At 75.1% G+C, this 112,430-nt stretch carries 103 protein-coding genes and 1 riboswitch (1 of these 104 running past the window's edge); of the genes, 55 read left to right on the top strand and 48 right to left on the bottom strand.

Annotation, left to right across the window (positions count from 1 at the left end):
• Positions 1–60: 60 nt before the first annotated feature.
• From AC3WT4_RS00005 to AC3WT4_RS00015, 3 genes are all read right to left on the bottom strand, one after another.
• Positions 61–939: a DUF4397 domain-containing protein gene (locus tag AC3WT4_RS00005; RefSeq protein WP_083384713.1), complete on the bottom strand. Its 879-nt coding sequence runs from the start codon at positions 937–939 to the stop codon at positions 61–63.
• Between the two features lie 150 nt (positions 940–1,089).
• Positions 1,090–1,743, bottom strand: a complete 654-nt coding sequence (locus tag AC3WT4_RS00010) for a fasciclin domain-containing protein (protein WP_492314345.1) — start codon at positions 1,741–1,743, stop codon at positions 1,090–1,092.
• Between the two features lie 142 nt (positions 1,744–1,885).
• Positions 1,886–3,535 carry an ATP-dependent DNA ligase gene (locus AC3WT4_RS00015; RefSeq protein WP_492314346.1) on the bottom strand — a complete coding sequence of 550 codons (1,650 nt, stop codon included), beginning with the start codon at positions 3,533–3,535 and terminating at the stop codon, positions 1,886–1,888.
• Positions 3,536–3,633: 98 nt separating this feature from the next.
• Between AC3WT4_RS00015 and AC3WT4_RS00020 the strand changes: the two genes are divergently transcribed.
• The 5 genes from AC3WT4_RS00020 (at position 3,634) to AC3WT4_RS00040 (ending at position 9,610) form a co-directional block, all read left to right on the top strand.
• The gene (locus AC3WT4_RS00020; protein WP_043652840.1) at positions 3,634–3,969 is read left to right on the top strand and encodes an ArsR/SmtB family transcription factor; all 336 of its coding nucleotides are present in this window, start codon (positions 3,634–3,636) and stop codon (positions 3,967–3,969) included.
• The gene (locus AC3WT4_RS00025; protein WP_492314347.1) at positions 3,966–4,670 is read left to right on the top strand and encodes a cation efflux transmembrane domain-containing protein; all 705 of its coding nucleotides are present in this window, start codon (positions 3,966–3,968) and stop codon (positions 4,668–4,670) included. The genes AC3WT4_RS00020 and AC3WT4_RS00025 overlap by 4 nt, the downstream gene beginning before the upstream one ends.
• Positions 4,671–4,719: 49 nt before the next feature.
• Positions 4,720–5,952, top strand: a complete 1,233-nt coding sequence (locus tag AC3WT4_RS00030) for an SLC13 family permease (protein ID WP_492314348.1) — start codon at positions 4,720–4,722, stop codon at positions 5,950–5,952.
• A gap of 79 nt (positions 5,953–6,031) precedes the next feature.
• Positions 6,032–7,741 (top strand): alpha/beta hydrolase, encoded by a 1,710-nt coding sequence (locus tag AC3WT4_RS00035; protein WP_492314349.1) that lies wholly within the window; start codon positions 6,032–6,034, stop codon positions 7,739–7,741.
• A gap of 102 nt (positions 7,742–7,843) precedes the next feature.
• Positions 7,844–9,610 (top strand): PP2C family protein-serine/threonine phosphatase, encoded by a 1,767-nt coding sequence (locus AC3WT4_RS00040; RefSeq protein WP_492314350.1) that lies wholly within the window; start codon positions 7,844–7,846, stop codon positions 9,608–9,610.
• Between the two features lie 22 nt (positions 9,611–9,632).
• On the opposite strand, the gene AC3WT4_RS00045 is transcribed toward AC3WT4_RS00040, so the two are convergent.
• Entirely contained in the window at positions 9,633–10,397 is a 765-nt protein-coding gene (locus AC3WT4_RS00045) for an MOSC domain-containing protein (protein WP_492314351.1), read from the bottom strand.
• An 11-nt stretch (positions 10,398–10,408) separates the two neighbouring features.
• Positions 10,409–10,954: a carboxymuconolactone decarboxylase family protein gene (locus AC3WT4_RS00050; RefSeq protein ID WP_074803857.1), complete on the bottom strand. Its 546-nt coding sequence runs from the start codon at positions 10,952–10,954 to the stop codon at positions 10,409–10,411.
• A 129-nt stretch (positions 10,955–11,083) separates the two neighbouring features.
• On the opposite strand from AC3WT4_RS00050, the gene AC3WT4_RS00055 reads away from it, so the two are divergent.
• Complete coding sequence (locus tag AC3WT4_RS00055; RefSeq protein WP_108051144.1) at positions 11,084–11,962, top strand: AraC family transcriptional regulator; 879 nt, start codon at positions 11,084–11,086, stop codon at positions 11,960–11,962.
• A 33-nt stretch (positions 11,963–11,995) separates the two neighbouring features.
• On the top strand, positions 11,996–12,658 hold the full coding sequence (locus tag AC3WT4_RS00060) for a nucleoside/nucleotide kinase family protein (RefSeq protein WP_492314352.1): 663 nt from the start codon (positions 11,996–11,998) through the stop codon (positions 12,656–12,658).
• A gap of 53 nt (positions 12,659–12,711) precedes the next feature.
• On the opposite strand, the gene AC3WT4_RS00065 is transcribed toward AC3WT4_RS00060, so the two are convergent.
• Positions 12,712–13,194 (bottom strand): glutathione peroxidase, encoded by a 483-nt coding sequence (locus AC3WT4_RS00065; RefSeq protein ID WP_492314353.1) that lies wholly within the window; start codon positions 13,192–13,194, stop codon positions 12,712–12,714.
• Positions 13,195–13,362: 168 nt separating this feature from the next.
• On the opposite strand from AC3WT4_RS00065, the gene AC3WT4_RS00070 reads away from it, so the two are divergent.
• The 4 genes from AC3WT4_RS00070 to AC3WT4_RS00085 all read left to right on the top strand — a co-directional run bounded on the left by AC3WT4_RS00070 (position 13,363) and on the right by AC3WT4_RS00085 (position 15,882).
• On the top strand, positions 13,363–13,521 hold the full coding sequence (locus AC3WT4_RS00070; protein WP_021483806.1) for a hypothetical protein: 159 nt from the start codon (positions 13,363–13,365) through the stop codon (positions 13,519–13,521).
• Positions 13,522–13,574: 53 nt separating this feature from the next.
• Complete coding sequence (locus AC3WT4_RS00075; protein WP_492314354.1) at positions 13,575–14,162, top strand: DUF6993 domain-containing protein; 588 nt, start codon at positions 13,575–13,577, stop codon at positions 14,160–14,162.
• A 159-nt stretch (positions 14,163–14,321) separates the two neighbouring features.
• Positions 14,322–15,107 (top strand): SDR family NAD(P)-dependent oxidoreductase, encoded by a 786-nt coding sequence (locus AC3WT4_RS00080; RefSeq protein ID WP_492314355.1) that lies wholly within the window; start codon positions 14,322–14,324, stop codon positions 15,105–15,107.
• 79 nt (positions 15,108–15,186) lie between these two features.
• Positions 15,187–15,882, top strand: a complete 696-nt coding sequence (locus tag AC3WT4_RS00085; RefSeq protein WP_074803848.1) for a DNA alkylation repair protein — start codon at positions 15,187–15,189, stop codon at positions 15,880–15,882.
• A 16-nt stretch (positions 15,883–15,898) separates the two neighbouring features.
• Here AC3WT4_RS00085 and AC3WT4_RS00090 read toward each other — a convergent pair whose 3' ends face one another.
• Positions 15,899–17,623 (bottom strand): outer membrane protein assembly factor BamB family protein, encoded by a 1,725-nt coding sequence (locus tag AC3WT4_RS00090; RefSeq protein WP_492314356.1) that lies wholly within the window; start codon positions 17,621–17,623, stop codon positions 15,899–15,901.
• Positions 17,624–17,646: 23 nt separating this feature from the next.
• Entirely contained in the window at positions 17,647–18,687 is a 1,041-nt protein-coding gene (locus AC3WT4_RS00095; protein ID WP_492314357.1) for a CPBP family intramembrane glutamic endopeptidase, read from the bottom strand.
• A 109-nt stretch (positions 18,688–18,796) separates the two neighbouring features.
• Here AC3WT4_RS00095 and AC3WT4_RS00100 point away from each other — a divergent pair, with 109 nt between their 5' ends.
• The 6 genes from AC3WT4_RS00100 (at position 18,797) to AC3WT4_RS00125 (ending at position 26,447) form a co-directional block, all read left to right on the top strand.
• Entirely contained in the window at positions 18,797–19,975 is a 1,179-nt protein-coding gene (locus AC3WT4_RS00100) for a sensor histidine kinase (protein WP_492314550.1), read from the top strand.
• Complete coding sequence (locus AC3WT4_RS00105; RefSeq protein ID WP_108051156.1) at positions 19,972–20,646, top strand: response regulator; 675 nt, start codon at positions 19,972–19,974, stop codon at positions 20,644–20,646. The genes AC3WT4_RS00100 and AC3WT4_RS00105 overlap by 4 nt, the downstream gene beginning before the upstream one ends.
• A 121-nt stretch (positions 20,647–20,767) precedes the next feature.
• Positions 20,768–21,886 carry an N-acetylglucosamine kinase gene (locus AC3WT4_RS00110; RefSeq protein ID WP_492314358.1) on the top strand — a complete coding sequence of 373 codons (1,119 nt, stop codon included), beginning with the start codon at positions 20,768–20,770 and terminating at the stop codon, positions 21,884–21,886.
• On the top strand, positions 21,883–22,770 hold the full coding sequence (locus AC3WT4_RS00115; protein ID WP_021482220.1) for a MurR/RpiR family transcriptional regulator: 888 nt from the start codon (positions 21,883–21,885) through the stop codon (positions 22,768–22,770). The genes AC3WT4_RS00110 and AC3WT4_RS00115 overlap by 4 nt, the downstream gene beginning before the upstream one ends.
• A complete protein-coding gene (locus tag AC3WT4_RS00120; RefSeq protein ID WP_492314359.1) occupies positions 22,767–25,700 on the top strand; it encodes an FAD-binding and (Fe-S)-binding domain-containing protein in 2,934 nt (977 codons plus the stop codon). Before AC3WT4_RS00115 ends, AC3WT4_RS00120 begins: the two co-directional genes overlap by 4 nt.
• Positions 25,701–25,826: 126 nt before the next feature.
• A complete protein-coding gene (locus AC3WT4_RS00125) occupies positions 25,827–26,447 on the top strand; it encodes a M15 family metallopeptidase (RefSeq protein ID WP_492314360.1) in 621 nt (206 codons plus the stop codon).
• Positions 26,448–26,580: 133 nt separating this feature from the next.
• Here the strand turns inward: AC3WT4_RS00125 and AC3WT4_RS00130 are convergent, their stop codons facing one another.
• Positions 26,581–26,859: a type II toxin-antitoxin system RelE family toxin gene (locus AC3WT4_RS00130; protein WP_492314361.1), complete on the bottom strand. Its 279-nt coding sequence runs from the start codon at positions 26,857–26,859 to the stop codon at positions 26,581–26,583.
• Entirely contained in the window at positions 26,856–27,131 is a 276-nt protein-coding gene (locus tag AC3WT4_RS00135) for a type II toxin-antitoxin system Phd/YefM family antitoxin (RefSeq protein ID WP_074803832.1), read from the bottom strand. Before AC3WT4_RS00135 ends, AC3WT4_RS00130 begins: the two co-directional genes overlap by 4 nt.
• Positions 27,132–27,748: 617 nt before the next feature.
• On the opposite strand from AC3WT4_RS00135, the gene AC3WT4_RS00140 reads away from it, so the two are divergent.
• The 4 genes from AC3WT4_RS00140 (at position 27,749) to AC3WT4_RS00155 (ending at position 35,253) form a co-directional block, all read left to right on the top strand.
• On the top strand, positions 27,749–31,426 hold the full coding sequence (locus tag AC3WT4_RS00140; RefSeq protein ID WP_492314362.1) for a PQQ-dependent sugar dehydrogenase: 3,678 nt from the start codon (positions 27,749–27,751) through the stop codon (positions 31,424–31,426).
• 94 nt (positions 31,427–31,520) lie between these two features.
• Entirely contained in the window at positions 31,521–32,540 is a 1,020-nt protein-coding gene (locus tag AC3WT4_RS00145) for a sugar phosphate isomerase/epimerase family protein (protein WP_034651214.1), read from the top strand.
• Between the two features lie 33 nt (positions 32,541–32,573).
• A complete protein-coding gene (locus AC3WT4_RS00150) occupies positions 32,574–33,848 on the top strand; it encodes a hypothetical protein (RefSeq protein WP_108051101.1) in 1,275 nt (424 codons plus the stop codon).
• A 133-nt stretch (positions 33,849–33,981) separates the two neighbouring features.
• Positions 33,982–35,253 carry a WxL protein peptidoglycan domain-containing protein gene (locus AC3WT4_RS00155; protein WP_108051222.1) on the top strand — a complete coding sequence of 424 codons (1,272 nt, stop codon included), beginning with the start codon at positions 33,982–33,984 and terminating at the stop codon, positions 35,251–35,253.
• A gap of 54 nt (positions 35,254–35,307) precedes the next feature.
• Here the strand turns inward: AC3WT4_RS00155 and AC3WT4_RS00160 are convergent, their stop codons facing one another.
• The 5 genes from AC3WT4_RS00160 to AC3WT4_RS00180 form a co-directional block, all read right to left on the bottom strand.
• On the bottom strand, positions 35,308–36,105 hold the full coding sequence (locus tag AC3WT4_RS00160) for an RES family NAD+ phosphorylase (RefSeq protein ID WP_108051220.1): 798 nt from the start codon (positions 36,103–36,105) through the stop codon (positions 35,308–35,310).
• Positions 36,093–36,467, bottom strand: coding sequence for a hypothetical protein (locus tag AC3WT4_RS00165; RefSeq protein WP_108051218.1), 375 nt, complete (start codon positions 36,465–36,467; stop codon positions 36,093–36,095). Before AC3WT4_RS00165 ends, AC3WT4_RS00160 begins: the two co-directional genes overlap by 13 nt.
• A gap of 130 nt (positions 36,468–36,597) precedes the next feature.
• The gene (locus tag AC3WT4_RS00170; protein WP_492314363.1) at positions 36,598–38,142 is read right to left on the bottom strand and encodes a glycosyltransferase 87 family protein; all 1,545 of its coding nucleotides are present in this window, start codon (positions 38,140–38,142) and stop codon (positions 36,598–36,600) included.
• Between the two features lie 47 nt (positions 38,143–38,189).
• A complete protein-coding gene (locus tag AC3WT4_RS00175; RefSeq protein ID WP_086150040.1) occupies positions 38,190–39,449 on the bottom strand; it encodes an MFS transporter in 1,260 nt (419 codons plus the stop codon).
• Positions 39,450–39,563: 114 nt separating this feature from the next.
• A complete protein-coding gene (locus AC3WT4_RS00180; RefSeq protein WP_108049961.1) occupies positions 39,564–40,475 on the bottom strand; it encodes a PhzF family phenazine biosynthesis protein in 912 nt (303 codons plus the stop codon).
• Between the two features lie 166 nt (positions 40,476–40,641).
• On the opposite strand from AC3WT4_RS00180, the gene AC3WT4_RS00185 reads away from it, so the two are divergent.
• Positions 40,642–43,965 carry a 3-keto-alpha-glucoside-1,2-lyase-like domain-containing protein gene (locus tag AC3WT4_RS00185; protein ID WP_074803825.1) on the top strand — a complete coding sequence of 1,108 codons (3,324 nt, stop codon included), beginning with the start codon at positions 40,642–40,644 and terminating at the stop codon, positions 43,963–43,965.
• A 271-nt stretch (positions 43,966–44,236) separates the two neighbouring features.
• Positions 44,237–46,453, top strand: coding sequence for an MMPL family transporter (locus AC3WT4_RS00190; protein ID WP_492314364.1), 2,217 nt, complete (start codon positions 44,237–44,239; stop codon positions 46,451–46,453).
• Here the strand turns inward: AC3WT4_RS00190 and AC3WT4_RS00195 are convergent.
• The gene (locus AC3WT4_RS00195) at positions 46,437–46,943 is read right to left on the bottom strand and encodes an FBP domain-containing protein (RefSeq protein ID WP_108049957.1); all 507 of its coding nucleotides are present in this window, start codon (positions 46,941–46,943) and stop codon (positions 46,437–46,439) included. The genes AC3WT4_RS00190 and AC3WT4_RS00195 overlap by 17 nt on opposite strands.
• Before the next feature lie 487 nt (positions 46,944–47,430).
• Entirely contained in the window at positions 47,431–47,811 is a 381-nt protein-coding gene (locus AC3WT4_RS00200) for a VOC family protein (RefSeq protein WP_492314365.1), read from the bottom strand.
• A 177-nt stretch (positions 47,812–47,988) separates the two neighbouring features.
• Here AC3WT4_RS00200 and atpC point away from each other — a divergent pair, with 177 nt between their 5' ends.
• The gene (gene atpC, locus AC3WT4_RS00205; RefSeq protein WP_257418372.1) at positions 47,989–48,306 is read left to right on the top strand and encodes an ATP synthase F1 subunit epsilon; all 318 of its coding nucleotides are present in this window, start codon (positions 47,989–47,991) and stop codon (positions 48,304–48,306) included.
• Positions 48,307–48,310: 4 nt separating this feature from the next.
• On the opposite strand, the gene AC3WT4_RS00210 is transcribed toward atpC, so the two are convergent.
• Positions 48,311–48,709, bottom strand: a complete 399-nt coding sequence (locus tag AC3WT4_RS00210) for a VOC family protein (protein ID WP_074803817.1) — start codon at positions 48,707–48,709, stop codon at positions 48,311–48,313.
• A 92-nt stretch (positions 48,710–48,801) separates the two neighbouring features.
• Here AC3WT4_RS00210 and AC3WT4_RS00215 point away from each other — a divergent pair, with 92 nt between their 5' ends.
• Together AC3WT4_RS00215 and AC3WT4_RS00220 are read left to right on the top strand one after the other, a co-directional pair.
• The gene (locus AC3WT4_RS00215; protein WP_031316756.1) at positions 48,802–49,050 is read left to right on the top strand and encodes a DUF2630 family protein; all 249 of its coding nucleotides are present in this window, start codon (positions 48,802–48,804) and stop codon (positions 49,048–49,050) included.
• 50 nt (positions 49,051–49,100) lie between these two features.
• Positions 49,101–49,352, top strand: coding sequence for a hypothetical protein (locus AC3WT4_RS00220; protein ID WP_021483231.1), 252 nt, complete (start codon positions 49,101–49,103; stop codon positions 49,350–49,352).
• Positions 49,353–49,408: 56 nt separating this feature from the next.
• Here AC3WT4_RS00220 and metE read toward each other — a convergent pair whose 3' ends face one another.
• The 6 genes from metE to AC3WT4_RS00250 form a co-directional block, all read right to left on the bottom strand.
• Positions 49,409–51,856: a 5-methyltetrahydropteroyltriglutamate--homocysteine S-methyltransferase gene (gene metE / locus AC3WT4_RS00225; RefSeq protein WP_492314366.1), complete on the bottom strand. Its 2,448-nt coding sequence runs from the start codon at positions 51,854–51,856 to the stop codon at positions 49,409–49,411.
• Positions 51,857–51,888: 32 nt separating this feature from the next.
• Positions 51,889–52,950, bottom strand: a complete 1,062-nt coding sequence (locus AC3WT4_RS00230) for a methylenetetrahydrofolate reductase (RefSeq protein WP_074803813.1) — start codon at positions 52,948–52,950, stop codon at positions 51,889–51,891.
• Positions 52,951–52,955: 5 nt separating this feature from the next.
• A riboswitch (SAM riboswitch) is annotated at positions 52,956–53,058 on the bottom strand.
• A gap of 211 nt (positions 53,059–53,269) precedes the next feature.
• Positions 53,270–54,793 carry a sodium/solute symporter gene (locus AC3WT4_RS00235; RefSeq protein ID WP_492314367.1) on the bottom strand — a complete coding sequence of 508 codons (1,524 nt, stop codon included), beginning with the start codon at positions 54,791–54,793 and terminating at the stop codon, positions 53,270–53,272.
• Complete coding sequence (locus AC3WT4_RS00240) at positions 54,790–55,245, bottom strand: heavy metal transporter (protein ID WP_492314368.1); 456 nt, start codon at positions 55,243–55,245, stop codon at positions 54,790–54,792. The genes AC3WT4_RS00235 and AC3WT4_RS00240 overlap by 4 nt, the downstream gene beginning before the upstream one ends.
• On the bottom strand, positions 55,242–56,051 hold the full coding sequence (locus AC3WT4_RS00245; RefSeq protein WP_492314551.1) for a LytR/AlgR family response regulator transcription factor: 810 nt from the start codon (positions 56,049–56,051) through the stop codon (positions 55,242–55,244). The genes AC3WT4_RS00240 and AC3WT4_RS00245 overlap by 4 nt, the downstream gene beginning before the upstream one ends.
• 59 nt (positions 56,052–56,110) lie before the next feature.
• On the bottom strand, positions 56,111–57,283 hold the full coding sequence (locus tag AC3WT4_RS00250) for a sensor histidine kinase (RefSeq protein ID WP_492314369.1): 1,173 nt from the start codon (positions 57,281–57,283) through the stop codon (positions 56,111–56,113).
• An 86-nt stretch (positions 57,284–57,369) separates the two neighbouring features.
• Here AC3WT4_RS00250 and AC3WT4_RS00255 point away from each other — a divergent pair, with 86 nt between their 5' ends.
• Both AC3WT4_RS00255 and AC3WT4_RS00260 read left to right on the top strand, forming a co-directional pair.
• Positions 57,370–58,335: an ABC transporter substrate-binding protein gene (locus AC3WT4_RS00255; protein ID WP_286186108.1), complete on the top strand. Its 966-nt coding sequence runs from the start codon at positions 57,370–57,372 to the stop codon at positions 58,333–58,335.
• Positions 58,322–59,236, top strand: a complete 915-nt coding sequence (locus tag AC3WT4_RS00260) for a siderophore-interacting protein (RefSeq protein WP_492314370.1) — start codon at positions 58,322–58,324, stop codon at positions 59,234–59,236. The genes AC3WT4_RS00255 and AC3WT4_RS00260 overlap by 14 nt, the downstream gene beginning before the upstream one ends.
• Here the strand turns inward: AC3WT4_RS00260 and AC3WT4_RS00265 are convergent.
• Positions 59,226–59,846 (bottom strand): hypothetical protein, encoded by a 621-nt coding sequence (locus tag AC3WT4_RS00265; RefSeq protein ID WP_492314371.1) that lies wholly within the window; start codon positions 59,844–59,846, stop codon positions 59,226–59,228. The two genes, AC3WT4_RS00260 and AC3WT4_RS00265, sit on opposite strands and share 11 nt — an antisense overlap.
• Before the next feature lie 94 nt (positions 59,847–59,940).
• Here AC3WT4_RS00265 and AC3WT4_RS00270 point away from each other — a divergent pair, with 94 nt between their 5' ends.
• Positions 59,941–60,420, top strand: a complete 480-nt coding sequence (locus AC3WT4_RS00270; RefSeq protein ID WP_108049944.1) for an META domain-containing protein — start codon at positions 59,941–59,943, stop codon at positions 60,418–60,420.
• A 22-nt stretch (positions 60,421–60,442) separates the two neighbouring features.
• Here the strand turns inward: AC3WT4_RS00270 and AC3WT4_RS00275 are convergent, their stop codons facing one another.
• The 6 genes from AC3WT4_RS00275 to AC3WT4_RS00300 all read right to left on the bottom strand — a co-directional run bounded on the left by AC3WT4_RS00275 (position 60,443) and on the right by AC3WT4_RS00300 (position 64,636).
• Positions 60,443–60,721, bottom strand: a complete 279-nt coding sequence (locus tag AC3WT4_RS00275; protein WP_074803800.1) for a type II toxin-antitoxin system RelE family toxin — start codon at positions 60,719–60,721, stop codon at positions 60,443–60,445.
• Positions 60,718–60,990 (bottom strand): type II toxin-antitoxin system Phd/YefM family antitoxin, encoded by a 273-nt coding sequence (locus tag AC3WT4_RS00280; RefSeq protein WP_074803798.1) that lies wholly within the window; start codon positions 60,988–60,990, stop codon positions 60,718–60,720. Before AC3WT4_RS00280 ends, AC3WT4_RS00275 begins: the two co-directional genes overlap by 4 nt.
• An 81-nt stretch (positions 60,991–61,071) precedes the next feature.
• Positions 61,072–61,590: a hypothetical protein gene (locus AC3WT4_RS00285; RefSeq protein ID WP_492314372.1), complete on the bottom strand. Its 519-nt coding sequence runs from the start codon at positions 61,588–61,590 to the stop codon at positions 61,072–61,074.
• A gap of 5 nt (positions 61,591–61,595) precedes the next feature.
• Positions 61,596–62,057: a hypothetical protein gene (locus tag AC3WT4_RS00290; RefSeq protein ID WP_108049940.1), complete on the bottom strand. Its 462-nt coding sequence runs from the start codon at positions 62,055–62,057 to the stop codon at positions 61,596–61,598.
• 18 nt (positions 62,058–62,075) lie between these two features.
• Entirely contained in the window at positions 62,076–62,342 is a 267-nt protein-coding gene (locus tag AC3WT4_RS00295; RefSeq protein ID WP_492314373.1) for a YbdD/YjiX family protein, read from the bottom strand.
• Positions 62,339–64,636, bottom strand: a complete 2,298-nt coding sequence (locus AC3WT4_RS00300) for a carbon starvation CstA family protein (protein ID WP_108049938.1) — start codon at positions 64,634–64,636, stop codon at positions 62,339–62,341. Before AC3WT4_RS00300 ends, AC3WT4_RS00295 begins: the two co-directional genes overlap by 4 nt.
• A gap of 221 nt (positions 64,637–64,857) precedes the next feature.
• Here AC3WT4_RS00300 and AC3WT4_RS00305 point away from each other — a divergent pair, with 221 nt between their 5' ends.
• Positions 64,858–67,587 carry a hypothetical protein gene (locus tag AC3WT4_RS00305; protein WP_492314374.1) on the top strand — a complete coding sequence of 910 codons (2,730 nt, stop codon included), beginning with the start codon at positions 64,858–64,860 and terminating at the stop codon, positions 67,585–67,587.
• 59 nt (positions 67,588–67,646) lie between these two features.
• A complete protein-coding gene (locus AC3WT4_RS00310; protein ID WP_400111974.1) occupies positions 67,647–68,228 on the top strand; it encodes a GNAT family N-acetyltransferase in 582 nt (193 codons plus the stop codon).
• On the opposite strand, the gene AC3WT4_RS00315 is transcribed toward AC3WT4_RS00310, so the two are convergent.
• The 4 genes from AC3WT4_RS00315 to AC3WT4_RS00330 are packed head-to-tail and all read right to left on the bottom strand — an operon-like array spanning position 68,188 to position 71,351.
• Complete coding sequence (locus tag AC3WT4_RS00315) at positions 68,188–68,790, bottom strand: TetR/AcrR family transcriptional regulator (RefSeq protein ID WP_257418501.1); 603 nt, start codon at positions 68,788–68,790, stop codon at positions 68,188–68,190. The genes AC3WT4_RS00310 and AC3WT4_RS00315 overlap by 41 nt on opposite strands.
• 3 nt (positions 68,791–68,793) lie before the next feature.
• Entirely contained in the window at positions 68,794–69,381 is a 588-nt protein-coding gene (locus AC3WT4_RS00320; protein WP_108049932.1) for a sugar O-acetyltransferase, read from the bottom strand.
• A complete protein-coding gene (locus AC3WT4_RS00325; protein ID WP_492314375.1) occupies positions 69,378–70,682 on the bottom strand; it encodes an MFS transporter in 1,305 nt (434 codons plus the stop codon). The genes AC3WT4_RS00320 and AC3WT4_RS00325 overlap by 4 nt, the downstream gene beginning before the upstream one ends.
• Positions 70,683–70,727: 45 nt before the next feature.
• A complete protein-coding gene (locus AC3WT4_RS00330; protein WP_021482984.1) occupies positions 70,728–71,351 on the bottom strand; it encodes a TetR/AcrR family transcriptional regulator in 624 nt (207 codons plus the stop codon).
• A gap of 198 nt (positions 71,352–71,549) precedes the next feature.
• Here AC3WT4_RS00330 and AC3WT4_RS00335 point away from each other — a divergent pair, with 198 nt between their 5' ends.
• From AC3WT4_RS00335 to AC3WT4_RS00345, 3 genes are all read left to right on the top strand, one after another.
• Positions 71,550–73,778 carry a glycoside hydrolase family 3 protein gene (locus AC3WT4_RS00335; RefSeq protein ID WP_492314376.1) on the top strand — a complete coding sequence of 743 codons (2,229 nt, stop codon included), beginning with the start codon at positions 71,550–71,552 and terminating at the stop codon, positions 73,776–73,778.
• Positions 73,775–75,061 carry an MFS transporter gene (locus tag AC3WT4_RS00340; protein ID WP_043654445.1) on the top strand — a complete coding sequence of 429 codons (1,287 nt, stop codon included), beginning with the start codon at positions 73,775–73,777 and terminating at the stop codon, positions 75,059–75,061. The genes AC3WT4_RS00335 and AC3WT4_RS00340 overlap by 4 nt, the downstream gene beginning before the upstream one ends.
• Positions 75,062–75,168: 107 nt before the next feature.
• Positions 75,169–76,440, top strand: coding sequence for an NYN domain-containing protein (locus AC3WT4_RS00345; RefSeq protein WP_257418498.1), 1,272 nt, complete (start codon positions 75,169–75,171; stop codon positions 76,438–76,440).
• An 82-nt stretch (positions 76,441–76,522) separates the two neighbouring features.
• On the opposite strand, the gene AC3WT4_RS00350 is transcribed toward AC3WT4_RS00345, so the two are convergent.
• The gene (locus AC3WT4_RS00350; protein ID WP_492314377.1) at positions 76,523–77,365 is read right to left on the bottom strand and encodes an alpha/beta fold hydrolase; all 843 of its coding nucleotides are present in this window, start codon (positions 77,363–77,365) and stop codon (positions 76,523–76,525) included.
• Between the two features lie 110 nt (positions 77,366–77,475).
• On the opposite strand from AC3WT4_RS00350, the gene AC3WT4_RS00355 reads away from it, so the two are divergent.
• Positions 77,476–78,045, top strand: coding sequence for a TetR/AcrR family transcriptional regulator (locus AC3WT4_RS00355; RefSeq protein ID WP_074803771.1), 570 nt, complete (start codon positions 77,476–77,478; stop codon positions 78,043–78,045).
• 238 nt (positions 78,046–78,283) lie between these two features.
• On the top strand, positions 78,284–79,600 hold the full coding sequence (locus tag AC3WT4_RS00360; protein WP_074803770.1) for a glycoside hydrolase family 16 protein: 1,317 nt from the start codon (positions 78,284–78,286) through the stop codon (positions 79,598–79,600).
• Positions 79,601–79,652: 52 nt separating this feature from the next.
• On the opposite strand, the gene AC3WT4_RS00365 is transcribed toward AC3WT4_RS00360, so the two are convergent.
• Positions 79,653–80,894: a cation:proton antiporter gene (locus AC3WT4_RS00365; protein WP_492314378.1), complete on the bottom strand. Its 1,242-nt coding sequence runs from the start codon at positions 80,892–80,894 to the stop codon at positions 79,653–79,655.
• Between the two features lie 231 nt (positions 80,895–81,125).
• Between AC3WT4_RS00365 and AC3WT4_RS00370 the strand changes: the two genes are divergently transcribed.
• The 4 genes from AC3WT4_RS00370 to AC3WT4_RS00385 all read left to right on the top strand — a co-directional run bounded on the left by AC3WT4_RS00370 (position 81,126) and on the right by AC3WT4_RS00385 (position 86,619).
• Entirely contained in the window at positions 81,126–82,502 is a 1,377-nt protein-coding gene (locus AC3WT4_RS00370; RefSeq protein ID WP_492314379.1) for an 8-oxoguanine deaminase, read from the top strand.
• 119 nt (positions 82,503–82,621) lie between these two features.
• Positions 82,622–84,256 carry a nucleobase:cation symporter-2 family protein gene (locus AC3WT4_RS00375; protein WP_492314380.1) on the top strand — a complete coding sequence of 545 codons (1,635 nt, stop codon included), beginning with the start codon at positions 82,622–82,624 and terminating at the stop codon, positions 84,254–84,256.
• A gap of 143 nt (positions 84,257–84,399) precedes the next feature.
• A complete protein-coding gene (locus AC3WT4_RS00380) occupies positions 84,400–85,920 on the top strand; it encodes an amino acid permease (RefSeq protein WP_492314381.1) in 1,521 nt (506 codons plus the stop codon).
• 54 nt (positions 85,921–85,974) lie between these two features.
• Complete coding sequence (locus AC3WT4_RS00385) at positions 85,975–86,619, top strand: lysophospholipid acyltransferase family protein (protein WP_492314382.1); 645 nt, start codon at positions 85,975–85,977, stop codon at positions 86,617–86,619.
• 12 nt (positions 86,620–86,631) lie between these two features.
• Here the strand turns inward: AC3WT4_RS00385 and AC3WT4_RS00390 are convergent, their stop codons facing one another.
• The gene (locus tag AC3WT4_RS00390; protein WP_257419425.1) at positions 86,632–87,381 is read right to left on the bottom strand and encodes a ZIP family metal transporter; all 750 of its coding nucleotides are present in this window, start codon (positions 87,379–87,381) and stop codon (positions 86,632–86,634) included.
• A gap of 106 nt (positions 87,382–87,487) precedes the next feature.
• Between AC3WT4_RS00390 and AC3WT4_RS00395 the strand changes: the two genes are divergently transcribed.
• The 6 genes from AC3WT4_RS00395 (at position 87,488) to AC3WT4_RS00420 (ending at position 92,725) form a co-directional block, all read left to right on the top strand.
• Entirely contained in the window at positions 87,488–88,783 is a 1,296-nt protein-coding gene (locus tag AC3WT4_RS00395; RefSeq protein ID WP_492314383.1) for a sensor histidine kinase, read from the top strand.
• 26 nt (positions 88,784–88,809) lie between these two features.
• Positions 88,810–89,457, top strand: a complete 648-nt coding sequence (locus AC3WT4_RS00400; protein WP_400111951.1) for a response regulator — start codon at positions 88,810–88,812, stop codon at positions 89,455–89,457.
• Positions 89,458–89,493: 36 nt separating this feature from the next.
• Positions 89,494–89,940, top strand: a complete 447-nt coding sequence (locus AC3WT4_RS00405) for a DoxX family protein (protein WP_009864071.1) — start codon at positions 89,494–89,496, stop codon at positions 89,938–89,940.
• 138 nt (positions 89,941–90,078) lie between these two features.
• Positions 90,079–91,248: a hypothetical protein gene (locus tag AC3WT4_RS00410; protein WP_492314384.1), complete on the top strand. Its 1,170-nt coding sequence runs from the start codon at positions 90,079–90,081 to the stop codon at positions 91,246–91,248.
• An 82-nt stretch (positions 91,249–91,330) separates the two neighbouring features.
• Positions 91,331–91,747, top strand: a complete 417-nt coding sequence (locus AC3WT4_RS00415) for a MerR family transcriptional regulator (RefSeq protein ID WP_492314385.1) — start codon at positions 91,331–91,333, stop codon at positions 91,745–91,747.
• Between the two features lie 33 nt (positions 91,748–91,780).
• Positions 91,781–92,725, top strand: coding sequence for an aldo/keto reductase (locus AC3WT4_RS00420; protein ID WP_492314386.1), 945 nt, complete (start codon positions 91,781–91,783; stop codon positions 92,723–92,725).
• Positions 92,726–92,738: 13 nt separating this feature from the next.
• Here AC3WT4_RS00420 and AC3WT4_RS00425 read toward each other — a convergent pair whose 3' ends face one another.
• Positions 92,739–93,596 (bottom strand): hypothetical protein, encoded by an 858-nt coding sequence (locus tag AC3WT4_RS00425; RefSeq protein WP_492314387.1) that lies wholly within the window; start codon positions 93,594–93,596, stop codon positions 92,739–92,741.
• Between the two features lie 289 nt (positions 93,597–93,885).
• Here AC3WT4_RS00425 and AC3WT4_RS00430 point away from each other — a divergent pair, with 289 nt between their 5' ends.
• Positions 93,886–94,050, top strand: a complete 165-nt coding sequence (locus AC3WT4_RS00430; RefSeq protein WP_167405684.1) for a hypothetical protein — start codon at positions 93,886–93,888, stop codon at positions 94,048–94,050.
• Positions 94,050–95,276 carry a YeiH family protein gene (locus AC3WT4_RS00435; protein WP_257418861.1) on the top strand — a complete coding sequence of 409 codons (1,227 nt, stop codon included), beginning with the start codon at positions 94,050–94,052 and terminating at the stop codon, positions 95,274–95,276. The genes AC3WT4_RS00430 and AC3WT4_RS00435 overlap by 1 nt, the downstream gene beginning before the upstream one ends.
• A gap of 88 nt (positions 95,277–95,364) precedes the next feature.
• Here AC3WT4_RS00435 and AC3WT4_RS00440 read toward each other — a convergent pair whose 3' ends face one another.
• Positions 95,365–96,435, bottom strand: a complete 1,071-nt coding sequence (locus AC3WT4_RS00440; protein WP_492314388.1) for an App1 family protein phosphatidate phosphatase — start codon at positions 96,433–96,435, stop codon at positions 95,365–95,367.
• A 141-nt stretch (positions 96,436–96,576) separates the two neighbouring features.
• On the opposite strand from AC3WT4_RS00440, the gene AC3WT4_RS00445 reads away from it, so the two are divergent.
• Both AC3WT4_RS00445 and AC3WT4_RS00450 read left to right on the top strand, forming a co-directional pair.
• Positions 96,577–97,035 carry a hypothetical protein gene (locus tag AC3WT4_RS00445; protein ID WP_074803752.1) on the top strand — a complete coding sequence of 153 codons (459 nt, stop codon included), beginning with the start codon at positions 96,577–96,579 and terminating at the stop codon, positions 97,033–97,035.
• Between the two features lie 95 nt (positions 97,036–97,130).
• Positions 97,131–97,730, top strand: coding sequence for a pyridoxamine 5'-phosphate oxidase family protein (locus tag AC3WT4_RS00450; RefSeq protein WP_074803750.1), 600 nt, complete (start codon positions 97,131–97,133; stop codon positions 97,728–97,730).
• A gap of 24 nt (positions 97,731–97,754) precedes the next feature.
• On the opposite strand, the gene AC3WT4_RS00455 is transcribed toward AC3WT4_RS00450, so the two are convergent.
• The 4 genes from AC3WT4_RS00455 to AC3WT4_RS00470 form a co-directional block, all read right to left on the bottom strand.
• A complete protein-coding gene (locus tag AC3WT4_RS00455; RefSeq protein ID WP_492314389.1) occupies positions 97,755–101,132 on the bottom strand; it encodes a discoidin domain-containing protein in 3,378 nt (1,125 codons plus the stop codon).
• 436 nt (positions 101,133–101,568) lie between these two features.
• Entirely contained in the window at positions 101,569–102,372 is an 804-nt protein-coding gene (locus AC3WT4_RS00460; RefSeq protein WP_492314390.1) for a ferredoxin reductase, read from the bottom strand.
• On the bottom strand, positions 102,365–102,964 hold the full coding sequence (locus AC3WT4_RS00465) for a sulfite oxidase-like oxidoreductase (RefSeq protein ID WP_074803744.1): 600 nt from the start codon (positions 102,962–102,964) through the stop codon (positions 102,365–102,367). Before AC3WT4_RS00465 ends, AC3WT4_RS00460 begins: the two co-directional genes overlap by 8 nt.
• Positions 102,965–103,003: 39 nt before the next feature.
• A complete protein-coding gene (locus AC3WT4_RS00470) occupies positions 103,004–103,654 on the bottom strand; it encodes a TetR family transcriptional regulator (RefSeq protein WP_492314391.1) in 651 nt (216 codons plus the stop codon).
• A 152-nt stretch (positions 103,655–103,806) separates the two neighbouring features.
• Here AC3WT4_RS00470 and AC3WT4_RS00475 point away from each other — a divergent pair, with 152 nt between their 5' ends.
• Both AC3WT4_RS00475 and AC3WT4_RS00480 read left to right on the top strand, forming a co-directional pair.
• Positions 103,807–105,111 carry a glycosyltransferase gene (locus AC3WT4_RS00475; protein ID WP_492314392.1) on the top strand — a complete coding sequence of 435 codons (1,305 nt, stop codon included), beginning with the start codon at positions 103,807–103,809 and terminating at the stop codon, positions 105,109–105,111.
• 20 nt (positions 105,112–105,131) lie between these two features.
• Positions 105,132–105,674, top strand: coding sequence for a DapH/DapD/GlmU-related protein (locus AC3WT4_RS00480; RefSeq protein WP_492314393.1), 543 nt, complete (start codon positions 105,132–105,134; stop codon positions 105,672–105,674).
• A 126-nt stretch (positions 105,675–105,800) separates the two neighbouring features.
• Here the strand turns inward: AC3WT4_RS00480 and AC3WT4_RS00485 are convergent, their stop codons facing one another.
• From AC3WT4_RS00485 to AC3WT4_RS00500, 4 genes are all read right to left on the bottom strand, one after another.
• A complete protein-coding gene (locus AC3WT4_RS00485) occupies positions 105,801–107,243 on the bottom strand; it encodes an L-serine ammonia-lyase (RefSeq protein WP_492314394.1) in 1,443 nt (480 codons plus the stop codon).
• Positions 107,244–107,300: 57 nt separating this feature from the next.
• Complete coding sequence (locus tag AC3WT4_RS00490; protein ID WP_492314395.1) at positions 107,301–107,939, bottom strand: DNA-3-methyladenine glycosylase I; 639 nt, start codon at positions 107,937–107,939, stop codon at positions 107,301–107,303.
• An 86-nt stretch (positions 107,940–108,025) separates the two neighbouring features.
• Positions 108,026–108,382: a winged helix-turn-helix domain-containing protein gene (locus AC3WT4_RS00495; RefSeq protein WP_255437376.1), complete on the bottom strand. Its 357-nt coding sequence runs from the start codon at positions 108,380–108,382 to the stop codon at positions 108,026–108,028.
• Entirely contained in the window at positions 108,379–108,831 is a 453-nt protein-coding gene (locus tag AC3WT4_RS00500; protein WP_492314396.1) for a hypothetical protein, read from the bottom strand. The genes AC3WT4_RS00495 and AC3WT4_RS00500 overlap by 4 nt, the downstream gene beginning before the upstream one ends.
• A gap of 159 nt (positions 108,832–108,990) precedes the next feature.
• Between AC3WT4_RS00500 and AC3WT4_RS00505 the strand changes: the two genes are divergently transcribed.
• The 3 genes from AC3WT4_RS00505 to AC3WT4_RS00515 form a co-directional block, all read left to right on the top strand.
• Positions 108,991–110,331, top strand: coding sequence for an ATP-binding protein (locus tag AC3WT4_RS00505; protein WP_074803733.1), 1,341 nt, complete (start codon positions 108,991–108,993; stop codon positions 110,329–110,331).
• Between the two features lie 19 nt (positions 110,332–110,350).
• The gene (locus AC3WT4_RS00510) at positions 110,351–112,060 is read left to right on the top strand and encodes a tetratricopeptide repeat protein (RefSeq protein ID WP_492314397.1); all 1,710 of its coding nucleotides are present in this window, start codon (positions 110,351–110,353) and stop codon (positions 112,058–112,060) included.
• Between the two features lie 69 nt (positions 112,061–112,129).
• On the top strand, positions 112,130–112,430 hold the start of the coding sequence (locus AC3WT4_RS00515) for a catalase family protein (RefSeq protein WP_400111919.1). It continues 380 nt past the right edge of the window; only the first 301 of its 681 coding nucleotides appear in the window; its start codon is at positions 112,130–112,132; the stop codon falls past the right edge of the window.

Here is a 112,430-nt window from a genome sequence, read left to right on the forward strand (position 1 = left end):
CCCCCCCCCCCCCCCCCTCCCCCCCCCCCTCCCCCCCGGGACCGGCGGTCGTGCGCTGCGTCATGCCGTCCGGTCGCTCCGGACGGCGTGGGCCGCGTGCTGCTGGCGCCACGCGCGTGCCAGCATGACGGTCGCGGCGACGAGCAGGAGGCCGAACAGGGACGCGCCGAACGCGATGGCCACGCCCGTCGCGGTGCTCGGCGCGTCGGCCGCCGCGAGGCCCGAGAGCCCGGCCGGGACGCCCGACGGCGACGAGTGCAGGCCCTCGACCGTCTGGGTCGCGAGGGCGAGGTTGCCCGCGTCGAGGCTGCCCCACGCGTACGCGATCGTGTTGACGCCCTCGGCGACCGTGAGGTCGGCCGGGCCGAGCACGGGCTCCGTGGTGCCCGCCGCGGCGACGGTCGCCGAGATCGTGCCGGCCGGCAGGTCGAGCACGGCCTCCTTCGGGTTCTCCAGCCCCGTCACGACGGCGGTGCCGCCTGCGAGGACGTCGACCGCGGGCGCCGCAGCGACGTGCCGCACGGTCAGCCGGCCCTGGCCCGCGGCCGTCGGCTTCGTGTCGTTCGTGAAGAGCGTCGCGGTCGGCTGGCCGCCCGCGTCGAGGTGCGCGACGGCGGTGTAGCTCGTGCCGCCCGCGAGCTGGAGGTCGACCGGGCCGATGACCGGGGAGCTCGTGTCCGTGGCGTCGGGCGCGGTGATCGCGACCGTGTACGTCCCGGCGGGGAGGTCGAGCGGGCCGGCGAGGTCGCCGGGCTGGAAGTCGTCGAGCGTGAGCTCGTCGTTCACCCACACGTCCACGGGCGTGTCCGGCACGCCGTGCAGGACGGAGAGCGAGGCGCCGTCGTCGGTGGCGGCCTGGGCCGGGAGCGCGACGGCCCCCAGCGCGACGAGGGTCGCTGCGCCCGCGAGCGCGGCGGTGCGTCGTGCGGTGCGGTGCATGGTGTCCTCCGGTGGTCGAGCCCGGTCCGTCCCGGGCGCTCGATCTGCTGACACCCCCTCTTCCCCCGCAGGTGCGGATCTGGATGCACACGCATCAAAAAAGGTGCCCGGCCCCGCGGGTGCGGGGCCGGGCGCGGGAGGTCGGGCTCGTCAGAGGTTCTGCGGCCGCAGCACCGCGCTGATGCCGTGCGCGATCTGGACGTTGCCCTTGTTGAGGTCGAGCTTGCTCTTCACGAGGAACGGGTCGAGGTCGTCGCGGTCCTGGTCGACGAGGCGGACCAGGGCGAGGCGCTTGCTCAGCACGTCGACCCGGAACGTCGCGCCCTGCGCCGTGGTGAGGACGGCGTCGTCGGACCGCAGCGCGGTGCGGGAGTCGATCGTCGCGCCGGGGACGACGTGGTAGAGCAGGACCTGCTCGATCGCGTCGATGCCGACCGCGCCGGCGAGCGAGGTGAGCACGCGCTCCTCGGTGGGCTGCCAGCGGTGCGTGAGGTCGAGCGCGAGGAGCTGGAACGCCCGGTCGTTCGGCAGGAACGCGGTGAGCGGCACCGTGCCGTCGGCCAGGACCGCCACCGGGCTGTCCGGCTTGGCGGCGAGGACCGCGGCCACGGCCTGGTCGACGATGTCGAAGTCGTACCAGTTGCGGTCGAACGTGTCGCCGTCGGCCGCGAGCACCGAGGCGAGGCTCGTGGTGCCCGACGGCGGCGCCGCCGAGGGGGCGGGTGCCGCGACGGCCGGTGCGGCCGCCGCCGTCAGGGCGAGGAGCGCGGCTCCTGCCGCGGTGAGCGTGCGTCGGAGGTTCATCGTCGAGTCCCTTCGTCGTGCACGGGACGGCGGGAACGCCGTCGGACGCCGGTGCGGCGTCCACCTCTCCTTCACCCGGACCGCCGCCCGCGGATGCACCCACCGCCGGACGGCTCTCCGCCGCGTTCGACGCGCCGTCCGCTCAGCCCTCCGCGTCAGGCCCGTCCGTCGCGCCGCCCCCCAGCGGCCGCGCGAGCGCCCGGACCGTGTCGATCGTGTCGGTCTCGGCGGCCGTCTTGTCGTCGCGGTACCGGACGACGCGCGCGAAGCGCAGCGCGAGCCCGCCGGGGTAGCGGGTCGAGCGCTGGAGGCCGTCGAACGCGATCTCGACGACCTGCTCGGGGCGCACGTGCACGACGTACCCCTCGTCGGAGGTCTGGAGCTCGCGGAAGCGCTGCGTCTGCCACGCGAGCATCTCGTCGGTCATGCCCTTGAACGTCTTGCCGAGCATGACGAACCCGCCCTCGGGGTCGCGCGCGCCGAGCCAGATGTTCGACAGCCACCCGCTGCGCCGGCCCGAGCCCTGCTCGACGGCGAGCACCACGAGGTCGAGCGTGTGCCGCGGCTTGACCTTCACCCACCCGGCGCCGCGCCGCCCGGCCGCGTAGGGCGCGGCGAGCGACTTCACCACGACGCCCTCCTGGCCCTCGGCGACGGCGGCGTCGAAGAACGCGGTCGCCGCCGCGGCGTCGTCGGTCACGAGGCGGCGCACGGCGAGCGGCCCTGCGGTGTCGGTGAGCAGGTCGTCGAGCACGGCGAGCCGGTCGCGCAGCGGCTCGTCCAGCAGGTCGCGGCCGTCGGCGTGGAGCACGTCGAAGAAGAAGGGGGAGAGCTCGAGCGAGGCCGCGAGCTCGGCCTCCTCGGCGGCGGTGCGCTCGCCCTGGGTCGCGGAGCGGGCGGCGGTCTCCTGGAACGGGCGGGGGACGCCGTCGGGCCCGACGACGAGCGCCTCCCCGTCGAGGACGAGCGCCCGGCCGGGGAGCGCCCGCACGGCCGCGACGATCTCGGGGACGCGCTCGGTGATGTCGTCGAGGGAGCGCGTGAAGACGCGCACGTCGTCGCCGTCGCGGTGCACCTGGATGCGGATGCCGTCGAGCTTGACGTCCACGGCGACGGCGGTGCCCGGCGCGTCCTCGCCGCCCGGCGCGGCCCCGAGCTTGTCGAGCGCGGCGCCGACGTCGGGTGCGGACTGCGCGAGCATCGGTCGCACCGGGCGGCCGACGGTGAGCCGGAACGTCCCGAGCGCCTCCGTCGCGGCCTCCGGGCCGCCCGCGGTGAGCGCCGCGCGGGCGACCGGCCCGGTCGCGCCCGCGAGCATGACCGCGCGCCGCACCGCGTCGGCGGGGACGCCCGCCGCCTCGGCGACGGCGTCGACCACCACGGAGTCGAGCGCGCCCTGGCGCAGCTCACCCGAGACGAGCCCGGCGAGGAGCGACTGCTCGCGCGCCGTCGCGGCCCCGAACAGGGCGGCCGCCTCGGCCTGGCGCGCGGTCGACGACCCGGGGCCGGAGAGGTCCGCCATGCGGGCGAACGCGGCGTCGACGTCGGTCAGCGTGAGGCCGGGTTCCTCGGCAGGGGCGGGGAGGTCGCGCAGCGACCGCCACCCGAGCCCGGTGCGGCGCTGGCGCAGCTCGCCCGCGAGGTACGCGACGGCGATCTCCACCTCCGCGCTCCCGGCCTCGGCGTCGTCCGCGACGCGCCGCAGCAGGTCGGCGATGGCCGCGCGCTTGGCGAGGCGCGAGCGCGTAGCGGCGACGGCGTCGGACGTGGCGGCGACCTCGGCGAGCAGCATGCCCCATCCTCGCGCCGACCACCCACGCCCCGCCCGCCGGGCGACCCCCCCGCGGTACATCATTCCGTGAATACACGGGTCCGTGTACTGTCGCACCCATGGTCGAGACGGTCACCCTCACGCACACCGCCGCCCTCGCGCGGCTGGGGCACGCCCTGTCGGACGAGACGCGCGCCCGCGTCCTGCTCGCGCTGCGCGAGGCGCCCGCCTACCCGTCCGACCTCGCCGACGCGCTCGGCGTCTCCCGTCAGGTCATGTCCAACCAGCTCGCGTGCCTGCGCGGGTGCGGGCTCGTCGAGGCGATCCCCGACGGGCGCCGCACCTGGTACCGCCTCGCCGACCCCCACCTCGCGCCCGCGCTCGACGACCTGCTGCGGCTCGTCGTCCAGGTCGACCCGACCTGCTGCGGCCCCGACGGGTGCACGTGCTCATGACCTCCGTCCCCGTCGGCGCACCGCCGTCCGCCCCCGCCCTGACGGCCGCGCGCCGCGCCGTCCTCGAGCGGCGCGTGCGGTGGGTCGTCGCCGCGACGATCGCGTGGAACGTCGTGGAGGCCGTCGTCGCGATCACGGCAGGACGGGTCGCGTCGTCGGCCGCCCTCGTCGGGTTCGGGCTCGACTCGCTCGTCGAGGTCCTCTCGGCTGCCGCGGTCGCCTGGCAGTTCGCGGCGCCCGACCCCCACCGGCGCGAGCGGGCCGCGATGCGCGTCATCGCGGTCTCGTTCCTCGGCCTCGCGGTGTTCGTGTCCGTCGACGCCGTCCGGTCCCTGCTCGGCGCGGCGGAACCCGAGCACTCGGTCGTCGGCATCTGGCTCGCCGCGGTGAGCCTCGCCGTCATGCCGTTCCTGTCGTGGTTCGAGCGCCGCACCGGACGCGAGCTCGGCTCGGCGTCCGCCGTCGCGGACTCGAAGCAGACGCTGCTGTGCACGTACCTGTCGGCGGTCCTGCTCGTCGGGCTCGTCCTCAACGCGACCCTCGGGTGGTCGTGGGCCGACCCGCTCGCCGCGCTCGTCATCGCCGCCGTCGCGGTCAAGGAGGGCATCGAGGCCTGGCGCGGCGACGCGTGCTGCGCCCCGACCGCCGTCGTGCGCGCCGCCCCCACGGACGCCGCCGCCCCGTCCTGCGACTGCTGCTGACCGCGCCCCCGACCGACGAGCGACGCGCGCCGGTCGTACAGTGACCGCCGTGACGACCGAGCCTCCCGCTGATGTCGGTGCTGACTCCGACGCCGCCGCCGGCACGGCTCACCGGCGACGCCGCCGTCGTCTGCCGCCGTGGCTCCTCGCCGCAGTGGTCGTCGTCGCGCTCCCCGCGACGGGGCTGCTCCCCGCGGCGGACGCGCGCGACCTGCTCGTGCGCACCGGGCCGGTCCTCGTGTTCCTCCTCGCCATCACGGTGGTCGCGGAGCTGTGCGCGGGCGCGGGCCTGTTCGACGCCGTCGCCGCCCGGGCGGCGCGGCTCGCCGGGGGCCGTCGGATCGTGCTGTGGGTGCTCGTCGTGCTGCTCGCGACGGCCAGCACCGTGGTGCTGTCGCTCGACACGACGGCGGTGCTCGTCACGCCCGTCGTGCTCGCCCTCGCCCGACGCACGGGCACCAGACCGCTGCCGCTCGCGCTCACCGTGCTCGCGCTCGCCAACACGGCGTCGCTCCTGCTGCCCGTCTCGAACCTCACCAACCTGCTCGCGGCGGACCGGTTCGGCACCGGGTACGTCGGGGTGATGTGGGCGCCGGCGCTCGCGGTGCTCGCCGTGACGGTCGTCGTGCTCCTCGCGCTGCACGGCCGCCACCTGCGCGGGCGGTTCGACCTCGTGGGCCCCGGCCCGACGCCGCCCGACCGGGTGCTCCTGCGCGTCACCGGGGCCGTCGTCGTGCTCCTCGCGGTCGCGTTCGCGCTCGAGCTGCCCGTCGCGCCGACGGCGCTCGCGGGCGCGGCGGTGCTCGCGCTCGCGACGTGGTGGCGGCGCGTGCGCCCGCTCGTGCCGGTGCGCGAGATGCTGCCGTGGCGGTCCGCCGTGGTCGTGGCGGCGCTGTTCGTGGTCGTGGAGACCTGGCACGCGCACGGGCTCGGCGACCTCCTCGCGACCGTCGCGGGCACGGGTGACGGGCCGGGCGACCTGGCGCGGCTCGCCGCGACCGGCGTCGTCGCGGCGAACCTCGTGAACAACCTGCCCGCGTTCCTGGCGCTGCTGCCCGCCGCCGGGGAGAGCGCCGACCGGCTCGCGACGCTCCTCGTCGCGGTGAACGCCGGCCCCCTGATCACACCGTGGGCGTCCCTCGCGACGGTGCTGTGGTGGCAGCAGTACCGCCGCCACACGTTCGGGCAGGAGGCGCCGCCCGCGTGGCACGTGATCCGCCAGGGCCTCGTGCTCGCGCCCCTCGCCGTCGCGGCGGGGGTCGCCGTCGTCGCTCTGCGCTGACCCGGCCGGACCCCGCCCGGGGTCCGGGTGCGGTCCTCGCGGGCCCGTGGTCGGATGGGGAGCGATGACTTCGCGATCGATGACGACACGAACCGTCCGCGCCGCCGCCTCGTCGCTGGCGGCGGTCCTCCTGCTCGGCGGGGTACCCGCCGCGGCCGTCGCGGGCCCGGGGGGTGAGCCCGCCCGCACCGGTGCCGCCACGGCGTCGGCCCGCACCGGACCCGCCCCGACCACGGCCGCCCAGGTCGAGGCCCCCGTGCCCGAGATCGCCTGGGGGCCGTGCGACGGCGACGGCCTCGAGGCGTTCGAGTGCGCGACGGCGCAGGTGCCGACCGACTACGACCGCCCCCACGGCCGCACGACGACCATCGGCCTCACGCGGCTCCCGGCGTCCGACCCCGAGCTGCGGATCGGGAGCCTCTTCACCAACTTCGGCGGCCCCGGCGGGCCGGGCGTCGAGACGCTGCACCTGCTCGGGGGCTCGCTCTTCGACGACGACGTGCTCGCCCGGTTCGACGTCATCGGGTTCGACCCGCGCGCCGTCGGGACGTCCGACCCCGCGACGTGCTTCCGCGACCAGGACCGCGAGAACGCGTTCCTCGCGGGTCTGCCCGCGTTCCCCGTGACCGACCGCGAGGAGGCGCGCTACCTCGGCCAGATGGCGGCGTTCGGGGCGTCGTGCACGCTGTTCTCGGGCGACCGGATCGCCCACGCGTCGACGGCGAACGTCGCGCGCGACATGGACCTGCTGCGCCAGGCCGTGGGCGACGAGCAGCTCAGCTACGTGGGGTACTCCTACGGCACGGTGCTCGGCGCGACCTACGGCGCGCTGTTCCCGGACCGCGTCCGCGCCCTGGTGCTCGACGGCACGATGGACGTCGACGCGTGGTCGGGCGTCGGGTCGCGCGAGCTGATCGGCGCCCGGATCGGGCAGGCCGCCGGCGCGACCGAGACGTTCGGCGAGTTCGCGCGGCTGTGCGCGGAGGCGGGGCCGTCGGCGTGCGCGCTCGCGTCGCTCGGCGACCCGGCCGACGTCGTCGAGGCGACCTACGCCGCGCTCCGCGAGGCGCCGGTCGACGTGCCGCTCCCCGACGGCACGAGCGTGCGCGTCGGGTACCCGGACACGGTGGCGCTCGTCTTCCAGTACCTGTACGAGCCCGTCGCGTGGGGCGACCTCGACCTCACGCTCGCGTCGCTCGCCGTGCTGAGCGGCGCCGTCGAGCCGCCCGCGGCCGCGGACCGGCAGCGCACCCTCGGCGCCCTGCCCTCGCTGGGGGAGCTGCTCCGCCGCGCCGGATTCGCCGAGGACTACGCGTCCGTCGGCGGCGCGCTCGCGAGCCTGTGCGTCGACACGACGACCCCCGGCCGCCCGTGGCAGTACCCCGCGAAGGTCGACGCGCTCGACGCGCAGTACCCGCACTTCGGGCGCTTCCGCGGCTGGGTGGGCGTCCAGTGCGAGTTCGTGCCCGTCGAGGACCGCGACGCGTTCACGGGCCCGTGGGACCAGACGACGGACGCCCCCGTCCTCGTGGTCGGCACCCGGTTCGACCCCGCGACGCCGTACGGGTTCACGCAGCCCTACGCGGACCGCTGGCCCGACGCCCGCGTGCTCACCGTCGAGGGCTGGGGCCACACGATCATCGGCAAGAGCGCGTGCGCGGACGCCGCCGTCGCGCGGTACCTCGTGGACCTCGACGCGACCGACGGCGCGACGTGCGAGCAGGACGTCGTGCCCTTCCAGGGTCCGTCGGTCCCGCTCGGCGAGGCGCTGCGCCTGCCGGTCGTATAAGAGCCGGCGCCCCGGGGGCCGTGCGCGCACGGTCGTGCGTCGTGCGACAGTGTTCCGGGCGTTCGAGCACAGGACGCCCGCCGTCCGACCGTGAGGCGCCCCGTGGCCACCTCGACCTCCCCGTCCGACCCCCCGGCCGCCGCGCTGGCCGAGGCGGAGCGGCTCGCCGTCGCGCTCGAACGCCGGGCGATGTCGGCGAGCGACGTCTCGTTCACCATCGCCGACGCGCGCGCCCCCGGTATGCCGCTGGTCTGGGTCAACCCCGCGTTCACGGCGACGACCGGCTACACCGCGGACGAGGTGCTGGGCACGAACTGCCGGTTCCTCCAGGGCCTGGGCACCGACCGCGAGGCGGTCGCGAGGATCCGCGCCGCGGTCGACGACGGCAGCACGGTGGGCGAGACGCTGCTGAACTATCGCAAGGACGGCACGGCGTTCTGGAACCAGCTCACCATCTCGCCGGTCCACGACGACCACGGGACGCTCACCCACTTCGTCGGCGTCCAGGCAGACGTCACCGCACGGGTCGAGACGGCGAGGTCGCGCGAGGCGGCCCTCGACGCGGCGATCTCCGCGAACCGTCGGCTGACCACGACGACGCGGCTCGTCGAGCGGCTGGGCGAGCTCCTCGACGTCGAGGACGTGCTGGCCGAGGCGGCGCACGCCGTGGCCGAGGTCTTCTCGGGCTGGGCGGTCGTCGTGACGTACCCGGACCGTCGCTCGCGCACCGACGTCGCGTCGCACGACCCGGCGCTCGCCGACGCGGCCCGGCGCCTGTCCCGGACGCCGGGCTGGGCCGACCGGTCGCTCGCGGCGGTCGACGTGCTCGGGGGCGGCGCGCGGTTCGCCCGGCCGTTCGACGTCACGCCCGACCTGGTCTCGCCCCACGCGGACGAGGAGGAGCTCGCGGCGATGCGGGAGCTCGGGCTCGGCTCCGCGATGTCGGTGGGGCTGCGGGCCCGGGGCCGGGTCGTCGGCGTGCTCGCCGTCGTCAGCCCGCAGGCCGGGGCCTTCGGCGACGAGGACGCCGTGATGTTCGAGGACCTCGGGCACCGGATCGGTCTCCTGCTCGACAACGCGCGGCTCTACGAGCGCGAGCGCGACGCCGCGCACACGCTGCAGGAGCGGATGCTGCCCCGCCTCGCCCCGCTCGACGACCTCGACGTCGCCGTGGTCTACCGGCCCGCGGCCGGCGCGTCGGGGGCCGCGGTCGGCGGCGACTGGTTCGAGGCTCTCGAGCTCCCCGACGGCCGCGTGCTCCTCGTGGTGGGCGACGTCGTCGGGCACGACATGCACGCCGCGGCGGCGATGGGCCAGATCCGGTCCGCGCTGCTGACCGTCGCGGCGGACGGCACCGCGCCCGACGGCGTCGTCGCGCGCCTCGACGGGCTCGTGAAGCAGTTCGGCCTCGCCGACGTCGCGACGTGCGTGGTCGCGACCCTCGGGCCGCCGGACGCCGACGGAGGGCGCGAGCTCGTCTACTGCCGGGCCGGCCACCCGTCGCCCCTGCTCCGCACGCCCGACGGCGTCGTGCGGCCGCTCGACGGCGCCCTCACCACGCCGGTCGGGGTCGTCACGCCCGGGCCGGTGGCGGCCGTCCACCTGCACGTACCGGCCGGGAGCACGCTCGTGCTCTACACCGACGGCCTCGTCGAGTCGCGGGCGCGCGGCCAGCGCGAGGGGATCGTCGAGCTCGCGCGGGCCCTCGGCCGCGCCCCGGCGGACGCGGGCGCGGCGGCCACCCGGGACCACCTGCTCGACCAGGCCGGGGATCGCCGCAGCGAGGACGACACGTGCCTGCTCGTCGTCCGCCTCCCGCGCGGGCGCGAGGCCGCGGTGTCCGACGGCGGCGCGACGCCCGGCGCCTGAGCCGCTCGGCGCGGCGCGGGCGTCACGGGCTCTCGGGGGCCGGTCCCCGCAGCCGGGCCCGGTCGTCCTCGGTGGCGCCCCGGAGCCGACGCGCGAGCGTGTCGCGCCAGCGCGCGGGGAGCGTCGGGAGGGCGGCGAGCGCCGCAGCGGCCGCGAGGTCGTCGCGGTCGAGGTTCATCACCCGGTTGACCTCGCGCACCGTGGCGCTCCGGTCCGGCCGGTCGACGACGACCGCGGTCGCGCCCGCGCGCACCGTGCCGGGCGTGAGCACGCGCAGGTACCAGCCCGTGCGACCCGACGCCTGGACCCGGTCCGGGAGGTCGACGAGACCGTGGACCGCCGCGAGCTTGTAGCAGGGGCGGCGCGGCATGCTCACCTGGAGGGTCGTCGTCCCGAGGGCGAGCACGTCGCCGAGCAGCAGGTCGTCCTCGGTGAGCCCGCGCGTCAGGAGGTTCTCCCCGAACGCACCGGGCGGGAGGTCGACGCCGAGCTCGTCGCGCCACGCCGCGTAGTGCTCGACCGGGTAGACGCACACCGCCTTCTCGGGGCCGCCGTGCACGCGCCGGTCGGCCTGGGTGTCGCCCTCGAGCCCTTCCTCCCCGACCGCGACGGGGTCGACGCGCGGCTGCTTGCGGAACGCCGTCGGCACCTCGCGCCCGCGGTGGGCCACCGTGCCCACCCCGCCGGTGCGCACCTCCAGCACGACGGCGCTCCCGCGCCCCGGGGCGGGGGCGCCGGGGGCGCGCGGGTCGGCAGGGTGGGACGGTGCGGCGGGGTGGGACGGCACGGTGGCTCCTCTCAGGCGGCGCGGCGCAGGCCGACGGCGGGGAAGTCGACGGGGACGTCGAGCGCGACGTTGACGTAGTTGGTGAACAGGTTGAGCGCGACGTGCGCGACGACCTCGACCACCTGCTCGTCGGTCCATCCCGCGTCGCGGACCGCCTGGACGTCCTGCGCCGTCACGTGGCCGCGCTCCTCGACGAGGGCGAGCGCGAAGCGGAGCAGCGCCTCGACGCGCGGGTCGGACGCGGTGCCGTCCTGCGCGGCGGCGAGGTCGTCGCGCGCCACGCCGGCCTTGCGCCCGAGCGCGGTGTGGGCGGCGAGGCAGTACTCGCACGCGTTCCGGTTCGCGACGGCGACGGCGATCTGCTCGCCGACCGCGGCGCCGAGCGTGCCGGTGCCGAGGGCGCCGAACGCGCCCCACATGCTCTGGAGGGCGGCGGGCGAGTTCGCGACCGCCCGGAACATCGCCGGGACGCCGCCGAACGCGGCACGGATCTGGTCGAGCCCGTCGGCGACGGGGCCGGTCGCGGACTCGGGGCTGACGAGGGGGACACGGGACACGGGGATCTCCTCCGGGTGCGGGACGCCGGTCCCGGGCGGGGCCGACGTCGTCCAGCCTGGTCGGTCGCGCCGGACGACGGGGAACGAATCGTCCTCGGAACGTGTCCGATCGTCTGGCATCCTGGGGTGATGGCTCCCGTCGACCGGCTCTCGCACCTGCTCGAGCGGTTCCGCGTGCGGACGCACCTCTTCCACACCGGGCCGCTGTGCGGCGTCACGACGTTCGACGCGCGGCCCGGCCGCGGCTTCCTGCACGTGCTCCGGCGCGGCGAGATGGACATGACCCACGTCGGCGCGGACGGCCGGGTCGAGCGCCGCAGCGTCGACCGCCCGAGCCTGCTCTTCTACCCGCGCCCGCTCGACCACGCGTTCCACAACGCGCCCACCGAGGACTCCGACTTCGCGTGCGCGACGCTCGACGTCGAGGGCGGCGCCACGCACCCCCTCGTGCGGACGCTGCCGCCCGTGCTCGTGCTGCCGCTCGACGACGTCGCGGGGCTCGAGCCCGCGCTCGACCTGCTCTTCCGCGAGATCGACGACGTCCGCTGCGGCCGCCGTGTCCTCGCCGACCGGCTCTTCGAGGTCGTGCTCGTGCAGCTCTTCCGGTGGATCCTCGACCACGCCGACGACCTCGCGCTCCCGCCGGGTCTGCTCCCCGGCCTCGCCGACGAGCGCCTCGCGCCCGTGCTCGTCGCGGTCCACGAGGCGCCGGGGGAGTCCTGGACGCTCGCGTCGATGGCGCGTGCGGCGCACCTGTCCCGGAGCGCGTTCGCCGCCCGGTTCACCGCCGTCGTGGGGCAGCCGCCCGGCGACTACGTGACCGGCTGGCGCGTCACCGTCGCGCAGGACCGGCTCCGCGCAGGCGCCTCGGTGAGTCGGACCGCGACCGAGCTCGGGTACGCGACGCCCGCCGCGTTCTCGCGCGCGTTCAGCCATCGCGTCGGCCGCTCCCCGCGCGCGTGGCTGGCCGAGCGCGCGGACCCGGTCGCGCCGCCCGTGGCATCCTGACGCGGTGCGGGTCGAACGATGCGGGCCGAACCGATGCGGGCCGAACCGATGCGGGGAGAGCCGGTGCGCGTCGAGCCGGTGAGCGAGGACGTGCTCGTCGACCGGGTCGTCGAGCGCGTGCTCGCCGTCGGGCGCGAGCGGCCCGGGGCGGTCCGCCTCGTCGTCGACGGACACCCCTCCACGCGGCCCGAGGCGCTCGCCGACCGTCTGGTCGCGCCGCTGCGCGCGGCGGGCCGCCCGGTCGCGCGCGTGCGCGTGCAGGACTTCTGGCGTCCCGCGTCGCTGCGCCTCGAGCGCGGGCGCGAGGACCCCGACGCCCTCCTCGACGAGTGGGTCGACGTGGCCGGGCTCCAGCGTGAGGTGCTCGACGCCGTCGGGCCGGGCGGGTCCGGGCGCTACCTGCCGAGCCTGCGCGACCCCGCGACGAGCCGGTCGACGCGCGCCGCGTACGTCGAGGCCGAGCCGGGCCTCGTCGTCGTGCTCGACGGCGCGCTCTGCCTGGGGCTCGGCCTCGCGCTCGACTTCTCCGTGCACCTCGCCCTGCGCCCCGCGACGCTCGCGCGCCGCACCGCGCCCGACGCGGCGTGGACGCTCGCCGCCTGGGCGCGGTACGCGCAGGAGGTCCGGCCCGAGGACGTGGCGGACGTCGTCGTGCGGGTCGACGACCCGCGGCACCCCGCGCTCGTCGTCCGCTGAGCGGCCGCTGCCCGGGCCGTCCGGGCCGACCGGGGCGGCCGGAGCGGGCGGGGTCAGCGGGGGAGGTGCGTCTCGACGAGCCCGACGATCGCCGGGTCGTCGGGCAGCGTGCGCGGCCGGAACCGGTGCACCTCGCCGCCCGGCAGGACGAGGAACTTCTCGAAGTTCCACGTGACGCGCCCCGCCTTGCCGTCGGCGTCGGGCGTCTTCTTGAGCTCCGTGTACAGCGGGTGCGCGTGACGGCCGTTGACGCGCACGCGGTCCACCACGGGGAACGTCACGCCGTAGGTGAGCGAGCAGAACTCCTGGATCGCCTGGTTGGTGCCGAGCTCCTGGAGGAACTGGTTGCTGGGGAACCCGATGACGGTGAACCCGCGGTCGCGGTACTTGTCCTGCATCGCCTCGAGCGTCGCGTACTGCGGCGCGAGCCCGCAGCGCGACGCGACGTTGACGACCAGCACGACGTCGTCCGCGTGCTCGCGCAGGGTGTGCGCCGTCCCGTCCATGGCGTCGAACGGGATGTCGTACAGGCTCATGGGACCTCCTCGGGCGAGGCGCCGGTGCGTCCGGGCCCGTCCCATCCTCGCACCGCGGGTGTGACGTCGTGCGGAACCCGTCCCGACCCCGGTCGAGCGCGCGCGAGCCTGACCGTGGCGTGCTGAAGTATGTGCGCGATGCCAACAGCTGAGAGAAGGGACGCCTCCATGCGCCCGTGGACCCCGAAGACCGACATGGTGCGCCGGTTGTACGTCGCAGGCCGGGAGGCGACGAGCCCGGCCGAGGCGCTCCGGATGTCCCCGCAGGAGCTCGCGGAGGAGTTCGACCGCTGGCTCGAGGGCGTCCGCGCCGCTCGCGAGCAGTAGGAGCGGGCGGAATCTCGGTGGCCTCCGGCGCCCCGGCGGGACAGACTCGGGACATGACGACGCGGGTGCCGGACGACGGCCCGGACGAGGGCCCGGACACCACCTCGCCCGTGATGCGGGCGGTGGTCGGCGTGGTGGTGGGCATCGCGATCTTCGCGTTCGTCGGCGTGGTGGGGTACTTCGTCGTCGTGACGGTCGGCATCCAGTCGTGGGCCGACCAGCGGGACTCCTCCGCCGAGCGGTCGGTGGCGAGCGCCCCGGCGAGCACCACGGACGGCGCCGAGACCGGGCGGGAGACGACGCTCGACGCGTCGAACGAGGCGTACCGCCAGCGCCAGGGCACCCCCGAGCGCGACGCCGAGGCGGCCCGCTCGGTGCCCGCGGTCCGCGCCGCGCTCGACCCGGTCGCGGACGGCTCGGCGGTCGACGCCGACGAGGTCGCGACGGCGCTCGCCGCCGCGGGGTTCGAGACCGTGCAGGTCGTGGGCACGACGGCGTCCGGCGAGGTCGCGACGACCGTCGGCGTGGGCGTCGCCGTCCCGGGCGGCTGCGTGTTCGGGGGCGTCGCGCCCGACGCCGTGACGCTCGAGGCGGGCGGACCGATCGCGGACGGCGGCTGCCTGGAGATGCCCTCGCACTGAGCCCCTCGCCACCCGGTGCCCCGTGCGCGTGGTGCCGGTGGGGCGCCGGCGGGGTGCCGGGGAGGATGCCGGGCGGGTCGATCTCGCGACCTGCGGCTCTACCTGGGTACGGTCAGCGGGGCGGGCGACGGGGCCCGCACGGCTGACGGAGGATGAGAGATGCGGATCGAGGGCGCGGTCGCGCTGGTGACGGGCGGGGCGTCGGGCCTCGGGCGCGCGACGGCGGAGGGCCTGGTGGCGGCCGGAGCGCGCGTCGTGCTCGCCGACCTCGCGTCGTCCGACGGCGCCGCGGTCGCGGCGGGGCTCGGCGACGCGGCGCGGTTCGTCCCGACGGACGTCACGAGCGAGGACGACGTCGCGCGGGCCCTGGACGCCGCCGACGCCCTCGGCGGGGCGCGCGTCGTCGTGAGCTGTGCCGGGATCGTGCTCGCGCAGCGGGTCCTCGGCCGGTCCGGGGTGCACGCGCTCGACGCGTTCCGCCGCGTCGTCGACGTCAACCTCGTCGGCACGTTCAACGTCGTCCGGCTCGCGGCGGAGCGCATGCTCGCCCTCGACCCGCTCGGTCCCGACGGCCCCGACCCCGAGGGCGAGGAGCGCGGCGTCGTCGTGCAGACGGCGTCGGTCGCGGCCTTCGACGGCCAGGTCGGGCAGGCGGCGTACGCCGCGTCCAAGGCCGGGGTCGCCGGCCTCACGCTCCCGCTCGCGCGCGACCTCGCGCAGCACCGGATCCGCGTCATGACGATCGCGCCCGGGATCTTCCGCACGCCGATGATGGCGTCGCTCCCCGAGGCGGCGCAGGAGTCGCTCGGGGCGCAGGTGCCGCACCCGAGCCGGCTGGGGCGGCCCGAGGAGTACGCGCACCTCGTGCGCGCGATCGTCGAGAACCCGATGCTCAACGGCGAGGTGGTCCGCCTCGACGGTGCCATCCGCATGGCGCCGCGCTGAGCCGCAGGACCGCCGGGGGCACGGGCCGCCCGACGACGACAGGACCCCGGGCACGCGCCCGGAGGAGAGGAGAGGGACGATGCCGCCGTACACGACGGCGACCGACTTCCGGGCCGACCTGCTCGCCCGCGCGACGGCGACCCAGCGCCGCGCGTCCGCGCGGCAGTTCCCGGGCGACGCCACGCTCGCCGGGGTGCGCATGGGCGACGTGTTCGTGCTCGCGAAGAGCGCCCTCGACCTGCCGGTCGACCAGATCGAGCTGCTGCTCGAGGACCGGATCCACGAGGTGCGCGCCGGCGGGTGCTCGATCATGGGCAAGGCGGCGACCGCCCGGCGCGTGACGGTCGAGCGGCACGCGGAGCTCGTCGAGCTCTTCCTGCGCCGGCACGACCGCATCGACACGTGGGACCTCGTGGACCTCACCGCGTCCCAGGTGCTCGGGACGTGGCTGCTCGACCGCCCGCGCGACGTGCTCGACGACCTCGCGCGCGCTCCCGACTGGCCGCGGCGGCGCTCCGCCGTCGTCGCGACGGCGGCGTTCCTGCGGCGCGGCCAGGTCGACGACACGTTCCGGCTGTCCGCCGTGCTGCTCGACGACCCGGAGCCGTACGTCCAGAAGGGCGTCGGCTGGATGCTCCGGCACGCGGGCGACGTCGAGCCCGAGCGGCTGCGGGCGTTCCTCGAGGAGCGTGCCGCCGCGATGCCGCGCGACGTGCTGCGCGCCGCCGTGGAGAAGCTGCCGCCCGCGGAGCGCAAGGAGTGGCTCGCGCGCTGAGCGTCGGTCCGGCGCCTCAGCCCAGGCGCGTCACCGTCGGGTCGTCGCCCAGGTCGAGCCGCAGCAGCCGGCCCTGGACCGCGGCGTACCGGTTGCTGGACGCCGCGTCGCTCCTCCAGCGGGTCTCGCCGTCCCGGAGGTCGAGCGCGACGAGCCGTGTCGTGCTGTGCTCGTCGTCCTCCCACGCCGAGACGGCGAGGAGCGCGCGGGAGCCGTCGGTGAACGCCTGCCCGACGTGCAGCATGCTGGAGGGCACGGCGGGCCCCGCGCCGTCGTCGACCAGCTCGTCGATCGTGCGGGTCCACAGGGTGCGCCCGGTCTCCACGTCGACCCCGACGAGGACCGAACCCATGCCCTGGAGGACGACGGCGACGCCGTCCGCGACGACGTACGCGATCTCGGGGGAGTTCACCTCCGGGTTCTCCCAGCGCGGGCGCCCGGTCGCGTCGTGCGCGACGAGGTCCGTGACCTGGCGCGTGAGCACGAGGTCTCCCGCGGTCCCGTCCGTCGCGGTCGGGACGATCACCTCGCCCTTCGGCTCCCACCGGACGGCGCCGTCCGGCTCGAGCACGGCTGCCGCGCCGGTACCGTCCGGCGCGGCCCAGCCGCGGTCGACCGCGCGCAGGAGCGCACCGTCGGGGAGCTGCGCGACCACGTCGGCGGGCTCGTCCGGGTCGTCGACCCGCGTGCCGTCGGGCGTGAACCGGGCGTCGACGCCGCAGCCCCGTACGGCCACGAGCCCGGCGTGGCGCATGACGGCCCCGCCGCCGAGGTCGGCGTAGGTGGCGTCCTCGGTGACGGCGTACTGGTCGCACCCGCCCTCCTCGGCGACGAAGGGCAGCTCGTGCTCCCAGCGGACGGCCCCGGTCCGGGCGTCCTCCAGCGTGACGACGGCCGCGCGCCCCCCGGACAGGTCGGTGGGCAGGCCCGTCGAGGGGTCGGTCGGCACGGGCGCGGCGGGCGTGTCGCCGACGCGGCGGAAGCGGGCGACGGTGCCGTCCGGCCCGGGCGCCGACCAGCCGCGCGACGCGTCCAGCGTGCGGGTCGTGGCGGTGCCGTCGACGTCGAGCACGGTGACCTGCGGGGCGGGGGCGGCCGTCGCGTCGACCGTCGCGCCGGTCGCCGTCGTGAGCAGCGTCCGGCTCGCGAGCGGCGAGGGGACGTCGTCGGTGACGCACACGAGCGTCTCGTCCGGCACCGGGGCCGTCAGCGCGAGCTCGAGCTCGCCGCCGCAGCGGGACGTGCGCGGCAGGGGAACGGACCACCGGACCGCGCCGGAGTCGAGGTCGTGGGCGACGGCCTCGTCGTCGCGGACGAGCACGAGGAGGCCGGGCAGGGTGGCGAGGGCGCCGGTCGTCTGCGCGTCCGTGGACCAGAGCTCCCGTGGCGTGCTCTCGAGGGGCTCGACGCCCCCGACGGAGCGCCGCAGCGTCTCCAGCGACCCGCGCGACGACGCGGCGTCCACGACCACCATGCCGGCGACGACGAGCCCGACGGCGGTCGCGCCCGCGAGGACCAGGCGCAGGCGCCGACGCCGGGCGCCGCCCGCGCGAGGCGGGCCGCCCCCCGTGGCGCCGGAGCCGGAGCCGGTGCCGGGCGCGCCGTGCGGGGCGGGGCGGTCGTCGGCGTGGTCCGCCGCGGTCGCGTCCGGTCCTGAGCCCGGGTCCGGGTCCGCGTCGCGCGCGACGTCGTCGAGCGCGAACGTGATCCGCGCGTGGTCGGGACGGCGTCGTCGGGGCACGCCCGCATCCTAGGGGAGCCGCCTCAAGGGGTCCCCGAGGGATGGCCGGGCGACGACCCCGCACCCGCGCCGGGCACCCGGCCGCAGAAGGGCTCGAGGACCCGGAGCCCTTCGCGGCGGGAGAACCACACCGTGAGCATCACGGTGGCGCTGCCGAGGAGCGCCAGGTCGACGAGCAGCACGAGCGGCTCGATCGCGCCCTGCTCCATCGACGAGGCGCTGAAGGGTGCGAGGAGGAACAGGAAGAGGTTGTTGGCGACGTGCACGAGCACGGCCAGCTCGAGCCCGCCCGTCTTCCAGACGAGGAACCCGGTGCAGAGCGCGAACGCCGCGATGCCGATCTGGCCCACCCCGTCGTACCCGTGGCCGACGACGAAGAACGGGACCGGCAGGACGATCCCCCACACGGGCGAGCGGAGCCAGGTGCCGAGCATCTGCTGGGGCAGGCCGCGGAACGCGTACTCCTCCGCGGCGCACTGCAGCGGCCCGAGCAGGAGGACGCACCCGAGGCTCACGAGGAGGGCCGGCGTCACGGCGGGGATCGCCAGGTCGGACGGCGGCCGGAGCAGGAACCCGCCCACGGTGACGACGCCGTAGAGCGGCACGACGAGCGGCACCGCGCTGCCGACGAGCCCCCACCGGAACCTCCCGGTCACCGAGTGGATCGTGCCGCGGCGTCGACCGCCCCAGCGCACGCCGAGCACGACGGCGGGCAGCAGGAGCGCGATGAGCCCGAGGCCGATCGCCCAGTCCAACGGGTTGAGCGGGTCGGAGAAGTCGTCGGACGGCGTCGGCAGCCCGGGCCGGTAGGGCACCAGCACGGCGTAGGCGACCGCGACGACGGCGACCGGGGCGAGGAAGGCGAGGTAGACGAGCGCCGTCGCGCCGAACGTGCCGAGCGGGGTCCACCACCGTGCGGGGCGGACGTCGGCGCGCGCCGCCCGGTGGTACGGGAAGGCGGTCGCGGTCGTGCCGTCCGGTGCGGGCCGGGACGCGGGACCGGTGGGCAGCGGGCCGGGGGAGGGCGCCGTCGGGACGGGGCTCTCGTCGAGCGAGGGGTGCATGCCCCGAGCCTGGTCGAGCGGCCCGACGCGGGGTATCGGTCATCGGTCTGATTTCCTGCCCGCACCCTGGGGGGTCGGGCTCCTCGGTGCCTACAGTGCTCCGGTGAGCATGTTCGCGCAGCGCCCGACGTGGCGTCGGGTCCTCCGCGAGACCGGCCTCCTGGCCGCGGTCGCCCTGTCGGGTGCCCTGCTGTTCCTCGGCAACTTCGCCCTCAGCGTCGACACGCCGGGGGCGCAGGACGACCCCGTGCGGTTCGCCGCGCTGCTGTTCCTCGACCTCGCGTTCGGGGTCGCGGCGTGGGTGGTCGTGCTCTGGCGTCGCAGCGCGCCCTTCCTCGTCGCCCTGCTGCTCGCCGTGCTCGCCGCCGTCTCCGCCGCCGCGGTGCCGGCGGCGCTCTTCGCGTTCGGGTCGCTCGCCACCCGCCGCCGGGTGCGCGAGCTGGCGGCGGTCGCGGCGGTCTGGCTCGTCGGCGTCCTGGCGGTGACCGCCCTGGGGATCGACCTGGTCGGCGTCGCGCTGCCGTGGTGGGAGGTCGTGGCCGCGGTCGTCGCGACCGCCGTCGTCCTCGCCGTCGCGCTCGCCGCGGGCCTCGCGGTCGGCGCGCGGCGGGACCTCGTCGCCGCGCTGCACGAGCGGGTCCGGCTGACCGCCGAGGAGCAGCGCCTCGGCGAGGAGCGCGCGCGCCACCAGGAGCGCACGCAGATCGCCCGGGAGATGCACGACGCCCTCGCCCACCGCCTCTCGGTGACCGCGATGCACGCGAGCGTCCTGCGGCACCGGACGGACCTGGGCGCCGCCGACCGGGACGAGGCCGTCGCCGCCCTGCACGACAGCAGCCGCCAGGCGCTCGCGGACCTGCGCGAGCTCCTCACCTACGCACGGGGACCGAGCCGTCCGGACGACGACCAGCCCCAGCCGACCCTGGACCGGCTCGACGAGCTCGTGGCCGAGACGCCGCTCGCGCGGACGGACTGCGCCGTCGACCTCGAGCGCCTGCCCCCGACCGTCAGCCGGCACTCGTTCCGGATCGTGCAGGAGTGCCTCACCAACGCCCGGCGGCACGCGCCCGGCCAGCGTGTCGACGTCGCCATCAGCGGCGCTCCCGGCCGCGAGCTGGCCATCGTGGTGCGCAACCCGCTCACGGGGACGCGGGAGGTCGCGCCCCGACCGGGCTTCGGCATCATCGGGATGCAGGAGCGGGCGCGCGCCGTGGGCGGGTCCGTCAGCGTCCGTCCGGGAGCCGACGAGCACGTGGTGTCGGTGACGATCCCCTGGCCGGCCGCGTGAACCGCCCGTCGTCCGACGTCGTCCGGGTGGTCACCGTGGACGACCAGCCCGAGGTCCGCTCGGCGCTGCGCCTGATGCTCGGCGGCGAGCCCGACATCGCCGTGGTCGGCGAGGCGGTCGACGGGGACCACGCCCGCGACGTCATCGAGGCCTGCCGGCCCGACGTCGTGCTCATGGACCTGCGCATGCCACGCTGCGACGGGCTGGTCGCGACGGCGCGCGAGACCGCGCTCCGGCCGGAGACGGCGATCATCGTCCTGACGACCTTCGACACGGACCACCACGTCGTGCGCGCCCTGCGTGCCGGGGCGTGCGGGTTCCTCCTCAAGGACGCGCCGCCCGAGGAGCTCGCCCACGCCGTCCGGGCGGCGGCCCAGGGCCGGCCCGTCCTCGCGCCGGCGGTCCTGCGCCGGGTGATGACGCTCGCCGCCGAGAACACCCGGCCGCCGGACAGTGCTGCGGTCGACGCCCTCGCGACGCTCTCCCCGCGCGAGCGGGAGATCGCGCACGCGCTCGCCCGGGGGATGTCGAACGCGGAGATCTGCGCGGCGCTGTTCATCTCGCTCGCCACCGTGAAGACGCACGTCAGCCGGGTGATCGCCAAGCTCGGGGTGGAGACGCGGACGCAGGTCGCCGCGCTCGTCCTGCGGAACGACCCGATCCGCGACTGACCGCCGCGGGGGTTCCCGCGGCGCAGCGGGCGGCGTACGGTGAGCGCACGCAACCCCGGACGCCCTGGCAAGAATCTCCCTTTTCGGGCAGTGCCGTGAAAGTTTGTGCCACACTGGTCCGGTGAGCAGTAGCACGCCCGGGGGGCCGTGGGTCGTCGGGCTCGACGTCGGGGGCTCGGGGAGCCGCCTCCTCGCCCGCCGCCTGCGCGACGCGACGCGTCCCGGGGAGGGTGCGGACGACGTCGTCCTGTCCGGCCGGCCGGTCGCGATCGGGCCCACCGGGAGCGACGCCGCGGACGTCGTGCGCGACCTCCTCGACCGGCTCCGCGCCGCGGTCCCCGCCCTCGCCGCGGACGGCGTCGCCGCGGCCGCGGTCGGGGCGACCGGCCTCGCGTCCCTCGTGCGCGACCCCGCCGAGCTGCACGCCGCGCTGCGCACGGGCCTCCCTCCCGCCGAGGGCGTCGCGACCGACGATGACCCGTCCGCCCGGCCCGGGCCGCGCACCGCCGTCGCGGCCGACGCGCTCACCGCGCACCTCGGCGCGCTGTCGGGCCGTCCCGGCGCCGTCGTGGCGGTCGGGACCGGGGCGATCGCGCTCGGCACCGACCTGCGGACCGTGTGGCACCGCGTCGACGGGTGGGGCCACCTGCTCGGCGACCTGGGCTCCGGGTCGTGGGTCGGCGCGGAGGGGCTGCGCGCCGCGGTCGCCGCGCACGACGGCCGCGACTCCGGCGGCTCGACGGCGCTGCTCGCCGCGGCGGTCGCGCGGTTCGGCCCGGTGCCGTCGTGGCCCGGGCAGCTCTACACGCGCCCCGACCGGGCCCAGGTGCTCGCGTCGTTCACGCCCGACGTCGCGGCCGCGGCCCGCGCCGACGACCCCGTCGCGCGGCAGGTCCTCGCGGGCGCCGGGACCCACCTCGCGACGACGCTCGCCGCCGCGCTCGTCGACGGCGTCCCGCCGCTCGCCGCCGCGACCGGCGGGGTGCTGGGGATCGGCCCGCTCCTCACCGACGCGTTCCGGGCGCGGCTCGCCGTGCTGCGCCCCCACGTCGAGCTCGTCGACCCCGCGGGCACGCCGCTCGACGGCGCGCTCCACCTCGCCGCGCGCCTCGCGGCCGAGCCGGGCTCCGTCGTCGGGCACGGGCCGTGGCTCACGCTCGGCGACCCCGCCGCGCCGCCCGGTACCACCGCGCCACCGACCGCCCCGCAGGACCCGACCACCGCCGAGGAGACCCCATGACTGCCGACGGCCTCGTCCGCATCCGCCAGGCCCTGCCCAGCCTGCGGCCCGCCGAGGCGCGCATCGCCGAGGCCGTGCTCGCCGACCCGGCGGCCGTCGTGGGCAAGACGATCACGGAGCTCGCCGCGCTCGTCGGGACGTCGCAGGCGACGGTCGTGCGGTTCTGCCGCGCGGTCGGGTACGCCGGGTACCCGGAGTTCCGCATCGACCTCGCGCAGGCGACGAGCCGCCGCGCCGTCGAGCAGGAGCGCGCGAACGTCGCGCACGGCGAGATCGACCCGGACGACACGCTGCACGACGTCGTGACGAAGATCGCGTTCCACGAGGCGCGCACCATCGAGGAGACGGCGCGCATGCTCGACCTCGACGCGCTGGAGCAGGTCACCGCCGCGGTCGCGCAGGCGACGCGGATCGACCTGTTCGGCGTCGGGTCGAGCGGGCTCACGGCGCAGGACCTCGCGCAGAAGCTCCAGCGCATCGGGCTGCTGTGCTTCGCGTCGCCGGACCCGCACGTCCAGCTCCAGTCCGCGGCGCTCCTGGCCGAGGGCGCCGTCGCGGTCGGCGTCTCGCACTCCGGGCTCACGGTCGAGACGAACGACGCCCTGCGCATCGCGCGCGACCGCGGCGCGACGACCGTCGCCGTGACGAACTTCCCCGAGTCGCCGCTCGTCGAGCACGCGGACCTCGTGCTGACGACGACGGCGCGCGAGACGCAGTTCCGGTCCGGCGCCCTGTCGAGCCGCATCGCGCAGCTCGCGCTCGTCGACTTCCTGTTCGTGCGCGTCGCGCAGCGCCTGTACGACCGCACGACCGCGAACCTGCGCGCGACGTACGAGGCCGTGCAGCCCCACCGTCTCGGCTACGACCGCCGGACGCGCCCGTGACCGCCGTCGGGACGCCCGGCCTCGAGCTGCGCACGGACCTCCTCACGCGCGTCGCGCAGGCGCACGACGCGTCGCACTACCTCCTGCGGCCCGAGGTCGTCGTGCGTGCGCACGACCGCGAGGGCGTCGTCGCCGCGATGCGCGAGGCGACCCGCCGCGGGCTGCCGGTGACGTTCCGGTCCGGCGGCACGAGCCTGTCCGGGCAGGCGTCGGGCGCGGGCGTGCTCGTCGACACGCGCACGCGGTTCACGCGCGTCGAGGTGCTCGACGGCGGCGAGCGCGTGCGCTGCGAGCCCGGTGCGACGCTGCGGCTCGTCAACGCGCACCTGCTGCGGCACGGGCGCCGGCTCGGCCCGGACCCGGCGAGCGAGATCGCGTGCACGATCGGCGGGGTCGTGGCGAACAACTCGTCGGGCATGTCGTCGGGGACGGCGCGGACCGCGTACCGGACGGTCGAGGCGATGACGGTCGTGCTCGCGAGCGGGACGGTCGTCGACACGGGCGCGCCCGACGCCGACGCGCGCCTGCGCGCGGCCGAGCCCGCGCTCCACCGCGGGCTCGCGGAGCTGCGCGACCGCGTGCGGGGCAGCGCCGCGATGCGCGCGGAGATCGAGCGCCAGTTCGCGATGAAGAACACGATGGGCTACTCCGTCAACGCGTTCCTCGACCACGACGAGCCCGTGAAGATCCTCGAGCACCTGCTCGTCGGGAGCGAGGGCACGCTCGGGTGGGTCGCCGACGTGACGTTCCGGACGGTGCCGCTCCTCGCGCACGCGGCGACGACCCTCCTCGTGCTCGACTCGCTGGAGCACGCGACGGACGCGCTCGTGCCGCTCGTCGCGTCGGGCGCGGAGGCGATCGAGCTGCTCGACGCGGCGTCGCTCCGCGTCGCCGCGGCGGACCCGGCCGCCGACCCCTCGATGCGCTCGCTGGCCTCCGGGGCGGGCATCCACCGGCAGACCGCGCTCCTCGTCGAGTACCGCGCGGCGACCCCCGACGCTCTCGCGCCCTTCCAGGCGGCGGCGCGCGACGTGGTCGGCTCGCTCGCGGGATCCCTCGCCGTGCCCGCCACGGTGACGACCGACGCCGCGACGCGCGAGCGCCTGTGGCGCGTGCGCAAGGGCCTGTACACCGCCGTCGCGGGCGCGCGGCCCGCGGGCAGCACCGCGCTGCTCGAGGACGTGGCCGTCCCCGTCGCCGACCTCACCGCGACGGTGCGCGACCTCGGCGCGCTCTTCGAGCGCCGGGGCTACGGCGACGCGGTGACGTTCGGGCACGCCAAGGACGGCAACCTGCACTTCATGATCACGCCGCGCCTCGGCGACCGCGCCGAGCTCGACCGGTACGCGGCGTTCAGCGACGACCTCGTCGACCTCGTGCTCGGGCACGGCGGCACGCTCAAGGCCGAGCACGGCACCGGCCGCATCATGGCGCCGTTCGTGCGGCGCCAGTACGGCGACGAGCTCTACGCCGTCATGCGCGAGGTCAAGCGGCTGCTCGACCCGCACGGTCTGCTCAACCCGGGCGTCGTGCTCACCGACGACGACCACGAGCACCTGCGGAACCTCAAGGTCGAGTCGTCGGCGGGCGGGGACGACGCGGCGCTCGTCGACCGCTGCGTCGAGTGCGGGTACTGCGAGCCGGGCTGCCCCTCGCGCACCGTGACGACCACGCCGCGCCAGCGCATCGCGCTGCTCAAGGAGATGGCCGCCGCGCCGCCCGCCGAGCGGCGCGAGCTCGAGCGGCAGTACGCCTACCAGGGCGTCGCGACGTGCGCCGCGGACTCGCTGTGCGTCGAGGCGTGCCCCGTGGGCATCGACACGGGCGTCGTCATGAAGGGCCACCGCGCGCGGTCGCAGCCGCGGCTCGTGCAGCGCGGGGGAGCGGCCGCCGCCGAGCACTGGGGGACCGTCGTCACGGGTCTGCGCGCCGCGCTCGGTGTCGTCGAGGCGCTCCCGACGCCGCTCGTGCGCGTCGCGTCCGAGGTCGCCCGCGGGGTCGTCGGGACGGACGTCGTGCCGCGCGTCGACGCGGACCTTCCCGGCCCGGGGCCCCGCCGCGGGACCACGGCCGTCGTGCCCGACGGCGGCACCACCTCTGCGCGCGCGGTGCTGTTCGCGTCGTGCATGGGCGAGCTCTTCGCGCCCGCCGAGGCCGGCCTGCCCGGGGGCGCGTGCGGCGGGGACGGCGCGCGCCGCCCGGTCGGGGCCGAGGCCGCCTTCCAGGCGCTGTGCGAGCGGGCGGGCGTCGGGCTCGTGGTCCCCGACGGGATCGGCGGGCTGTGCTGTGGCACCCCGTGGTCGTCCAAGGGCCTGCCCGACGGCGCGGCCGCCATGGCCCGCAAGGTCGTGGACGCGCTGTGGGTCGCGACGCACGAGGGCGAGCTGCCGGTCGTGTGCGACGCGTCGAGCTGCACGCACGGCCTCGCCGAGACGGCGCGCCACCTCACCGGGACGGACCCGCGCGACGAGAGGGCGCGCGACCGGTTCGCCCGCCTGCGGGTCGTCGACTCCGTGACGTTCGTGCGCACCGACGTGCTGCCCGGCCTCGCGGCGCGCGGGGTCGACGTCGCGCGGGCGGGGGACGTCGTCGTGCACCCGACGTGCGCGACCGTGCACCTGGGCGCCGTGGACGACCTGCGGGCCGTGGCGGAGGTCGTCGCGGAGCGCGCCACCGTGCCGACGGCCTGGGGCTGCTGCGGGTTCGCGGGCGACCGGGGGATGCTGCACCCCGAGCTCACCGCGGGCGCGACGCGCGCCGAGGCGGACGAGGTCGCGCACCGCGCCGGCACGCTGCCCGAGGGCCGCTTCGACGCGTACGTGTCGAGCAACAGGACGTGCGAGATGGGCATGTCCCGCGCCACGGGCGAGGACTACGTCCACGTGCTCGAGCTCCTCGAGGCGGCCACGCGCCCCGGCGCGGAGGCCTGACCCGGGCCGGGTGCCGTACGGCGCGCGGTCGACGCGGACGGGGAGGCGGCAGACTCCACGCCGCGGTGCATAGAGGTGCCGACCGGTGGACGCCACCGCCGGCACCACCCCCAGGAGGACGACCGGATGGACGGCATCACCGCGATCGCGCAGCGCGTGGCTGCCATCGAGGCGACCCTCGCCCCGGCCCGTGCCGCCGACGTCCGCGCTGTCGACCCCGGTGCGGCGCAGGCGGTCGCGAGCGGCTCCGGCGCGCGCTTCGACGAGATCCTCAGCACGGTGCTGGCGGGCTCGACCAGCACCGGCAGCACCGCGGTGGCGGGCGCGACCGGCGTCGACCGGACGCGGACCGCCGACGGCGTCCCCGGCGACCTCGCGGCCTACGGCAACGGGAAGATCCCCCGGACCGCCCTGCAGGAGGTCGGGACGACCGGCCACCGCCTCTGGGCGCCCGCGGGCCAGGCGCTCGAGGGCCTGCTCGCCGAGGCGGCGCGCGACGGCGTCCGCATCGGCATCACGGACTCCTACCGGTCCTACGACGCGCAGGTCGACGTCGCGGCGCGCAAGGGCCTGTACTCCCAGGGCGGGCTCGCTGCCGAGCCGGGGACCAGCCCGCACGGCTGGGGGATCGCGGTCGACCTCGACCTGGACGACCGGGCCCAGGCGTGGATGCGCACCAACGGCGGCCGCTTCGGCTTCGTCGAGGACACCCCGCGCGAGCCGTGGCACTGGGTGTACCGGTCCTGACCGCGGGGGCCCTCCTGCAGCAAGGAGTTCCGCGGCGCCTCGCCGAGCGGTTAACCACGGCGAACCCCGGCACGCTCGAACCGGGTCCCTGGTCACGGGGGGTGCTCGCCTCGTGCTGGGTGGGCGGGGAGGGCTATCGGTAGGCGTCGGCGCGGTGCGCGATGCGGACGACGAGCAGCACCCCGGTGTCGTGGTCGAGCTCGAACAGCACGTGGTAGTCGCCGCGGCGCGCGGAGCGCAGGCCTTCGAGCTCGTACCGCAGCGGCTTGCTCATGCGTTCGGGGTTGGTCGGCAGGGTCGTGGTGACGAACTCGACGACCGCGGCCGCGATCTTGTGCGGCAGGCGCAGCAGCGACCGCTCGGCCGCGGGTGCGATCTCGACCCGCCACGCCGGTGTCTGGTCGTCGGTCACTGCGCCGGCAGCCCGAACCGTGCCCGCAGGTCCTCACCGGACGTCGTGGCGCCCTCGGCGGCGGCGCGACGGGCCTCGTCGATGTCGTCGCGCACGCCGGGCTGGGACAGCCAGAACAGCGTCTCGTGCAGCGACTCGAGGTCGTCCTCGGCCATCAGCACCGCGGCACCGCGCCCGTGCCGGGTGATCCGGATGATCTCGTGCTCCCGGTCGGCCTCGTCCACCAGGGCCGACAACTTGTCTTTCGCCTCGCTCAGCGCTACCGATCTCATACGGCCATATTAGCCGAACTGCTAGCCTGTAGGTAGCCCAATTCCCAGCCAATAAGGCCATCGGCTCCCTCTCACGCTCGCGCCCTGCGCTCCCCCACAGGACGTCGGCAGGCCTGGCGCAGCGGGGGACAGGCAGTCGGCATCGACGTGCTCGACGACGGATCGTTGGCGGGATCTCTGCGCGCTCGAGGTCAGCTCCCGAACCCGACAGCGCAGTCATGATTCGGCTGTGCTCCTGCCTCTGGTCCGTGCATCGGCGGACTTTCGACTTTTGATTGACACCCGACAGAAGCCTCGTAGGATGACGACCGAGTGGTAGGTGAGTTTCACCCGACCGCTACGGCCCGACCGCCTCCGCGCGTGCCCCGGTGCACGTGGTGGCACTCTCCGTCCGCACGACGACGTGCGGGGGGATCGCGCTCGACGACGAGACGAGGAGGACCACCGGGCAGGGGGCGCGCAGCCCTCCCACCAGCACAGACAGACCGAGCCGCCCTGATTCCGTCGTTGGCGCGACGGGGGCGACCCGGTCCGGATGACCCCTCACAGGCGACTGAACCTCACAGGAGCGGCATCAGATGAAGGATATCGACCGGCGTACGCGCCGGAACCGGCGGGTGACCGCGGCTCTGGCCGCCGGCGCCCTCGCGCTCACGGGCCTGGGCGCGGCGACGGCACCCGCCGTCGCGCACGACGGCGTCGACCACGGCGCGGAACCGGGTGCCGAGGCGGCGCTCGACTGGTCCAACTACGAGCGCGTGCTGCTGACGAAGGACGTGGGCGAGCCCATCGACCTCGCGATCCTCCCGGACTCGCGCGTCCTGCACACGGCCCGCAACGGCGACGTGCGGCTCACGGACCCGGCGACGGGCGTCACGCGCGTGGTCACGACGCTCGACGTCTACGCGAACTCGGAGGACGGCCTCCAGGGCGTCGCGCTCGACCCGGAGTTCGAGGACAACGGGTGGGTCTACCTCGTCTACGCGCCGCGCGACGCGGACGGCGACGGCGTCGCGGACACCCCGACGGGCAACGCGCCCAACTCGCTCCCGGCGGGCGAGGACGAGAGCTACTGGGACCGCTGGGTGGGCGTGAACCGCCTCGCCCGGTTCCAGTGGACGGGCGACACGATCGACCTCGCGAGCGAGCAGGTGATCCTCGACGTCGAGGTGCAGCGCGGGCAGTGCTGCCACGTCGGGGCGGACATCGACTTCGACGGCGACGGCAACCTCTACCTCACGACGGGCGACAACACGCCCGCGAGCACCCCGGGCGCGAACGGCTTCGCGCCGAACAACGACGCCCCCGGCATGAACCCGGGCTTCGACTCGCGTCGTGGCGCGGGGAGCACGAACGACCTGCGCGGCAAGATCCTGCGGATCCACGTCGAGGACGACGGCTCGTACTCGATCCCCGAGGGCAACCTGTTCGCGCCGGGCACCGAGGGCACGCGCCCCGAGATCTTCGTCATGGGCGTGCGCAACCCGTTCCGGTTCGAGGTCGACCCCGAGACGAACTCGCTCTCGTGGGGCGACTACGGCCCCGACGCGACGAAGGCGGTGGCGGAGACCGCGGGGCGTGGGCCCATGGGCCTCGTGGAGTGGAACGTCGTCTCGCTCGACGACCCGCACAACGCCGGCTGGCCGTACGTCCAGGGCGACAACTTCGCCTACGACGACTGGGACTTCGCGACGGGCACGCCGGGGGAGTTCTTCGACCCCGAGAACCTCGTCAACGACTCCCGCTGGAACACGGGCCTGCGCGAGCTGCCGCCGGCTCGCGCCGCGACGCTCTGGTACGGCGACAACCCGGGCGACCAGCCGTGGGACGAGCTCGTGAACTTCGGCTCCGGCTCCGGCCAGGCGCCCATGGGCGGGCCCGTCTACCACTACGACGCCGACAACCCGTCGACGACGAAGCTCCCGGAGTACTGGGACCGCAAGGCGTTCTTCGGCGAGTTCTCGCAGGACTACCTCGCCGCGTTCACGGTCGACTGGGAGACGTTCGACGTCACGCACATCGAGGACTTCCTGCCGAACGCCGCGCTCGCCGCGGCGGGCCAGCCGCCGCACGACAACCCGATGGACCTCGAGTTCGGTCCCGACGGCTCGCTCTACGTGCTCGACTACGGCGACGGCTTCTTCCGCGCCAACCCCGACGCGGGGCTCTACCGGATCGACTACGCCGAGGGCAACAAGGCGCCCCAGGCACGCTTCACCGCGACGCCCACGTCGTCGTCGCAGGCACCGCTCGAGGTGACGTTCGACGCGTCGACGTCGTCCGACCCCGAGGGCGACGACCTCACCTACGCGTGGGACGTGGACGGTGACGGCACGTTCGACGCCGAGGGCGTCCGGACGACGCACACGTACACGGAGATCGGCGCGTACACGGCGCGCCTGCGCGTCACGGACGCGTCGGGGAAGTTCTCGCTCACGTCGCGCGTCATCTCCGTCGGGAACCAGGCGCCCGAGGTCACGATCGAGCACCCGGCCGACGGCGCGTTCTTCGACTGGGGACAGGCCGTCCCGTACCAGGTCACCACGACCGACGCCGAGGACGACCTCGGCGGCGGCGAGGCGCCGACGCCGCACCTCACGTCGGGCGACCAGATCGGCGAGTGGCTCGCGGACGCCATCGGGCACGACGTCCTCGTCGAGACGCTCGGGGTCGACGCCGAGACGCTGGGCGAGGCCTCCGGCTTCACCCTCGACGAGCTCGTCGCGATCTCCGGCGGTGCCGTCACCGCGCAGATGGTGGCGGACGTGCTCGAGGCGTACGCCGCCGCGTTCGAGGACCCGCAGGCGGGGTCGGGCACCGTGTGCTCGCGCGTCGCCTGGACGTACGGCCTCGGGCACGACGAGCACGCGCACCCCGAGTCCACGGGCACGGGCTGCACGGGCGCGTGGCGCACCGACCCCAACTCGCCCGAGCACGGCCCGGGCGCGCTCCTCTACGGGGCGGTCGTCGTCACGTACACCGACGCGGGCCACAACGGCCTCCCGCCGGCCACGGGCGAGGCGACCCTGCGCCTCAACCCGAAGGAGCAGCAGGGCGAGCACGCGATCGGCCGCGAGGGCGTCGAGGTGTTCGCCGACGCGACCGCGCGGGGCGGCAACGCCGTCCGCGGGCTCGGGGCGGGCGACTTCCTGCGGTACGACCCGGTGAGCTTCGCCGGGATCGACGGCGCCGTGGTCCGCGCGAGCGGCGGCGGCGAGCTCCAGCTCCGCTGGGGCGCGGCCGACGCCGATCCGTTCGCGACCGCCGTCGTCCCCGCGGGCGAGGGCTGGCAGGACGTCGAGATCACGTTCGACGCCCCCGAGGGCTCGGGCACGCTGTTCGTGACGTCGTCCGACGAGCTCGCGGTCGACGCGATCACCATGGTGGGCGCGGGCGCGGCGGACGTCACCGCCCCGACCGTCGCGCACACGCTCGCGCCGGAGGCGCCCACGGGCGTCGGCGGCGTGTTCAACGAGCCGGTGCGGTTCTCCGTGCAGGCCACCGACGACGGCGCGGTCGCGAGCGTGCAGTACTCGCGCGACGCGGGCGCGACGTGGACGAACCTCGCGGCGAACCAGCAGTACGGTGTGACGTTCTCGCAGGACGGCGCGTACGACCTGCTGTACCGCGCGACCGACACGGGCGGCAACGTCTCCGAGGCCGGCGCGGTGTCGTTCACGATCGACCTCGATGCCCCGGACGAGCCGACGGTCGCCTCGGCCACGACCGTCTCCGTCGGCGCCGCGCGCGTCTCCTACGGCGCGCCGGGCGAGGCCGTCGTCACGGTCACCGGCGAGGGCGGCACGCCCACGGGCGAGGTCGTGCTCACGGCGGGCGAGACCGAGGTCGGGCGCGGGGCCCTCGCGGACGGCACGGCGACGATCGCGATCGACCCGTCCCTCGCCGTCGGGACGCACACCCTCACCGCGACGTACGGCGCCGACGGCGTCTACACGGCGTCGGCGGGGACCGTGCGCCTCACGGTGGCCCAGGCCCGGTCGACCACGACGGGCAGCGTGGCGCCGAACCCGGTGAAGCCCGCCGTCGCGGCGAAGGCGACGCTCCACGTGGAGTCGTCGACCGGCGTCGTGCCCACGGGCGACGTGCAGGTGACGGTGCGCAGGAACAACGGCACCGTCGCGTCGCTCACCGGGACGCTCGACGAGGCGGGGGACGTCGTCGTGACGCTCCCCAGGCTCGCGGCGACCGGCACCTATCAGGTGCAGGCCCGCTACCAGGGGTCCGCCGGGGTCGCGCCCAGCACGGTGAACCTCACCCTCACGGTCAGGAGCTGACCGTCCCACCGGTGGCCCGGGCGACCCGCCCGGGCCACCGGCCCCCAGGCGTCCCCGGGTGCGGTCCCGGGGCGGCTCACCTCGAAGGAGAGACATGAGTTCACACCACCACCCGACGGTCTCGGCCAAGCCGATGACCCGTCGCAACCTGCTCAAGGCGCTCGCGGCGTCGTCGGTCGCCGTGGGCGTGGGGGCCGCCCTCGGTCCGTCGGCGGCGAACGCGCTCGGCGGCGCCCTCCCGACGGCGGTCGCGCCGTCCGGCGGGCGCAACCGGCTCGTGCCGGTGAACCGCATCGGCATCCAGCTCTACACCGTGCGGGACAAGGTCAGCTCGCTCGGCTTCCGGGCCGTGTTCGAGGAGCTCGCCGACATCGGCTACTCCGAGATCGAGTTCGCGGGCTACACGCAGGGGAGCGTCGGCGCGATCACCGTGCCGGAGATCCGGCAGCTGCTCGACGACAACGGCCTGCGGGCCGTCGGCGCGCACGTCAACCTCACGCCGGCGAACATCGACGCCGAGATCGAGAAGGCGCTCGCGCTCGGCATGCCGCACCTCGGCCAGGGCGGCCCCATCGCGGGCGGCTACGGCGGCCCCATCCCGAAGGCGCAGTGGCTCCAGGCCTGCGAGACCTGGAACCAGATGGGCGAGAAGGCCCGCGCGGCGGGGCTCAAGCTCTACTCGCACAACCACGCCCAGGAGTGGGCGTTCACCAGCGACGACCCGAACCAGCGCGTCTACGACCTGCTGTGGGACAACCTCGACCCCGAGCTCGTGTTCTTCGAGATGGACGTCTACTGGGCCTACGTGGGCCGCCACCTGTACCCCGGGTTCGAGCCGATCGACTACGTCACGCGCGACCCGCGCCGCTTCCCGATCCTGCACCTCAAGGACGGCAAGACGAACGAGTCCAGCGGCAACGGCTACGACATCATCGAGTTCGGCGCCGGCGACATCCCCTACCAGGCGTTCCTCTCCCAGCTCCGCGACCGAGGGCAGCGGTTCGGGCTGTACGAGCAGGACAACGCGGCGACCGTGGCCGAGCCCGGAAACGCCCTCAACTCCCTGGGCAACGCCCGCCGCAGCTACGGCGAGATCTCCTCGCTCCGCGGCTGACGCGGACCGACCACACCTGACAAGGAGCATCACATGAAGTGGAAGTGGAAGGTCCCGGCCGCCGCGCTGCTCGCGGTGGCCACGGCCACGGCGGTCGCGCCCGCGGCGCAGGCCGCCGACGTCGAGTGCACGACCGACCTCGGTGACCGGACCGTCAGCGGCGACCTCGTCGTCCCGGGGGGCGCGGACTGCGTCCTCGGAGGCGCGACCGTCGAGGGCGACGTCGTGGTCCAGCCCGGCGGCTGGCTCGACGCGACGTCCGTGACCGTCGGGGGCGACGTCGTCGCGACCGACGCGTACGGCGTGCTGCTCGACGGCACGAGCGTCGCCGGGGACGTCAGCGTCTACTCGGCGGGCACCCGGAACGGGTTCCTGTACGTCAACGACCTCACGGTCGGGGGCGACGTCGCGGCCGGGGGCGTGGACGTCGAGATCAGCGACTCGACCGTCTCGGGCGGCCTGCTGACGCAGGAGGCGAGCTACGTCGACCTGCTGCGCACGTCCGTGCGCGGCGACGCGACGCTCGACGGCTCCGCGTTCGGCGTGACGGTCGCGGGCGCCGTGGTCGGGGGCACGCTCACCGTGAGCAACGGCGCGCGCGACCTGCTCGTCGGCGCGACGGCGTCCGGCGAGGCCGACGAGTGGGGCAACGCGGTCGCGGGCGACCTCGTGCTCAGCGGCAACGCCGGCAACCTGCGGGTCGCGGGCACCGCGGTCCAGGGCACGATCCGCGCGACGGGCAACGACCCGGCCGCCGTCTTCGGGCCCGGGAACACCGCGGGCGGCGTCGAGGGCGACCACACCGGCGAGGAGCCGGGGGCAGCGCCCGAGGGCGACCAGGCCGTGGCCGTCACCGTGCCGCAGCAGTCCGGGGGCGAGCTGACGTGGTCGCTCGAGGGCTCGTCGCGCCTCGTCGACCTCGGCGTCGCCAACGAGGAGCTCAGCTACTACCAGGCCCAGGGCCAGCTCGTTCCCGTGCGTGTCCAGGACACGCGCGCGGGCGACCCGGCGTGGTCGGTCACCGGCCAGGTGTCCGACTTCACGGCGGGCGGCCAGACCGTCGACGGCAAGCACCTCGGCTGGACGCCGGGCGTCATCGAGAACGGCGGCGACGCGGTCGCCGGCGCGCCGGTCGCGTCCGGGTTCGACGAGGGCGAGGGCCTCAAGCAGGCGCGCACCCTCGCGCGGGCCGACGAGGGCCACGCGCGCGGCGCGTCCGTGGTCGGCGCCGAGCTCGACCTCAAGATGCCGCTCGACACCCCGCGCGGCACCTACACCGCGACGATCACGCTCACCGCACTGGGCTGATCCCGCGGGACACCGCAGCCCGGCCCGCCACGGGCCGGGCGACCGGTCGGCCACCACGCACGCCGTGGTGGCCGGCCGGGCCGGCGGCTCGTCGTCCGAGCCGCCCCACCTGCACCGACGAAGGACCGAGCGCATGACCCACCGACGCACCTCTCCCGCCCCCGCGTCCCGCGCCCTGCGCGCGCTCGCCGGGCCCCTGCTCGCGCTCGCGCTCCTCGCCGCGCCCGCCGCCGCCGCGCTCCCCGGGGAGGCCGCGCCCGCCGCGGCCCCCCGCCAGGTCGCGCCCGCCACGCGGGTGGTCCTCGCGACCGACGACGCGCCCGCCCCCGACCCGGCGCAGACCGTGCAGTGGGGCGTGCGCCCGGGAGACACCGCCCAGGGCGTCGACCGTCCCAACTTTGCGTACTCGCTCGCGCCCGGCGGCTCCCTGCGCGACAGCCTCGTCGTCTCGAACCACGGCGACACCCCGCTCGCGCTCGCCGTGTACGCCGCCGACGGCTTCCTCACCGACGACGGCACGCTCGACCTCCTGCCCGCGGGCGAGGAGTCGACCGCGCTCGGGTCGTGGATCGCCCTCGACCAGGCCGAGGTCGAGATCCCCCCGCAGGAGCGCGTCGAGGTCCCCTTCACCGTCACCGTGCCCGACGACGCGACCCCGGGCGACTACGCCGCCGGAGTCGTGTCGTCCCTCGTCGTGGTCGCCGAGGACGGCGTCACGACCGACCGGCGGCTCGGCTCGCGCGTCCACCTGCGGGTCCAGGGCGAGCTCGCCCCGGCGCTCGCGGTCGACGACGTGCGGCTCGCCTACGACGGCACGCTCAACCCGTTCGCGCCCGGCAGCGCGACCGTCACGTTCACCGTGACGAACGAGGGCAACGCGCGCGTCGCGCCGGCGACCGCCGTCCGCGTCGCCGGTCCGTTCGGGCTCGGCGCGACGTCCGCCACCGACGTCGACGTGCCCGAGCTGCTCCCCGGCTCGTCCGTCGAGCGGACCGTCGAGGTCGACGGCGTCTGGCCGCTCGGGCGCGAGGTCGCGACGCTGACCGTCGGCGGCGAGGTCGTGCCGCTGCCCGGGACGGTGCCCGACCCGGAGGTCGTCGTGCCGGGCGTCGTCGCGACGGCCACCACCTGGGCCGTGCCGTGGGTCGCGCTCGGCCTCCTCGTCCTCGTGGCGCTGCTCGTCGTCTGGCGCGTCCGCGCGCGGCGCCGGGCGCGGACCGCCCAGCAGCGCGCGGTGGACGCCGCCGTCGCCGCCGCGCTCGCCGAGCGTGTCGCGGGCGGGGCGGACGAAGCGCGGGCCGAGGACTCCCCGCGCGACCCCGACGCCGTCGGGAGTCCTGGTGCTTCCGGCAGCGCGGTCGGCGGCTCCGGAGGCTATCGGGGGCCAGGGAAACGCGCGCCGTGAGGTCACTCCGCGAACGCGGCGCCCGCCCTGGGGCGAGGCGATCAGGTCGCGGGATCAGTGCAGCTGGATGCCCAGTCGGTTTCGGGCAGTGCGAAGTGCGGGGTCTGTGAGCTCGAGCGGATCGCCGGACAGAACCTCGTACTCGGTTGCGACCGCTTCGGCGACGGTGACGTCAGGCCCATGCCGGTCGAGGTCGACCCAGAGCGCGTAGCACCGGAGGTCTGCGCCATGGCGCGAGGGGTAGACGATGCCGACGGGAAGCGATCCGTCGGCCAGCACGGTACGCGAGAGCCACCAGGCTGCCTGGGTGGTCGCGGTCCGGCGAGGGCCGGTGAGAGTAGCCACGTCGATCGCCAGCGGCTCGTCGCGCAGCCCACGCGGAGCCCACTGCTCTGCTGTTGCGCGTAGATAGGCCAGCGAGCTGCTGGATGCGATGTCGACGACGTGACCGGCGCCGACGCGCCGGAAGGAACTGATGGTGCGGACGTCACGCCACTGGCGGGGAACTGAGCGCGTCGGCATGTGCCCCAGCCGCTCCCACTGCTGCTCGACCGGTTCGGGGTCCTGGTCGTCGAACAGGTCGGCGAGCGGTAGGGGGACGAGCTCGGCGTAGGCGAGGGATTCCATGAACGCGCCGACGGGACTCACGGCCCCGTACAGGGTCGCCCAGCCGCGCAGGTCGAACCTGCCCCAGGTCTTGTTCGGGCGGCCTGACCGTGGAGGAGGGTTCAAGGGGCCGTACGACGTCTTGTGAACCCGCCACAGTGCCTTCGGGACGGTGACGACGTCCGGAAGCGGCGCACCTGCCGTACGGGGATCCGCGGCAGGTGTGCCCTCGTTCAGTCGTGCCATGTGCCGGTGACGAAGGCCTCGGCCGCCTGGGCGACCTCCTTGGCGCGGCCCTCGCGCAGCGCGAGTACCGGTGAGGTCTCGCCCAGGAGGGGGTTGTTTCCGAGGAACCACGTGCGCGCCACATGGTCGGACTCGGCATCGGCGATCAGCAGCCACACACGATGGGCGGTGTAGATCCGTTCCCGGGCACCCTGGCCCGGCTCGGTCTCCTTCGCCCATCGGTAGGGAAGCTTGCTGTCGCGGCTGCCTGCGAGTGCCGCGACAGCGGTTGCGCCCAGGTGTGTGTTCAGGCGCCGTACTACTTCGTGAATGTCCATCCGGGTCGAGCGCATGTGCGCGTCGACCATCGCGTCGAGAGCCATCAGGCCACCCTTCCTACCACCTTGCTTACCACCTGAGAATACACCGCTGTCTCCCCGGATGCTCTACCTGCCACGGGCGCCCCCCGCGGCAGAGGCACCTGAGCGACCTTGCCTCGCGAGAGCCGCAGCCTTAGCCACCCGGCCGCACGACGTCGTCGTGCGGGACGAGCACCTGCACCCCCGGCCGGTCGACGACGGTCGTCGTCGTGGCGTCGAGCGTGCGCCAGGTCTCGTCGCTGAACCCGTTGCCGGTCGACCGCACGAGCACGGCGGACGACCCCGACGTCAGGTAGCGCAGCGCCTCCTCCTGCCAGGCGAGGTTCCGACGGCGCGGCACCGGCTCGCCGGCGGCGTCCCGTGCGCCGTGGTCGTACGCGTACCCCGACAGGTCCACCGGGAGCTCGCAGCCGCGTTCGAGGTCGCGGCTCAGCACGTCGAGGACGGCGAGGACCCCGGGGGAGTCGGCGCGGACGCAGCCGTCGTCGGGGAGCGCCGCCGCCACCTCGGCCGTCGGGAACGGGGCGATGCGTGGTGCGGTCTGCACCGCGGCCACGAGGAGGGCTGCAGCGCCGGCGCTCAGGAGGGCCCCCGCCGCGACCCGGCCCGGGCGGGGCAGGAGCGAGCACGCGGCGGCCAGGACGAGGACCAGCGCCGGGGCCGAGAACGCCGCGTACTGCGGGTACGCCGACGGCGAGAGCAGCAGGACGCCGACCTGCACCGCGAGCAGCGCGACCCACAGCCGCCCGCGCCGCCCGACCCACGCCGCGACCGCGGCGATCGTCCCGAGCGCCAGCACGGTCCACGCCACCGCGAGCTGCTCCTGCTCCGGCACGAGGTCGCGCAGGCCGCCGGTGCCCGTGAGCCACACGAGCCGCTGCTCGAGCTCCGTCGTCGCCCGGGGGCGGGTGAGCTGGTCGAGCACGACCATGCGCACCATGTCCGACCCCGCGGCGAGGAGGAACGGGCCGAGCACCGCCACCAGCGCGACGACGGCCCCCGCGGCGGCGCGGGCCGCGGCGCGCCACCCGGCGACGCCCAGCAGCCAGAGGAGCACGACGAGCAGCGGCACCACGCCCCAGATCTTGACCGTCGCACCGAGCCCGAGGACGGCCCCGCCCGCCCAGAGCCACGGGCGCTCGTGCCGGCTGCCGTCATGACGGGCGTCGAGGCCGCAGAGCAGCAGCACGACCCCGCCGAGCAGGCACAGGGAGCCGAGGGGTTCGAGGAGCGTGAGCCGCTCGGCCCACGCCGCGGCGTACGACAGCGCGTACAGGACGCCGCCCACGACGGCCGCCGTCGTGCCCCACCGGCGCGCGACGCGTGTCACGAGCACGGCGTTGGCCGCGCCGACGAGCATGATGCCGACGCGTGCGGCGACCAGGGCGTGGTCGTCGCTCGTCCACGTGGTGAGCGCCGCGAAGGGTGTCAGGGCGAGCGTCGAGCCGGGCGGGTGCAGCAGCAGGAAGTCGCGGTAGGGCACGCGGCCGTGGACGAGAGCCACCGCGGCCGAGAAGTACACGCCGTCGTCGTAGCCGCGGTACCCGCCGATGCCGGCCGAGCCCCCGACGAGGTGCCACCGCACGAGGAACGCCAGGCCCGCCACGACGGCGGCCACGACCCACCCCCACCGCGCGGCAGCGGGCGCTCGGCGCGGGGCACGGGCTGCCAGGCTCACACCCGCCAGTGTGCGCCGGGGCCGCGGCGGGCGCGCGACGCGTCCTCCTAGCGGGACCCGACCGGGCGCTCCCGGCCGGGCTCCGGCAGGTCGTCGGCGGGGGCGGGCGCCGCCGGGCGCGGCAGCGGCCGGACCTGGCCCGCGACCGCGAGGGACAGCACCGTGGCGGCGCAGATCACGAGGAGCGCGTGGCGGGCCCCGACGCCGTCGACCAGCAGGCCGAGCAGCGGGGGAGCGCTGAGCATCGCGACCGTGGAGAACGACGTCGCGACCGCGACGCGCGGCGCGGCGTGCGCCGGGTCGTCGGACGCCGCGGCGATCGCGACGGGGTTCGCGAGCGCGGCACCGCAGCCCCACAGGACGATGCCCACCCACGCGAGCGGCAGCGTGGGCGCGAGGCCGAACACGAGGAGCCCGACGAGCGCCGAGGCGCCCGACGCCCGGAGCACGGCGACGCGCCCGAACCGGTCGATGAGCCCGGTGCCCGCGAACCGGAACACCGTCATCGCGCCGACGAACGTCCCGTACGCCACCGCGCCGAGCGCCTCGCGCACGTCGAACCCGTCGACCACGGCGATCGACAGCCAGTTGCCCGCCGACCCCTCGGAGAGCGACGACGCGAGCAGCACGAGCCCGATGAGGAGGGTGCGCGGCTCGCGCCACGCGGCGAGCGCCGCGCGGACGCCCGCGCCGCGCCGGGGTGCGGGGGCGCCGTCGGCCGCCGTCGTGCGCGCCGCGGCCCGCTCGGGCGCGATCGCCGTCGCGGGCGCGATGAGGAGCGCGCGGGCCGCCGTGACGACGAGCGTGACGACGACGACCTGCGTGGCGATGCCCACGTGCGCCCACGAGAACGCGGCGGCGACGAGCGCCCCGCACGCCGCCCCGATGGAGAAGGCCGCGTGGAAGTGGGGGAGGATCGCCCGCCCGACGTGCTGCTCCACCGACGCCGCGCAGATGTTGATGGGGACGTTGGTCAGCGCGCCGCACATGCCGTTGAGGAACGCGCCCGCCGCGAACACGCCGACGCTGCCGGTCGCCGTGCCGAGCGCGACGAGGCCGAACCCGACGACGTTCGCGGACGTCGCGACGACGAGCGTCGTGCGGCTGCCGAAGCGCGCGACGACCGCGCCCGTCACGACGACGGCCGTGAGGGTGCCGACCCCGCCCACGACGAGCAGCGCGCCGAGCTGGCCCGAGCTCAGCCCGAGCGCCTCGCGCACCGACGGCAGGCGGCTCATCCACGACGTGCCGATGACGCCGAACAGCGCGAACTGCACCATGAGCGCCCACCGTGCGCGCGAGACCACGGCGCGGTCCGTCAGGGCGCGCGCCGTCCCGGAAACCGGAGGGTTTGTTGACACTTGCCCGAGTCTACGGAGCGGGCGGGCGCCCCGGCCTCCGTTTTCCGCGGCGACGACCCGTCAGAGGCGGACGGTCCCCGCGACGCACGTGACGCTCGACCCGCCGACCCAGACGGTCCCGGTGCCGTCGCGCTCGACGTGCACACGCCCGGCCCGGCCGAGCGCGGCGCCCTGGGCGGCGACGTAGCGGCCGGGGAGGCGCCCGTCGCGCGTGAGCCACTGCCCGACGACGGCGTTGAGGCTCCCGGTGACCGGGTCCTCGGGGATGCCCATGGCGAGCGCGAACCCGCGCACCTCGACGGCCGTGCCGTCGGGGCCGCCGTCGTCCCCGTGCAGGCCGGCGACGCCCACCGAGAGGTCGGGGTGCTCGGCGCGCAGCCGGGACCAGTCGGGCGTCAGCCCGGTGACGCGTGCGGCGGAGTCGAGCAGGACGACGCGCCAGCCCGGGCCGTTGTCGAGCACGCGGTGGTCGAGGACGGCCTCGTCGGGCACGCCGAGCGCGGCGACGATCGCGGCGAGGTCGTCGGCCGGGACCGGCTCGTCGGTGAGCAGCGCGGGCGCGGCGAACGCGAGCCGCTCCGTGCCCTCCTCACGCCGGATCGGCACGAGCCCGACGCCGCACTCCTGCACGACGACGTCGCCCGAGCGCGGGGTGCCGCCCGCCTCGAGCCACGCGTGGCACGACCCGAGCGTCGGGTGGCCCGCGAACGGCAGCTCGCCCGCCGGGGTGAAGATCCGGAGGCGGTAGTCGGCGCCGCCGTCCGCGCCGTCGGGCGAGGGCGGCAGGAGGAACGTCGTCTCGGAGAGGTTGGTCCAGCGCGCGAAGGCGGCCATCTGCTCGTCCGTGAGGCCGACGGCGTCGAGGACGACCGCGACGGGGTTCCCGAGGGTCGGTGTGCGGGTGAAGACGTCGACCTGGGCGAACGGGCGGGACGCGGTCCGGTCGGCGACGTCGCCGTGGCGTGCGGTCATGCCGTGAGCGTACGACGCCGCAGGCGGGAGCACTTTTGTCGACGGTACGACGGAAGTTGTAGACACATCGATAGAACGCGGGCTAGCCTGTCCAGCGTTGTCATCGACGGGGCCAGGCAGGGGTTACGCTCCGTGGACTCGTAGTCCGACCGAGTAAGGAGCAACGATGCTCGAACGCACCAGCCTGCCGGTGTCCCGCCGGATCAGGTACCGACGCGGCGCGGCCGCCCTCACCCTCGGCGCCCTGGTCGTCGCGGGCTGGGCCGTCCCCGCCGCGGCCGATCTCCCCGAGCAGGAGCCCGGCGTCACGCTGCGGACCTTCCAGCTCGCGCAGAACCCCGGTGGGGTCTGCACCCTGAAGTCCGGGCAGACGCCCAACGTCGACAAGCTCATGCCGACCATCGACTGGTCGACGGCCGAGCAGTTCGGCGCGGAGGACAACTTCATCTCGCAGGTGAGCGCGAACCTGCACGTCCCCGCGGACGGCCAGTACCAGTTCCGCGTGACCAACGACGACGGCGCGCTCGTCTACATCGACGGCCAGCTCGTCCTCGAGAACGACGGCCCCAACGACTCGACCTCCGTCGAGGGCAGCGCGACCCTCACGGCGGGCGTGCACGACCTCCGCGTCGACTACTACGAGGGCGGCGACAAGCAGCGCCTCACGCTCGCGTGGAAGACGCCGGGCAGCTCCTCCTTCCAGGTGATCCCGACCTCGGCGCTCAGCACCGAGGCCGGCGTCGTGCGCGTGACGGCCCCCGGGTACAAGTACTGCGAGGGCGCGACCGACACGGCGGGCGACGGGCTGCGGCTCGACTCCGTCAACCCGAACTACGAGCTCGTCGACCTGCGCCCCGCGGGCTTCGAGCCGAAGGTCTCCGGCCTGGCGTTCACGCCGGACGAGCAGCTCGCCGTCGTGACGACGGGCGAGGTCAGCTCCGGCGGCTGGCGCCCCGACCCGGTGTCCGGCGAGGTCTACTTCCTCGACGGCGTCACCACGGCCGACGGCCCCGAGGACGTCACGGCGACGCTCGTCGCGGACGAGCTGCTCAACCCCATGGGCATCGAGGTCGTCGAGGACTCGATCTTCGTCTCGGAGCGGTACCAGCTCACGCAGCTCACCGACCCCGACGGCGACGGCTTCTACGACACCCACACGAAGATCGCGGAGTGGCCCGACGGCGGCAACTTCCACGAGTTCGCGTTCGGCCTGATCCACGACGAGGACTACTTCTACGTCAACCTCTCCGTGGCCATCAACAACGGCGGCGCGACGACGAACCCGCAGCCCGCGGCCAACCGCGGCACGTCGATCAAGATCGACCGCGAGACGGGCGAGGTGAGCTACGTCGCGGGCGGCCTCCGCACGCCGAACGGCATCGGCTTCGGCCCCGAGGGCGAGATCTTCGCGACGGACAACCAGGGTGCCTGGCTGCCGTCGAACAAGCTCATCCACATCCAGCAGGACAAGTTCTACAACCACTACACGAACCCGGCCGGGCCGTTCGACTCGAACCCCGTCGCCCCGCCGGCCGTGTGGCTGCCGCAGAACGAGATCGCCAACTCCCCGGGCAACCCGATCCTCGTCGAGGACGGCGAGTTCGCGGGCCAGATGCTGCTCGGCGACGTGACGTACGGCGGCATCCAGCGCGCGTTCCTCGAGAAGGTCGACGGCGAGTTCCAGGGTGCGGTCTTCCGCCACACCGCGGGCCTCGAGGTCGGCGTGAACCGCGTCATCTACGGTCCCGACGGTGCGCTCTACGCCGGCGGCACCGGTGAGGGCGGCAACTGGGGCGAGTCCGGCAAGCTCCGGTTCGGCCTCCAGAAGCTCGTCCCCGTCAACGAGGACTCCTTCGACATGAAGGAGATGCGCGTGGTCGAGGGCGGCTTCGAGATCGAGTACACCGACCCGGTCTCCGACGAGGTCGTCGAGAACCTCGCCGACGCGTACCAGATCAAGCAGTGGCGCTACGTGCCGACGCAGCAGTACGGCGGCCCGAAGGTCGACGAGCAGCCGCTCTTCGTCACGGACGCCCAGGTGTCCGAGGACCGCACGACCGTCACGCTGAAGATCGACGGGCTCAAGCCCGGTCACGTGGTCCACGTCCGGTCCCCGCGGCCGTTCGCCTCGGCCGGCGGTGCGGAGCTCCTCAGCACCGAGGCCTGGTACACGCTCAACTCGCTGCCCGGCTACGTCGCCCCGGCCGACCGCGGCTGGTACGAGGCGGAGCTGGCCCAGCCCCTCGGCGGCTCGAGCATCGGCTCGGACCACAGCAACTACTCCGGCTCCGGCTTCGCCGCGGGCATGACGAGCGTCGGCTCCGGCCGCACGTTCTCCGTGACCGTCCCCGAGGCGGGCACCTACCCGGTGAACGTGCGCTACGCCAACGGCATCCACCCGTACACCGAGCTGCGGTCCAAGAACGTCTCGCTCCACGTGAACGGCCAGGACCTCGGCCAGTGGAACTTCCCGACGACGGGGAGCTGGAAGGACTGGGGCGTGCAGACGCGCGACCTCGAGCTCCAGGCGGGCACGAACACCATCACGCTCGCGTACGAGACGGGCGACCAGGGCAACATCAACATCGACGTGCTCTCGATCGGCGAGAACCCGGACATCTGCACCCCGGGCGAGGTCGAGGACGGCTACACCGCCCTCTTCGACGGCACCCTCGCGAGCCTCCAGGAGGGCTGGCGCATGGCCGGTCCGGGTGGCTTCGGCCGCCAGGAGGACTGCTCGATCCAGGGCGCGGGCGGCATGGGCCTGCTCTGGTACAACCAGGAGCTCGGGGACAGCTACAGCCTGAAGCTCGACTGGAAGCTCCTCAAGGACGACAACGGCGGTGTCTTCGTCGGGTTCCCGAACCCGGGCGACGACCCGTGGGTGGCCGTCAACAAGGGCTACGAGATCCAGATCGACGCGACCGACGCCGCCGACCGCACCACGGGCGCCGTCTACACGTTCCAGGGTGCCGACGCCGCGGCCGTCGAGGCCTCGCTCAAGCCGGTCGGCCAGTGGAACGCGTACGACATCCGGGTGGAGGGAGACCGCATCCGCATCTACCTCAACGACGTGCTGGTCAACGACTTCACGAGCACCGACCCGGCCCGCCTGGTCAACAGCTTCGTGGGGATCCAGAACCACGGCAACGGCGAGATGGTCAACTACCGGAACATCCGGTTCAAGGAGCTGACCGACGAGCCCGTCGAGGAGCTCGCGATCTCGACGACGGTCCAGACCCGCTGCCTCGCGGGCAAGGTCTACGTCGCGGTCCGTGCCACGAACGACGACACGGTGCCGGCGGACGTCACGCTCACGACGCCGTTCGGGACGAAGACGGTGACCGGCGTCCAGCCGGGTGCCTCCGCGTACCAGTCGTTCGCGACGCGTGCCACGTCCGTCGAGGCCGGCGTCGCGCAGGTCTCCGCGACCGGTGACGGCCGGACGTTCGAGGCGGACGCCGCCTACGAGGCCGCCAGCTGCGGCTGAGCCGATGCCCCGGGGCGGGCGGCGTGAGCCGTCCGTCCCGGGTCGCACCGGGCGGGGGCGGCGGCACGAGCCGCCCCCCCCCGACCTGTCTCGTCCGGCGCCCGGCAGGGCGTCCCCGCAGGGCGGAGCGCGGTCCGACGGCGCTCCCACCCTCGCGTAGGGTGCTCACGTCCGCGCGCTGCCGCACGGACGCACCGCACGAACGTCGTGGGCGAGCCCGCCGAGGCCGACTCCACGACTCCCCGACGAGTTCCCGACGAGGGGAGCCCCCATGACGCTCGGACGCCTGCTGCACCGGACCGGACGGTTCGCCGCCCGCCGCCGGGGCGTGGTCCTCGTCGTCTGGGCCGTCCTCCTCGTGGCGGGCGCCGTGCTCGGCGGGGCGGTCTTCGACAAGACCTCCGACGTCGACCCCGCCCCGCCGGGCAGCGCGTCCGCCCTCGCGGCGCAGCGCCTCGAGGAGCTCGCCCCCGAGGGCGAGACCGTCGTCGCGGTGCTGTCCGGCCGCGACCACTTCTCCGCGGACCTCATCGCGAGCGCGAGCGAGGTCATGCACGACATCCGCGCGATGCCCGGCGTCGTCGAGCTCTCCGACGCCTACACCGGCGGCGGGCTCATCGCCGACGACGCGCAGGGCTCGCTCGTCGTCGTCGAGCTCGACCCCGCGCTGTCCGACGACGAGGCCCTCGCCCTCGCGCACCGCGTCGCCGACGCGCTGCACACCGTCGACACCCCCGAGGTGCTCGTGGGCGGCGCGCTGCTCGCGGAGGAGGCGTTCGTCGAGCAGGCGATCACCGACGCCGCGGTCGGCGAGGGGATCGCGATCGCGGTGCTCCTCGTCGTGCTCGTCGTCGTCCTCGGCGGCCTGCGGGCCGGCCTGGTCCCGCTGCTCTCCGCGCTCGCCGCGATCGCGGTCGCGCTGCTCGTGCTCAGCGGGCTGCTCGGCGTGGTGCCCGTCAACGAGTTCGCCGTGAACGTCGTGACGCTGCTCGGCCTCGGCCTCACGGTCGACTACTCCCTGCTCGTGCTCGCGCGCTTCCGCGAGGAGCGCGCCGCGTCCCCGGGCCTCCCGCTCGACGAGCTCGTCGGGCGCACCCTCGCGACCGCCGGCCGGGCCGTGCTCGCCTCCGGCCTCGCCGTCGCCATCTCGCTCGCCGGGCTCCTCCTGCTCGGCGACTCCCTGCTCTCCGGCATGGCGGTGGGCGGCGCGATCGTCGTGCTCGTCGCGACCGCCGCCGGGCTCACGCTCGTCCCCGCGCTCGTCGCGACGTGGCACCGCGCGATCCCCGCGCCGGGCGCCCGCACCTGGTCCCACCCGTGGAGCGGCCGTGGCGGCGCCGGCACGCTCGGCCGGCTCGCGCGCACCGCGCAGCGCCACGCCGTGCTCGTCACGCTCGGCGCGACGGCGCTCCTGCTCGCGCTCGCCGCACCGCTCGGCTCGCTCACGCTCGGCAGCTCGGAGGTCCGCTCGCTGCCCGCCGACGCCGAGGCGCGCCTCGCCGCCGACGCCACCACCTCCCGCTTCGCCGACTTCGGCGTCGCGCCCGTCACCGTCCTCGTCGAGGGCCCGGTCGACGACCCGGCGGTGACCGACCTCCTCGACCGTGCCGCCGCCCTGCCCGGCGTCGAGGACGCCATGCAGGACACCGGCTACCCGCCCGAGGTCACCGTCGTCGACCTCACGCCCGACGTCGGCCCGGACGGCGACGCGACGGCCCAGGCGGCGCAGGACCTCGTGCACGCCGTGCGCGCCCTCGACACCGACCTGGAGGTGCGGGTCGCCGGACCGGCCGCCGAGGTCGTCGACACCCAGGAGCACCTCGCGCAGCGGCTCCCGCTCGCCGCCGGGGTCGTGGTGCTCGCGACCTTCGTGCTGCTCTTCCTGCTCACCGGCTCGCTCGTCGTGCCGCTCAAGGCCCTCGTGCTCAACCTCCTCACGCTCGCCGCGACGCTCGGCGTCCTCGTCTCCGTGTTCCAGCACGGCGTGGGTGCCTCGCTCCTCGGGTTCGAGCCGTGGGGCGCGCTCGACGTCACCACGCCCCTGCTTGTCGGCATGCTCGTGTTCGGCCTCTCGACCGACTACGAGGTCTTCCTGCTGTCCCGCACCGCGGAGGAGTGGCGCGCCCGCACGCCCGGCGAGGACCCGCGCGTCGCGAACGACCGGGCCGTGCTCCGCGGCATCACCGCGTCCGGCCCGGTCGTCACGACGGCGGCCGTCGCCATCGGCATCGTGTTCCTCGGCTTCGCGGCGGGCGAGCTCGTCGCGATGAAGGAGGTCGGCGTCGGCATGGCCGTCGCCGTGCTCCTCGACGTCACCGTCGTGCGCGGGCTGCTGCTGCCCGCGACGATGACGCTCCTGGGCCGGTGGAACTGGTGGCCCTCCTGGCGCGGGGGCGAGCCCAGGTCCGCCGAGGGAGAGCCCGGGTCCACCGAGGGAGAGCCCGGGTCCGCCGACGTGGAGCCGCGGTCGGTCACACGTCGCGCATGACCTCGGTGACGAAGCGCGCGGAGCGCTCGCGGAGGCCGTCGACGCGGAGCTCGACGAACAGCTCGCGCATCGACTCGTCGTCGCCCATCTCGGTGCGGGTGGGGGCCCGGCGGACGTTCTGCGAGCAGAGGAACTGCGTGCAGATGAGGGTGCCGACGGTGTTGCCGCGGCGCCCGGCGGCCCCGGCGCGGCGCGCCACGTAGAGGCTGACGTCGTCCGTCACGACGACGTCCTCGCACCACGCGCACACCGCGCGCTTGCGGCGTCCGCCCGTCTTGGCGTCGGTCGAGCGCAGCAGGACGCCGCGCGGCTCGTCGTCGACCTCCACGACGGCGTAGGCGAGGAGCGGGGACTTGCGGTCGCGCCACCCGAGGTAGTCGAGGCGGTCCCAGTCGAGCGTGTCGAGGTCGGGGAGGGTCGCCTGCGCGGCCTCGCGCTTGGACGCGTTGACGAACGACGCGCGGATCTGCTTCTCGGTCAGGGGGTTCATGGGTTCGCTGCTTCCGTGTCAGGACGGTCCGCAGCCCGGCGGGCGTGCACGACGACGCGTGCTCGCCCGGGCGCACGACGGCGCCGCCGGGGGCGGGAGGACGGCATGCCCGCAGCCGTCGCGTCGTGACCGGCGCAGCCGGGCGACGACGGGGTCGTCGGACGGCGGTGCGCCCCGGAGGGAGGCGGGCGTCGGGGACGACGGCCCGCGGCCCGGTGGTCTCAGCGGGTGACGGTGCGGGGGGAGAGGGCGCCCGAGCAGGCCGCCATGGCCACCTCGCAGCCTGCGGTGCCGTGCATCCGCGTCTCCTCGTCCCGTGCGGCGCGCCGTCGGCGCGATCCTGAACCGTGGTCGTGCCCGTCCGGCACGACGGACGGCTGCCCACGGCAACCGTCACCCTCGATGGTGCGCCTCGGCACCCGCCGTCGTCAACGTGATTGCCGCCCGGGTCGCCGCGCACCCCCGAATAGACGGCCGACGCCGTCCCTCAGGACGTCGCCCAGACGCCCAGCTCGTTGCCGCTCGGGTCGAGGAAGTGGAACCGACGGCCGCCGGGGAACTCGTACGGGCCCTCGACCACCTCGCCGCCCGCGCTCCGGACAGCGGCGAGCGTCGCGTCGAGGTCCGTGGAGAACAGCAGGACGAACGGACCGCCGCGCGTCACGTCGCCGGCTTCGACCAGGCGCAGACCGCCGGCCTCGTCCGCGCCGGACTCCGCCGCCGTGCGGATCCCGGCGTACCCGGGGCCGTAGGAGACGAACTCCCAGCCGAAGGCCGCGCCGTAGAACGCCTGCGCGGCAGCGAGGTCGGTCACGGGGAGCTCGACGTAGTCGATGGAGTGGTGGATGCCGTGCGCGTGGGTGCTCATGCACCCATCGTGGCGCGGGCCACCCACGGTCGACGCGCGAGCCGATCGCAGGCACCACCTCGGCGGGTGGTTCCCGGTGACCTTCGACCCCGACCGGGTGACGAAGTGCCGGGCCCGGCGAGCAGGTCGCCCGGCCAGACTCGGAGGTTCCGCCGTCCACCGTCCGGGAGGAACTCCGTGCCCGTCGCCCTGCCGTCCCCGTCCGAGACCGCCGCACCCGCCGGGGAGCGGCTGGTGTCCGTGGAGGTGGTGGTGCCGTCCGGGGTGTTCTGGGCGGGGGAGGCGCGGAGCGTGACGGTCCCGGCGGCGTCGGGCACGCTGGGCATCCTGCCGCGGCACCAGCCGGTCGCGGCGTCGCTCACGGCGGGCCGGGTGCGGCTGCGCACCCCGGACCTCCCGACGGCCGAGCTGCGGATCGGGGGCGGGTTCGTCGTCGTCGACCAGGACGAGGTGACGATCCTCGCCGACGACGCGACGTGGGTGCGGGCTCGCTAGCCCGCTACGCGGGGTCGGTCGTCGTCCCGAGCTGCACGACGACGACCCGGTGCCCGTCGGGGTCGTGGACGTGCGCGAACCGGTCACCGGTGTCGGCGTCGGCGTCGGGCCCGACGAACGGCTCGACCCCGGCCGCGGCGAGGCGTGCGAGGGTCGCGTCGAGGTCGTCGACGTAGAGCACGAGGTTGGGCAGGCCGTGCCGCACGAGCGGGGCGCCGCCCTCGGGGAGCGGCACGAGCCACAGGCCGGGCTCGTCGACGCGTCCGGGGCCGACGTGGAGCAGCGGGAACCCCTCCGTCTCCCCCTGGAACAACGTGCGGAAGCCGAACCCGTCGGCCCAGAACGCGGCGCTCGCGTCGAGGTCGCGGCAGAGCAGGACCGTGCGCCCGATCGTCGTCGTCATGCGACGAGCCTAGGGCGCACCGCCGCCGCCGCGCCCGCGTGGGGCCCGGTCTCCCGGGGCGCGCCCGCGCCGTCGGGCATACCGTGGACGGCATGACGACCGACGGCGGCATCCGCAGCACGATCAGCGAGCTCGTGGCGCAGGAGCACCGGCTCCGGGAGCAGCTCGCCCGGGGCGAGATCTCGGGCCCGCAGGAGCAGGAGCGGCTCCGCGCGATCGAGGTCGAGCTCGACCAGTGCTGGGACCTGCTGCGCCAGCGCGGCGCCGCGCGCGAGTTCGGCGGCGACCCGGATGCGGCGACGGTGCGAGACCCCGGTACGGTGGAGAACTACCTGGACTGATCGCCGACGGCGACGTCCGGCTCCCGTTCCTACCTCAGAAGGAGAACCCCATGACCACGTCCAGCGAGCAGGCGGCGCACAGCCCCCTCCCCACCGGGACCGAAGGGCGCGACATCCCCGGTCACGCGGGCGCGGTCGCACGGTTCGTCGTGGCGTTCGCGCTGTTCGTCGGCGGGCTCGTGCTCATGGGGTCCGGCATGTCCGGCGTCGACGGCGGCGTGTGGCTCTTCGTGGGCGGCCTCGCTGCGGCGACGCTCGCGTTCGCCCTCCCGATGGCGGGCACGGGCACGACCGAGCGCTGACACCTCGACACGGAGGCCGGGTCCCGACGGGACCCGGCCTCCGGCGTCTCCGGGGTTCAGCCGAGCGTGGCCCGGACGGCCTTCGCCGCGGTGACGAGGTGCTCGAGCGACGGCACGGTCTCCTCGTAGCGGCGGGTCTTCAGGCCGCAGTCGGGGTTGACCCAGACGACGCGCGGGTCGATCGACTTCACCGCGAGCTCCAGCAGCTCGGTGACCTCCTCCGTCGAGGGCACGCGCGGGCTGTGGATGTCGTAGACGCCCGGCCCGATGCCGCGCGAGTACCCGGCGTCGCGCAGCTCCGGCACGATCTCCATGCGCGAGCGCGCCGCCTCGACCGACGTCACGTCGGCGTCGAGGCCGTCGATCGCGCCGATGACCTCGCCGAACTCCGAGTAGCACAGGTGCGTGTGGATCTGCGTCGCCGCCTCCACGCCCGACGTCGCGAGCCGGAACGACCCGACGGACCAGTCGAGGTACGCCGGCTGGTCCGCGCGGCGCAGCGGCAGGAGCTCGCGCAGCGCGGGCTCGTCGACCTGGACGATCCCGATGCCGGCGGCCTCGAGGTCCGCGATCTCGTCGCGCAGCGCGAGGCCCACCTGGTTCGCCGTGTCGCCGAGCGGCTGGTCGTCGCGCACGAACGACCACGCGAGGATCGTCACGGGACCGGTGAGCATGCCCTTGACGGGCTTCTCGGTGAGCGACGCCGTGTACGCGGACCACTCGACCGTGATCGGCGCGGGCCGCGTGACATCGCCCCACAGGATCGGCGGGCGGACGCAGCGCGACCCGTACGACTGGACCCAGCCGTTCGCCGTGACGGCGAACCCGTCGAGGTGCTCCGCGAAGTACTGCACCATGTCGTTGCGCTCGGGCTCGCCGTGCACGAGGACGTCGAGGCCCAGCTCTTCCTGGATCGCGACGACGCGCGCGATCTCCTCACGCATCGCGGTCGTGTAGTCCGCGTCCGACAGCTCGCCCTTCGTCCACAGCGCGCGGGCGCGGCGGATCTCGGGCGTCTGCGGGAACGAGCCGATCGTCGTCGTGGGCAGCAGCGGCAGGTTCAGGCGCGCCTGCTGCGCCGCCGCGCGCTCGGCGTACGCGCCGCGCGCGAAGTCGGCGTCGCTCAGCGCGGCCGCGCGCTCGCGCACGGCGGGCACGACGACGCCGCTCGCCTCCGCGCGCGACGCCACCGCCGCGCGGGACGCCTCGATCTGGGCCGCGACGGCGTCGTGACCCTCCGTGAGCGCGCCGGCGAGCGTCGCGACCTCGCCGACCTTCTGGTCCGCGAACGCGAGCCAGTCGCGCAGGCGCGGGTCGAGCGTCGTGCCCGACACCGTGCCGGGCTCGGCGAACGTCTCGTCCTCGACGTCGTGCGGCACGTGCAGCAGCGACGTCGACGTGCCGACGGCGACCGCGCCCGCGCCCAGGGCCTGGACGGTGTCGACGACGTCGAGCTTCGCCGCGAGGTCGGCGCGCCACACGTTGTGCCCGTCGATCACGCCCGCGACGAGCGTCTTGCCCGCGAGGCCGGGGACCCCGCCGTCGGCCGCCGCCGGGACCGCGCCCTTGACGAGGTCGATCGCGATCGCGTCCACGTCCGTGCCGGCGAGCAGCGCGAGACCGTCGCGGGCCTCCCCGCCGTCGCGCTCGGCAGCGGCCTGGAGGCCGCCGAACGGCGCGGCGACGAGGATCGCGGGACGCGCCTGCGCGGCGTCCACGGCATCGACGGAGAGCTCCGTCGCGAGCGTGCGGTACGCGGACCCCACGGCGGCGGCGAGCTCGGCGAACGGGACGTCGACGGAGTCGGTGACGAGGATCGGCTCGTCGAGCTGGACCCACGGCGCACCCGCGGCGGCGAGCGCGCGCAGCAGGTCGGCGTAGGCGGCGACGACGTCGTCGAGGCGGTCGAGCGGCGCGAACCCGGCGGGCGCGTCGTCCGCGGCCTTGGACAGCGCGAGGAACGTCACCGGCCCGACGACGACGGGCCGCGTCACCACACCGGCCTCCTTCGCCTCGACGAACTCGCGCACGACGCGGTCGTCGACGAACCGGATCGGGGTGTCCGGGCCGATCTCGGGCACGAGGTAGTGGTAGTTCGTGTCGAACCACTTGGTCATCTCGAGCGGGGCGTCGTCCCCCTGGCCGCGCGCCACGGTGAAGTAGCCCGCGAGGTCGAGGCGGCCGGCGTCGTCGGTCAGCGACGCGAACCGCGACGGGACCGCCCCGAGGGCGGCGGCGACGTCGAGCACCTGGTCGTAGAAGGAGAACGAGCCGGGGACGGACGCGTCGTCGGTGCCGAGGCCGAGCTCGACGAGGCGGCGCACGGTCGCGAGGCGCAGCTCGCGGGCCGTGGCCTCGAGCTCCTCGGCCGACGTCTTGCCGGCCCAGAACGCCTCGACGGCCTTCTTGAGCTCGCGGCGGCGCCCGATGCGCGGGTAGCCGAGCACGGTCCCGGCGGGGAATCCGACCGGGTTCTGGGTAGGGGAGGGTACGGAAGTGGCCATGATCGAAACCTCTTGCTGGTCCGGAGGACCGGTCAGACGGGCGCGCCGTGCGTGGCGGCGCTCGTCGTGGGCAGGGAGGTGCCGGTGACCCACGGCCCGCTGGCCAGGTCCGGGACGAGCGGGGCGGCGGCGGCGCTGGCGCCGCCCCCGGTCCCGCCCGACCCGCCGCCGAGGTGGACACCCTCGAGCAGGTCAAGAGCGGCGCGGTGCTTGTTGAACGTGTACACGTGCAGACCGGGCGTGCCCGCGTCGAGGACGCGCTGCGCGAGGTCGACCGAGTACGCGATCCCGTAGGCGTGCTGCGCCTCCGGGTCGGGCAGGGCGTCGAGCGCGTCCAGCAGGTGCTGGGGCGCGCGCACGCCCGTGAGCTCCTCGACGCGACGGAGCCGCGCGGGCTCCGTCGTGGGCAGCAGCCCGGCGAGGATGGGGATCGTCACGCCGGCCGCACGGGCCTCGGCGACGAAGTCGGTGTACGACGACGCGTCGTAGAAGAGCTGCGTGATCGCGAAGCTCGCGCCGGCCTGCTGCTTCTGCCACAGGCGGCGCACCTCCTGGGTGCGGCTCGTGCCGGCGGCGGGGTTGCCGTCGCAGAACGTCGCGACGGCGATCGTCAGCGGCCGGGCCGCGCCGCGCAGCGCGACGGCCGGGTCGGACGCGCAGCGCGACGCCTCGACCTCGCGCAGCAGGGCGACGAGCTCGGTCGACGACCGGACGCCGTCGGGCGCGGGCTGCCAGTCCGGCTGGTCACGCGGCGGGTCGCCTCGCAGCGCGAGGAAGCTCCGCACGCCCTCGTCGAGGAAGTCGGTGATGACCGACTCCACGTCCTCGCGCGACGCCCCGACGCACGTGAGGTGCGCGATCGGCAGCACGGGCGTGCCCTGGAGCAGCCGTCCCACGACCTGGCGCGCGGTCGCGCGGTCGGTGCCCGCCGCGCCGTACGTCACGGACACGAAGTCGGGGTGCGTCGCGACGAGACGGCGTGCCGTCTCCCAGAACTTCGGGGCCGCGTCCGGTCGGCGCGGGGGCATGAGCTCGAACGACACCGTCGGCCGCGGACGGCCCGGACGGTGCGCGAAGGGTGCCTCTGAGGTCATGCGTCACTCCATCGACCCTGGCGTTAGCACCTTTGTCCTCGGGAGGCTTCCGTCGGCGGGTTGCTGCGGTGTCGTCGAGCCAGGACTCTCGACCGCTCTGGATGGTTGCCACGATCCTACGACCCATCCGACATGCGGTCGAGAGCGCCCGCCAGGTGAGATGCGGAGGGATCAGTCGGAGGCGTACCGACGTCCCGCGCTACAGATCGCAGTCTCTCTACGCGACGAATTTCAGGTTTCCTCCGCTACAGATCTCAGGTGCTCGAGCGATGTCCCAGACGCCGAGCGTGGCGACGGGTCGTCGTCGGCCTTCCGGGTCTCAAGCCCGCCGGCGCTCGGGCACATGCAGACGCCGGAGGAACCGGTCGGTGCGCAGCGGCGGGCCGCGCCGGTCGAGGAGCGACACGACGACGACGGTCGCCGTCGCGAGCGGGATGGTCCAGGCGGCGGGCTGGGCGAGCAGGGCGCGCACGACGCCGGGGACGCCGTCGGCCGTGTCGCCGGACGGTCTCCCGTACCCCGTGGCGACGAGCGCGGACGACGCGAGCAGCGCCGTCGCGCACAGGACGGCCCCCACGACCATGCCCGCCACCGCGCCGCGCGCGGTGAGGCCGCGCCACCAGACGCCGAGCAGGATGACGGGGGACAAGGCGGACGCGGCGAAGACGAACACCGTCCCGACGCTCGTCACGAGGCCCTGCGGGATGGTGACGAGCGCGAACGCGAGCGGGATGAGCGTGCACGCGACCGCCGACCACCGGAAGGACCGCACGGTGCCGCCGAACAGGTCCTGGCTCACGACGCCCGCCAGCGCTACCACGAGCCCGGACGACGTCCCGAGGAACGCGGCGAACGCCCCGGCGACGACGAGCGCGGCGAGCAGCTCGCCGCCGAGCCCGGGCACGAGGCGGGTCGGCAGCGTGAGGACGACGGTGTCCGCGACGCCGGGCGCCGCGAGGTCGGGCGCGACGACCCGCGCCACGAGCCCGAGCGTGCTCGACACCATGTAGAACACGCTGATCATGACGAGCACGACGACGGTCGTGCGGCGGGCCGAGCCGCCGTCGGGCGAGGTGTAGAAGCGCACGAGGACGTGCGGCAGGCCGGTCGTGCCGAGCAGCAGGGCGAGCAGGAGCGAGACGGTCGCGTAGGCGTCGAGGCCGCCCGGCCCGGCCTCGTGGGGGAACACGGCGGCGGGGTCGAACGTGACGACGGCGCCGCCGGGCTCGAACGCCCCCCCGAGCGCCATGAGCACGACGACGAGCGGCACCGCGAGGGCGGTGAGCTTGACCCAGAACTGGAACGCCTGGACGAACGTGATGGAGCGCATCCCGCCCGCGGCGACGACGGCGCTCACCACGACCGCGATCCCCACCGAGCCGACCCACGGCGGCACCGGGGCCACGCTCGTGATGACGAGCGCCGCCCCGTGGAGCTGCGGCACCACGTACAGCCACCCGATGACCAGCACGAGCACGCTCGTCACGCGGCGCGCGACCACGGAGTCGAGCCGGGCGTGCACGAAGTCGGGGATCGTGTACGCGCCGCTGCGCCGCAGGGGGCCCGCGACGAACAGCAGGACGAGCAGGTAACCCGCCGCGTACCCCACGGGGAACCAGAACGCCTCTGCGCCGGACAGCAGCACGAGGCCCGAGAGCCCGAGGAACGTGCCCGCGGACAGGTACTCGCCGCTGATCGCCGACGCGTTCCAGACCGGCCGCACGGTGCGCGACGCGACGAAGAAGTCGCTCGTGGTGCGCGAGATCCGCAGGCCGTAGAACCCGATGAGGCCGGTCGCGAGCAGGAGCAGCGCGATCGCGACGAGGGGCAGCGCGCTGGTCACGGCGCACCGCCGTCGTCGGGGCCGGGCTCGTCGGGCGCTCCCGCGCCCTCGGCGAGCGCGCGGTACCGGCGCTCGTTGCGCGCCGCCGCGATCGCGAAGACGACCGCGAACGCGACGATCACGGGGTAGAAGCCGTACGCGTGCACGAGCCACGGCAGCGGCACGCCGAGCACCACGACGTCGTCCAGCGCGGGCACGCCGCTCATCGTCACCGTGAGCAGCGTGACGACGGCGAGGAACGACGCCACGCACGCCAGCCCGAGCCGGAGCTGGGCCCGGACGAGCCCGCGCGTGTACGCGGTCGCGGCGTCGTCCGGCTCGCCGGTCCGCGTCGTGCCCGACGCCGCCCCGCCCCCCGGGGACCCGTCCTCGCCGGGGCCCCGGCTCGTGGAGGGGACGTCCGTGGACCGGACGCGCACGCGTGCGTCGCGGCGCGGGTCGGTGCCCGTCACGGCGCGCCCCGGTGCGGCCCGAGGAGCGCCTCGCGGACCGCGGGCACCATGCGGCGGCTCACCGGGACCTCGTGCCCGGCGACGACGAGCGCGGGCTGCGCCCCGCCGAACCGCGCCGCGGTCACTGCCGCGCGGTCCACGAGGTACGACCGGTGCACGCGCAGGAACCCCGCGGGCGCCCACCGCTCCTCGAGGTCGGAGAGCGGCTCGCGCACGAGGAACTGCTCGGTGTCCGTCACGAGCCGGGAGTAGTCGCCCTGCGCCTGCACCCACCGCACCGCGCTGCGCCGGACGAGCCGCGTCGTCGTGCCGACCGTCACGACGAGCGTCTCGTCGGCCGGTGCGGCGCCTCCCACCGGGCCGCCGGCCGCCGGCGGGGGAGCGGCGGCGCTCGCGGGCGGTGCCACCGCGTCGGTCGCGGGAACGCGCCCCGCCGCGGTGCGCTCCGCGACCCGCTCGACGACGCGGTCGACGGCGCGCGCGAGCCGCTCGCGCCGCACGGGCTTGAGCACGTAGTCGACGGCCTCGACGTCGAACGCCTCCAGCGCGCGCGCCTCGTCGGCGGTGACGAACACGACCGCCGGGCGGTCGGCGAACCGGGAGAGCGCGCGGGCGAGGTCGAGGCCGGTCAGGCCCGGCATGTGGATGTCGAGGAACGCCGCGTCCACCGTTCGCGACGAGAGCTCGCGCAGCGCCTCGGAGCCGCTCGCGACCCCGCGCACGGTGCGCACGCGCGGGTCGCGGCGCAGCAGGGCCACGAGCTCGTCGAGCACGGGTCGCTCGTCGTCGGCGACGAGCGCGTCCAGCCCGACGGCGTCCCTCGCCCCGTCGGGGACGCCGCCGGCCGGGGCCGGGTCCGGGGCGGTCACGGCACGCTCACCTCCGTCTCGTGCAGCGGCTGCGACCGTGGGACGCGCAGGCGCACGAGCGTGCCCGAGCCGGGCGCGGTCTCGATGTCGAGCGCGTGGTCGTCGCCGTAGAGCTGGCGCACGCGCGTGTCGACGTTGCGCAGGCCCACGTGCGTCGTGTCGCGCGACGTGAGGAGCTCGCGCACGACGGCCGGGTCCATGCCGACGCCGTCGTCCTCGACCGTGATCTCCGTCTGGGTGCCCTCGTCGCGCGCGGTGATGACGATGGTGCCGCCGTGCTCGCGCGGCTCCAGGCCGTGGCGCACGGCGTTCTCGACGAGCGGCTGCACGGAGAGGAAGGGGATGACCGCCGTCAGCGACTCCGGCGCGATCTGCAGGGTGACGGCGAGGCGCTCGCCGAACCGGGCGCGCTCGAGCTCGACGTAGGAGTGGATCGAGCGCAGCTCGTCGGCGAGGGTCGTGAAGTCGCCGCGCCCCCGGAACGAGTAGCGCGTGAAGTCGGCGAAGTCGAGCACGAGGTCGCGCGCCCGCTCGGGGTCGGTGCTGATGAACGACGCGATGGCGCCGAGCGCGTTGTAGACGAAGTGCGGGCTGATCTGGGCGCGCAGCGCGCGGAGCTCGGCCTGGGCGAGCGCCGTGCGCGACGCCTCCAGCTCGGCGAGCTCGAGCTGCGCCGCGCACCACTGCGCCACCTCGCCCGTGGCGCGCACGAGCGGCGGACGCACGGTGTCGGCGAACGCGACGACGACCCCGGCGACGCGCCCGCCCGCCACGACGGGCGCCCCGACGGCGTCCTCGACGTCGCCGCTCTCGACGTGGCGCCGTCCCGTCGCGAGGACGCGCCCGGCGACGCGCCGCGCGTCCGGCTCGAGCGTCGAGCTCCCGTCGAGGGCGACCGCGCCGTCGGCCGTGACGACGGCGAGCGCGTCGGCGCCGAGGAGCTGGCGCAGGGAGCGGGCCGCGCGGCCGACGTCGTCGCCGTCGAGGCCGTCGCGCAGGTGCGTCGCGGCGCGCGACGCGAGGTGGAGGGTGCGGAACGTCGCCCGGTCGGAGTCGCTCCCGAGCTCGCGCGACCCGCGCGCGAGCCGCCAGGCGAGCACGAGCCCGAGGGTGAGCAGGACGCCCACGACGAGACCGGCGGCGGCGCCGGCGAACACGGGCCCGGACATGCAGTGATCGTATCCAGCGCGGCGTCACCCACCCCGGGCAGCCAGGTAAGGTAAGGCAGTCCTATCCCACGACGAAGGAACCTCCTGTGCCGATCTCCCGGACCACGTCGAGCCCGCGCGTGCGCCGCAGCGTCACCACCACCGCCCTCGTGCTCGCCGCCACCCTCCTCGCGGCGTGCTCGTCCGACCCCGAGCCCGCGGCGACCGGTGCGCCGGCGCCGGACGACACCGCGGCGGGATACGCCGTCGAGCACGCGCGGGGGACCGCCGAGCTCGACGCGGCGCCGCAGCGCGTCGTGACGCTCGAGCCCGTCGAGACGGACACCGCCGTCGCGCTCGGCGTGGTCCCCGTGGGTGCCGCCGTGCTGAGCGTCGAGGCGGGCGTGCCCGCGTACCTCGGCGAGGAGGCGCAGGCGATCGAGGTCGTCGGGACCGTCCCCGAGCCGAACCTCGAGGCCATCGCGGCGCTCGAGCCGGACCTCATCCTCGGCACGGAGTCGCGCCACTCCGACCTGTACGACCAGCTCGCGAGCGTCGCGCCGACCGTCTTCATGGCGACCCAGACCGACCCGTGGCAGGAGAACGTGCTGCTCGTCGGCCGCGCGCTCGGCCGCGAGGCGGACGCCCAGGCCCTGCTCGACGCCTACGACGCCCGGTGCGCCCAGCTCCAGGAGGACCACGACGTCTCCGGGACGGCGCAGCTCCTGCGCCCGCGCGACGGCATCGTGTCCGCGTACGGGCCGCGGTCGTTCGCGGGCAGCACGCTCGAGTGCGTCGGGTTCACGACGCCGGCGCAGGAGTGGGGCGAGGACATCTCCGTCGACCTGTCCCCGGAGCGCGTGACCGAGGCCGCCGCCGACCTCGTGCTCGTCTCGGCCGCCGACCCCGACGACGCGTCCGCGATCCCCGCGGAGATCCCGCTCAACGCCGCGTCGTTCCCCGACGTGCGCGTCGTGGACCAGTCGTACTGGATCAGCGGCGTGGGGCCGCTCGGCGGGCAGGCCGTGCTCGACGACGTCGAGCGCTTCCTGCAGGACCGTGCCGGCTCCTGACGGGGCGGCCGCGCCCCCGGCGACGGCCGGGGGCCCGGCCGGGTGCCGGTTCCACCGGTCGCCCAACGTGCTCTTCCCGACGACGGTCGCCCGCGTACACGACGTCGGCCCGCGCCTCGCGCGCGTGACGCTCGCCGGGCCGGACCTGGCCGGGTGCGCCGACGTCGGGCTCGACCAGCGCGTGAAGATCCTGCTCCCGGGTCCGGGCACGGACCGTCTCGCGCGCCGGGCGCGCCTCGCGGACGAGAGCACGTGGCGCCGCGAGTGGTCCGCGCTCGACGACGACGTGCGACCCGTCATGCGCTCGTACACGCCCGTGGCCGTGCGTCCGGAGGTCGCCGAGGTCGACCTCGACCTGTACCTGCACGAGCCCGCGGGCCCGGCGAGCGCCTGGGCGCGGCGGGCGGCGGTCGGGGACCGCGTCCTGCTGTCCGCGCCGCACGCGCGGTTCGGCGTGACCGACCACGGCACCCAGTGGGACCCGGGGCCCGCCGTCGGGCACGTGCTCCTCGTCGCGGACGAGACGTCCGCGCCCGCGGTGCGCGGGATCCTCGCGAGCCTCGGCCCCGACGTCCGGGCGCACGCGCTCGTCGAGGCCGACGACCCGGCGGACGCCCCGCTCGGGGACGTGCCCGCGACCGTGCGCGCCGAGCACGTGCCCCGCGCGCGACGTCGCGGCGCCGAGCGGGCGGTGCTGGGCGCCGTCCGCGACTGGGTGGCGGAGCACGGCCGGTCCGCTGCCTCTGCGGGCGACGGGTTCTACGCGTGGTGCGCGACGGAGAGCGCCACGGTCGCGCGCGTCCGGGCCGAGCTCGTGGCGGCGGGCGTGGCGCGGTCGCGCGTGCACGCGCAGGGCTACTGGCACGACCGCGCCCGGCCGGACGCGGCGGTCAGACGATGAGCGCGACCATGACGACGAACGCGACCAGGAAGAACAGCAGCACCCCGAGCCCGACGAGCAGGCCCAGCGCGACCGGGTGCGCCTGACGCCACGGCACGAGCCGCGGGTCCATCGCCCGCAGCTGCACGGGCGTGATCGGCCGGTGGATCGGGTTGAGCGGGACGCCGCGGTGCGCGAGGTCGAGCGCGAGGGCCGAGAGCTGGTCGCGGTCCCACATCTGCCCGACGAGCAGGGCCAGGCGCTTCGTCGGCCCCACGACGATGAGGTGGTGCGTCGGCGTCGTGCCCCCGAACCCCATGCTGTCGACCGTGACGACGCGCTCGATCTCGGCGACCGTGAACCGCCGCGGCCGGCCCCACCCCTGGACCGTCACGGACCCGTCGCCGAACGTGACGCGGGAGCGGTCGGTGAACCGGCGCGCGAGCACGTACGTCAGCGGGATCATCGCGAGCACGACGCACGCGTAGCCCAGCGCGAGGGCGAGATTGCGCGTGCTGATCCCCAGGGAGAGCGCCGTCAGCCCGAGGATCGGCACGAGGACCGCGGCGTACGTGAGGTTGGCGCGCAGCACACGGCGCTTGGCGTCGTCGTCCAGGGTCAGCTCCGTCACGGGCGGCATCGTCCCACGGCACCCCACCCCCGCGCCGGGCGGCCCGCCCGGACGGTCGGTGCAAGGTTCGACCGCCGGGCGACACGATCGAGACATGACCCGACGACGTCCCCTGTGCAGGACGACGGCCCTCCCGGTGCTCGCCGTGGCGCTCCTCGCCTCGTGCGCCGGGCCGGGCGCCGACGCGCCCGCCCGCCCCGGGGAGACGCCCGGGCCCGTGCGCACGACGGCCGCCGAGCCCGTCCCCTTGCCCGACGGCGCAGAGCCCGCCACCGCGGGGGACCTGGTCGGCCGCTGGCAGCCCGAGACCGTCTACGCGACGGACCCGCACGTCGTGCTCGCGGAGGACGGCACGTGGACCGGGACCGACGGGTGCAACGTCGCGGACGGCACCTGGCGCGTCGGCGCCGAGGGGCGCCTGGTCGTCACCTCGGGCGGGCACACCGAGATCGGCTGCGAGGGCGAGCCGGTGCCGTACCTCCTGGCACTCTCCTCTCGCGCCGGGCTCGACGGTGACGTGCTCGTGCTCGTCGACCACGACGGCGTCGAGCTCGCGCGGCTGGAACGGGGCTGACTCTCGTGCCGCCCGTCCTGGGCTACCGGTAGGCGTCGGCGCGGTAGGCCATCCGCATCACGGTGACCAGTCGCTGGTCGTCGTCGATGCGGACCAGGACGCGGAACCCGATCCCGACGTACCCGGCGCGCTGGCCGGCGAGCTCGGCCCCGAGCGCTTTCGTCACCCGGTAGGGGTTCGACGCGAGTGGTTCGTCGCAGAAGCGGATCACGGCGTCGGCCAGGCGTGGTGGGAGCTGGTAGAGCATGCGTGCGGCCGGTGGGCTCAGGCGCACCTCCCACCGACCGTCGACGTCGGTCACCGGCGCGAGGCGAGCTGCTCGCGCACCTCGGCGAGGCTCAGGGTGCGCCCCTGCGCCACCGCCTCCTCGGCCTCGGCCATCTCGACCGCGTGGTCAGGGTCGGACAGCCATGCCAGCGTCTCCATGAGCGTCGCCAGGTCTTCTGGCGCGATCAGCACCGCCGCCGCCTTCCCGTGACGGGTGATCGTCACCGGTTGGTGGGTGCTTTCCACCTCGTCGACCAGGGCGGACAGGTTGGTCTTCGCTTCGCTCATGGGATAGGTCTGCACCCCACGATTCTAGTCTTTATTCCGACTCGAAATCTAGTCGAAAGATGAGGCGCGCTCTCGCGTCCACCGGGTTGGGGGTGCTCAGGAGCCGCGGAAGAGGCGCTCGCGCGACCGCGGGTCGCCAGGAGAGCCGGCGGGCAGGTCGTAGGCGCTCGTCCACACCGGGACGTCGTCGGGCGGGAGCGCGCCGGCGCGGACCGCGGCCTCGTGCAGGTGCCGCGCGACGGCACCGAAGCTCTCGCGGCAGGAGGACTGGCCCTCGACGAGGGAGAGCGTGACGACGGTGCGGTGCGCGGCGTCGTCGGGCTGGACCGTCGCGACGGCCCGCCCGTGGGAGAAGAACGCCGCCGCGCGCGGGGTGACGAGGCGGAGCACGTCGAGGTCGTCGAGGAAGAACGCGCGTGCCGCACCCCCGACCTCCCACAGCGACGCGCCCTCGCGGTGCGCGGCGTCGGACGCCCGGCGCCTCCACCGCAGCGCGCCGAACGCGGCGGCGACCCAGCCTGCTGCTGTCTCCGTGTCGGTGGCGAGCGCGAGGGTGCACGCGGAGAAGGCCCCCCGCGGCGGGTCGGACGTGATGCGGACGGGACGGCGGGCCACGCCCGTCACCGTAGCCCGTGGGGGTCGGGCCCCTCGCCGAGGCCGGTGAGCGCCCGCAGCAGCACGTCGTGACCGGACCGGGCGGCCCCGGGCAGCCAGGCGGCGAAGACGGCGCCGAACGCGAGGGGGAGGAGCGCGACGAGCCACGCGACCCCGTTCTGGTAGACGGCGCCGAGCGCCGCGATCCCGCCCGCCGCGGCGAACCAGATCGCGACCAGGACGAGGTCCAGCCCGCTCGGGGCGACCGCACCCCGGATGCGGACGCCGTCGGGCTCCTCGGTGAGACGGGCGCGCAGCACGCTGTGCCCGCTCGCGTGCGCGCCGGGGGCCCAGCGGCGCGCGACGAGCACGTCGTCGCGCACGCGGACCCGGACCTCGTGCCTGCGGCGGGGGAGCTCCGCGATGCGCCGCCGGACGTCGGCGGTCGAGACCCGCGGCAGGAGCAGGTCGACGGGGACGCGGAGCACGGCGCCGAGCCTAGGCCGTCAGCAGCAGCGCGACCCCGGGTTGGCGTCCTGCTCGGCGTGCCGCATGCGCCAGAACTCGCGCTCGGTCATGACGACGCCACCCGGGTGCACCGCGCGCTGGTGCGCGGCGTAGGTCGCGTACGCGTCGTCGCCCATCACCTGCCGCACGTACCAGCGGACGTGGGCCGCGCCGTCGTGCACGCGGGCCCCGGCACTGCGGAGCCCCGCCACGACGGTCGCGCGGACCGTCGTGGCGGGACCCTGCGTCCCCTGCCGCACCGTCACCGGTGCCCCGTCGCGGCAGGGCGCTTCTCGGGCGGCAGCGCCGCCCACTCCTTCTGGATCGCCTTCTCGGCCTTCGTCGCGAACAGGTCGGCCGGGGCGAACCGGCGGGACGCGACGGGCGGGTCCTCGTGGTTGGCGCCGCCGCCGTCGCGCAGCGCCTTCGCGGTCACGAGGACCGACGCGACGATGACGACGATCGCGAGGACGACGAACACGATCGAGAGCGTGCCCTGGACGAACGTGTTGCGGACGACCGCCTCCATGGCCTCGACCGAGCCGGCGGTGCCGAACGACGTCTCGCCCGCGGCGAGCGCGTCCTTGAACGCGTTGTGGTTGGCCCAGTACCCGACCGCGGGGACGGGGGAGAAGATCTTCTCGATCGACGCCCAGATCGTGATGACCGCGGTGAACGCGAGCGGCGCCGCGACGATCCACAGCCAGCGCTGGTAGCTGCGCCCGCGCTTGGCGACGATCGCCAGCACGACGGCGAGCGCGATGGCCGCGAGGAGCTGGTTCGCGATGCCGAACAGCGGGAAGAACGTGTTGATCCCGCCGAGCGGGTCGGTGACGCCGAGGTAGAGGATGCTGCCCCACCCGGCGACCATGATCGCGGTGCACAACCACACGCCCGGCCGCCACGTCACGTCGCGGAACCTCGGCGACACGTTGCCGAGCGTGTCCTGGAGCATGAAGCGCGCGACACGCGTGCCGGCGTCGACGGCGGTGAGGATGAACAGCGCCTCGAACATGATGGCGAAGTGGTACCAGAAGCCCATCATCGCGGTGCCGCCCACGAGCTGCTGCATGATGTGCGCGAGGCCGAGCGCGAGCGTCGGGGCGCCGCCCGTGCGGGACACGATCGACGGCTCGCCGACGGCCTCCGCGGTGGACGTGAGCATGTCCGGCGTGAGGTGGACGCCCATGAGGCCGAGCCCGTTGACGAACGCGACCGCGCCCTCGACCGTGCCGCCCGTGGCGGCGGCGGACGAGTTCATCGCGAAGTAGATGCCGCGGTCGATGGAGATCGCGGCGACGAGCGCCATGATCGCGACGAACGACTCCATGAGCATGCCGCCGTAGCCGATGAAGCGCGTCTGGCGCTCCTTCTCGACGAGCTTCGGCGTCGTGCCCGACGCGATGAGCGCGTGGAAGCCGGACAACGCACCGCACGCGATCGTGACGAAGAGGAAGGGGAACAACGCCCCGGACACGACCGGGCCCGTCTCGCCGCTCGCGAACTCGCTGATCGCGGGCACCGTGATCTCGGGCCGCACGACGATCACCGCGACCGCGAGGACGACGATGACGCCGACCTTCATGAACGTCGAGAGGTAGTCGCGGGGCGCGAGCAGGAGCCACACGGGCAGGACGGCGGCGACGAAGCCGTACACGATGACGCCGACCGCGATGGTCGTGCGGTCGAGGTGGAAGAGCTCGGCGCCCCAGGCGGTGTCCGCGATCCAGCCGCCGCCGACGATCGCGGCGAGCAGCAGGACGAAGCCGATGACCGAGACCTCGGTGATCTTCCCGGGCCGGATGTACCGCAGGTACACGCCCATGAACAGCGCGATGGGGATCGTCATCGACACGGAGAACACGCCCCACGGGCTCTCGCCGAGCGCGTTGACGACGACGAGCGCGAGGATCGCGACGATGATGATCATGATGAGCAGCGACGCGACGATCGCGGCGGTGCCGCCCACGCGGCCGAGCTCCTGGCGCGCCATCTGGCCGATGGTCCGCCCGCCGCGGCGCATGGAGAAGAACAGGACGAGGTAGTCCTGCACCGCGCCGGCGAGCACGACGCCGACGATGATCCAGATCGTGCCGGGCAGGTAGCCCATCTGGGCGGCGAGCACCGGGCCGACGAGCGGGCCCGCGCCGGCGATCGCGGCGAAGTGGTGGCCGAACAGCACGTGGCGATCGGTCGGGACGTAGTCCTTGCCGTCCTCGCGGGCCTCGGCGGGCGTGGCGCGGCGGTCGTCGGGGCGCGTGATGTAGCGCTCGATGACCTTGGAGTAGAAGCGGTACCCGATGAGGTACGTGCACACGGCGGCGAACACGAACCAGATCGCGTTCACGGTCTCGCCGCGGACGACCGCGAGCATGACCCACGCGATGCCGCCGAGCAGCGAGATCGCGGCCCACAGGGCGATCTTCTGCGGCGTCCAGCGGGTGCGCGCCTGTGCCCCGGGAAGTTCCTCGGGCACCGCGGTGGGGGGCAGGGACGGGTCCGGCACGATCTCCGGGTCGTCGTCCGCGGCGTTCCGCGCCGCGCGGGTGTCTGTCGTCATCGAGCCTCTCCAGGGTCGCGTCGTTGCGGTCCGACCACGGAAGGCTAGGAACCGCGGTGGACCGTGATCCACGTCACGGCGGCGGGCGGTCGAGGTGTGCGACGAACGGTGGTCGGTGTGCGACGAACGGCGCGCCGTCGGGCCGTCCGGGTCGCCGGGCGCCGCGGGTCGGGCCGGGTTAGCGTCGGTGACGACCGCGCCCCGAGCTCGCAGGAGTGTCCGTGCACACGTCCCCTCGCTCCGTCGCCCGCGTGCGCGCGACCGCCCCCGCCCTCGCCGCCCTGCTCGTGCTCGCCGTGGCCGTCGTGCTCGGTGTCACGGGTGCGCGAGCCGACGCGGCGCAGGCCGAGACCGGTCGCCTCTCGTTGTTCAAGCGGATCGAGAACCTCGACACCGGCGCCTCGGAGGGGCGGCGCGAGCTGTGGACGATGCACGCGGTGAACGTCGCGACGGGCGCCACGATCGAGGGCGACGGCCTCAACGGCGTGCAGTCGCTGGAGGTCCCGGCGGGCACGTACCGCATCTCGGAGTCCGGGGGAGTGCCGGGCTACCGGTTCCAGAACTGGAGCTGTGGCGGCGACGACATCCTCGACCCGACGCCGGAGGTCGTCGTCCCGCCCGGCGGCACCGTCCAGTGCACGGTCGACAACGAGGCGATCCGACCAGGGCTCGCGCTCGTCAAGGAGGTCGTGGGCGGCGTCGCGTCGCCCGCGGACTGGACGCTGCGCGCGCAGGGACCCGAGTCGATCGCCGGTCCGTCGGGCAGCGCCGCCGTGACCGACGTGCCGATGCGGGTCGGGCAGTACACGCTCTCGGAGGAGGGCGGGGCCCCCGGCTACCGCAGCGAGGGCTGGACGTGCGACGGCGCGCCGCTGTCCGGCGACGTCGTGACGCTCGACCTCGGCCGGTCGGTCACGTGCACCGTGCGCAACGTGTTCGACGGCGGCGGGGGTGGCTCGCCGGAGCCGAGGCTCACGCTCGTCAAGGAGGTCGTCGGCGGTCCGTCCGCCGTCGCCGACTGGACGCTCACCGCCGACGGGCCGGAGCAGGTGTCCGGGGCGACCGGCGACCCGGCCGTGACGGCGGTCGGCGTCGAGCCGGGCGAGTACGCGCTGGGGGAGCAGGGCCCCGCGGGCTACACGGCGGCGTGGTCGTGCACGGGCGCGGCGGCGGGCGACGGGAGCAGCGGCAGCGTGACCCTCGCGCTCGAGGAGGACGTCACGTGCACCGCGACCAACACGTGGCAGGGCGGCACCCTCACGCTCGTCAAGCAGCTCGAGGGCACGACGACGGCCGTCCCTGCGGACTGGACCCTCACCGCCGCGGGTGACGGGACCACGGTCACCGGGCCGAGCGGCTCGCCCGCGGTCACGGGCGTGCCCGTCCCGCCCGGCGGCTACACGCTGTCCGAGGCCGGGTGGACCGGGTTCGACCCGGGTCCGTGGCAGTGCACCGGGGGCGCGCTGGACGGCGCGGTCGTCACCGTGGCACCCGGCGCGACGGTCGTGTGCACCGTGACGAACGCCGTCGTCCTGCCGCACCTCACGCTCGTCAAGGAGCTCACCGGCGGGCCGACCCAGCCCGCCGACTGGGAGCTCGCCGCGACGGGGCCGCAGCCCGACGGCGGGACGGGGACGATCAGCGGTCGCTCCGGCGGGGTCGAGGTGTCCCACGTGCACGTCGGCGCCGGCGACCACGCGCTCGCCGAGCTCACGGAGCAGGCCGACCACGAGGCGGGCGAGTGGGCGTGCGACGGGGCGACGGGGCAGTCCGGGTCCGTCGTCACGATCGCGCCCGACGACGACGTGGTCTGCCGCGTGACGAACACCTACGTCGGCGCGACGCTGACGCTCGTCAAGGACGTGGAGGGCGGGTCCGCGGACCCGGCCGCGTGGACGCTGACCGCGACGAGCGCCGGGGGCGGCGTCGTCGTCGAGGGCGCGAGCGGCACGCCCGCGACGACGAGCCGGTACGTGCCCGCGGGCGACTACGACCTCGCGGAGACGGGCGGGTTCAGCGGCTACGACAGCGCGGGCTGGACGTGCACGGGCGACGCGACGCTCACCGGCGCGACGGTCTCGCTGCCGCGCGGCGGCGTCGCCACGTGCACGGTGACGAACGTCGCGCGGCTCCCGCACCTCACGCTCGTCAAGGCGCTCGACGACCGCGGCTTCACCGGCGAGGTCGACGTCACCGACTGGACCCTGTCCGCGGAGGGTGCGGGGCTCGCGGCCTCGGGCCCGAGCGGGAGCGCCGCCGTCTCGCACCTGGGCGTCGGGGCCGGGCGCTACGTGCTCGCGGAGAGCGGCGGCCCGGACGGCTGGACGGCGCTCGGCTGGCAGTGCGAGGGGGCTCGCGTCGCCGGGTCGACCGTGATCGTGCCGCCCGGGGCGGACGTCGTGTGCACGGTGACGAACCACTGGCTCGCGGGCACGCTCACCCTCCACAAGGACGTGGTCGACGACGTGGCACCCGCCGACGACTGGGAGCTCACCGCCGTCGGGCCCACGCCCCTCTCCGGCCACGACGGGAGCCCCGACGTGACGGCCGTGCCCGTCGCCGCGGGCACGTACCGCCTGTCCGAGTCCGACAGCGCCTGGGACTACGACCAGGTCGGATGGGCGTGCGACGGGGCCGAGCTCGTCGACGGCGCGACGATCCGGGTCGACGACGGGGCCGACGCGGTCTGCACCGTGACGAACACCGTCCTCGACACCTCGACCCCGACGCCGACCGACCCGCCGACCCCGACCGGTCCTCCGACCCCGCCCACCGACGGGTCGCCGCCGGGCGCGCCCGGGGGCGACGGACCGTCGGCCCCCGCCGCGGCCCCTGACGACGGCCTCGCCACGACGGGCTCCTCCGTCGCGGCGCTGCTCGCCGTGGCGCTCGTCGCGCTGGTCCTGGGCGGGGTGCTGCTGGGCGTGCGGCGTCGCCGCGCGGACCCCTGAGCGGAGGGCGAACGCCCTGCCTGCGCCGAGCGGGCCGGACGCCCTCGTAGCCTGGGCCGATGCAGACGCTGACGACGCCCCGACTGACCCTCCGCCCCTGGCAGCCCGACGACGCCGACGCCGTCCTCGACATCTACTCCCGCTGGGACGTGATGCGGTACGTCGGGACGACGCCGCGCGTCCTGGAGCACCGGGACGAGGCGCTCGCGCGCGTCGCCGCGTGGGCCGAGGTCGACGACGGCACGCACGGCGTCTGGGCGGTCGTCCCGCGCGAGGACGACGACGCCGGTCTGCCCGACGGCGTGCCGGTGGGGACGATCCTGCTCAAGCCGATCCCGGCGTCGGGCACGGGCGACCCGTTGCAGCCCTCCGGGGACACGGAGATCGGGTGGCACTTCCACCCCGACGCGTGGGGCCGCGGGTACGCGTCGGAGGCGGCCTCGGCCGTCCTCGCGCACGCGTTCGCGCGGGGTCTCGACCGGGTCGTCGCGGTGACGCACCCCGACAACGCGGCGTCCCAGGCGGTGTGCCGACGGATCGGCATGACCCCCCGCGGAAGGACCGACGCGTACTACGGCGTGACGTGCGAGCTGTTCGACGTCACCGCTGCGGAGGGGGCGCGGGCGGCCCGACCCGCGTGAGGCGGCGGACCGCGCCGAGGACGTCGACGTCGTCGTGCGGCTCGGTGTCGAGGGCGCGGTGGATCGTCATGCCCTCGATGAACGCGTCGAGCACGCGGCACGTCGCGGGGTCGAAGTGGCGGCCCAGCGCGGCACGGCTGCGGGCCATCCAGTCGTTGGTGAGGGTCCGGTAGGCCGGGTCCCGCGCCGCGAGCGTGTAGAGCTCGTGCGACAGGACGAGGTCGCGCTGCGTCGCGAAGACGTCGTGCGTGATGAGGGTCGTGACGGCCTGGACGGCCTCCTCGGGCGTGCGCGCGTCGCCCATGCGGCGCTCGAACTGCGCGGCGGCCTCGCGCGTGAAGCGGCCGAACGCCTCGCGCAGCAGGTCGTCCATCCCGGCGAAGTGGTACGTCATGGAGCCGAGCGGGACGTCGGCCGCCGCCGCGACGCGCCGGTGCGAGGTCCCCTCGACCCCGTGCTCCGCGATCACGTCGAGGCACGCGTCGATGATGCGGTCGCGGCGCTCCGGGTCGTGGCGGCGCGCGCGGCCCGTCGGGCCGGGAGGCACGGGGGTCTCGGTCACGGCTCAGATGTTCTCGCGGATCACGCGCGCCGGGTTGCCGACGGCCACGACGTTCGCGGGCAGGTCGCGGGTGACCACGGACCCCGCCCCCACGACGGTGTTGTCGCCGATCGTCACGCCCGGGCACACGACGACGCCGCCGCCGAGCCACACGTTGTCGCCGAGCGTGATGGGCTCGGCGGCCTCGAGCTTGTCGCGCCGCGGCTGGGGGTCGACGGGGTGCGTGGGGGTGAGGAGCTGGACGTTGGGGCCGATGAGGCAGTCGTCGCCGACGGTGATCGCCGCGACGTCGAGCGCGGTGAGCCCGGAGTTGACGAAGGTCCGGTCGCCGAGGTGCACGTTGCTGCCGAAGTCGACCGCGAGCGGGGGCTTCACCGACGCGCCCTCGCCGAGCGAGCCGAGCAGGTCGGTGAGGATCTCGCGGGCGCCGTCGTCGTCGCCGTCGAGCACCGCCCGGTGGTAGGCGTCGACGAGGCGCAGGCCGCGGTGGACGCCGCGCGCGATCTCCGGGTCGTCGGCGACGTACAGGTCGCCCGCGGCCATGCGCTCGTAGCTGGTGCGGTCGTCGCCGGCGAAGTAGTCGGTGGTCATGCGCGGGTCTCCTGGGTCTCGGGGGTGCGGTCGTGCGGGGCGGGGTGGTGGGACGAGGCGGTGGTGCGGCGTGGCGCGAGGACGCCGGCGAGCAGCACGACGACGACGCCCGCGAGCGGCAGCACGAGCAGGCCGGTCCGCAGGCTCGTGGCGTCGGCGACGAGCCCGACGATCGGCGGCGACAGGAGGAACCCGAGCCGCATGAGCCACGAGACGAGCGTCAGGCCGGTGCCCGCGCGCAGGCCGGGGAGCTCGTCCGCCTGCTGCATCGCGGCGGGGACGAGCGTCGCGACGCCGAACCCGGCGGCGGCGAACCCGGCGATCGTGCCGGGCACGGACGGGAACGCGAGCGCGAGGCCCGTGCCGAGCGCGACGAGCGCGCCTCCGGTCCGCGCGACGGCGCGCTGGCCGAAGCGGTCCACGAGGCGGTCCCCGACGAGGCGCCCGACGAACTGGGCGCCGACGAGCGCGACGAAGCCGGCGGCGGCGATCGTCGCGGGGGCGCCGAGCGACCCGGACAGGTAGACCGCGGCCCACGTGCTGCCCGCGTCCTCGACGAGGGTGCCCGCGACGGCGACGAGCACGAGCGCAGCGAGGACGGCGGCGGTGCGGCCCCGGGACGCGCGCGCGAGGGCGGCGCCGGGCTCCGCGCTCGCCGTGGTGCCGGACGCCGCAACCGCCCCGGCCTCGGCCGGGACGGCGTCGGGCGCCTCGCCGTCGAGCCCCGGCAGGCACCAGCGCAGCGCGACGAGCGCGACCACCGCGAAGAGGGCGCCCGTGGCCGCGAGGTGGACGCCGAGGGGCAGGCCGAGCGCGATGGCGGCGGCCGCCATGCCCCCGCCGACGACGGCGCCGACCGACCACAGCGCGTGGAAGCCGTTGATGATGGAGCGGCCGTAGCGACGCTGCACGCGCAGCCCGTGCGCGTTCTGCGCGACGTCGGTGAACGCGTCCATCGCTCCCGCGGCGAACAGCGCGACGACGAGCAGCGGCAGGGCGGGCGCCAGGCCCGCGAGCAGCAGCCCGGCCGCGGTGAGCACGGTGCCCGCCACCGCGACGCGCGCCGAGCCGAACCGGCGGACGAGCGCCGCGGCCGCGAGCCCGGCGGTGATGGCCCCCGCGGGGAACGCCGCGACGGCGAGCCCGTACGTCGCGTTGCCCAGGTCGAGCCCGGCCTTGATCTCGGGGTAGCGCGGCACGAGGTTCGCGAACAGCGCGCCGTTCGTGAGGAACAGCGCGGCGACGGCGACCCGCGCGCGCCGGACGTCCGGCGCCGGGCGCGCGAGGGTGGGAGACGGCATGCGGACGATCGTACACATCGTGCGTACGGTCGTACATATCTCGGGTCAGCGCCCGGTCAGCAGCCTGTCGGCGAAGGCGTCCCATTCGGTGACCAGGTCCACGGTCGCGGGCGAGCGCAGCCAGCGCAGCTGCAGGCCGTCCATGGCGGCGAGCGTCTCGCGGGCCGTCGTGACGACGGCCGCCCCCAGGAGGCCGTCGGTTCGGGCCGCCCGGGAGAACAGGTCCATGACCCATTCCTCGCGCTGCTGGAAGTAGGTGTAGGCCGGGTGCGACTCGTCGAGGGACTCGCCCTGGAGCACCGTGTACAGGCGCACGATCTCCGGTTGGGTGGCGTTGCGGGCGACGAGCGCGGCGCACAGGTCGCGGAGCCCGACGGGGAGCGGGTCGTCGTCGATGGCGGTCACGGGGACCGCGAGACGTTCGGCGAGCGCGGCCATGTCGACCGCGTCGCGGTGCTCGAGCACCGCGACCAGCAGGCCGTCCTTCGACCCCGCGTGGTGCAGGACCCCGGCCTCGGTGATGCCGCAGTCGAGCGCCACGTCGCGCAGGGTGAGGCCCCAGAACCCGCGCTCGGCGATGAGCCGGCTCGCGGATGCCAGGATCTGCGCGCGGCGGTCTGCCGCGGCCATGCGCGTGCGGGGTCGTGCGCTCCAGGGGGCTGTGGTCATCGCTCCTCGTCGGGTCGTCGTTCGCCACTCTACGCCGGGGCGTCGCGGCTGGTCAGGCGCGTGCCGGTCCCCGCTCCGGCGGGCAGGAGCGCGGCCCGGGACGAAGGGCCCCTTGCTCGGGCGGCTGCCACGACCTATCTTACTGAACACCTACTAGGTACTCAGTACCACTCACGACTCACGGACGAGGTGTGCAGGATGACGAGCGACGACGCCGCCGGGACGACGACCGTCCCGACCGACACCGGGGCCTTCGGCCTCGCGACCGACGAGGTGCGCGCAGGCGCAGACCCCGTCGCGCAGGCCACGGGCCTGTACGACCGGCTCACCGACGACGAGCGGCTCTGGCTCCTCGACGGCGACCTGGAGTTCTGGAAGGGGATGCGCTCGTTCGTGGAGGACGGCTACAACGTCTTCCCCTACGTGATGGGCGCCGTGGATCGGCTCGGCATCCCCGGGATCCGGTTCGTCGACGGACCGCGCGGGTGCGTCGTCGGCCGCTCGACGGCGTTTCCGGTCTCCATGGCGCGCGGCGCCACGTGGGACGTCGAGCTCGAGGAGCGAGTGGGGCGCGCGATCGGCGCGGAGATCCGCGAGCAGGGCGGCAACTTCTTCGGTGGCGTGTGCATCAACCTGCCGCGCCACCCGGCGTGGGGCCGCTCGCAGGAGACGTACTCCGACCAGCCCCTGCTGCTCGGCGCGCTCGGGGCCGCGCTCACGCGCGGCGTGCAGCACCACGCGATGGCGTGCATGAAGCACTACGCGCTCAACTCGATGGAGAACGCGCGCTTCTCGGTCGACGTCACCGTCGACGAGGCCACCCTCCACGAGGTCTACCTCCCGCACTTCAAGCACGTCTCGGACGCGGGCGTAGCGGCCGTCATGAGCTCCTACAACTCGGTGAACGGCGAGTGGGGCGGTCAGAACCCGTACACCCTCACCACGGTCCTGCGCGAGGACTGGGGCTTCGAGGGCACCGTCGTCACGGACTTCATCTGGGGCATGCGCGACGGGGCGAAGGCGCTCGCCGCCGGGCTCGACGTCGAGGCGCCGTTCCGCCAGCAGCGTGGTGCATGGCTGCGTGATGCCCTCGAGGACGGCCGTGCCACCTGGGCGGACGTCGAGCGCGCGGGCGTGCGCATCCTCGCGACGCAGCTGCGCCACCACGCCGGGCGCGACGCCGACGAGCCTCGCGGCACCGTCGTGAGCGCCGAGCACGTCGACCTGGCGCGCGAGGGGGCGCGCCGCGCCGTCGTGCTCCTCAAGAACGACGAGGCGTCCGGTGCGCCCGCGCTCCCGCTGGATCCGGCCTCCCTACGCCGCCTGGCCGTCGTCGGCCGTCTCGCGGACGTCGCCAACACCGGGGACCACGGGTCGTCCGACGTCCGGGCCCCGTACGTCGTCACCGCGGTGGAGGGCCTGCGCGCCGCGCTCCCGGAGGCCGAGATCGTCACGGCGGACCCGCAGCAGGGTGCCCCGGCGGCTGCGGACGCGGCCCGCGGTGCCGACGCGGCCGTCGTCGTCGTCGGGTACACCGCGGCCGACGAGGGCGAGTTCGTCGACGGCTCCGTCGCGACGCGCGAGGACCTCCTGCGCCTCTACCCGGACCCCGTCGACGACGCCCAGCGCGCCGACCGCGACGCCGTCATGGCCGCGATGGGCCAGGGGCTGAGCGTCGTGGGCAGCGGGACCGCGGGCGGCGACCGCCGCGACCTGCACCTGCGGCCCGAGGACGTCGAGACCGTCCGTGCGGTCGCGGCGGCCAACCCGCGCACCGTCGTCGTCGTGGTCAGCGCCGGTGCCGTGCTCATGGAGGACTGGGTCGACGACGTCCCGGCCGTCCTGCTCGGCTGGTACGCCGGCATGGAGGGCGGCAACGCGCTCGCCGACGTGCTGCTCGGCGCCCACAACCCGTCCGGGCGTCTGCCCTACCCGATCCCGGCGTCCGCGGACCACCTGCCGCCCCTCGACATCGACGCGACCGCGATCATGTACGACCGCTGGTACGGGCAGCGGCTGCTGCAGCGCGACGGCGTCGACGCCCTCTTCCCCCTGGGCCACGGGCTGGCGTACACGACGTACGAGGTGACGGGGATCGACGTCGGCACGGTCGACCGCGCCGCGCGCCACGCCGAGGTGCGCGCGACCGTGCGCAACACGGGCGACCGCGACGGACGCCACGTCGTCCAGGTGTACGGCTCGCGGGCCGACGGCGACCGTGCGGGCGAGCGCGAGCTGCTGGGCTTCGCCGTGGCGGACGTCCCGGCGGGGTCGAGCGTCACGGTGCCGGTGGCGCTCGACCTCACGCCCTTCGGGCGCTGGGACGAGCGCACCCGAGCGGTCGCCGTCGCGGCGGGGCCGGTCGTGCTCGAGGCGGCGTCGTGCTGGGGCGACGCGGGCGCGGCACGGGCGGAGGCCGAGCTGTGACCGCGACCGGACCCGGCGCCGTCGCGCCCGAGGTCGTCAGCGAGTGGTCCGGCACCGTCGAGGACGGTCAGCAGCCGCGCCGGCCGCTGCGCGTCGGCGTCGCCCTCGCGCTGGGCGTGGTGCTGTGGCTCGGCCCCTACCTGGGCGTCAACGCCGTCCTGCTCCCCGCGCGCGTCGCAGAGATCGCTCCGGCGAACAAGGAGGCGGTCGTCGCGCTCCTCGCCACGAGCGCGATGGTGGTCGCCACGATCGCGAACATCCTGTTCGGCGCGCTCTCCGACCTCACTCGCTCGCGCTGGGGGAGGCGCACGCCGTGGATCGTCGTCGGGTCGGTCGCGTCCGCGGCGATGCTGCTCGTCGTGGGCTCGGTGCGCAGCGTCGGGCTGCTGGTCGTCGCGTGGTGCGTCTACCAGTTCTTCCTCAACGCGATCGTCGCGCCGCTCATCGCCGTGATCTCCGACCGGGTCGCCCCGCGTCACCGCGGCACGATCTCGTCCGTCTACGCCCTCGGGTACTCCGCGGGCCTCTACGGCGGGCAGATCGTGGGCGCGCAGTTCCTCGGCTCGCTCACCGGCGGTTTCACGGTCCTGGCCGCCCTGACCCTGCTCTCGGGCCCGGTCGCCGCCCTGCTCATGCGCGAGGGCTCGAGCCTGGGCATGGCTCGGCGCCGCCTCGACAAGCGGATGCTGCTGGACAACTTCTCGTTCCCCCGGCGCGGTGCGCGCGACTACTACCTCGCACTGTTCGGGAAGTTCCTCATCATCGCCGCGACGTTCGCGATCTCCGGCTACCAGCTCTACATCCTCACGGACTACATGCGCCTCGGCGAGGACGAGACCTCGCGGTACGTCTCGCTCGTGTCCTTGTTCCTCATGATCACGGCGCTCGTGATGTCGGCCGTGGCGGGCCCGGTCTCGGACCGCCTGCGCCGACGACGCCTGCCGGTGGTCGTGGCGGCCGTGCTCGTCGCGATCGGCGCGTTCGTGCCGTTCGTGTCCGCCGAGCCCTGGACGATGCTCGTCTACGGGCTCGTCGCCGGCATCGGCATGGGCGCCTTCAACGCCGTCGACCAGGCGCTCAACGTCGAGGTGCTGCCCAATCCGGAGACGGCCGCGAAGGACCTGGGCATCCTCAACCTCGCCAACACGGGCGGGCAGATCCTCGGACCGGTCCTCGCGGCCGCCGCGATCACGGCGCTGGGCTACCACGCGATGTTCCCCGTCGCGGCCGTGCTGGCCCTCGTCGGTGCGGTCCTCATCCTGCTCATCCGGTCCGTCCGCTGAACGGAGGAGCTCTTCCGGCCGGCTCGTGCGTCACGTGCGCAGGCGCGTGACGCACGACGCCGGCGCTCGAGGGCGCGGCGCCGTGGTCTGCGCCTAGGCTGGCGGGCATGGACACCGAGGAGCGCCTGGCCGTCTTCATCGACTACGAGAACCTCGCGCTCGGGGCGCGCGAGCACCTGGGCGGCATGACGTTCGACTTCGGCCCGATCGCCGACGCGCTCGCCGTGCGCGGGCGCGTCGTCGTGCGGCGGGCGTACGCGGACTGGTCGTACTTCGACGAGGACCGTCGCTCGCTCACGCGGCACCAGGTCGAGCTCATCGAGATGCCCCAGCGCATGGGGGCGTCCCGCAAGAACGCCGCCGACATCAAGATGGTGGTCGACGCGATCGAGATGGCGTTCGAGCGCGACTACATCTCGACGTTCGTCATGTGCACCGGGGACAGCGACTTCTCCCCGCTCGTCCACAAGCTGCGCGAGCTGAACAAGCGCGTGATCGGTGTGGGCGTCGAGAAGTCGACGTCGCGCCTCCTGCCGCCCGCGTGCGACGAGTTCCTCTTCTACGACCGGCTCGAGGGCGTCGACGTGCCCGACGAGCCGGAGCCCCGCTCGGTCCGCGGCGCGCGCGCCGGGGCGACGTCGGGCGGTGCGAAGACGAAGCGCACCGGCGGCCGCACGTCCGGGCGCCGCAAGGCGACCGAGATCGCCGAGCCGGAGGTCGAGACGCCCGCGGCGGCGGCGCTCGCTGAGCTGGGCGAGGCCGTCGGGCGCTCGTCGCGGCGGGGCGAGCCCGTCGTGACCGAGAACGCCGAGGTCGACGGCGAGACGACGCCCGTCGAGCAGCCGGCCGACGAGCCCGCGCTCGTCGCGACGACCGCCGAGGCCGACGACGAGGCGCCGTCGGGCGAGGACCTCCCGATGGAGGTGCGCGTCGCGCAGACGCTGGCCGACCTCGAGGCGTCCACGAGCGGCCCGGTCACGGCGTCGGTGCTCAAGCGCACGCTGCTGCGCAAGGACCCGACGTTCAGCGAGGCGGACTACGGGTTCCGCAACTTCGGCGAGTTCCTGCGGTTCCTCGCCGACCGGAGCTTCATCGAGCTCGCGCCCGGCCCCGCGACGGGCGACCCGGAGGTGTCGCTGCCCGCGCAGGGCGACACGGACCAGGCGTTCGCGCTCGTGCGCGACGTGGTCCGCGAGGAGGGCGGCTCGACGGTCCTGTCCGGGCTGAAGAACGCGATCCGCAAGAAGCGCCCCGACTTCAGCGAGAAGGCGCTCGGGTACCGCGGGTTCCTGCAGTTCTGCAAGGCGGCGCAGGCCGCCGGCGCCGTCGACCTCGCGTGGGACGACGACGCCGACGACTACCGCGTGACGGTCGCCTGACGCTCCCGCCCGGCCGGGGTGCCGGGCGCCGGGGATCACCCCGGCGCCCGGACGCGGCGCCCGGACCTGCCGTCCGGCGTGGTCAGCGGCCGACGAAGGCGAGCAGCGCCTCGTTGACCTCGGCCGCGTGCGTGACGAGCAGGCCGTGGGGGGCGCCCTCGACCTCGACGTACTCGGCGTCCGGCACGAGCTGGCGGAAGCGGCGCCCGGTCGCGTCGATCGGCAGGATGTTGTCCTTCGTGCCGTGCAGGATCAGGGTCGGCTTGCCGGCGGCGCGGACGGCCTCGACGTCGGCCCGGAAGTCCTCGATCCAGGTCGGCACGACCGCGTACGCGGCGACGGGCGCGGAGCTGATCGCGGTGATCCAGCTCGCGTGCACGGCGTCCTCGCTGATGCGGGTCCCGAGGTTCTCGTCGAGGTTGTAGAAGTCCTTGTAGAACTGCGTGTACCAGGCGTAGCGGTCGGAGCGCGCGGCCTCGACGATGCCGTCGAACACGGACTGCGGGACGCCCTCCGGGTTGTCGTCGCGCTGGACGAGGAAGGGCTCGAGCGAGGCGAGGAACGCGAGCTTGGCGACGCGCTCGTGGCCGTGGTTCTTCACGTAGCGGGCGAGCTCGCCGGTGCCCATGGAGAAGCCGACGAGGATCACGTCGCGCAGGTCGAGCGTCTCGAGGACGGTGTCGAGGTCGGCCGCGAACGTGTCGTAGTCGTAGCCGCTGCCGACCTTGCTCGACGCGCCGAACCCGCGGCGGTCGTACGTGATGACGCGGTGGCCGGCGTCGAGCAGCTCGCGCTTCTGCAGCTCCCAGCTGTGGCCGTCGAGGGGGTAGCCGTGGATGAGGACGACCGGCTGCCCGGCGCCCTGGTCCTCGTAGTAGAGCTCGATGTCGGTGGAGTTCTCCTGCCCGACGGTGATGTACCCCATGGTCGTGCCCCTTTCGCGAGGTCGGGAGAACGGTCGTTCTCTCGTTGGTCGCTACACTAGAGAACGATGGTTCTCCGCGCAAGCGGTACGACGTGAACAGGAGATGAGCGATGCTCGACGACGCGAGCGCCCGCGCGGCCGTGGTGGCCGCGGCCGACCGGCTGTTCTACGCCCAGGGCGTGCAGGCCGTCGGGATGGACGCCGTCCGTGCGGAGGCCGGGGTGTCGCTCAAGCGCATCTACTCGCTCTTCCCGTCCAAGGACGACCTCGTCGTGGCCGTGCTGCGCCAGCGCACCCGCCGGTGGGACGACGGGATCGCCCAGGCTGCCGCCGGAGCCGCCACGCCCCGGGAGCGGCTGCTCGCCGTGTTCGACTTCCTCGACGCGTGGTTCCGCGAGGACGGCTTCCGCGGGTGCGCGTTCATCAACTCGTTCGGCGAGCTCGGCGCGACGTCGCCCGGGGTCGCCGCCGCGGTGCGCGAGCACAAGGAGTCGTTCCAGCAGTACGCGCGCGACGTCGTGCGCGAGGCGGGGCTGCCCGACGACGTCGCGCTCCAGGTCGTGCTGCTCGCCGAGGGGGCGCAGACGACGGCGGCCATCACGCAGGACCTCGACGTCGCGCGCCAGGCGCGCCGGGCGGCCGAGGCGATCCTCGACGCGGCGGTCCCCGCGACCGCCTGACGCCCCGGGCGCTTCCACCGGCGGCGGGCGCCGGGCCCCGTGCGCGGGGGTCGCGGGAGAGAAGATGGGAGCGATCCCACGACACGCCGAGAGAGCGCTTGCTGGGCGTGTTCGCGCCACCGTAGGGTCACGGACGGAGGGCCGAGGAACGGCCCCCGCCCGGTGCAGAGTCGCGCCGAGAGCATGTCCCGCACCGTGGCGAGACGCAGGCGGCACCGCCGCCGGACCTGGAGGAACGATGGACCTCGCACGTCACCGCTCCCTGACCCCGCCCCGCACCCTGGCCGGGCGCCGACCACGCGCCCGGCGGCGCCTCGCGGGTGCGCTCGTCGCCGCGCTCACGGCCGCCGCGGCAGCGCTCGCCGTCACCGTGCCCGCGACGTCGGCCGCCGCCGCGCCCGGCGACCTCCTGTGGTCCGACGAGTTCGACGGCGCGGCGGGCTCGGCGCCGAACCCGGCCGTCTGGAACCACGAGACCGGCGCGCACGGGTGGGGCAACGCCGAGCTCCAGAACTACACGGCCTCGCGCGCCAACTCCGCGCTCGACGGCCAGGGCAACCTCGTCATCACCGCGCGCCGCGAGGGCGACGGGTCGTACACGTCGGCGCGCATGACGACCCAGGGGAAGTACCAGCCGCAGTACGGGCGCATCGAGGCGCGGATCCAGATCCCGCGCGGCCAGGGGATCTGGCCGGCGTTCTGGATGCTCGGCGGGAGCTTCCCCGGCACGCCGTGGCCGTCGTCGGGCGAGATCGACATCATGGAGAACGTCGGGTTCGAGCCGCACCGCGTGCACGGCACGGTGCACGGCCCCGGGTACTCCGGTGGCTCCGGCATCACGGGCATGTACCAGCACCCGCAGGGCTGGTCGTTCGCGGACACGTTCCACACGTTCGCGGTCGACTGGAAGCCGGGGGAGATCACCTGGTTCGTCGACGGCCAGCAGTTCCACCGGGTGACGCGCGCGAGCGTCGGCGCGAACGCCTGGGTGTTCGACCAGCCGTTCTTCCTCATCCTCAACGTCGCGGTCGGCGGGCAGTGGCCCGGCTACCCCGACGGCACGACCCAGCTCCCGCAGCAGATGAAGGTCGACTACGTGCGCGTCTACGACAACGGCTCGGGCTCGTCGAACCCGGGGAACCCCGGGAACCCCGGGACCGGCCTGCCGACGGGCACCGGCCCGGTGCGCGCCGCGAACGGCATGTGCGTCGACGTCCCGTGGGCGGACCCGACCGACGGCAACCCGGTGCAGATCGTCACGTGCAGCGGCAACGCCGCACAGACCTGGACGCGCGGCTCCGACGGGACCGTCCGTGCGCTCGGGAAGTGCCTCGACGTGCGCGACGGCTCGACGACGCGCGGCGCCGCCGTGCAGGTCTGGACGTGCAACGGGACGGGCGCGCAGAAGTGGGCGTACGACGCGGGGAGCAAGGCGCTGCGCAACCCGCAGTCCGGGCTCTGCCTCGACGCCACGGGCGGCGCACCCCTGCACGACGGCCAGCGGCTCCAGACCTGGACGTGCAACGGCACCACGGCCCAGCAGTGGACGCTGTGACACCGGGCTGACCTGGCGACCGGCCGCGCGGGCGGGGCACCCCGAGGGTGCGTCACCCGCGCGCGGTCGCCGCGTCGTCGGGCGGATCGACGCGCGGGCTCGGCTCGCCCTGCTCGCCCGGTCCGGGCGGGCGGCCGCCCGGCTCGCGCGGCCCGAGCCGGCTCGCGACCATCGGCAGCACGATCACCGACAGCACGCCCGCGCCGACGAGCGCCGCCCCGACCTGCGACGTCATGGCGCCCTGCTCGACCGCGATCTCCGTGAGCGCGACGAGCAGCGGCAGCGCGGTCGCCGCGTAGAGCGCGGTCTGGACGCGCTCGACCGACGGCAGCTCGCGCCGGAACCACAGGAGCACCGGCCCGCCCCGCACGACCACCATGAGCGCGAAGAACGTCAGCGGCAGCAGCGGGGACGCGACGATGGAGTCGATGTCCAGGCCCATGCCGGAGCTCACGAAGAACACCGGCACGAACACGCCCCACGCGACCGCGTCGAGCTTCTTCTCCAGCGCCTCGACGTCGCCGGGCGCCCAGCGCCGCAGCACCATGCCGCCGACGAACGCGCCGAGCACCGCGTCGAACCCGAGGCCCGCGGCGAGCGCGAGCAGCACGACGAGCAGCAGCACCGTGAGGCGCAGCGTGCTCTGGCCGGTCCCGTGCTCCGCCGCGCTGAAGAGGCGGTCGCCACCGAGGGCCTTGAAGCGCCCCAGCCGGCCGGGCAGCGCCGACAGCGCGACCGCGACGACGGCGAACAGGGCGAGCAGGATCGCCGCGACCCCGCTCTCGCGCGTCCCGAGCAGCACGGCCATGGCGACGATCGGGCCGAGCTCGCCCACCGCACCGACCACGAGCACAGCGCGGCCGAGCCGCGAGCCGAGCTGACCGCCGTCACGCAGGATCGGGAGCACCACGCCGAGCGCCGTCGTCGTCAGCGCGATCGCCCCCGCCGCGACGGCGTGCGGCGAGTCGTGACGCACGATCAGGAGGACGAGCACGGCGCCGACGACGAGGGACGTCAGCCACGCGGCTCCGGCCCGCCGGCCGACGCGCTCGCGCAGGAGGCTCGGCTCGAGCTCGTACCCGGCCAGCAGGAAGAGGAAGCCCATGCCGAGGTCCGAGAGGAGCGTGACGTCGTCGGGCGTCGCGAGATCGAGAGCGGCGGGCCCGATGAGGATGCCGCCCAGCAGCAGCACGACGACCTGCGGGACGCGCGACCGCACGGGCATGAGGCCCGTGAGCAGCGGCGCCAGCAGGGCGACGACGAACACCGGCACGAGCGGGGCGTAGACGTTCACGGTCGGCTCCCGGGTTCGGCGGCGGCGGCGAGCACCAGGATGGCGCAGCGGTCGAGGTCGCGCGCGGGAAGCCCCGCGGGCGGGGCACGCCTTGACGACGGTCGCGGCCCGGCCTAGCGTCGGCCGGGCCGCGTGACGCGCGGCACCTGGATCGGCAGACAGGACCACTGAGCCGGCGCACCGTGGCGCCGGAGCCGCGCCCCGGTGAGCGACGAGCCACCAGGAGGCACCATGACCAGCACCGACGCAGCGACCCGGACGTGGGTCCGCGACCCGCTCGGCGTGTTCACCGCCGACGACACCCCGGACGCCCCGGACGCGCGCGGCGGCCTCGTCGTCGAGGGCGGGGTGATCGTCGAGCTCGTCGCGGCCGGCGCGCAGCCGTCCGCTTCCGTCGACGAGACGTTCGACGCGTCGCAGCACGTGCTCACGCCGGGCCTGATCAACACGCACCACCACTTCTACCAGACGCTCACGCGGGCCTGGGGGCCGGTCGCCGACGCCCCGCTCTTCCCCTGGTTGCAGCGCCTGTACCCGGTCTGGGCGCGCCTCACGCCGCGCGACCACGAGCTCGCGACGACCGTCGCCCTCGCCGAGCTGCTGCTCTCCGGCTGCACGACGGCGGCCGACCACCACTACGTGTTCCCCGCCGGCCTCGACGACGCGATCGACCTCCAGGTCGCGGCGGTCCGGCGGCTCGGGATGCGCGCCACGCTCACGCGCGGGTCCATGACGCTCGGCCAGGACGACGGCGGCCTGCCGCCGCAGTCGGTCGTCCAGGACCTCGACACGATCCTCGCGGACTCGCGGCGGCTCGTGGACACGTACCACGAGCGGGGTGCCGGGGCGCAGGTGCAGATCGCCTTCGCGCCCTGCTCGCCGTTCTCCGTGACGACCGACGCGATGCGCGAGAGCGCGGCGCTCGCGGAGGAGCTCGACGTCCGCCTGCACACGCACCTCGCCGAGACGGTCGACGAGGAGGACTTCTGCCGCGAACGCTTCGGGATGCGCACGGTCGACTACCTCGAGTCCGTCGGCTGGCTCACGGACCGCGCCTGGCTCGGCCACGGCATCCACCTCGACGACGACGAGGTGCGCCGCCTCGGGGCGGCGGGGACCGGCGTCGCGCACTGCCCGACGTCGAACATGCGCCTCGCGTCCGGCATCGCCCGGGCCGTGGAGCTGGAGGACGCGGGCGCGCCCGTCGGGCTCGGGGTCGACGGCTCGGCGTCGAACGACGCCTCGACGATGATCCTCGAGGCGCGCCAGGCGCTCTACCTTCAGCGTCTCAGGTACGGCGCGGACATCCCCGTGACGCGCGCGCTCGGCTGGGGCACGCGCGGGTCGGCGCGCGTGCTGGGCCGGGACGACGTCGGCGTCCTCGCGGTCGGCAAGCAGGCCGACCTGGCGCTGTGGCGGCTCGACGAGCTGCGCTTCTCCGGCGCCCACGACCCGGTCGCCGCGCTCCTGCTGTGCGGCGCCGACCGCGCGGACCGGGTCATGGTGGGCGGCGCGTGGCGCGTCGTCGACGGCGCGATCCCCGGGCTCGACCTCGGTGCCCTGGCGGCGGAGCACTCGGCGGCGGCGCGCCGCCTCGTCGCGGGCTGAGCCGGCCCCCTGGCCGCGGACGAGTTGTCGTGGGGGACTTGACACAGGTCACACTTGGCGTTCGAATAGTGGAAGTAGTTTTCCGCCAAGCGGAACGATAGCTGACGAGGAGGTCCGCTATGAACGCGCGAGCCACGAGGGCCACGGACGGCGCCGAACGGCGTCCGGTACGCCCTGAGGACGAGCGGCTGCCCATCGGGTCGACGTTCGGATACGGGTTCCAGCACGTGCTCACGATGTACGGCGGCATCATCGCCCCGCCGCTCATCGTGGGGAGCGCCGCGGGCCTGACCGGTGCCGAGATCGGGACGCTCGTCGCGGCGTCCCTCTTCATCGGCGGCCTCGCGACGATCCTGCAGACGGTGGGCATCCCCTTCTTCGGGTCCCAGCTGCCGCTGGTCCAGGGCGTGTCCTTCGCGGGCGTCTCCACGATGGTCGCGATCGTCAACGGCGGGGGAGGGATCCCGGGCGTCCTGGGCGCGGTGCTCGTCGCCTCCGTGATCGGCCTGCTCATCACGCCGTTCTTCGCGCAGATCATCCGGTTCTTCCCACCCGTGGTCACGGGCGTCGTCATCACGACGATCGGCCTCACGCTCATGCCCGTCGCGGCGAACTGGGCGATGGGCGGCAACGCGAGCGCGCCCGACTACGGCTCGGTGAGCAACATCGGCCTCGCCGCCCTGACGTTCGCGATCGTCATCCTGCTGTCCAAGGTCGGCAGCGGCACGATCTCGCGCCTGTCGATCCTCATCGCGATCGTCGTCGGGACGCTCATCGCCCTCGCGCTCGGCAAGGCCGACTTCTCCGGCGTGGGCGACGGCCCCGTCGCCGCGTTCCCGTCGTTCCTCGGCTTCGGGGCGCCGACGTTCGAGATCGCCGCGATCATCTCCATGCTCATCGTCATCCTCGTGACCCTCACCGAGACGACGGCCGACATCATCGCCGTCGGCGAGATCGTCGGCACCAAGGTGAACCGCAAGCGCATCGCCGACGGCCTCCGGGCCGACATGGCGTCGTCCATCGTGTCGCCGTTCTTCGGGTCCTTCACGCAGTCGGCGTTCGCGCAGAACGTCGGTCTCGTCGCCATCACGGGCGTGAAGTCGAGGTTCGTCGTGGGGGCGGGCGGAGCGATCCTCGTGATCCTCGGCCTGCTGCCGGTCCTCGGCCGCGTCGTCGCCGCGGTGCCGACGCCGGTCCTCGGCGGTGCGGGCGTCGTCCTGTTCGGCTCGGTCGCGGCGTCGGGCATCCGCACGCTCGCCAAGGTCGACTACTCGCGCCCGATGAACCTCATCATCGTCGCGGCGTCGATCTCGTTCGGGATGATCCCCATCGCCAAGCCCGACTTCTACGACCAGTTCCCCACGTGGTTCGGGATCATCTTCCACTCGGGCATCAGCTCGGCCGCGGTCATGGCGATCCTGCTCAACCTGCTCTTCAACCACCTGAAGTTCGGCACGCCGCCCGACCCGTCCGTGTTCGCGGCCGGGGCGGAGCACGGCGCGAACGCCGTGGACGACGAGGACCTGGAGGACCTCCAGGACGACGGCGTCCTCAACGGCTCGACGCGCCGCCCGGTCGCCGTCGACGCCGCCGCGCCGTCCCCCGAGGCCGCAGCGCCCGACGGCGACGGACGGCAGACCGGCACCGGCACCGGTGCGGGCGACCGCGCCGACGACCCGGCCGCGCCGGGCGACGGCGCCGCCGCGCCGCGCCAGCACGCCGTCGCCCCGCTCCCGCGGACCGCGACCCCGTAGCGCGGCACAGCGTCGTGCCCGACGCCGCCCCGCACCCCGCGCGTCCCCTCGCGCCGGGTGCGGGGCGTCGTCGCGCCCGGGCCGTGTAGCGTCGTGGGTCGGCGTCGAGCACGGCGTCCCGACCCCGACCGCAGGACCGCACCATGAGCACCCCCACGCCCGAACGCCCGGCACCGTCCGCGAGCGGGGCACCGGCCGAGACCCGGCCGTCCACGACCGGACCGACCGGCGACGCGACCGTCGACAGCGGCGCCGACCCGAGCGCCGACCCCGGCGCCGACCACCTGGGCAGCGGGCTGCGCACACGGCACCTCACGATGATGGGCCTCGGCTCCGCGATCGGCGCCGGGCTGTTCCTCGGCTCCGGCGTCGGGATCGCGACTGCCGGCCCGGCCGTGCTCGTGTCGTACGCGATCGCGGGCGTCGTCGTCATCCTCGTGATGCGGATGCTCGCCGAGATGGCGAGCGCGCGCCCCGCGAGCGGGTCGTTCTCCGTCTACGCGGAGGAGGCCCTCGGGCCGTGGGCCGGGTTCCTGCTCGGCTGGCTGTACTGGTTCATGCTCGTCATGGTGCTCGGCGCCGAGATCACCGGGGCCGCACGCATCGTCACCGGCTGGTACCCGGACGTGCCGCAGTGGGGCGTCGCGCTCGCCGTGGTCGTCGTCTTCGCGGTGATCAACCTGTGGGGCGTGCGGCAGTTCGGCGAGCTCGAGTTCTGGTTCGCGTTCGTCAAGGTCGCCGCGATCGTCGGGTTCCTCGTGGTGGGCGTGCTGCTCGTGCTCGGGCTGCTGCCCGGGACGGAGCCGGTCGGCACGTCGAACCTGCTGGGCCAGGGCGGCTTCGCCCCCGAGGGGTGGGGCGGCATCGCGGCGGGCCTGCTCGTCGTCGTCTTCGCGTTCGGCGGCATCGAGATCGTCACGATCGCCGCGGCCGAGGCGCGCGAGCCGCGCACCGCCGTCGCGCGCGCGACGCGCAGCATCGTGTGGCGGATCCTCGTGTTCTACCTGGGCTCGGTCGCGATCATGGTGCTCGTGCTCCCGTGGGACTCGCCGCTGCTCGCCGAGAGCCCGTTCGTCGCGGTGCTCGACCTCGCTGGGCTCCCGGGCGCGGCCCGCGTCATGGAGGTCGTCGTCGTGGTCGCGCTGCTCTCGGCGTTCAACGCGAACGTGTACGGCACGTCGCGCATGGCGTACTCGCTGGCCGGACGGGGCGACGGTCCGCGCGCGCTGCGGTGCGTGTCGCGGCGCGACGTGCCCTGGGTGTCGGTGCTCGTCTCCGTCTTCTTCGCGCTCGTCGCGGTCGGGCTGAACTGGCTCCTGCCGGAGGCGCTGCTGGGCATCCTGCTCAACGCCGTGGGCGCCGCGCTGCTCGTCGTGTGGGTCCTCGTCGCCGTGTCGCAGCTGCGGCTCCGCCGGCGGATCGAGTCGCAGGCCCGCGCGTCGGGCGAGCCGATGACGCTCCGCATGTGGGGCTTCCCGTGGCTCACGTGGGCCGTGCTCGTGGGTCTGGCGGCGCTCGCCGTCCTCATGCTGACCGACGCCGCCGCGCGCGCCCAGCTCGTGTCCACCGCGGGGCTCGTGGCCGTGATCCTCGCCGTGTACCTCGTCACACGGCGGGGCCGGGCGCGGCGCGGTGCGGCGGTGGGGGCGCGCGCCGACGGGTGAGCGGTCGTCCACGGCGTGCACGGACGTGCGCCCCGGACGGTGCACAATGAACGGATGACCTATCGCGTCCTGAGGCTCATCCTGTCGCTGCTCGCCTACGCGCTGCTGCGACCCCAGGTGACAGGACGCAACAACATCCCGCGCCACGGTGCGGTGATCCTCGCGAGCAACCACCTGTCGTTCATCGACTCGCTGCTCATCCCGATCGTCGCGCCGCGGCACGTGACGTTCCTCGCCAAGGCCGAGTACTTCACGGGCCGCGGGATCAAGGGCCGCCTGTCGCGGTGGTTCTTCACGACGATCGGCATGATCCCCGTCCAGCGGGACGACCCGCGCGCGGGGCAGCGCTCGCTCGAGGACGCGCTCGAGGTGCTCCAGCGCGGCGGCGCGTTCGGGATCTACCCCGAGGGCACGCGCTCCCGCGACGGCAAGCTGCACCCGGGCCGCACGGGCGTCGCGTGGCTCGCGCTCGCGGGGCACGCGCCCGTCGTCCCCGTCGCCGTGCGCGGCACGGACAAGGTCCAGCCGGTCGGCAAGCGGATCCCGCGCCTGCACCGCGTCGAGGTGCACTTCGGCAAGCCCATCGACCCGCAGCGCCAGATCACGGCCGGGACCAAGCCCGCGCAGGCGCGGCGCGAGCTCACGGACCAGGTCATGGCGTCGATCCACCGCATGAGCGGCCAGGACCTCGCGGCCTGACGGCCGCCCGGGTCACCCGCCGATCGAGCTCAGCCCGAACGCCGTCGCGAACCCGAGCACGGTGACGAGCCCGGTGACCGGGCCGCCGAACTCCGTCGCCTCGGGGATCATCGTGTCGACGAGCATGGTGAGCAGCGCCCCCGCGGCGAACGCCTGCGTGACGGCGACGACGGCGGGCGACGCGCCGTCGAGCGCGACGTAGCCGATCCCGGCCGCGAGCGCCGAGACGAGCGTCGTCGACCCCCACAGCACCCACAGCCGCGACGGCTTCGTGCCGGCCTTGAGCAGCCCGGCCGTCGCGGACATCGCCTCGGGCAGGTTGGACACGAAGACGGCGGCGAGCATCGCGACGCTCACCCCGCCGCCCCCGATGAGCGTCGCGCCGAGGACGACGGACTCGGGGATGCCGTCGAGCACGGTGCCGAGCGCGATCGCCGCGCCGCCGGTCCCGCCGGCGGCCTGGACGGCCTCCTTCTGCACGCCGGTGGACCGCTTGCGGCCCTCGCCGCCCATCCGGTCGATGATCCGGTCGCCGACGAAGAACGTCAGCGCCCCGCCGGCGAGGCCCGCGAGCAGGACGAGACCGCTCGCGCGGGTCGACGCGTCCTCCACGAGGTCGTAGGCGACCGCGCTGATGAGCACGCCCGAGCCGAAGGCCATGACGAGCCCGACGAGCCGCTGGCCCGGCGGGCGCCAGAAGACGAGCGCCGCCCCGAGGAGCAGCGACGACGCCCCGACGAGGCCCCACCAGAACCCGATCACGCTCCCATTGGACCAGCGGGCGTGCCGGGGCGCGCGGCGTCGCGCACGTCGCGGTTCCCCCGTCGAGGGGATGTGCTGGGCGTGCGGCGCGGTGAGACTGGGGGCCATGACGACCGACGCGCGCCCGCCGCGAGGGTGGGGAAGGGCGCTCGCCCCGCTGCGCAGCACGGCCACCGTGCGCGCCGGGGTGCTCCTCGTGGTCGGCGGCGTCGTCGCCGGGGCGTACGCGGCGCTCGTCGCGGGGTTCGTGCAGATGTTCGCGTCCCTCCAGACGCCGCGGGTCGCGACGGTCGTCCTGGCGCTCGTGACGGCGGTCCTCGCGAGCACGCCCCCGTTCCTCGCGCCCGTGCGGACGCTCGAGATCGCGGCGGCGCGGACGTTCCTCGACGTCGACGTGCCGCTCCCCGCGGCCGGCGCCGCCCCGCCGGGGGCGGCGACGCGCTGGCGCGCCGCGGCCTGGTACGCGCTGCACCTGGCACTCGGGGCGGCGGTCGTGGTCGTGGTGCTGTTCGGTGTCCCGGTCGCGACGCAGCTCGTGCTGTCCGCGACGGGCGTCGAGCCGGTGCTGCTCGCGGACTGGCGACCGTGGGAGGCGCTGCCCGCGTGGACGTGGCTGCTCACCGCGGTGCTCGTGCTGCTCGCCGTCCCGTACGTCGTGGCGCTCGCGCGCGCCGTGCTGCGCCAGGCGGCCCTGCCGCTGCTCGGCCCGGACCAGACGGAGCAGATCGCGGAGCTCGAGGCGGCCGCGGACCGTGCGGCCGAGCGGGGCCGGCTCGCGCGCGAGCTGCACGACTCGGTGGGTCACGCGCTGACCGTCACGACGCTCCAGGCCGCGGCGGCCGCGCGCCTGCTCGACACCGACCCGCCCGCGGCCCGCCGCGCCCTCGCCGCGATCGAGGAGACGGGTCGCAGCGCGATGGCGGACCTCGACCACGTGCTCGGCCTCCTGCGTGCCGAGGTGCCGGGCGCGCCGCCCCGCGGCCCGGCCCGCACGCTCGCCGACCTCGACGCCCTGCTCGACGACGCGCGCGGCACGGGCGCCGACGTGCGGCTCGCGCGCGACGGCACCGGGCCGCCCGACGTCCCGCGCGCCGTGTCGCAGGAGGCGTACCGCGTCGTGCAGGAGGCGCTGACCAACGCGCTGCGGCACGCGCCCGGCGAGCCCGTCGCCGTCGCGGTGGCACCCGGGCCCGGCGGCGCGCTGGTCGTGGAGGTGCGCAACCCGCTCGGGGCGGGCGCGCGGCGTCGGGCACCCGACGGCGACGCGCGCGAGCACCGCGGCCTCGCGGGCATGCGCGAGCGGGCCCACCTGCTGCGCGGGGAGGTGACGGCCGGTCCCGCGCCCGACGGCGGCGCCTGGGTCGTGCGCGCGACGTTCCCGCGCGCGGGGTCGTCGCGATGAGCGTGAGCCCTGCCAGGATCGGTCCCGTGACGGAGACGGTCCGCGTGGTGCTCGTCGACGACGAGCCGCTCGTGCGCGCGGGGCTGCGCGTGATCCTCGACGCGGAGCCCGACCTGGAGGTCGTCGGCGAGGCGGGGGATGGCGCGGAGGCGCCGGGCGTCGTCGCGCGGGCGCGGCCCGACGTCGTGCTGATGGACGTGCGGATGCCGCGCGTCGACGGGATCGCGGCGACGCGGGCGCTGCTCGCGCGGGACGGCGCCCCGCGCGTCCTCGTGCTCACGACCTTCGAGAACGACGACCACGTGCTCGACGCGCTCCGGGCCGGGGCGCACGGGTTCCTGCTCAAGCGCGCGCGTCCGGAGGAGGTCGCGCAGGCGGTGCGCGTCGTCGCGCGCGGCGAGTCGCTGCTCTTCCCCGACGCCGTGCGGCGCCTCGCGACGGCGCACCCGCCCACGGGCGACGCGCTGCGCGGCGCGCGCCTGACCGAGCGGGAGGGGGAGGTGCTGCGGCTGGTCGCGCAGGGGCTGTCGAACGCGGAGATCGCGGCCGAGCTCTACCTCGGCGTCGAGACCGTGCGCACGCACGTGGGCAACGTCCTCGCCAAGCTCGGCGTCCGGGACCGCACGCAGGCCGTGGTGCGGGCGTACGAGTCGGGGTTCGTGCGGGCGGGCTGACGCGCGCGCCGACCGCCCCGGTGCGACGATCGCGCCATGGACCTCTCCGTGCTCACCCGCCCCGCCCCGCCCGTGCCGCCCGTCGCGACGGTCGCGCGCGTCGCGCTGGGGCTCGCCCTGGTCGGGGCCGGGATCAGCCACCTCACGGTCGCGCGCGAGGAGTTCCAGGCGCAGGTCCCGTCCTGGTTCCCCGTGGACGACGACGTGACGGTGCTCGCGTCCGGCGCCGTCGAGATCGCGCTCGGCGGGTCGCTCGTCGTGCTGTCCCGGTGGCGCGTCGCCGTCGGGCTCGTCGCCGCCGCGTTCTTCGTGGTGATCTTCCCGGGCAACGTCGGGCAGTGGCTCGAGCACCAGGACGGGTTCGGCCTCGACACCGACGCCAAGCGGTTCGGGCGCCTGTTCTTCCAGCCCGTGCTCGTGGCGTGGGCGCTGTGGTCCACGGGCGCCCTCCGGGCGCTGCGTCGCGCGCGCCCGCGCGACTGATCCTCGCTCCCGGAGCCGGTCGGGCCCGGGCCGGGTCGCTGCCGGACAGGTCGCGGCGGAGCGCGGTCACCCGCGCGGGGGAGCGGGGTCGCCGTGCCGGGGGATCCGCGGCCGGGCGGGGTCCGGGAGCGTCGAGGCATGAGCACCTCGACACCGCACCCGCCCCTGTCCGACCCCACCCCCGCACCCACGCCGTCGGCCGGCGACCACCGACCGTCCACCCGCGGCGGACCACCCGCCCGTCCCGAGCGTCCCTCCCGAGGCCGCTGGGTCGCCCCCGCCGCGGCCGCGTGGTGGACCCTCGGCGGCGTCGCCGCGCTCGTCGTCACGCTGACCGGCGGCACGCTCGCGGTCGGCGCCGCGAACGACCTGTCGTTCGGTGCCCTGAGCGGCGTCCCGGGCGCGACCCTCACGCCGTGGGTCGCGGTCCTCGCGCTCGTCGGCGCGGCCACCGCGCTGCGCGCGTGGCTCGGAGCCCGGCGCGGTCCCGTCGCCCGGGCCGACCGCGCGCTGACCGTCGCGGCGACCGCCGTCGTCGCGGCCGGGGTGCTCGCCCTCACCGACGCGTCGATCCTGGCGCGGCTCGGGTACCTGCCGGTCACGCTCGTCATGGCGCCGTTCGACCCCGTGATCCGCGCGGCGTTCGAGGACTTCCTCGGCGCCGGGCCGCTCACGCAGCTCGCGCTCCTCGGCGGCGGCGCCCTGCTCGTCGCGTCGACGTGGCGGTTCGTGCGCCACGGGTCCGGGGCGTGCGCGTCCTGCGGGCGCCGCCACGACGGGCACGACCCGGCGTGGACCCAGCCCGCCGCCGCGGCGCGCTGGGGCCGGACCGCCGCGCTCGTCGCCGCCGCGATCCCCGCCTTCTACGCGGTGACGCGCATCGCCTGGGTGCTCGGCATCCCGCTCGGCTTCTCGCCCGACGACGTCGCGCAGCTCGCCGGGGACGACGGCTGGGTCGCGGCGCTCGGGCTGGGCGGCTTCGCGCTCGTCGGCGCCGTGCTCACGCTCGGCCTGTTCCAGCGCTGGGGCGAGGTCTTCCCGCGCTGGACGGTGGGGCTCGCGGGCCGCCGCGTGCCCGTCGCGCTCGCGGTCGTCCCCGCGACGGTCGTCGCGGTCGCGGTGCTCCCCGCGGGGCTCTCGCTCATCGTCCTCGGGTTCGGCGAGAGCCGGCTGGCCCTCGCCGCGGACTCGTGGGGCGCCGTCGGGCCGACGCTCCTGTGGCCGGTGTGGTCGCTCGCGCTCGGCGCCGCGACCTACGCCTACTGGCTCCGCCGCCGTGGCACGTGCCGGGTGTGCGGGCGCGGGTGAGCCCGGGCCCGGCATTGACCTGGGGCGCGCACCAGGACCCAGAATCAGGGTCGGGTACCGATCGTGCAGAGAGAGGCTCCTCATGTCCGACACGCTCACACCGCAGGCGGCCGCCGCCCGAGCCGGCGTCAGCCTCGACACGCTCCGCTACTACGAGCGTGAGGGACTCATCGGGCCGATCGCCCGGACGACCGGCGGGCACCGGGCCTACGACGGCGACGACCTGTTCTGGATCGGGCTGGTGACGTGCCTGCGGGACGCCGGGCTGGGGATCGCCGAGCTGCGCGAGTTCACCTCGCTCCTGCGCCGCGAGGGGAGCCCCGCCGACCGCGTCGCGTTCCTCAAGGGCCATCGGCGGGAGCTCCGCGAGCGCAGGGCGCGGATCGACCTCGCGCTCGGCGTGCTGGACGACAAGATCGCGTACTACCGCGAGCAGTCGCGAGAGAGCCCGGGCCCGAGCGTCGAAGGGGAGCCGGCCGAGCCGTCGAGCACCTCTTGACCTGGAGCGCGCTCCAGCATCGAGCATCGGGGCATGACCGCACAGATGAACGCTCCTCAGATCGTCCTCGGGACCATGGACCACGGCACGCGCGTGGAGCAGTCCACCGCGTTCCGGCTGCTCGACCGCTTCGTCGAGGCAGGCGGCCACTGGCTCGACACCGCGAACTGCTACGCCTTCTGGACCGACCCGAGCGGGCTGGGCGGCGCCAGCGAGCGCGTGCTCGGCGCCTGGCTGCGGGCGAACCCGGGGGTGCGCTCCGCCGTCGGGCTCGCCACCAAGGTCCGTCAGGACCCGCTGGTCGCGCACGCGTGGCCCGAGAGCGCGGAGGGCCTCTCCGCGTCCGCCGTCCGGGCGGGCCTCGACGGGAGCCTCGACCGCCTCGGCGTCGACCACGTCGACCTGCTGTGGGCGCACGCGGAGGACCGGACGGTCGACCTCGGCGAGACGGTCGCCGCCTTCGGGGACGCCGTGGCCGAGGGTCGCGCGAGCCGCATCGGCGCGGCCAACCACGCGTCGTGGCGGGTGCAGCAGGCACGCGACCTCGCGCGTCGGCAGGGCGTGGCCGAGTGGTCGGCGCTGCAGCTCCGGCACTCCCTCGTGCAGCCCCGCCCGGGCACGACCGTCCCGGAGGCGGGCCACAAGCTCCTGACCCCGGACGACCTCGACCACGCCCGCACGGAAGGGCTCGACCTGTGGTGCTACACGCCCCTGATGATGGGCGGGTACACCCGTGCGGACCGCCCGTTCTCCGCGGGCTACGCCCACCCGGGGACCGAGCGGGTGCTCCGCGTGCTCGACGAGGTCGCCCGGGAGACCGGGGCGACGCCGAACCAGGTCGTCCTGGCCTGGCTCATGAGCCAGGGGATCTCGCCCATCGTCGGGGCGAGCAGGATCGAGCAGGTCGACGAGGCGATGGCCGCGCGCGACGTCACGCTGTCGCCGAGCCAGCTGGACCGCTTCGCCGACGCCCGCTGACCGCTCGGCGGGGCTACTGCGGCTCGACGGGGCCGTCCTGGCCGGCCACGAGGTCGCCGCAGCTCGTCTCCTGCGCCGTCGTCACGACCGGGTCGTCCGCGGCGGCGTCCCGGGCGACCGTCTCCTCCTCGCCGTTCGTCGCGACCTTCGCGCCCGTGTCGAGGTCGACGAAGGTGCGCGACACCGTGAAGGAGGAGCCGTCGTCGGACACGGCGTCCAGGCCCGCGAGGCGGAGCGTGCCGTCGACCTCGGTGCAGCCGACACCCGTGCCGAAGCCCGTGAAGCCCTTGTCGAACGTGTAGGGCTCGTCCTGCGCGTTCTGCGTCGGCGTGAGGGCGCAGTCGGCGGCCGAGAGCAGCAGGACCTCGCGGCCGGTGTCGACGAGCGCGATCGGCGCGGTCCCGTCGCCCGCCGCGACGAGCTGGACGATCGCGCTCGCGGGCTGCGGGCTCGCCGACTCGACGGGCGCGGAGAACGTGGCGCCCGACGCCGTCGTGATGCCGAACGTGCGGTCCGCGCCGCCCGTGAGCCACGCGGTGTCGGGGCGGCCGTCGCCGTCGACGTCGACGATCTCGTGCGTGCCCGCCCCCGCGGGGACGCCGTCGCCGGCGGCGGGGCACCCCTCGGCGGCAGGGGTCGAGGCGCCGTCGGTGGGGGACGCCGCGTCGGTGGGGGACGGGCTCGCGGGAGCGCTGGTCGACGGCGCGGGCGTCTCGACGGCGGGGCCGTCGTCCGTCGGGCGGTTGACCAGCCACACGACGAGCGCGATCACCAGCACCGCCACGACCGTGGCGACGATCCACGGCCACGTGCGGCGCGTCGGTGCGGGTTCGGGGTCGGGCGTGGGGAAGGGGTCTCCGGGCGTGGTCATGTCCCCAGGCAACCACCACGCGCGGGGGACGGCACCCCGGACGCGTCACGTTGCGTCACGTTCGCCCGAGATGCGAGAACCCGCTTCCGGTCGACCGCCCGGCCCGAGGACCATGTCGCCATGACCGCCACCCGACCTCCCGCCGAGCGCGCCCCGCGCCCCGGCGTGCTGTGTCGACGGGGCGACGGACCCCGACACGTCGCGAGGTAGGCCGCGCTCTCGTGGCCGTCGCGCGGCCGTCCGTCGCCCCGGACCGCCGACCCCGCCGACTCCCTGCGACAGGACCACCATGAGCGAGCACGAGACCCCCGGCGCCGCGCGCGTCGAGCCACCCGTCACCATCGAGACCGTCCGCCGCGTCCACCTCTCCGAGGACTGGCTCGCGACCGGCGTCGGGCTCCTGATCGTCGCCCTCGGCCTCCTCGGCCTGATCCCCGAAGGGCTGGTGCCGTGATGAGCGCTCCCACCCCGCCCTCCGCGCCGAGCACCGCGCCGATCACCCCGCCGACCGGCGGGGCCACCACGGACCCGGCGACGGCACCCGAGGGGCGCGGCCCGACGTCGGGCACGCGCCTGGAGGAGTCCGTCGTCCAGGACGGGCGCAACCCCGGCGCGGGCTACGTCGTCGCCGGGGTCGTCGTCCTCCTCGGGCTGGCGTGGTCGGTCCGCTACCTGGAGCAGCACGTGCCCGACTGGCTGGCGGGCACGCCGCTGTCCGGTATCGCCAAGGCGGTCGAGTACCCGGTGTACGCGATCGCCCTCGGCCTGCTCGGCAACCTCGTGCTCACCGTGCTCGGGCTGCGTGACCGGCTCTCCGCCGCGTTCCGCACCGAGCTCTTCATCAAGACCGGGCTCGTCCTGCTCGGCGCGACGGTGAACCTGGCGCTCATCGTGTCCGCGGCGGGCCCGGCGATCGCCCAGGCCTTCCTCCTCATCACGCTCGTGTTCGGGTTCACGTGGTGGCTCGGCGGTCGGCTCGGGATCGAGGACAGGCTCCGGGCGCTGCTCGCGTCCGCGGTGTCGATCTGCGGGGTGAGCGCCGCGATCAGCGCGGCCGGCGCGGTGCAGGCGAAGAAGGAGCAGCTCGCGTACACGGCGAGCGTCGTCATCCTCTTCGCGCTCCCGTCGATCTTCGTCCTGCCGGCGCTGGCCGAGTCGCTCGGCCTCAGCCCCGCCGTCGCGGGCGCCTGGATCGGGGGCAACATCGACACGACGGCGGCCGTCACCGCGGCGGGCGCCCTCGCGGGGGACGAGGCGCTCCAGGTCGCGGCCATCGTCAAGGCGACCCAGAACGCGCTCATCGGCGTCGTCGCCGTCGCCCTCACCGCGTACTTCGCCTTCAAGGTCGAGCGGACGCCCGGAGCCTCGGCCCCGCGCGTGCGCGAGCTGTGGACGCGGTTCCCGAAGTTCGTGCTCGGCTTCCTCGCCGCCTCCGTCGCCGCCACGGTGTACGTCGGCGCCGTGGGCGCCGACGCGTCGGCGGACCAGATCGCGGTCCTCAAGTCGCTGAGCACCGTGTTCTTCATCGTCGCGTTCGTCTCGATCGGCCTCGAGCTCAAGGTCACGGCCGTGCGCGAGGCGGGCTGGAAGCCGCTCGTCGTGTTCGGGTCCGCGACGGTGTTCAACCTCGTGGTCGGGCTCGCCCTCGCGAGCGTCCTGTTCGCGAACCTGGAGGTCTGACGCGCCAGCCCTGACGCGCGAGGTAGAGGCGTGGTCCTCGGACCGTGCCTCTACCTCGTGGTGCGGGGCCCCGAGCGGGGCCGGACGGTCAGCGGCGCAGGACCCGGGCGAGCGAGCGGGTGAGCGCGTCGCCGTCGGGGCCGTGCGCCGTCGGGACGCCCCCGATGTCGCCCGGCAGGCTGCCGGGCGCGGGCAGCGGCGAGCCGTGCGCGAGGACCTGCTGCGCGGGCGTCAGCTCGCGGATCGCGACGGCCGCGACGTGGCCCGGGTGGCGCCGTGCGGCGCGCGCGTAGATGTCGGGGTCGTGCTGGCCGTCGTCGCCGATCAGCAGCCAGTCGACGTCGGGCAGCTCACGGAACAGCCGGTCCAGCGACGTGTCCTTGTGCTCCGGGCCGCTGCGGAACCAGCCCGTGTTGGTGGGCCCCCAGTCGGTGAGCAGCAGCGGGCCGGGCGGGAAGCCGTGGCGCTGGAGGAAGCGTCGCAGGTTGGCGGCGGTGTTCCACGCACCCGTCGACACGTAGACGAACGGGGTACCGGGCCGCGACGTCGCGATCCCGCGGTACAGCGCCGCCATGCCCGGCACCGGCACGCGGGCGCTCGAGTGCCGCACGAACGTGTTCCACGCCGCGATGAACGGGCGCGGGACGGCGGTCACCATCGCGGTGTCGTCGATGTCCGAGACGACGCCGAGCCGGCGCCCGTCGGCCACGACGAAGACCCGGCCGGTCGCCGTCGCGCCCGCCGAGGTGCGGAACGAGACGTCGTGCCAGCCCGGCGCGAGGTCGACGTCGATCACCCGGTCGAGGTAGCCGCCGCGGTCGGACACGAGGTCGACCGTCGTGCTGCCCACGTGCACGCGGACCTCCTCGCGCGGCGCCGGGGCGGTGAAGAAGTACCGCCAGCCGCGGCGGTCCGCGGACTCGCGCTCGTGCAGCGCCGGGTCGAACGCGGGGCTCGCGAGCAGCACCCGGCCCAGCACGCGCACCCGGCGCGGGCTCCCGTAGCCGGCGAACGGCTCCACGCGCGGGCGCCACCCGCGGGCCTTCTGGAAGCGGGAGACGACGGCGCGCCACCGGTCCTCGAGCCGCGCGGCCCGGTGGGGGCGCTGGCTCGGGGTGGGCTCGCTCGGGACGGTCGGTACGGGTGCGGTCTGCGGCATGGCTCGGGGCGCTGTCCTCGGTCGGGGGTGGCAGGTCAACCCTGTCACAGCCTGCTCCCGAGCGCGGGGTGTCGCGCGGGGGCAGTGGCTGGTCGCCGACGAGCGCGTGCGGGCCCGACGGGCCGTGCCTAGCGTGGCCGCGTGAGCGACGAGACCCCCCGGAACCCTGCCGACCTGCCCGGCCGTCCCGTGCCCGACGGCGTGAGCGACGCGACCGTCGACGCGCTCGGGGCCCTGAGCGAGGCGCTCGAGACGACGGAACGCGCGCGCGGGCACCTGTACACGTTCCACCAGCTCACCGGGGAGGCGGACCTCGCGCTCGGCGAGGCGGTCGAGAAGCTGCGCGCCGCGGGGCACGCGGAGGTCGCGGACCGGATCGAGGCGGACCTCGTGGGGCGCAACGTCGTGCCCGGCCGCTGGACGTTCCAGCTCGTCGAGGAGTACGACGACGGCTACTGGTCGGCGTTCCGCGAGCACGAGCGCGCCGCGCGCGACGAGCTCGCGGGCGGCGCGAGGCACCTGTTCGAGGCCCGGATGAAGCAGGACCGGCGCACGGTGGGCCGCCCCGGCCACGAGGCCGGCCCCGACGACGTGCGGTGAGGTCCCGCCGGTCGGCGCAGGTCCGCTGCCCGCGCCACCGATGAGTCCGGGCGCGCTCGTCGGTCCCAGGGGCAGGACCGACGAGAGGAACCTCCATGACCACAGCCGACCAGCCTGCCGCCCGACCCGCAGCCCCCGACGGACCGGAGGGGACGCTCGTCCCCGGGTTCAGCTCTCCCGGCGCGCGCCCCGTCCCGTGGGAGACGGTGCGTGACGCGCTCGAACGGGCCGAGATCTCGTGGATCTCGACCGTGCGGCCCGACGGGCGCCCGCACGTCACGCCGCTCATGACGGTGGTCGCCGACGGCTCCCTCCACGTGACCACCGGGCCGGACGAGCGCAAGGCCCGCAACCTGGCCGAGAACGCGCGCGTCGTCCTCACGACCGGGACGAACGCCTACGAGGACGCGCTCGACGTCGTCGTCGAGGGCACCGCCGCGCGCGTCACCGACGACGCCGCGCTGCACCGCCTCGCCGAGCGGTGGCGCTGCAAGTACGGCGACGACTGGACGTTCGACGTCGGGGACGGCGTGTTTCTCCACGACGGCGACCCGGCGCTCGTCTTCGCCGTGCGGCCCGAGGTCGTGTTCGCGTACGAGCGCACGTCCGAGCACGCGGCGATGCGGTGGCGGTTCGGCCAGGACGGTCAGGAGCCGGGCCCGGGGTCGCCGCGCGCGCCGCAGCCCGCCCCGTGAGGCGGGCTGCGGCGTCGGGCAGGGTCAGTTGCGCGTGATGGTGAAGGTGGACGTCGTGTTCTCGATGTCCCGGTAGTTGCCCGAGAACGTGAGGTTGGTGAACGTCGCGGTGCCGACGGCCGGCCCCTGGCCCGCCTCCGGCATCGGGTTGGCCCAGATGCCGAAGCCGGACTTCGCGTCGTAGGCGTCGCCGCTCTTCTTCGCCCCGGTGATCGTGACGTTGGTGAACGTCGGGTTCTGGAAGGTGTTCTGCGGCTGCCCGCCGACGTAGTTCGTCTGGAACATGATCCCGGAGTACGTCGGGTCGACGACGTCGAGGTTGTTCACCTGGATGTTCCCGAACGCCTTGGACGCCGAGAACATCCAGACGGCCCCGAACACCTGGTTCCCCCAGAAGTGCCCGCCGGAGCGGACGACGGTGATCCCGTCGAGCACGGTGGGCGCCGGGCCGAAGCCCTCCATCGGGTACCCGAAGTCGAGCGAGCTGATCGTGACGCCCGAGTAGACCAGGGTGTCCGCGATGTAGATGTTGCGGAACGTGTTGTCCTGGCCCCCGTAGACCGCGAGGCCGGCGGCACGCCACGTGTTGGTCGAGGTGAGGTTCTCGAACACGTTGCCGCGCTGCCCGCTGCCACCGTTGTCGGTGGCAGCGAAGAGCGCGAACGAGTCGTCGCCCGTGCCGCGCGCCTGGTTGTTGTGCACGTGGTTGTTCGCGCTGCCGTTGGTCATGTTGATCGCGTCGGCGAACGTGTTCCGGATGCGGGAGTTCTTGACCTCCGAGTCGTCCATGTTCGAGGCCCAGAACATGCAGATCATGTGCTCGACCCAGATGTTGTCGATCGTCATGTTCTTCACGTTGGCGAAGTCGAACACCTTGCCCGGCCCGTCGATGCGCGACGTGTAGTTGCCGAAGTAGGCGAAGTCGCGGAACGTCGATCCGTTGGCGCTCGCCTCGGCACGGAAGCCGACGTCCGTGTTCTCCTGGCCCTGCGGCGCGAAGAACCGCGTGAACCACGGCCCGGCGCCGACGACGTCGACCCCCTTGCCGTACACCTGGAACTTGCTCGCCGTCTGGTAGTCGCCGGCGGGCAGGTAGACGCCCTTGAGCGTGCCCGTCGTGTCCATGCGGACCTTGTCGAGCGCGGCCTGGACGTCCTGGTGCGTGAAGCCCGCGGGCTGCGTGTACTGCGCGGGGTTCGGGTTGGCCCGCGACGTCGCGAGCTCGAGGTCGACGAAGTCGATCGCGTACTGCGACGTGTTCTGCGCGGTCTTCTGCAGGCGGATCTTCGAGCCCGCGGGGACCGTGGTGCCGAGCAGCGTGCTCGCCTCGTCGTAGACGTGGCGCGGTGCGCCCTGGCTCGGCTGGTTGCCCGGGTTGGTCTCGTTGCCGTAGAGCCACGCGTAGCGCGACGTCAGGTCGATGTTCTTGAGGAACTGGCCGTCCACGTAGATCGCCAGCGTCGCGTTCGTGCCGCCGCCGCCCGCCGAGTCCGGGATGGAGAAGCGGGTGAGGAGCGTGTTCGTCGGAGCCTTGGTGGTCCACTCGACGTAGGCGCCGGTCTGGTTGAGCGTCACCGCGCGACGGCCGGACGCCTCGCCCGCGAGGTCGCCGACGACGCGGTTGGGAGCGAGCACGCTCGCGCCGCCACCCGTGACGCCGTCCTCGGCCTCGTACGTGTCGAACGGGAGGTCGGCGCCGCGTCCCACGAACAGGGCGCGGGTCGCGGTGTTGTTGGCCTGCTTCGCGGCGACCTCGGTGGAGTCCGGCGCGGCGACGACCTTGACGTCGTAGCTGCCGTTCGCGGCGGTCCACGTGCCGAGGTTGACGCTGGCGCTGCTCGCGCCCGCGGCGATCGCGCCGCTCACGGAGCCGGTGAGGGTGCGCACGACGGCGCCCGTCGCCTTGTTCGTCACGGTCACGGTGAGGCCGTGCGCGCCCGCGGAGGTCGCGACGTTGCCCTGGTTGGCGATCGTCGCGGAGAAGGTCACGGTGCTGCCCGCGGACGGGTTGGTCGGCGCCCAGGTGAGCGTCGGGACGAGGTCCGAGCTCGGGACGGCCGTGACGACGAGCGGGGTGGGGTTCGCGTAGGCGTTGTTGCCCTCGTTCTGCTCCGGGACCGTGCCGCCCGCGTCGGCGACCGCGCCGATCGTGTAACTGCCTGCGGGGCGCGCGCCGACGTCGGCGGTGACGGTCGCCTGGGCACCGGCGGAGAGGCCGCCGACCGGCTTCGTCGCGACCGTCTGGCCGTCGAGCGTGAACGCGACGTCCGTCGCGGCGGACGCCTGCGTGCCGATGTTCTTGACGACCGCCGACAGCGTGATCGCCTGCGACTCGAGCGGTGACGCGGGGGTCGCGGTGACGCTCGTGACGACGAGGTCGGGGTTGGGCGCGGGGGTGCCGAACACCTGCAGCTCGGCGACCTGGCCGTTGCCGGAGCCGGTGTTTCCGGTGAACCGCAGGCGCACGTCCTTGGCCGTGCCGGTGACAGGGACCGTCACCGTGTTCCCCGACGACGGGGAGAACGCGTAGCCCGCCGACGGCTTGAGCGTCTGCCACGCACCGGTCGCGGTCGCGCGACCCTGGACCTCGAAGGTCTGGGTGCGCGGTCCCCAGGCGGACGCCGGCGGGAGCTTGACGACGACGTTCGTGAGCTGCGTCGCGGAGTCGAGGGACACGCTGAGCGTGCTCGGGTACTGGCCGCCCGCGCCCTCCCAGTAGGTCGTCGTGCTGTCGTCGTTCGCGTTCTTCGCCACGAACTGCCACTCCGTCGACGACGCCTCGATCGGCTTGTCCAGGGCGAGGTTGGTGCCGGCGGGCGGTTGAGGGTTCCCGGGTCCCGGGTCCGTGCCACCGGCCGTGCCGCGCACCTCGAGCTCCGAGAGCTGCCCGGCCGGCCAGCCGGTGTTCGCGGTGATCTGCACGCGCACGTAGCGGGCGGACGTGTCCGGGACGTCGATCGTCACGGTGTTCCCGGATCCCGGGGCGAACGTGTACGCCTGGCTCGCCCTGAGGGTCGAGAAGCTCGAGCCGTCCGTGCTCGACTGCACGCTGAGGGTCTGGCTGCGCGCCTCCCAGCCGGTGGGCAGCTTGAGCACGAGGTCCTCGACCGTGGCGGTCGCGCCGAGGTCGACCTGCGCCCACTGCGGGAACGTGTTGTTGGTCGACTCCCAGTACGTGCCCTGGTTGCCGTCGGTGAGGTTGCCGGACAGGTACGGCGACGTGTTGCTGCTCGCGGCCGTCGCCTTCCCGGTGGACAGCACCGTGGGCGCCGCCGTCGCGGTGGTCGTCAGGCCGAGCGGGACGAGCAGGGCGGTCACCGCCGCCGTCGCGGCGACGAGCCGGAGGCGGCGCTGCGGCGCAGCGGAAGGTGTGCGGTTCGACGTGCTGGGTCGATGTCTCATCGGTGTCCTCGATCTCCCGTCGTCGTCGACGGGCGTCAGGCCGCGCCGAGCGCGACCCCGCACCGGACCAGGCGCCCGGGTCGGAGGACGGGCCACGGCGCACGTCCGGCCGTGGCCGGGTGGCTCGGGTCAGTACCTTCGAGAATTGCGGACCCGCTGTGCCGCACCGCACAACGGAGTGTTGATTTCTTGCGTCAACACGCAAGAACGCTACTGGCGTCCCACGGAGGCGTCAAGAGATGCCGCAAGCGCCCGATGCGCCCGGTTCGTCGTGCCGTGGTCGGGCCAGGCAGGACGTCGGCTCGCCGAAGCAGAAGCATGGTTCACCTCGGGTGATCGCCCGGACGGGGCATCACCGTCCACCCCGATCGGTGGAACCGCGATTCGCGTGCTCGACGCGGCAGAGGCCGGGTCAACCGCTCGCGGCGCTCGCCCCTCAGTCGACCGCGGGCCCGAAGCGCTCGGTCTTGATGCGCGCCGGGTCGTGGCCGAGCGCCACGAGCTGTCGCGCGACGGCCTCGACGAAGCCCGTCGGCCCGCACACGAAGCACGCTGGCTCGATCTCGGGCGGCCAGCCCCACGCGGCGAGCTCGCGCCGCTCGACGCGGCCGGGCCCGCGCATCGAGCCGAGCGGGGTCGAGCGGGTGTGGACGACGTGGACGTCGAGACCGTCGTGGGCGGCGGCGAGGCGGTCGAGGTCGTCGACGTAGAGCTCGTCCTCCGGCCGCCGCACCGAGTACACGAGCCGGAAGGGCGTGCGGTCGCCGGCCTCGCGCCGGGTGCGGAGCATCGCCATGAGCGGCACGAGGCCCGACCCGCCGGCCGCGAGCAGCACGGGCGTCCCCGCGTCGCGCTCGGGCGACCAGACGAACCACCCGCCGACCGGGCCGCGCAGCTCGATCGCGTCGCCCACCGCGAACACGTCGGTGAGGTACGTCGAGACCTCGCCCCCGGGGACCCGCTGGACGGTGACCTCGACGCGCGCGGGGGAGCCGTCGTCGGGCAGGGGCGCGCGCGTCGCGGCGCTGCCGATCGAGTAGCTGCGCTCGGCGGTGTAGCCGTCGGGCGCGGTGAGCCGCAGGTCGACGTGCTGGCCGGCGAGGTGGCCGGGCCACGCGGGGACCTCGAGGACGAGCGTCCGCGCGGACGGGCTCTCCGCCCACGCGTCGACGAGCGTCGCGACCTGCCAGCGCGACGGCGTCGCGTACCGGGCGCCGAGGCGGACGGGCGCCTCAGTCACCCTGGTACCTCTGCTCGCGCCACGGGTCGCCGAGGTCGTGGTAGCCGAGCCGCTCCCAGAAGCCCTGCCGGTCCATGGGCATGAGGGTGATGCTGTTGACCCACTTCGCTGACTTCCAGAAGTACAGGTGCGGCACGAGGAGCCGCGCGGGGCCGCCGTGCACGGGGTGGAGCGGGGCGCCGTCGAACGTGTGCACGACCCACGCCTTGCCGCCGAGCAGCTCGGCGACCGGGAGGTTCGTCGTGTAGCCGCCGTAGCAGCCGATCATCGCGAAGTCAGCCGTGGACTCGACCTCGCCGAGGAGGGTGTCGAGCGAGACGCCGCGCCAGGACGTGCCGAACTTCGACCAGCGGGTGACGCAGTGGATGTCGACGGTCGGCTCGTCCTGGGGGAGCGCCATGAGCTCGGCCCACGACCAGGAGCGGGTCGCGCCGGTCTCGGTGGTGACGTCGAAGCGCCAGGTCGCGGTGTCGACGCGCGGAGTGGGCCCTGCCGAGAGCACGGGGAACCCGGTCTCGACGTACTGGCCCGGCGGGAGCGCCACGCCCTGCGGGCGTGGCCGGCCCTGGAAGCCGGGGGTGAGGGTGCTCATGGCACACGGTAGGCGCGGCCCGGCGGGGCGCGCCAGGGGTCAGGCGTCCGGGCCGCCCGGGGGCGGTGCGGCGACGAGGCGCACGACGGCGTCGCACAGCCACGCGCGGTACCGCTCGCGCGACCAGCCCGCACCGGCCACGAAGTGCGTCCAGCCCTCCGGGGCGAGGAGGTAGGACAGGGACTCGGCGGCCTCGTCCCGCTGCGCGTGCAGCCGGAACCCGTGGTCCGCGAGCACGTCGACGCTCGCGCGCAGGTCCGCGCGGCGGCGGTCGAGGAGCGCCGCGAGCTCGGCGGCGACGGCCTCGTCGGAGCGTGCCGCCGACGTGAACGCCGACCACAGGGCCGCGACGCGCTCGTTCGCCGCCGCCACGAGCGCGACGAGCCCGTCGAGGAAGTCCTCGGGGTCGGTGGTCCCGGCGACGGCCTGGCCCTCGGGCCGGGCGGCGAGCGACTCCTGGCCCTCCGACCCCGCGAACGTCACCTCGAAGGCCGCGAGGAGCAGGGCGCGCTTGGGCCCGTGCGCCTTGACGGTCTCGAGGGACACGCCTGCGCGCTCGGCGACGCGGGCGAGGGTCGTGCGCTCGTAGCCGCGCTCGGCGAGCTCCGCGGCCGCCGCGCGCACGACGCGCTCGCGGGTGCGCGCCGCCTGCTCGGTGCGGAGGTCGGACGTGTAGGCGCGGGGGACCACTATTGACTACCCCTCCAGGGTGATGAATACTCCTGACGGTTACCGATCTTCTCACACGCCGCCTCCCCCTCGGCGTCCTCGCGCGGACGGCCCGGTCCCGCGCCCTTCCCGTCCGACCGGCGCGTCCCGCGCCGCCCGAGAGAGGCACACCGATGGCCACCGTCCTGCTCTGCTCCACCCCCGTGCACGCCCACGTCACCCCGCTGCTCGCGGTCACGCGTGCGCTCGTCGCGCACGGCCACGAGGTCCGTTTCCTCACCGGCGCGCGCTTCGCCGCGGCCGTGGAGGCGGCCGGCGCCGAGCACGTGCCGCTGCCCGCCGCCGCCGACTTCGACGACCGCGACCTCGCGGCCGCCTTCCCGGGCCGCGCGGGGCGCACCGGTCTCGACGCGATCCGGCACGACATGCTCGAGATCTTCGTCCGGCCGGGTGCCGCGCAGCACCGCGCCGTCGTCGACGCCCTCGCCGCACTCCCGGCCGACGTCGTGCTCGTCGAGCCCCTGTTCCTCGGCGCGATGGCGCTCGTCGCCACCCCGGCCGACCGGCGTCCCCCCGTGCTCGCGCTGGGCATCTTCCCGCTCGGGCTGAAGAGCGACCTCACCGCACCGTTCGGCCTCGGCGTGCTGCCCGCGCGCGGGCCGCTCGGGGTGCTGCGCAACCGGGCGCTGCACCGATTCGTCGAAGGGGTCGCGTTCGCCGCGCCGCAGCGCGCCGCGCAGGACATGGTGCGCGCGACCGGTGCGACCCCGACCGACACCTTCTTCCTGGGCTGGCCCGCCGACGCCGACGCCGTCGTGCAGCTCACCGTCCCCGAGCTCGAGTACCCGCGGCCCGACGTCGTCACGCCCGTCCGGTTCGTCGGCCCGCCGCGCCCCGTCGCCGCGCACGGCGACCTCCCCGCGTGGTGGGACGATCTCGGCACGCGCCGTCCCGTCGTCCACGTCACGCAGGGCACCGTCGCGAACGAGGACCCGCACCAGCTCCTCCTCCCGACCCTGCGCGCGCTCGCGGACGAGGACGTGCTCGTCGTCGCCGCCACGGGCGGGCGGCCCGTCGAGACGCTCGGCGCGCTGCCCCCGAACGCGCGCGCGGCCGAGTACCTCCCGTACGACGCGCTGCTCCCGCGCACGTCGGTCCTCGTGACGAACGGCGGCTACGGCGGCGTGCACCACGCGCTGCGGCACGGCGTGCCCGTGGTCGTCGCCGGGAAGACGGAGGACAAGGCGGAGGTCGCGGCCCGCGTCGCGTGGACCGGGACGGGCGTGCGGCTGCGGACCAGCACGCCGCGGCCCGCCCAGGTGCGACGTGCGGTGCGCCGCCTGCTCGACGACCCGTCGTACACCCGGGCCGCCGCGCGCCTCGGCGAGCGCATCGCCGCCGCCCCGGGGGAGGACGGCGTCGTCGCGGTCATGGAGGAGGTCGTCGCCCGGCGCGCCGCGCGGCGCGTCGCGCGCTGACGGGGGAGGAGGATCGGGGGATGCCCAGCGACCTGCTCATGCGCATCCACGGTCCCGAGTTCCGCGCCATGTCCGAGCGTGTGCTGGAGGCGACCGCGCTCACCTCGCGGCTCAACGTGCTCCCGTTCGACGACGAGGAGGGCAAGGCCCGGCTGTTCGAGCAGATCCTCGGGCGGCCGCTGCCGTCGCAGGTGACGATCTACCCGCCGTTCTTCACCGACCACGGCCTGCACCTCGACCTCGGCGAGCGGGTCTTCGTCAACCAGAACTGCACGTTCCTCGACTACGCCGGCATCCGGCTCGCCGACCGTGTGCTGGTCGCGCCGCGGGTCACGTTCATCACCGTCGGGCACCCCGTCGACACCGACGACCGCAAGGTCTGGCTCACCGGCGGCCCGATCGACGTCCACGAGAACGTGTGGATCGGCGCGGGCGCGACCATCCTGCCCGGCGTGACCATCGGTCGCGACGCCGTCGTGGCCGCGGGCGCCGTCGTCACCGACGACGTCCCGCCACGCAGCCTCGTGACCGGGCCGCGGGCGGACGTCCGCCGCACCTGGTGAGGGGCCGCCGGCTCAGCACGGGTTCTCTCGGTCGTGCTGGAGCCTGCGCTTGCTCCGCTGCGCTCCGGCTCAGCACTCGTGTCCTCGGTCGTGCTGGAGCCTGCGCTTGCTCCGCTGCGCTCCGGCTCAGCACTCGACGACGTTGACCGCGAGGCCACCCGTCGAGGTCTCCTTGTACTTGGTCGACATGTCGACGCCCGTCTGGCGCATGGTCTCGATGACGGTGTCCAGCGAGACGACGTGCGAGCCGTCGCCCTGGAGCGCGAGGCGCGCGGCGGACACGGCGGTGCACGCGGCGATGGCGTTGCGCTCGATGCACGGGACCTGGACGAGCCCTCCGACCGGGTCGCACGTGAGGCCGAGGTTGTGCTCCATCGCGATCTCGGCCGCGTTCTCGACCTGGGCGGGCGTGCCGCCGAGCACCGCGCAGATGGCACCGGCGGCCATGGAGCAGGCCGACCCGACCTCGCCCTGGCACCCGGCCTCCGCGCCGGAGATGGACGCGTTGCGCTTGTACAGCGCGCCGATGGCGGCGGCGGTGAGCAGGTACGTGCGCATCGCCCGACGGCGGCGTGCCGGGTCGGCGGCGACGTCCGGGTGCGTGCGCAGGAAGTGCCGCCCGACGGCCGGGATGATCCCGGCCGCGCCGTTCGTCGGGGCGGTCACGACGCGCCGCCCGTCGGCGTTCTCCTCGTTGACGGCCATCGCGAAGGCCTGGAGCCACTCGATCGTCGTGTCGGCGCCACGCTCGTCGGCCAGCTCGAGGCGCTCGCGCTGCGCGCGGGCCCGACGCCGGACCTTGAGCCGGCCGGGCAGGACGCCGTCGCGCTCCAGCCCGGCGTCGACGCACGCGCTCATCGTGTCCCAGATCCGGTCGACGCCCGCCTCGACGTCGGCCACCGGGCGCAGGGCGGTCTCGTTGGCCCACGCGACCGCGGCGATCGACGTCCGCTCGCGCTCGCACACGGCGAGGAGCTCGGCCGCGTTGGCGAACGGGAACGGCACACCGGTCGGCTCGGTCCGCGGGTCGATCGTCTCGCCCGCGAGCTCGGCGCCGACCTGGGCCGCCTCGTTCGCGGCGGCTGCCTCGAGCTCGGCCGCGGTGAGGACGAACCCCCCGCCGACGGAGTAGTAGGCCTCCTCGGCGACCGTCGCGCCGTCGGCGTCGAGCGCGGTGAAGCGCATCCCGTTGGGGTGACCGGGCATCCGCGTCAGCGGCGCGAGGCGCACGTCGTCGCGGGTCATCGTGATGCGGTGGCGGCCCAGCAGCGTGACGGGCGCGCCGTCGCCGAGCTTCTCCCACGACCCGGGCACGCGCGCCGGGTCGCACGTCTCGGGGTCGAGGCCGAGCAGGCCCGCGACGACGGCGTCCGGCGTCCCGTGGCCCACGCCTGTCGCGCCGAGCGAGCCGCACAGCACGACCCGCAGCCCGGCGACGGCGTCGAGCGCGTCGCCCGCGGCCAGGGTCGTGACGAACGCCTTCGCCGCGCGCATCGGCCCGACGGTGTGCGAGCTCGACGGGCCGACGCCGACGGAGAACAGGTCGAGGACCGAGACGTAGGCGCTCATGCCCACCATGGTCGCACCTCGTCCACGATGCGGGCGGATTTTGCTATAGCGGATCGGTCACGACGGTGCGGAGGCGGACCGGCCCAGCACGACGGGGCACGTCGCGAGGTGGTCGTCCACGAGGCCGCACGCCTGCATGGCCGCGTACGCCGTCGTGGGCCCGACGAACCGGAAGCCGTGCTTCTTGAGCGCCTTCGACAGGGCGACCGACTCGGGGCTCGTGCTGGGGACGTCGCCCCACGTGGCGGGCTGCCGGGAGCGCGCGGGCGGCGCGAACGACCACACGAGCTCGTCCAGCGAGCCGCCGCCTGCCTGCAGCGCGAGGAGCGCCCGCGCGTTGTCGATCGTCGCCGTGATCTTCTGGCGGTTGCGGATGATGCGGGCGTCGGTGAGGAGCCGCTCGACGTCGGGCTCGTCGAGCGCCGCGACCGCCTCCGGGTCGAACCCGGCGAACACCTCGCGGAACGCCGGGCGCTTGCGCAGCACCGTGATCCAGGACAGGCCGGACTGGAAGCCCTCGAGGACCAGGCGCTCGAACAGCGCGGTGTCCCCGTGCACCGGCACCCCCCACTCGGTGTCGTGGTACTCCTCGTAGAGCGGGTCGCCGTCGCCGAAGCAGCGTGCGCCGGGGCGCGGCGCGGGCGGCGCGTCGTCGGGCACGGCGAGGGGGGTGGACGCGTCGGTTTCGGTCGTCATGCGCCCCACTCTGCCGCCTCCCGCCGACACCGACGAGGTCCCTGTGGACGGCGCGCGTCCGGACACGAGCGGCGAGGCGCCTGTGGTCAGGCGTCGGCCGGGGGCAGCGCGACCTCCGCGATCGCGCGCAGCGCGTCGAGGTGCGCGCGCAGGGCGGCGGCGCCGGCGGGCGTGAGGCGCACCCAGGTGCGCGTGCGTCGTCCGGCGCGCTCCTTGCTGATGTCGACGTACCCGGCGTCCTCGAGCACCGTGAGCTGCTTCGACAGCGTCGAGTCGGACAGCTCGATCGTGTCGCGCAAGGTCCGGAAGTCGGCCTTCTCGACGCCCGAGAGCGCGGCGACGACGGACAGGCGGACGGGGGAGTGGATGACCTCGTCGAGCGTGTGGCGCGGGTGGTGGTCGACGGCCGCCCCGTCGCCTGCCGGGGGCCGGTTCGTCGTCACGCCGTCACCGCCGCGTCCCGCGGGGCGGGCCGCCAGGCCGCGACGAGCAGCGGGACGGCGCTCACGAGCGCCGCGGGCACCCAGTACGCGACGGAGCCGGGCCACACCACCATCCCGGCGACGAGCACCGCCCCGTAGACCACCGCCCAGGACACCGCACCGACGGCGATCCGGCGTCGCGTGCCGACGGCCAGGGCGCCCTGCCGGACGGCCCACGTGGCGCCGACGGTGACGATCGCGACCCAGGCGGCCATCCCGGCGACGAAGCCGACGCGGCCGCCGAGCCCGATCGCGAGCACCAGCCCGACGCTCGCGACGGCCCACCCCGTGAGGTAGAGCCGGACCCACCGCCACCCGCGCGCCCGGGTGGCGCCGGCGAGGCGGTCGGCACGGTCGAGAGCGGCTGCCGCGTCGAGGGGCGCCGGGTAGGTCGTGTCGTCGGTGCTCATGGATGCCATCAAAGCATCTACTTTCCATCATGGCAAGTGGTTTCCATGGGGACCTCTCCCTATCGTGCGCGTCGGCGGTCCCGTGCACACTGGTCCCGGCCGTGCCCCGCCCCGGGCCGCACGACGCCGTCGTCCCGACCGCCGTCCCTGAGGAGCCCCATGTCCGACGCCCTGGCCGCGCTCGCCGCCGCCGTCGCGGCCGCGCCCGCGAGCGCGCCGCTGCGCGTGCACTACGCGAGCCTCCTGCTCGCCGCGGGGCGCCCCGTCGAGGCGCTCGAGCAGGCCAGCGCCGGGCTCCGGATCGACCCCGCGGACGGCGAGGCGCTGCGGCTCGTCCAGGAGTCCGCCGCGTCCGCCGCCGCGGCGTCGCGCCCGGCGGACCCCGCTCCCGCCGGGCCGGGGAGCCCGGCGTCGGGCATCGACTGGGACCGGCTGGAGGACGAGCTCGACGTGCGCGTCCCGCCGCCCTTCGTCGAGGAGCCTGCGGTCGGCACCCCGGGCCCCGCTCCCGCGGGCCCGAGCCCAGCACCCGGGCAGGGCCACGGCGACCCGGCGCCCGGGGGCGGGCAGCCCTTCCTCGTGCCCGCGCGCGACGACGCCCCCGACGACGGGTCGGGCCTGCTCGAGGTGTCGCGCGAGACGGTGACGCTGGCGGACGTCGGCGGCCTGGAGCCGGTGAAGAAGCGCATCCGCGAGGCGTTCCTGGAGCCGATGCGCAACCAGGCCATCGCGCAGGCGTTCGGCAAGTCGCTGCGCGGCGGCCTGCTGCTCTACGGGCCGCCCGGCACCGGCAAGACGTACATGGCGCGCGCGGTCGCGGGCGAGCTCGGTGCGCGGTTCCTCACGGTGACGCTCGCGGACATCCTCGACAAGTACATCGGGGAGAGCGAGCAGAACCTCCACGCCCTGTTCCAGCGTGCGCGGCAGCTCGCGCCGGCCGTGCTGTTCCTCGACGAGGTCGACGCGATCGGCGGCAAGCGCGCGCAGTACTCCGGGTCGTCGGGCATGCGGACGGTCGTCAACCAGCTCCTCCAGGAGATGGACGGCATCGGCTCCGACAACGACGGCCTGTTCGTGCTCGGCGCGACCAACCACCCGTGGGACGTCGACACCGCGCTCCTGCGCCCGGGCCGGTTCGACCGCGTCGTGCTCGTCCTGCCGCCCGACGAGCCCGCGCGCGAGGCCATCCTGCGCCACCACCTCGCGGGGCGACCCGTCGCCGGGATCGACCTGCGCTCCGTCGTGCAGCGCACCGACGGATTCTCCGGCGCGGACCTGGAGCACCTGGCGGCCACGGCGGCCGAGAAGGCGATGATGGACTCGATCGCGTCCGGCCAGGTGCGGCCCGTCACGATGGCCGACATGGAGTCGGCGCTCGCGGACGTGCGGCCGTCCACGACGGCGTGGCTCCAGTCCGCGCGCAACGTCGTGACGTTCGCGAACGCCGACGGCCGCTACGACGAGCTCGCCGCGTACCTGCGCGCGCGGCGCATGCTCTGAGACGGCGAGGCTGCCGACGGTGACCACGACCATCGACCCGCGCGCCGTCGGCGCGCGCGTCGAGCTGCTCGTCCAGATGGGGCGGCCCGAGCGCGCCCTCGACGAGGTCGACGAGGCGTTGGCCGCCGTGCCCGACGACGCGCGGCTGCTCCTCGCCGCCGCGTGGGTGCGGCTGCACCTCCAGCGCTCCGCTGACGCGCTGCCCCTCCTGGAGCAGGTGGTCGCGGCCCAGCCCACCGCCGACGGCGCGCTCTACCTGCTGTCGGTCGCGCGGCAGAACACCGGCGACGTCCCCGGTGCGCGCGACGCCGCGCGGCGCGCGCTCGAGCTCGACCCCGACGACGCGCGCTACCACCTCCAGCTCGCCGACGCCCACCTCTCGGGGCGCGTGCGCGGCGCCGACCGGCGGCTCGCACGCGAGCGCATCGCCGCGGCGCTCGAGCTCGCCCCCGAGGTGCCGGACCGCCTCGCGCAGGCGGCCCGGCTCTGGTCGCGCCTCGGGGACGACGACCGGGCGCGCGCCCTGGTGCGGCAGGGCCTCGCCGTCGCGCCCGAGCACGAGGACCTCCTCTACCTCGACGCGGCGCTCGCGCTCGACGCGAGCCGCAGCGCCCAGGGGTACAGCGGCGTCCTCGCGATGAACCCCGAGCACGCCGAGGCCGGGTACCTGCTGCACCTCAGCGTGTGGCAGCAGGTGCTGCGGCTCGTCGAGATGCCGGTCCTCCTCGTCGGGGCCGTCGCGCTCGTCGTCGCCTTCGCGATGAGCGACGCCCACGTGGGCAGCGTGCCGGTCTGGGGGATCGTCGTGCTGCTGTGGACGGGAGTGACCGCGCTGCGCGTCGTGCCCGTCCTCCTCCAGGTCCCGCGCGGGCTGCTGCGCCGCACCCTGCGCCGGACGCCGTTCCGCAGCGGCACCGTCGTGGCGATCGCCGTCGGGTGGGCGGGCGTCCTCGCGGGGCTCGCCCTGCTCTACCTCGTGCGCGACGCCGCCGCCGTCCGGTGGTTCCTCGTCGGGCTCGGGGCGGCGCTCGCCCTGGTGACCGTCACCTCGGCCGTCCTGCACGGGGCGATGTTCACCCAGGCGCGCGAGCTCGGCTACCTGCCGCCCGGCGCGACCGGAGCGGCGCGCGTCGCGGCGCTGCGCGCGAACCTCCGCCGCGCCGTCGTGCGCCGGGTGGTCGTCCTCGGGGTCGTCGCGGTCGTGGTCGCGGGCGTCGGGTCGGGCGCGCTCGCGCGCGAGGACGCCCGCCCCGTCGCGGCGCTCGCCGCGGTCGCGTACGTGCTGCCGCTCGTCGTCGGGATGTGGGCCGCGTGGCGCGTCGCGGCCCGCCAGCGCGCGGCGTCCGACGAGCGCCCGCCCGTGAGCACGGCCGCCGCGGTCCGCGCGGGGCTGGGTGGCGCCGTCCTCCTCCTCGCCACGGTCCTGCTGCTGCTCGCCGAGGCGGCAGCGCTCGCCGCGCTGCCCGTCGGCCCCGACGAGCACGACGCCGACGGCCGCTACGTCCAGGAGGAGCGCGCCCCGCGCGACCCGGACTCGGCCGTGCAGGAGTGCTCCGGCCGGCCCGCCACGCGGCTCGCCTGCATCCAGGAGAACAACCGCGTCCGCCAGGAGGAGCTCCAGGAACGGCTGGGCGACCTCGACGTCCCCACGATCGACGTCCCCACGTTCGACGTGCCGGACCTCCCGGATCTCCAGGCGCCGGGCTCCACGGGGCAGCAGACGCCCTGATCCCGGCGCCCCGGGCGGTGCCGGGCCCGCGGCCGTGCGGGTGACCGCGGGCGGTGCGACCGTGGCCGCGTGGCAGGACTCGTGGAGACGCTCTCTCGACCCGTCGGCGCGGCGCTCGCGGCCGTGACCGGCACGGTCGCGCGCGTGCGCGGGGGCCGCCCGATGCACGCGCGCGGGGTCGTGCTCCGCGGCACGCTCGTCGTCGCGGAGGACGAGGCGGGCGCGGCCAGCGTCCCGCAGGGCCGCACGCCCGTCACGGTGCGCGTGTCCCTCGGGGTCGGCCTCCCGCGCGGGCTCCCGGACGTCGTCGGGATCGCCGTGCGCTGGACCGACGACGGCGTGCCCCAGGACGTCCTGTTCGCCTCCGCGG

The organism is Cellulosimicrobium sp. EB106-03-01-XG111 (genome assembly GCF_058792115.1).

Excerpts from the sequence above, each read along its gene's own strand:
- AC3WT4_RS00005 (WP_083384713.1), bottom strand. The coding sequence starts at position 939 with ATGCACCGCACCGCACGACGCACCGCCGCGCTCGCGGGCGCAGCGACC.
- AC3WT4_RS00010 (WP_492314345.1), bottom strand. The coding sequence starts at position 1,743 with ATGAACCTCCGACGCACGCTCACCGCGGCAGGAGCCGCGCTCCTCGCC.
- AC3WT4_RS00015 (WP_492314346.1), bottom strand. The coding sequence starts at position 3,535 with ATGCTGCTCGCCGAGGTCGCCGCCACGTCCGACGCCGTCGCCGCTACG.
- AC3WT4_RS00020 (WP_043652840.1), top strand. The coding sequence starts at position 3,634 with ATGGTCGAGACGGTCACCCTCACGCACACCGCCGCCCTCGCGCGGCTG.
- AC3WT4_RS00025 (WP_492314347.1), top strand. The coding sequence starts at position 3,966 with ATGACCTCCGTCCCCGTCGGCGCACCGCCGTCCGCCCCCGCCCTGACG.
- AC3WT4_RS00035 (WP_492314349.1), top strand. The coding sequence starts at position 6,032 with ATGACGACACGAACCGTCCGCGCCGCCGCCTCGTCGCTGGCGGCGGTC.
- AC3WT4_RS00055 (WP_108051144.1), top strand. The coding sequence starts at position 11,084 with ATGGCTCCCGTCGACCGGCTCTCGCACCTGCTCGAGCGGTTCCGCGTG.
- AC3WT4_RS00060 (WP_492314352.1), top strand. The coding sequence starts at position 11,996 with ATGCGGGCCGAACCGATGCGGGGAGAGCCGGTGCGCGTCGAGCCGGTG.
- AC3WT4_RS00065 (WP_492314353.1), bottom strand. The coding sequence starts at position 13,194 with ATGAGCCTGTACGACATCCCGTTCGACGCCATGGACGGGACGGCGCAC.
- AC3WT4_RS00070 (WP_021483806.1), top strand. The coding sequence starts at position 13,363 with ATGCGCCCGTGGACCCCGAAGACCGACATGGTGCGCCGGTTGTACGTC.
- AC3WT4_RS00075 (WP_492314354.1), top strand. The coding sequence starts at position 13,575 with ATGACGACGCGGGTGCCGGACGACGGCCCGGACGAGGGCCCGGACACC.
- AC3WT4_RS00080 (WP_492314355.1), top strand. The coding sequence starts at position 14,322 with ATGCGGATCGAGGGCGCGGTCGCGCTGGTGACGGGCGGGGCGTCGGGC.
- AC3WT4_RS00085 (WP_074803848.1), top strand. The coding sequence starts at position 15,187 with ATGCCGCCGTACACGACGGCGACCGACTTCCGGGCCGACCTGCTCGCC.
- AC3WT4_RS00095 (WP_492314357.1), bottom strand. The coding sequence starts at position 18,687 with ATGCACCCCTCGCTCGACGAGAGCCCCGTCCCGACGGCGCCCTCCCCC.
- AC3WT4_RS00100 (WP_492314550.1), top strand. The coding sequence starts at position 18,797 with ATGTTCGCGCAGCGCCCGACGTGGCGTCGGGTCCTCCGCGAGACCGGC.
- AC3WT4_RS00115 (WP_021482220.1), top strand. The coding sequence starts at position 21,883 with ATGACTGCCGACGGCCTCGTCCGCATCCGCCAGGCCCTGCCCAGCCTG.
- AC3WT4_RS00125 (WP_492314360.1), top strand. The coding sequence starts at position 25,827 with ATGGACGGCATCACCGCGATCGCGCAGCGCGTGGCTGCCATCGAGGCG.
- AC3WT4_RS00135 (WP_074803832.1), bottom strand. The coding sequence starts at position 27,131 with ATGAGATCGGTAGCGCTGAGCGAGGCGAAAGACAAGTTGTCGGCCCTG.
- AC3WT4_RS00145 (WP_034651214.1), top strand. The coding sequence starts at position 31,521 with ATGAGTTCACACCACCACCCGACGGTCTCGGCCAAGCCGATGACCCGT.
- AC3WT4_RS00150 (WP_108051101.1), top strand. The coding sequence starts at position 32,574 with ATGAAGTGGAAGTGGAAGGTCCCGGCCGCCGCGCTGCTCGCGGTGGCC.
- AC3WT4_RS00155 (WP_108051222.1), top strand. The coding sequence starts at position 33,982 with ATGACCCACCGACGCACCTCTCCCGCCCCCGCGTCCCGCGCCCTGCGC.
- AC3WT4_RS00160 (WP_108051220.1), bottom strand. The coding sequence starts at position 36,105 with ATGGCACGACTGAACGAGGGCACACCTGCCGCGGATCCCCGTACGGCA.
- AC3WT4_RS00165 (WP_108051218.1), bottom strand. The coding sequence starts at position 36,467 with ATGGCTCTCGACGCGATGGTCGACGCGCACATGCGCTCGACCCGGATG.
- AC3WT4_RS00180 (WP_108049961.1), bottom strand. The coding sequence starts at position 40,475 with ATGACCGCACGCCACGGCGACGTCGCCGACCGGACCGCGTCCCGCCCG.
- AC3WT4_RS00185 (WP_074803825.1), top strand. The coding sequence starts at position 40,642 with ATGCTCGAACGCACCAGCCTGCCGGTGTCCCGCCGGATCAGGTACCGA.
- AC3WT4_RS00190 (WP_492314364.1), top strand. The coding sequence starts at position 44,237 with ATGACGCTCGGACGCCTGCTGCACCGGACCGGACGGTTCGCCGCCCGC.
- AC3WT4_RS00195 (WP_108049957.1), bottom strand. The coding sequence starts at position 46,943 with ATGAACCCCCTGACCGAGAAGCAGATCCGCGCGTCGTTCGTCAACGCG.
- AC3WT4_RS00200 (WP_492314365.1), bottom strand. The coding sequence starts at position 47,811 with ATGAGCACCCACGCGCACGGCATCCACCACTCCATCGACTACGTCGAG.
- AC3WT4_RS00210 (WP_074803817.1), bottom strand. The coding sequence starts at position 48,709 with ATGACGACGACGATCGGGCGCACGGTCCTGCTCTGCCGCGACCTCGAC.
- AC3WT4_RS00215 (WP_031316756.1), top strand. The coding sequence starts at position 48,802 with ATGACGACCGACGGCGGCATCCGCAGCACGATCAGCGAGCTCGTGGCG.
- AC3WT4_RS00220 (WP_021483231.1), top strand. The coding sequence starts at position 49,101 with ATGACCACGTCCAGCGAGCAGGCGGCGCACAGCCCCCTCCCCACCGGG.
- metE (WP_492314366.1), bottom strand. The coding sequence starts at position 51,856 with ATGGCCACTTCCGTACCCTCCCCTACCCAGAACCCGGTCGGATTCCCC.
- AC3WT4_RS00230 (WP_074803813.1), bottom strand. The coding sequence starts at position 52,950 with ATGACCTCAGAGGCACCCTTCGCGCACCGTCCGGGCCGTCCGCGGCCG.
- AC3WT4_RS00250 (WP_492314369.1), bottom strand. The coding sequence starts at position 57,283 with ATGTCCGGGCCCGTGTTCGCCGGCGCCGCCGCCGGTCTCGTCGTGGGC.
- AC3WT4_RS00270 (WP_108049944.1), top strand. The coding sequence starts at position 59,941 with ATGACCCGACGACGTCCCCTGTGCAGGACGACGGCCCTCCCGGTGCTC.
- AC3WT4_RS00300 (WP_108049938.1), bottom strand. The coding sequence starts at position 64,636 with ATGACGACAGACACCCGCGCGGCGCGGAACGCCGCGGACGACGACCCG.
- AC3WT4_RS00310 (WP_400111974.1), top strand. The coding sequence starts at position 67,647 with ATGCAGACGCTGACGACGCCCCGACTGACCCTCCGCCCCTGGCAGCCC.
- AC3WT4_RS00320 (WP_108049932.1), bottom strand. The coding sequence starts at position 69,381 with ATGACCACCGACTACTTCGCCGGCGACGACCGCACCAGCTACGAGCGC.
- AC3WT4_RS00325 (WP_492314375.1), bottom strand. The coding sequence starts at position 70,682 with ATGCCGTCTCCCACCCTCGCGCGCCCGGCGCCGGACGTCCGGCGCGCG.
- AC3WT4_RS00330 (WP_021482984.1), bottom strand. The coding sequence starts at position 71,351 with ATGACCACAGCCCCCTGGAGCGCACGACCCCGCACGCGCATGGCCGCG.
- AC3WT4_RS00335 (WP_492314376.1), top strand. The coding sequence starts at position 71,550 with ATGACGAGCGACGACGCCGCCGGGACGACGACCGTCCCGACCGACACC.
- AC3WT4_RS00345 (WP_257418498.1), top strand. The coding sequence starts at position 75,169 with ATGGACACCGAGGAGCGCCTGGCCGTCTTCATCGACTACGAGAACCTC.
- AC3WT4_RS00350 (WP_492314377.1), bottom strand. The coding sequence starts at position 77,365 with ATGGGGTACATCACCGTCGGGCAGGAGAACTCCACCGACATCGAGCTC.
- AC3WT4_RS00355 (WP_074803771.1), top strand. The coding sequence starts at position 77,476 with ATGCTCGACGACGCGAGCGCCCGCGCGGCCGTGGTGGCCGCGGCCGAC.
- AC3WT4_RS00360 (WP_074803770.1), top strand. The coding sequence starts at position 78,284 with ATGGACCTCGCACGTCACCGCTCCCTGACCCCGCCCCGCACCCTGGCC.
- AC3WT4_RS00370 (WP_492314379.1), top strand. The coding sequence starts at position 81,126 with ATGACCAGCACCGACGCAGCGACCCGGACGTGGGTCCGCGACCCGCTC.
- AC3WT4_RS00375 (WP_492314380.1), top strand. The coding sequence starts at position 82,622 with ATGAACGCGCGAGCCACGAGGGCCACGGACGGCGCCGAACGGCGTCCG.
- AC3WT4_RS00380 (WP_492314381.1), top strand. The coding sequence starts at position 84,400 with ATGAGCACCCCCACGCCCGAACGCCCGGCACCGTCCGCGAGCGGGGCA.
- AC3WT4_RS00385 (WP_492314382.1), top strand. The coding sequence starts at position 85,975 with ATGACCTATCGCGTCCTGAGGCTCATCCTGTCGCTGCTCGCCTACGCG.
- AC3WT4_RS00395 (WP_492314383.1), top strand. The coding sequence starts at position 87,488 with ATGACGACCGACGCGCGCCCGCCGCGAGGGTGGGGAAGGGCGCTCGCC.
- AC3WT4_RS00405 (WP_009864071.1), top strand. The coding sequence starts at position 89,494 with ATGGACCTCTCCGTGCTCACCCGCCCCGCCCCGCCCGTGCCGCCCGTC.
- AC3WT4_RS00410 (WP_492314384.1), top strand. The coding sequence starts at position 90,079 with ATGAGCACCTCGACACCGCACCCGCCCCTGTCCGACCCCACCCCCGCA.
- AC3WT4_RS00415 (WP_492314385.1), top strand. The coding sequence starts at position 91,331 with ATGTCCGACACGCTCACACCGCAGGCGGCCGCCGCCCGAGCCGGCGTC.
- AC3WT4_RS00420 (WP_492314386.1), top strand. The coding sequence starts at position 91,781 with ATGACCGCACAGATGAACGCTCCTCAGATCGTCCTCGGGACCATGGAC.
- AC3WT4_RS00425 (WP_492314387.1), bottom strand. The coding sequence starts at position 93,596 with ATGACCACGCCCGGAGACCCCTTCCCCACGCCCGACCCCGAACCCGCA.
- AC3WT4_RS00430 (WP_167405684.1), top strand. The coding sequence starts at position 93,886 with ATGAGCGAGCACGAGACCCCCGGCGCCGCGCGCGTCGAGCCACCCGTC.
- AC3WT4_RS00435 (WP_257418861.1), top strand. The coding sequence starts at position 94,050 with ATGAGCGCTCCCACCCCGCCCTCCGCGCCGAGCACCGCGCCGATCACC.
- AC3WT4_RS00440 (WP_492314388.1), bottom strand. The coding sequence starts at position 96,435 with ATGCCGCAGACCGCACCCGTACCGACCGTCCCGAGCGAGCCCACCCCG.
- AC3WT4_RS00450 (WP_074803750.1), top strand. The coding sequence starts at position 97,131 with ATGACCACAGCCGACCAGCCTGCCGCCCGACCCGCAGCCCCCGACGGA.
- AC3WT4_RS00455 (WP_492314389.1), bottom strand. The coding sequence starts at position 101,132 with ATGAGACATCGACCCAGCACGTCGAACCGCACACCTTCCGCTGCGCCG.
- AC3WT4_RS00465 (WP_074803744.1), bottom strand. The coding sequence starts at position 102,964 with ATGAGCACCCTCACCCCCGGCTTCCAGGGCCGGCCACGCCCGCAGGGC.
- AC3WT4_RS00475 (WP_492314392.1), top strand. The coding sequence starts at position 103,807 with ATGGCCACCGTCCTGCTCTGCTCCACCCCCGTGCACGCCCACGTCACC.
- AC3WT4_RS00480 (WP_492314393.1), top strand. The coding sequence starts at position 105,132 with ATGCCCAGCGACCTGCTCATGCGCATCCACGGTCCCGAGTTCCGCGCC.
- AC3WT4_RS00485 (WP_492314394.1), bottom strand. The coding sequence starts at position 107,243 with ATGAGCGCCTACGTCTCGGTCCTCGACCTGTTCTCCGTCGGCGTCGGC.
- AC3WT4_RS00490 (WP_492314395.1), bottom strand. The coding sequence starts at position 107,939 with ATGACGACCGAAACCGACGCGTCCACCCCCCTCGCCGTGCCCGACGAC.
- AC3WT4_RS00500 (WP_492314396.1), bottom strand. The coding sequence starts at position 108,831 with ATGAGCACCGACGACACGACCTACCCGGCGCCCCTCGACGCGGCAGCC.
- AC3WT4_RS00505 (WP_074803733.1), top strand. The coding sequence starts at position 108,991 with ATGTCCGACGCCCTGGCCGCGCTCGCCGCCGCCGTCGCGGCCGCGCCC.